Source organism: Paraburkholderia sp. LEh10 (assembly GCF_017814945.1).
Taxonomy (GTDB): domain Bacteria; phylum Pseudomonadota; class Gammaproteobacteria; order Burkholderiales; family Burkholderiaceae; genus Paraburkholderia.
Map to the genome: position 1 here is coordinate 56,898 of NZ_JAGIPX010000005.1, position 109,108 is coordinate 166,005.

Here is a 109,108-nt window from a genome sequence, read left to right on the forward strand (position 1 = left end):
ATCGCCGCGCGCATTGCGCCCATCGCGTCGTATATCGTGGCGACAGAGCCGCTCGGCAAGGAACGCGCCGATGCGCTCATCAAGGACCGCGCCGCCATCTGCGACAACAACTTCTTTCTCGAGTACTTTCGCGTATCGGCCGATCATCGTGTGCTGTTCGGCGGCCGCGCCAGCTCGACGGGTGCGTCGCCCGCACAGCTCGCCGACGACATCCACGCGCATGGTCGCCGTTTTTCCGCAGATCGCGGACGCGAAGATCGAGTATGCATGGGGCGGCTTCGTTGACATCACGCGCAAGCGCGCGCCCGATTTCGGCTACATCGATCCGAACTATTTCTACGTGCAGGGTTTTTCGGGTCATGGCGTCGCGCTGACAGTCATCGCGGGGCGCATCGTCGCGAAGGCCATCGCAGGCGATACGGCGGCGCTCGATCTGTTCGCGCGGCTCAGGCACGCGCGCTTTCCGGGCGGCCCGGCGCTGCGCGGGCCCGCTCTCGAACTGGGCATGCTCTATCACCGCATTCGCGAGCTGTTCTAAGCCGCGCTGCAACACGCATCGCACATGACAGAACAGGTTGGACAAGGGCAGAATGTGCTCCTCGCCTTTGACGCGCCAGGACGGCAGCATTGAAGGCTTACCGTAACCTCCATGTCTACGACGAGGCGTCGATGACTGCCGTGCTCACTTCTGAAATCGCATCGAAATTCGCTGACCTCGCGCTCGCTCACCTGACGCGCGAGTATCCGAACAAGCTCACTCATTCGCTCGCCGGCCCCGAAGACGTGCAGGGGCCACGTGCGCTGCATCCCGTCTTCTATGGCAGCTACGACTGGCACTCGTGCGTGCACGGCTACTGGTTGATCTTGCATCTGATCGAACGCTTCCCCGAGTTGCCGCAAGCGCAACGCATCGTCGCCGTGGTCGACGAGCACTTCACGCAAGACAAGGTCGCGGGCGAGCGCGCGTATCTCGATCTGCCGCACAACCGCGGCTTCGAGCGTCCCTATGGATGGGCGTGGCTGCTCGCGCTGTCGGGCCAGGTCGCGTCGCTGAAGCTGCCGCAAGCCGAACGCTGGTCGAGCACGATCGCGCCGCTGACAGCCGCATTCGTCGAGCGCTTCGAAGAGTTCCTGCCGAAGGCGACGTATCCGCTGCGCGTCGGCACGCACTTCAATACGGCGTTCGCGTTGGCGCTCACGCTCGATTTCGCGCATCGCACGCAACGCGATTCGCTTGCAAAACTGATCGTCGATACGGCGAAGCGCTGGTATTTGAACGATGCCGGATGCCAGGCATGGGAACCGTCGGGCGACGAGTTCCTGTCGCCTTCGCTGATGGAAGCGGAGTTGATGCGCCGCGTCCTGCCGCCCGCCGAGTTTGCCGGCTGGTTCACGCGTTTTCTGCCCGATCTCGCGCAGCATCGGCCCGCGACGCTGTTCGTGCCCGCTACCGTCACCGACCGCAGCGACGGCAAGATCGCCCATCTGGACGGGCTGAACCTGAGCCGCGCATGGTGCCAGCGCTCGCTTGCGCGCGCGCTGCCGAACGACGATCCGCGCCGCGCCGTGCTCTTCGAAGCAGCCGACGTCCATCTGGAAAGTGCATTGGCGCATGTCGCGGGCGACTATATGGGTGAGCATTGGCTCGCCACTTTCGCGACGCTCGCGCTGGAAGCGTAGCGCTCGCCTGACAAGCGTCACCGCAATAAAAATGGCCCGTGTCCATCAGGACACAGGCCATTCCGTTGAGCCAACGATGATCGCGTCGATCAGCGTGAAATCTCGTCGAGTGCGACGCCTCGCGTGCGCGGCCCCATCAATCCGATCACCAGCATCACGATCAGCATCGCGCCCACGATAAACACGAACACGCCCGCCGATCCGAAGTACTTGAGCATCTGTGGGCCACTGGTCTTGTCGCGCACTGCACGAACTCTCTGAGCGCTCGACAGATGGACAGAATGGAAAAATGGCAGACTCGCGTCGGCGCGCGAGCGCGATCGGCTCATGCGTGCGGCTCTCGCGCAGCGGACGCGATCATGAAGGGAAGGCGGTTTGCCCGCGGTGACGCGGCCTGGGCGGAACCTATGTACGCAAGCCGCGCACGCGCACGTGCAGGCGTGCTCAACGGTGCTCGAAATCCTCAGCCGTAATCAGCACGTGCGTGGCGCCCTTTGCAAGCGCCTTGCGTTCGGCGACAGCGGCAATGCGGCGCTGGCCGTTGCCGAATGCCTTCGTGAGGTGCGATTCGTCCGCGCCGCGCTCCAGCCAGAAATGCTGTTCCAGCGCATCGCGCGTAATCGCACACCCTATCGCACGCTTTTGCACGACGATATCGAAAGTCACGGACTGGCCGTTGGTCGAAAGTGCGAAGTTGCGTAAGGACTGTTCCATTTTCAGCCTCTCGTGAGCTGCGATGTACCTTTGTTTCGTGTTGCTTTCATGAAACATGCGCCGATATTCGCGCACTCGAACTATCTCATTCCGCTCGGCACCAATCAGTTCGGGCGAACCCTCGAACCTGGCGAAGCAAACGTTTGGTTAGCCGGTGCGTGCCTGTTGTCCGTGCAAACGGCTGGCGAACATCGATAAAAACGTGCGGCAAGCTGGCATTTTGAAGGGCCGCGCGAGCAGCCCTCATTGCCATCAGACAGACGATTTTATCGGCAGTTGCACCTCGCGTAAGGCAGCGAATTGCACGCGAACCACACGCAAGTTGCCGGCGAATCGCACGCTTTCCGTCTGACGAAAACCGAGCTTGATCAACGCCGCGCATGCTCTCGTATTCAAGCATACAACGCAATCGTTTGCGGCATATGTCAGGTTGCACGCGGGTCGTTTCGTCGTATAAGCCCGTATGATCGGGGCTCTTAAAAGAACGCATACGAAACACCGATGAAGCATGCACGCTGGGCAGGACTCTTCTATCTGCTCGTCACGGCGACAGGATGGGCGCTCAACTGGCCGGCGATGAAAGTACTGTTGCGCGAGTGGCCGCCGCTTTTCTCACGCGGCGTCGCGGGCGTGACGGCGGCGCTTTTGCTCGGCGTCGTTGCCGTCAGCATCGGAGAACAGCTACGCGTGCCGCGCGAGTTCATCCCGCGCCTGATTCTCGCGGCAGGCACGAATGTCTTTGCATGGATGGGCTTCTCTACGCTATCGATGAAATGGCTCAGCGTGAGCGAAGGCGCGCTGCTCGTCTACACGATGCCGATCTGGGCGATGCTGCTCGCGTGGCCCATGCTCGCGCGCAGGCCGTCCGCGATGGAATTTCTCGCGCTGTTGCTCGGCCTCGCCGGAGTGGTCGTGCTGCTCGGCGGGCGCGGCGTTGCATTCGACGCCGGCAAGATCGCCGGTATCGCGTTCGCGCTGCTCGCCGCTGTTCTATTCGCGCTCGGCACCGTGATCGCCCGTACGCCGATTCCCGTTGCGCCGATCAGTCTGGTTGCGTGGCAGGTCGGACTCGGCTGCGCACCAATGATCGCCGCGGGGCTGTTGATCGAGCGTCCCGTTTATGCGTCGCTGCATGCGGACGGCTGGGCCGTGCTGATCTATATGACGCTCGTGCCGATGGGCGTGTGCTATCTCGCGTGGTTCGCGACGTTGCGCCGGCTGCCGCCGCAGATTGCGTCGATCGGCATGCTGCTCGTGCCCATCATGGGAATCGTCGCCGCGGCGCTCGCGCTCGGCGAGCCGCTGGGCTGGAAAGAAGCGCTCGCGATGGCGCTGACGCTAAGCGGCGTCGCGCTGGCGTTGCGGCGCAAAGCGCCGCAGACAGAAGCGGAGTGAAACGCAGCCGCGCGCATGTGTTCGCGACGGCGGTGGACGTGGTTCGCTTCGTCCGTCGCGGCATGCGCTCGCGGCAAACATCGCGAACCACGCGTCAGCACGTTACTTCGCGACAGGCATCGTGAACTCCGCGCCCTTCGCGATGCTGTCGGGCCAGCGCTGCATGATGCTCTTGTAGCGCGTATAGAAGCGTACGCCCTCTTCGCCGTATGCATGGTGATCGCCGAACAGCGAGCGCTTCCAGCCGCCGAACGAGTGCCACGCCATCGGCACGGGAATCGGCACGTTGATGCCGACCATGCCGACCTGGATCTGCCGGCCGAACGCTCGCGCCACGCCGCCGTCCGACGTGAACAGCGACACGCCGTTGCCGAACTCGTGGGCGTTGATCAGTTGAACGGCGCTGGCGAAATCGGGCACGCGCACCACGCACAGCACCGGCCCAAAGATCTCTTCCTTATAGATCTTCATCTGCGTGCCGACCTGGTCGAACAGCGTGCCGCCAATAAAGAAGCCCGCTTCATTCGCGACGGGAAGCGCGCGGCCGTCGACGATCAGCTTCGCCCCTTGCGCTTCGCCCGACGCGATATAGTCCGTCACTTTCGCCCTGTGCTCAGCCGTGACGAGCGGGCCCATTTCCGCGTCGGCATTTTCACCGTTTTTGATCACGAGCGACTTCACGCGCGGCACGAGCTTGTCGATCAGCGCGTCGCCGATATCGCCCACGGCCACCGCCACCGAAATCGCCATGCAGCGCTCGCCAGCCGAACCGTAGGCCGCGCCTATCAATGCATCGACGGCCTGGTCGAGGTCCGCGTCCGGCATCACGACAAGGTGGTTCTTCGCACCGCCCAACGCCTGCACGCGCTTGCCGTGCTTCGTGGCTTCCGTGTAGATGTATTCGGCGATCGGCGTCGATCCGACGAACGACAGCGCGGCGACATCGGGATGTTCGATCAGCGCGTCGACGGCAACCTTGTCGCCCTGCACGACATTGAACACGCCATCGGGCAGCCCCGCTTCCTTCAGCAGCTTCGCGATGAACAGCGACACGGAAGGATCGCGCTCCGACGGCTTCAGCACGAAGGTGTTGCCGCACGCAATCGCGACGGGGAACATCCAGCACGGCACCATCATCGGGAAGTTGAACGGCGTGATGCCCGCGACCACGCCGAGCGGCTGGCGCAGGTTCCAGTTGTCGATGCCGCCGCCGATCTGATCGGTGAAGTCGGTCTTCAACAGATTCGGAATGCCGCACGCGAACTCGACGACTTCGATGCCGCGCACCACTTCGCCTTGCGCATCGGAGAACACCTTGCCGTGTTCACGCGTAATCATCAGCGCGAGTTCGTCGTGGTGCCGGTTCAGCAGCTCCTTGAACTTGAAGAGCACGCGTGCGCGCTTGATCGGGGCCGTCTCGCTCCATGCGGGAAACGCGGCCTGCGCCGCGGCGACGGCGCGCGCGACCTCGTCGGTGTCCGCGAGCGCGAGCGCGCCCGTCACGGCACCCGTCGCGGGATTGAAGACGTCCTTGAAGCGGCCGCTTTGCGGCTCGACTACGGCGCCACCGATAAAGTGGCTGATTTGTTGCACCGACAGCTCTGCGGTTTCGGTGACGGCGTTCATGTCTGGGCCCCTGGCTCGTTGAAGACCCGCCAACTGTATCGGCGCAAACGCCGCTATTCCCGATACAGCCGGATACGAATGCACCTCACTGTATTGCCGTTTGCCAGACGACCGTGCTGGATCGCGCCTGCTTCCGATGCTCGCTCGATGCACGTTTTCGCTTTCGCTACGGCGCTTCGAGCAGATCCTTGAGCCGCGCCACGGCTTCGTCGGACTCCGCCTGAATCTTCGCGCGCAGCCACGCCGCGTTCAGCAACGCGAACCAGAGCGTCGGCGAGCGGTAGATGAAGGTGCGCTCGAACTGCGTGCCGTCCGCGGCGGGCCTCAGCGCATAGCTGACGGTGCCGGCGGGCCGCCCTTCGATCATGCCGTCGATCGTCCACTTGTCCGGACGCTTGCGCTCGACGACCGTCCATACGACCTGTCCGCGCCGCCCCGCAACGCGAAACTCTTCCGTCACCTGCTCGCCGATGTCGAGCGAATGATCCGTCGCGCCCGTCACCGACAGCGACGACGGGTGCCACGCCGGCCAGTGAAGAGGCGTGGTCACGAAGTCGAAGACAACGGTGCTCGGCCGCGCGATCGGCATCAGCGAGACGATGCGCGTCGACAGATCGAGCGCGCGCGGCAACGGGATGAACAGGATCCCGAGCGCAGCCGCCATGCACGCCAACGTGACGATCGTTCGCAGTAGCGTTTTCATCGTTGTTCGCGCCGGGTCGGCGCGCGCCAGAATGCACGAGGGAAAATGCCGGCGCTTGATGGGATAAAGGGGGAAGGTGGGCAGCCGGCCTCGCAATCTTACTGCCGCTGTCTCGCAGCGGTAGCAGCGAATGCGGTCCCCGGCACAATATGCACAAATACGCGCGCACGCGCGCAGACGCGGACGAACGCCGCAGCGCACATTCACGTCATGCCGTCACGCCCAGGCGATTGTCACTGATGCAAGCTCTCCCGTTACGTCTGCACCCCGGCCAGGACCTGCGCGACGCTATCGAAGACGCCACGCGCCAGCTTGGCGCTTGCGCCGCGTTCGTCGTCCAGGGCATCGGCAGCCTCAGCGCCGCGCAACTGCGCTTTGCCGGCGTGGACCAGCCAGCCGCACTGCGCGAAGACCTCGAAATCCTGACGCTCGCTGGATCGGTAGCACGGGAAGGCGCGCACCTGCACATGTCGGTCGCCGACGCGCAGGGGCGCGTCTATGGCGGACATGTCGCGCGCGGCTGCGTCGTGCGAACGACGGTTGAAGTTCTGCTCGCGCTGCTGCCGGATCACACGTTCTCGCGGGAGCCGGATCCGCAAACGGGGTTCATGGAACTGTTCATACGCAACCGGCCACATGGCATCGAAGGGAAATAGCCGCCCGGGAAATGGAAGCAGCGGGACGCAGCGGGACGCAATGTCACGCGCGCGATGCCGCACGGTTGCGCATCTGGCGGCCTGGAACGTTCTTCGCTTGTCTGTTCGATCGACCACAGTCCGCGCGATATAGGAGCGCGCGCGGCAATGCCTTACACTTGTCGGGTCGGAAACGCAGGGTCATTAATCCGTTTGTTCCAGGAGGAAACGTCCGTGGCAAATGATCAAATGTTGGCGCAGATTTCTGATAAGGCGGGCTTCATCGCCGCGCTCGACCAGAGCGGCGGCTCCACGCCGGGCGCATTGCGGCAGTATGGTATTTCGGACGACGCGTATAACGGCGACGCCGAAATGTTCAAGCTGATTCACGAAATGCGCGTTCGCATCATCACGGCCCCTGCATTCACGGGCGAAAAAGTCATTGCGGCGATTCTGTTCGAAGCCACAATGGACGGCCAGGCGCAAGGCAAGCCCGTCCCGTCGTTCCTGTGGGAAGACCGAGGCGTCGTGCCGTTCCTCAAGGTCGACAAGGGGCTCGAAGCGGAAAGCGACGGCGTGCGCCTGATGAAGCCGATTCCCGGACTCGACGCGCTGCTCGATCGCGCACGTGAACTCGGCATTTTCGGCACCAAAATGCGCTCGGTGATCGAGCAGAATTCGCCGTCGGGCATCGCCGCCGTGGTCAAGCAGCAATTCGAATACGGCGCGCAGATCGACGCGCGCGGGCTCATGCCGATCCTCGAGCCCGAAGTGTCCATCAAGACGCCGGACAAGGCCGGCGCGGAAAAGACGCTGCGCGACGAAATCATCAAGGGTCTCGACGCGTTGCCCGCCGACAAGCAGGTGATGCTCAAGCTGACCATTCCCGATGTGGCGGACTTCTACAAGCCGTTGATCGATCATCCGCGCGTCGCGCGAGTCGTCGCGCTTTCAGGTGGCTATACGCGCGCCGAAGCATGCGAGCGGCTCGCGAAAAACCACGGAATGATCGCGAGCTTTTCGCGAGCGCTGATCAACGATCTGAAGAAGCAGATGAGCGACAGCGAATTCAACGCGAAACTCGCAGAAGCGATCGACGAGATTTACGAGGCCTCGTCCGTCAAGGCCTGACACGCTGGCCGGGAGGCCGCGCTTGCGGACCGCGAAATCCAAGGGCCGCGGCTGCAGTGCCGCCGGACGGCACTGCAGCGCAACCGTGCGCGGTTCTATCTGCGCGGCCGGACACGAACAGCGTGTGTCACATCAATGCGCGGTCGGCGGGACGTCAGGATCGACATAGTCGCTGCGCGAGCGCCAGTACGGATCGCGGTTGTAGTACGTGTGCAGCGACTCGCCCCACTGCGCCTCGGCCATCGAGGGCCAATGATCCTTGTCGAAGCCCGGTTCGTCCTTCAGGCGCTGCGCGCTGATATCGACGTGGAAGCACTTCTGGTCCGTATCGAGCGTCAGCGCGCTCCACGGAATCGCGTGCAGCTTGGCGCCCATGCCGAGAAAGCCGCCCTCCGACAGCACGGCGTAAGCGATTCTTCCACTGCGTACGTCGAGCATGATGTCGGAGATCTTGCCGACGTGCTCCCCGTCTGACGAATACACCTTGGTCCCGTCGAGCGTCGACGCGGCCATCACCTCCGGCCCCGGCCCCTCGCCGACGCCGCCACCCACGATATCTGCACCGCCTGTTCTGCGCGTTTGCGGATTGATCGAACCCATGGTTCACCTCCTTCGAAAGTGAGTGGGTAAATCGCGCGCAAGGCGTGTACCCGGGGTACGCGTGCTCTCCGACCGCCTGCAAACTTTACACATCGCGCAACCGCACGGGTCGTTTTTCCCGTGCATCGACGCCGCCTGGCAGTGAACAGCGCCGGCGCGACACGCCGCCGCACGGCTGCTGCGCCTGAAACGACGGCAACTGCTTCTTACGTCAACAACCTCGCGCGCCTACGATAAACCCATGAAAGCGCGCGATCGACGCGTGCTGCAGGAGAACCAAAATGGCTTTGCTGAACATGATGCGCATGGTGTTGTGGAGTTTCTTCGGCGTGCGGCGCGGCGCCGCGCACGAGGCCGATCTCGCCACCGTCAACTTGCCGCTGCTTCCCGTGATGGCCGTTGTGCTCGCGATGTCGTTCGGCGCGCTGCTGTTTGCATTTGCGAAGATCGCCGTGACGATCGCGCATTGATTACGAAGCGTCAGCGCGCCCGCCGGCTGCCGCCTTCGCGATCAGTTCGCCGAGTATGCGAATCGCGCGATCGATGTCCGCGCTCCATGGATGTCCGAAGTTCAGCCGCACGCAATGCCTGAAACCGCGCGATGCCGAGAAGATCGGTCCCGGCGCGAGACTGACGCCCTGTTCGATTGCCTGTCTGTGCAGCATCAACGCGTCGATTTGCTCGGGCAATTCCAGCCACACGAAATAACCGCCCGACGGACACGTCCATTTCACGCCCTTCGGCATTGCGCGCCTTAGCGCCAGATTCACCGCATCGAGTTGCGCACGCAGCGCGGCGCGCAATTTGCGCAGATGCCGGTCGTAGCCGCCATGCTGCAGATAGTCGGCGATGCCAGCCTGTACGGGAATGCTCGCGGAGAGCGTCGTCATCAGCTTTGCGCGCTGCACTTTCTCCGCGAATCTGCCTGCGGCGGCCCAGCCGATCCGATACCCCGGCGCGAGTGTCTTTGAGAAAGAACTGCAATGCATGACGAGCCCTTTGCGGTCGAATGCGATTGCGGGCAAAGGGTAATCCGCCTGGAAATGCAGTTCGCCATATACGTCGTCTTCGATCAACGGCACCTCATGCCGCGCGAGCAGTTCGACGAGTGCCTTTTTCCTTTCCAGCGGCATCGTCGCACCCGTCGGGTTCTGGTAGTTGGTCATGAACCAGCACGCGCGAATCGGATGCTTGTCGAGCGCTTGAGCGAGCGCATCGAGATCGAGTCCGCTTTGCGGATCGACAGGAATTTCGACCACGCGCAAATCGAGTCTTTCGATCGCCTGTAGCGCGGCATAAAAGCCGGGCGACTCGACGGCCACTACATCGCCTGGACGCGTCACTGCCATCAGGCAAAGATTCAGCGCTTCAAGCGCGCCATTGGTGACGACGATTTCATCCAGTGGTTGCGACAGACCCATGCCCAGATAACGCAACGCAATCTGCTGGCGCAACGCTTCATTGCCGGGCGGCAAATCGACCACCGTGCTCCACGGATTCATCGACCGTGAGGTTTGCGCAAGCGACTTGGCAAGGCGCGGCAATGGAAACAACACAGGCGAAGGAAACGCGGACCCGAGCGGCACCACGTTCGTGTGCTTTGCCGCTTCGAGCACGCTAAACACGAGCTCGCTGATATCGACCTTCGCGGACTCGGCAAGCGCGCGCCTTGCAACGGCCTCCTGCTTGCCGCGAACGGCCGCGCCGGGCGCGACGTAATAGCCAGAGCGCTCCTGTGCGCGAATGAGCCCCCACTCTTCAAGCAGATAGTAAGCGCGAAACGCAGTCGACTGACTCACGCCATGCTGAGCGATGACCTGACGCAACGACGGCATGCGCGCGCCTACGGCGAGGCTGCCCGAGCGTATTTCGGCCGCCATCGTATTGGCGAGTGCTTCATATCGAGTCATCGAACCTTGCGCGCTGCGGGCGCTCCTTTTTAACTGAAGCTTTTTATACTAATCGGTCAAGGCCCGAGCGATCAACGTCTGCTGATTCTTCCCTCCTGCTCTCACCTCCTGCCTTTCATCGACAGATATACGACAGCTGCGCATACGGCCGCCACCATCGCGGCAGCGGCAAAGGCTCGCGAGAAGCCCGTGCCGTAACTGGAGCGCGCAATGCCGACCAGTGCATCCGTCAATGCCGGCGGATATAGCGTGAAGGCTCGCGTGAAATCTCCCGCCATCACGCGCTCGGCGAAACCCGGCACGAACGGCAGATGCATGCGCGACATCTGTTCGGCCAACGCGCCTCGCACCCCCTCGGCCAGCACCGCGCCGAGACCGGAAAACCCAAGCAAAATGCCCGTGAAGCGCGATGTCGTGCTGATGCCGGAAGCCATGCCCGCGCGCTCGCGCGGCACCGTGCCCATGATCGCCTTTTGCGTCTCGCCGTTCAGCAGACCGCCGCCACTGCCGAGCAGCGCCATTGCAACGATCAGCCACGCGGAATTCGCACTGCGAGCCGCCACCATCATCGCCAGGTTGCCGGATGCGACCACTGACAACCCGAGCGCCAGGATGCGCCGCGAGTCCAGATAAGCGCCGAGCCTGCGGCCGACCTGCGGCAGGATCAGCATCGCGAGCGCAAAGGGCAGCATCCCCGCCCCCGCGCCGAGCGCGCTTTCGCCACGCGCGTTTTGCAAGAAAAGCGGCAACAGGGAAGCCATCACCTGCGCCGACGATGCATAGGCGAACATCGCAACGATCGCCCCGACAAACGGCAGCGAACGGAACAGCGCGAGATCGAGCATCGGATGCGCGCGCCGCTTTTCGACCGTCGCAAATACGGCGAACAGAACGACCGCGCCACCCGCGCGCGACACAACGGCTGTGCTCAACCAGCCGTTGTCAGGGCCGAGAATCAGCGCCCACGTCAACGAGAACATCGCGGCCGCGAACAGCGCGATGCCGGGAAGGTCGAGCGCGCGCGGCGTCGGATCGCGCGATTCCTCGACGATCCTGATCACGCCCGTGGCCAGCATCGCGCAGATCGGCACATTGATCGCGAATGCCCATCGCCAGCCCAGCCACGCGTTGATCAGTCCGCCGATCAGCGGCGAGAGGACCATCGTCAGGCCCATGATGCCGCCCCACACCGCCCAGGCCCGCGCGCGTTGGCGCTCGTCATGGAATGCGTGTCCGATGATCGCGAGCGCGGGCGCAAGCAGGAAGGCCGCACCGACGCCCTGCACGGCACGCGCGATATACAGCAGCGCCGCGTTCGGCGCGACGCCGCATGCTAACGATGCGATCGAAAATAGCGCTATGCCTAGCAGAAACACGCGCTTGCGCCCGAAGCGGTCGGCCAGCGATCCCGCAGGCAGCAATAGCGCGGCGAAACACAGCACGTAAGCGCTGATCACCCATTCGATATCGGCAAACGAAGCGTTCAGATCGCGCGCGATGGTCGGCAGAACGATGCCGACCACGTTGGTGTCGAGCACCGTCATTGCGCAACCCATCGACGCGATCAGCAAGAGCGGCGTACCGCGAGAGGCAGAACGCGTGGTCGTGATCGAGCTCATCGGAATGGCTTCGTGTAAACGGATGGAAGTGCGTATTCCACCAGCTTTTTCTATTCCGTTCATTGCCCTTCGTGCTGAATATAATTAGGCAACACCTAATACGGAAAGTACGGCTCATGGAACTCCGGCATCTGCGTTATTTCATCGCCGTTGCGCAACGGCTGCATTTTGCGCAGGCTGCGGAGGCGCTCGGCATTGCGCCGCCCACGCTGACCGTGCAAATCCAGGAAATGGAGCGCGTGTTGCAGGTGCAACTCTTTCGCCGCACCAAACGCTCGGTCGCGCTCACGGCTGCGGGTGAAGCGTTTCTCGTCGAAGCACGCGAAACCATCGCACAGTTCGAACGCGCGCTGCATATCGGCCAGCGGGCCGGGCGCGGGGAACTGGGGCGCATCCATATCGGCTATGTCGGCTCGGCGGCTTTTTCGGGCATCCTGCAAAAGCAGATTCGCGCGTTCCGCAAAGCGCGGCCAAACGTGCTCGTGCAGGCAACGGAGCATGCGATGGGCGAGCTTCCCGCGCTGCTGGAGCAAGGCCGCGTCGATGTCGCGTTTGTGCGCTTGCCCGTCGAGCTGCCGCCGTCGCTGCGCGCGCATGTGCTGGCGCGCGATGCGTTCTGCGCAGCGGTTCCCGCCGAACATACGCTGGCGTCCGCGACGGGCCCGATCAAGGCGCGCTCGCTCGCGGGCGAAACGTTCGTCGTGCCGGAGCAGGATCTCGGCACGCGGGAAATCGCGCGTCGCGGGCGGTTCAGTCCGCATATCGTCAGCGCGCCGGGCACGCTGCTCGCCGTGCTGACGCAGGTTTCCGTGGGCGCGGGCATCGCCATCGTGCCGAATGTGCTGACGCGGGCCGTCAACCTGCCGAACGTCGTCTTCAAGACGCTGGCGGGCGAGCCGATCGTGTCGGAGGTCGCCGCCGTATTCCGGAAACACGAGCACTCGCCCGCGACGAAGCGGCTGATCGGACAGATGACAGGCACAGCCGACTAGCGAATGAGTACTTTCCCGGGCTTTTACGCCGCCCGCGTCCTATCATTGGAGAACGATGCTGCCGCCCGACGCCATGCCGTCACCATCGGAATCGCGCGAAGCGGACTGGATCGATCCTTGCTGCACAGCACCGAAGCGAATGCCCCAGACCGGTCTGCCGGGCCCAGGACCGCGCAAAACGCGCCCGACAGGCGGCACGAGGGTGCGTTCGTGAATCTCACTGGCACTCACGGAGAAATCAAATGACCATCGAATTCACCAGCCGCCGGCATGTCGTTGCCGCATCGCGAGTCGCATTCGAAGCGACCGTCGAAGGAAAAGAGGTATGGTGCAGCGTATCAATCGACGCCCTGAACGACCACTTCGGCAATACGGGTACGTCGTCTCACGATCTGATCGCAGCGTTCGAAGGTAACCGGAAGGCAATTGAAGCGGCAGCGCGCCGCGTGCTACAGCGAAATGGGGGACAGTCGGTCGAACTGGAGACCCGTGACTTTCACTAGCTAAAGACAAGTGCGGCATCCGCGCGCCGGAAAGCAAGGCCGGCGCGCGATGCCGCCGGGTACAGGCGAACGCCGAAACCTCGGCTAGTGCCGAAGAGGCAATTTCTCCTCTCATTCGCTTGAAACACCGCGCACAAGGGCGTTAAAGACCGCCTCTACGGTACTCGAACCGAGTCGTCGCTCTAATCGGGATCGACGTAAAAAGAAGAGCGGCAGTCCGCTCGCCTCCCGTTCCATTGGCGCACATCTGAAACGAGTCGTTTTCATCGCAGACATTGACTTGTCTTCGCGTCGAAACTTATCCACTGAACCCAAAGCAGGCAACCTGACAAAGTGTTGCCAACTTGCCAATCGCTTTCAAGGAAACTTGCCCCTTGGCAATAACGGATTTTCCTTGGTCGTCGCAAGCCACCCGGTCAGACGGAAAAGATACGGCTCACGGCGACGCTCAGCACGTCGCCCTTGTGCGCTGCGGAGAAAAGAGAAGCGTTGACGCGCGCCCAATCCGCAAATGAATCAGGCACAAAGAAGCGGACGAGACCAAAGCCTCGCCCGCTTCTATCTTTTATGCGCGGGACTTTCTTGCGGCTTTCGTGGCAGCCGTTCTTTTTCTGGCAACGCCGTTCGCGCCGGCGGCCTTTGCACCTCCGACCAGAAACTTGCTGCGGTCCTTTTCGGCCGCCAGCCACGCCGGAGCGGGACCACGGCCGCTCCAGGTCGCCCCTGTTTCAGGGTGACGATACTTGGCAGGCTGCGGTCCCTTCGGCTGACCATTGCCCGCTGCGCCCTTCACGGCTACGCGCTTGACCGCCTGGGCCGACGCGCCGCCAACGAGGTACTTGTTGCGGTCTTTCGCCGCCGCGATCCAGGCAGGTGCCCGGCCATGTCCCGTCCAGGTCGCGCCCGTTTCAGGGTTCATGTATTTGGCGACACCTTTTGTCTGCACACCTGCCGACTTCAGCGAAGGACGACCACGTTTCTTATGGCCGAGATGCGCAGCGATGTCCGCCGTGGTCAAATTGTGCTTTGCCATCAATGCCCGAATGTTTTCCAGCGCGACCGTCGACTTTTGCGAGGCGATCGCCTCCGCCTGGGCCTGAAGCTTTTTTATCTTTGCTTGAAGTGCTTCGAGTGTAGCCATCTTGATACTCCTGATTGAAGATACCGGCACTATGCCATGGACAAGTCATATATGGCTAGAGTTCATCCATTACATGAAAACACAAACGCCTTTCGTTCTGCCACCTGAGTTCTGGTGGAAAGGTTAAAACGGCAACCGGAAGAGCGTGCCGCGAATGTCAAAAAGCTTGCATCGGAGTTGATTGTCCACAAAGTCAAACTGCCCAATTATCCACTCAATCCATAAGAGCCATCGTTATACGAAAGCGCTGACTCGGCAATTGAGAAAGTTCCTGGCCCATCTTTTGAGCCGTCGATTTCCAAACGACCAGGGCCAAGCATTAAAATTCAGAGCTGATGCCTGTTTTTATTAAAGATCAATCTTGAACCGTGCGTATGCGTTGATTTGCCATCACGTTGGCATCCCGATAACCCATATTGCATGACATAGCCGGCTTCCTGCGACTGAGTTTGCACTGTACGCAAAATGAATGGAACGGCAGCGCCCGGAACAATGCAAAAGGCCGGGCCTGCACTTTACAGGACCCGGCCTTACGTCTTGCGCCGAATAGCGAATGGGCTCTTGCGTTTATCCAGCGGACTCGATATGTGCCGCCAGTTCCCTTCAGCCAGCCAGTTTGCGGAACGTTTCGAGCACTGCATCGCCCTTGAACGGCTTGACGATCCAGCCCTTCACGCCCGCCGCCTTGCCGCGCTCCTTCATCGCGGGACTGCTTTCCGTCGTCAGCATGATGATGTTGACGCTCGTATTGGCCAATTCACTGCGGATCTTTTCGGCCATTGTCAGGCCATCCATATTCGGCATATTGACATCGCTGACGATGAGACGAATGCCCGGCGACGCTTTCAGTTTCGCGAGCCCATCTTTGCCGTCCACTGCCGTATCGACGTCGAGGCCGTTTTTCCGCAGAAAGCCCGCCACTTCATCGCGAACCGCGCTCGAATCGTCCACTACCAGAACCTTTGCCATTGCTCACCCCGTCACGCCTTTCAAGCGGCGCATTGATTGAAAATATGATCTTTGCCGGTTTCAGAAGAGTTCCAGTTCGCCGGCGCTTTCCTCGACCTGAGCCGCCTGCGCGGCAAAATCGACGGGCGCGCTCGCGCATACACACAGCGTCGCGCCCAGTTGTACGTTTGCGCCGACGGTCACGCGAAAAGCAGCGAGGTAATCCGGCTTCAACTCCGTCAAATGGGAAACGCAGGCGCCGCTCAGCTGATATGGCGTCGACATTCCGAGATCCGGAAAGTACTCGACCAGTCGCTGATTGATCGCGCCACAACACAGATTGCCGACTTCCATCAGCGCTTCTGGCAACGCACGATCTTCGGCGTCGCGCAAATAATAGTCGCGCGTTGTCTGATCGTCGTCGAAATGCAGTACGAGCAGAAAGCGAAATGCAATCGATGAAATGGTCAAAACAACGATATGGCTCGCGAGCGCGGTATTGGCCTGATGCGCGTCGAGTGCCGTGATTTCGCACGCGTCGCCGGCATTGACGGGCAAACGCGTGCGTGCGGACTGGAAAAAGATCCGTTCGAGACTGTCTTTCGCTTGCTGACTGATCACGTCGTCGCCTGTTCTATCCGGGATTGAATCTGGCCGGCGAGCGACTCGACGCTTGCCAGCGAAGCAGTGATCATCTTGCCGCCCGCCTGAATGTCCTGAAACGTGGCCGTCGTGATGAGGTCGTTGCGGTTCAGGCTGTCGTGATAGCTCTTCGACAGTTCCTGCGAGCGCGCCGCCAGCGCGCGCACTTCACTCGCGACGATCGAGAACCCGCGTCCCGCCGCCCCCGCGCGGGCCGCTTCGATCGACGCATTCAGCGACACGATCAGCACGTGACGCACGATCGACGACAATTCATTGTTCTTCGTGTGCATGTCGTGGTTCTGCGCCATCAGCGAAATCATCTGCTCATGCCAGCGCTCGAACGTCGCCGACAGATTCCGCAGGCGTGCCGCCTCGGCGCAAAGGCGCGTCGCCTGATGCAGCCATTCGTCTTTTTGCTGCAGCAACGCGTTCAAGGCGGCGCGCGCCTGTTCCGCCTGCGCCGACTGCTGCACGAGATCGCCACGCAACGTGTCGACGAGCGCGTGCAACTCGCGCGCCCGCTGCTCGTGCTGCCGCACTTCGGCTGCATGATGCTCTTCGGCCTGCGCAACGCGCTTGCCCTGCGACGCCACCGCCATGCACTGCTGCGCAATGACGTTTCTCCTGTACCACCACCGATGCGCGAAAAGCGCCGCGAGCGCGCTCAACGCGCCGCCCGCCACTGCCGCAATCACATACTGTTCAACCACGACATATCCCCGTCATGCTATTCGGAAAGCGCGTTGGCCTGAATCGCCGTCACGGTTCGGGCCGCATCGTCCATCGATGTGCCGACGCTATCGACGGCGGCATTCTCCGGCAGATAGACGATCGTCTGGAACTGGCGGAAGTCCGCGCCTGCATGATCGTCGGTAAAGCGCAAATCGATGCGCCCGCCTTCGCGCTTGATGAAATCGCGCACCGCATCCATGCCGACGCCGCGACCTGAGACTTCCGTCACATTTTGAGCCGTCGAAAAACCCGGACGGAAAATAAACTCGGCCACTGCTTCGTCGCTCAGTTGCGAATCCGGCTGGAGCCAGCCGCGCTCGGCCGCGATGCCGCGAATGCGCGACAGCGCGAGGCCGCGGCCGTCATCGCTCAACGTGATCTGCAATGCCCCTTCCGCGACGCCCACTTCGATATCGATCACACCCGCTTCGGGCTTGCCGAGCGCCAGGCGTTGTTCGGCCGTCTCGATGCCGTGATCGACGCAATTGCGCAACAGATGCATGAAGACATTCTTCAGTGCCGTGCCCGCTTGCGACCGAACGCGATAGCCGTTGTCGTCGATGCGCACGGCGGGGGCCGCCTTGCCGAGCTCGGCGGCAAGCGAAGGCAGCGATTCGAGCACGCCCGCCAGCGCGTCTTCGATCATTTCCGTGCCGAGCAGACGCAAGGTTCGGCGCACCGAATCGCGCGCCGACAGCAGATCGCGCATGTCGGCCGGGTTCGCCGCGTCGAGCAGGCGCAGGCTTTCCTGAATGTGCTCACGGTCGACCATCAGATAGCGTTCGACGCTGCCGCCACGGCCCGCCTTGCGGCCAAGACTGACTTCGTTGATCGTCGCGTAGTGCTGAAGCGCTTCCTTGACGCGCGCGAGTTCGGCGATCAGTTGCTCCTGATCCCATTCGTGCGCCGAATCGGGACGGCGCAATGCGTCATACCGCTGCTCGGTTTCATGCACGATGCTCGTCAGATGCTGAAGGCTATAGGTGCGTGCATTGCCTTTGATCGTATGCATGTTGCGAAATAGCTCTGCAACAGCCGAACCGTCCGCCTGCGTATGCTGGCGAATGATGCGCTCATTCTCGTTGATGAAGCCCGTCGCGCTCTCGACGAAATGATGGAACTTCTCCTCGCTCACTGCGAGAATCTCGCCGATCATTTCCAGGCGGCGCTTTTGTTCTCCCGCTTCTGCCGCGAGCTGGCGCAGTTCTGTCACGTCGCGCACGCACAGCATCAGACGCATGACGATGTCGTTTTCGTCGGTGATCGCGGACCAGCTCATATCCAGCGTTTTCATCCCGCCATTGGGCATCTCGCGCATCAGTTCGTTGACGAGCAGATGCTGGTTGAATTCGAAGTTGATGCTGTCTTCACCAATGCACGCCGCTACGGCCGCTTCGACTTGCGAAACCGTGTCGGCGCCGAGATTGCTGTCGCCGAATACGAGATCCATCAGTGGACGGCCGGCAATGTCCTTCGTTTCGAAGATCTCTTCCAGATATGCCGAGTACTCGGAGTGAATCACGGCACCGTCGACGACCGTCAAAATGCCTTGCTGCATGTTCTGCAGCATCGCCTGAATGTCGGCCGTCTTTTGTTTCAGTTGCGCGCAGCTTTGCTGAATCTTCTCGATCATGCCATTGAACGCGACGATCGAATGACCGATTTCATCCATGCGCCCGACAGGCACACGGCGCGTGAAATCCTGGCTCGACGCGATCTCGCTCATCATCGACTGCATGCGCGACAGCGGCCGTGTGATCTGGCGATACAGCAGCAGGCCGATCGCGATCAGCACGAGAATCGCCGCGCCCGATGCGCTTGCAATTGCCGTCGTGGTCGTTGCGAGGCCTTCGTTGAGCCCTTCGATTGCATCGTCTTTCTGGCGGTTCTTCTCGATGCGCAGCGTTTCGACGATGCCTTCCAGTTCGTCGCGGTACTGTGCGACATTGGCGAACAAATAAGCCTGCGCCATGTCATTCTTGCCTTCGGCCTTCATTTTCGCGGTATCGTTGATCGCCGCGAAGTAGTTCGCGAGGCTGTCGCGCGCCTGCGTGACGAGCCCTTTTTGCGCGTGACTCGCGGCCGCTTTCGCCTGCACGTCGAGGGCGTCGCGCAACGACTTCTGTTTCGTCGCGAGTTCCTTTTGCGCCTGCTCGACCATATTCGCATCGGGTGCATAGACGAGCGTCATCGTTGCAAGCTGGACGTCCTTGACCTGCGATACGAGATCGGCCGAAGCGAGCGCGCTCGGCACGACGCCCTGCGTCACTTGCCGAACGTCTGCGGCGCTGCCGCGTGTCTGATAGACGGCGTATCCGCCGATTGCCGATAAGGCAACCAGCATCAACACCACGAGTAAAGTGATGCGGTGACGGATGCTCATGTGATATTCCCCGTGGTCTGTCACTGCTATGCCGCAGTGCTACCCGTCTTGAATAGTCGATTTAACGGGCGACGGGATTATCATCGGCGGGTCATGACGAAGCTGTGAACAACGCGCATTCTTCTGCCAATTGAGAAGCGCAATAGTACTTGTACGCAAATGGGCCTAAAGTTTTCGGATTACCCGCCGTTAACCGCAGGCTTCGTTTTCCGGGTGCGGCTCGACCGCATGCTCCATTTCAGCCTCAGTTCGTGACAAACGGCTGTGCGGCCGGCCCTTTCGGACTCACATTGAGACGCTCGTATTCGGCAATCAGCTGCGCGCCGAACAACATTAGCGTCGCGAGCGCTTCGAGACTGAATAGCACGATGATCGCCGTCGTCAGCGAACCATAAACGACGCTCACCTGCGATAACGTCGCAAAGTACCAAACGAGCACGCGCCGCGTGATTTCCCACAGCACCGCGGCCGCCACTGCGCCGACGAACGCGTGCCGCGGTGTCGTGCGCCCCGCAGGTATCACCAGATAGATCGCCGTCAGTACGAAGATTTCGCCCGCCAGTCCGAACAGATAGAGCATGACGCGCATCGGGCCCGTCAATGAGACTTCGTGGTCGAACAATACGATGCTGTCGCTTGCGACAGACTGAAGACTGCTCGTGACGATAGTCACGAGCAGCACGCCAATGCCAAGCGAAAGGCTGAACAGGTAAGGCATGATTGCCGACAGCAAAAAGTGCCTGCGCCGAATGGCGACGCGATGCACGAAGATGATCGACAGCGCATTTTCCAGCACCGTGAACGCGAGCGAACTGAAGAAGATCATCGTGACCACGAGGAACCAGCCGATCACCGCGCGATGCGCGAGAAAGTTGGCAAGCTCCCGGACAATCGCTTTCGATTGTCCCGGCACCAGCCATTCGAGCAGACGCGCAAGTGTATCGAGCAGCAGCTGCTCGCCGACGAAATGACTGAACGCGATCGCGACGAGTATCAGCAGCGGCACGATGGACAGCAGCGCGTAATAGGCAATGGCGCCTGCCAGCAGCAACCCCTGGTTCTTGCGGAAAGCCTTGAATACCTGCAATGTGAATTGCGCGGGATGCGTCGCGACGAAATGCAGCGCGCGGTTGTGCATCGTCCTCACGTCGACCTCCGCTCGCGTCGTTTGCCGGCGGGCGAGACGCGCGTCGCGCGTTGCGGCGCCGGCTTCGAAAGCGTAGCAAGCGGCGGTCCTGCGCTTCTTCGAATGGTCTTGCGCTTTGTCCCGAATATCGAATTGCCTTATTCGGGCTTCGTGTTTCCTCTAAAAAAAAACCGCCAGCGAGCAGAGGCTGGCGGGCGAACGTCGGCAGGGACAGGACCTGACGGCGTCTCTCGGAAAAGAGACTGATACTGACTTTATATCCACTCGCTTCGTGATTCTGCGTACATGTTCTGTAAAGAGCGGATGTCCCAGGTGGGGAGAGCGCGTTCCGCTGTTTGAATATGCAGATGACGCGCCACTCTCCCCGGTCCAGACTTAGTGAACGACTTGCAGGCCACCGAAGTTCAGGATCGTCGGGATGTCGACCTTCGTCTCGGTTTGTGTGACGGGTGCCACGACAATCGCCGGGCTGGCGAAGCCGCCGCCGAACGCCGCGTTCGTGTTGAACGCGTTGACGTTGGCGCCACCGCGTACCGTCGAGAGTGCTTCGGCCGAAAGTTCTTCGCTGTGGGAAATGTCTTTGATGGTGAGCGTTGCCATGGTGAATCTCCTGATAGGTGTGGTTCAGTTGAACTGGAAAGTGATTGCTTTGCGCGGCTTAGAGCAGCACGCCTTGCAGGCCGCCGAAGTTCGCGATCGTCGGGATCGAAACCTTCGTGTCGGTCTGCGTGACGGGTGCTACCACCGCGGCCGGGCTGGCGAAGTCGCCGCCGAATGCCGCGTTGATGTTACCGACGTTGTAGTTGCTGCCGCCACGTACCGTCGAGAGCGCTGCGACGGAGAGTTCGGCGTTGTGCGAGAGGTCTTTGATGGTCAGCGTTGCCATGATGAAGCTCCTGATAGGTGTGGTTCGGTTCAACTAGAAGAGTGATTGCTTTGTGTGGCTTAGAGGGCGACGCCTTGCAGGCCGCCGAAGTTCGCGATCGTCGGGATCGAAACCTTCGTGTCGGTCTGCGTGACGGGTGCCACCACCGCGGCCGGGCTGGCGAAGCCGCCGCCGAATGCCGCGTTGATGTTGCCGACGTTGTAGTTGCTGCCGCCACGTACCGTCGAGAGCGCTGCGACGGAGAGTTCGGCGTTGTGCGAAAGGTCTTTGATGGTCAGCGTTGCCATGATGAAGCTCCTGATAGGTGTGGTTAAGTTGAACTGGAAAGTGATTGCTTTTTAGGGCTTAGAGCGCGACGCCTTGCAGGCCGCCGAAGTTCGCGATCGTCGGGATCGACACCTTCGTGTCCGTCTGCGTGACGGGTGCGACGACAATCGCCGGGCTGGCGAAGCCGCCGCCGAACGCCGCGTTCGTGTTGAACGCGTTGACATTCGCGCCACCGCGCACTGTCGAGAGTGCTTCGGCCGAAAGTTCTTCGCTGCGGGAAATGTCTTTGATGGTGAGCGTTGCCATGATGAATCTCCTGATAGGTGTGGTTCGGTTCAACTAGAAAAGTGATTGCTTCGTATGGCTTAGAGCAGCACGCCTTGCAGGCCGCCGAAGTTCGCGATCGTCGGGATCGAGACCTTCGTGTCCGTCTGCGTGACGGGTGCCACCACCGCGGCCGGGCTGGCGAAGCCGCCGCCGAATGCCGCGTTGATGTTGCCGACGTTGTAGTTGCTGCCGCCGCGCACTGCGGAGAGCGCCAGGACGGAAAGTTCTTCGTTATGCGAAAGATCTTTAATGGACAGCGATGCCATGATGAATCTCCTGATAGGCTTTTGTTTCGGTTGGAAGAGCACTATTCGTTGCGCTCGCCCCTACATATGCATGGGCTGTGCCAATCTTGCTCCGCGCGCTTCGCTTTTTGTCAAACGCTTGAGAACAAAGGGTTTTGGCCGCATCACCAGGTTTCCACACCGAAATTCAGGCATTTCATGAGCCGCCGACAGGCTGTCATTGACCAACAGATAATCGCGGAGCTGTCTGTTTTGATCGAACAACGGTCCGAGTGACGCCGCGATGAACCGATAAAGCACAGCCGCGCTCGACCCGGAGCACCGCGCTCGCGTTTCCGATCGCAGCGCACGAAAAAAAGCCCGCCAGCGGAAGAACCGCGTGGCGGGCGGGAGCCGGCAGGGACAAGACCTGACAGCGGCTCGGAAGAACGACTACTACTGGTTTAGGTCCCCTTCAACTGCTTTCCCCGTCTCGTAGTTTTTGTTGCGATCGAATTCAAGCGACGCTTTGCGGCTGCTATGGATTTACAGGCCCTTCAGCCATTGCAGACCACCGAAGTTCAAAAGCGTCGGAATATCGATCTTCGTATCCGTCTGGATGACGGGCGCTACCACGATCGCCGGACTTGCAAACCCGCCGCCGAAGGCAGCGTTCATATTGCCGAAGTTGAAGTTGCTGCCGCCGCGCACCGCGCTCGATGCCGCAGTGGACAGCGTTTCGTTGCGCGAGAGATCGGTGACTGTCAGCGAGGCCATGGTAGTGCTCCTGGTATAGCGTGTCGTGGTTGGGAGAGCGCGATCCGGATGCATTTGAGCGTGCAGAAGAAGCGCCGCTCTCCCTGGCCTGGACTTAGTGGTGGACGTATTGCAGGCCACCGAAGTTCAGGATCGTCGGAATGTCGACCTTCGTCTCGGTTTGTGTGACGGGGGCGACCACGATCGACGGGCTGGCGAAGCCGCCGCCGAACGCCGCGTTCGTGTTGAACGCGTTGACGTTGGCGCCGCCGCGTACCGCTGAGAGTGCTTCGACGGAAAGTTCTTCGTTATGCGAAATATCTTTGATGGTCAGCGTGCTCATGATGAATCTCCTGGATTGGAATGGCTTACGGTTTAACTATGGACGTTGGGCTTGCCGCTTACAGTACGGCTTGTTCGCCGCCGAAGTTCAGGATCGTCGGGATCGAGACCTTCGTGTCGGTCTGGTTGACGGGTGCGACCACGACGCCTGGGCTGGCAAAGCCGCCGCCGAATGCCGCGTTGATGTTGCCGACGTTGTAGTTGCTGCCGCCGCGCACTGCGCAGAGCGCTTCGCCGGAGAGTTCTGCTTTGTGCGAGAGATCTTTGATGGTCAGCGTTGCCATGATGAAGCTCCTGATAGGTCGGTTTCGGTTGGAAGAGCACGATTCTTTTGCGCTCGCTGCCATATATGCACAGGATGTGCCAATCGCTGCCCGACGTTTGCGTCCTGTCCGTAACCCGTTGAAAAGTAAAGAAATTATCCGCCCACGACCGGCTCATCCATCGCGCTCGCTACGACCCGGCGGCGAAAGCGCGCCCCCAGGCGACCAACAGATCAGTTGAAACCTGTCTGTGTCGACCGAACAGCGCCTTGCCACTTTCGATCGAATTCAACGCTCGAATTTGCTTGGCGATCAATTTTTCGATCTTTTGCTCTTTAACAGAGCATTTGATCTACAAAACGACGAAAGAAGGTAGGAATTACCCCTACGACAACGACCGCATGTTGCGTTGCAAACCTAGGTATTTCGCGGTGCGGACGTCATCCATCTCCTAACGACGAATAAATCTGCTGCGACGCACAATTCATGATTCACCTTGACACTCAGCCGAGCCGAATCTTAAATAAAGCCAATTGATTTAGTTATTCGCCGCGTCGTCACGTGCGACCCAGAAGGGGCGATCAGCGCCCCAAACGTCAAACCGATTTGCTGTACATAACGTCGTTGTCAATCATCCGGAGGAGCGTCCCATGAACCCCAATTCCCGCAGGCAACTGCGCCGCGCGTCCCGTGTGCAACCCATCGCTAAGGGCGTCGCGGCCGCGTGCTTCGCCGCATCGGCGCTTTGGTGCGCCGGCGCAAGTCTCGCGGCCGATCAGCCCATCGTCGGCCTGATCACGAAGACCGACACCAATCCTTTCTTCGTCAAGATGAAGCAAGGCGCGGAATCCGCCTCGCAAAAGGACGGCGCAAAGCTGTTGACGGCCGCCGGCAAGTTCGACGGCGACAACGCGGCGCAAGTCACGGCGATCGAAAATATGATCACCGCGGGCGCTAAGGCGATCCTCATCACGCCGAGCGACACGAAGGCGATCGTGCCGAGCATCAAGAAGGCGCGCGCGGCAGGCGCGCTCGTGATCGCGCTCGATACGCCCACCGACCCGCAGGACGCCACCGACGCCCTCTTCGCCACCGACAACTTCAAGGCCGGCGTGCTGATCGGCGAGTATGCGAAGGCCGCGATGGGCGGCAAGCCCGCGAAGATCGCGACCCTCGATCTCGCGCCGGGCGTCTCAGTCGGCGTGCTGCGTCACAACGGCTTCCTGCAAGGCTTCGGCGTGAAGGAAGGCGATCCGTCGATCGTTTGCAGCCAGGACACGCGCGGCGATCAGGCGAAGGGTCAAACGGCGATGGAAAACTGCCTGCAAAAGGCGCCCGACATCAACGTCGTCTACACGATCAACGAGCCCGCCGCAGCCGGCGCCTATCGCGCGCTGAAAAACGCGGGCAAGGAAAAGAGCGTGATGATCGTCTCCATCGACGGCGGCTGCGAAGGCGTGCGCAACGTGAAGGCCGGCGCGATCGCCGCGACGTCGCAGCAATACCCGCTGAAGATGGCCGAGCTCGGCGTGCAGGCGGGCGTGGATTACGCGAAGTCGGGCAAGAAGGTCTCGGGCTATCACGATACGGGTGTCACGCTGATCTCCGACAAGCCGCAAAACGGCGTGAGCAGCAAGGACACGAAGTTCGGCCTCGACAACTGTTGGGGCAACAAGTAGGCGCGCAGGCCAGCAGCAAAGACGCAGTGACCAGGCAGTAGCGGAGGTGCGCGCGACGCGCATCTCCATGAGTTCTCCAGCGTGAGCACGGCGGGTCCCCACGCCCGTCTTGCACCAGACACGCATTGCATCGAGGAAACACACCATGTCGACTCCCACCGCTCCCATTCCCAACCATCGCCGGCTCACCGATCATCTGCCGACACTTGCCGAAGCCGGTCCATTGATCGCACTCGTGCTCGCGTGCGCGTTTTTCATCTCGCAGAGCAGCCGCTTTCTGTCGTTCCAGAACCTGTCGCTGATCCTGCAACAGACGATGGTCGTGGCCGTCATCGCAATCGGTCAGACGCTGATCGTGCTGACGGGCGGCATCGATCTGTCATGCGGGATGGTGATGGCGTTCGGCTCCATCGTGATGACGAAGTTCGCCGTCGTGATGGGCGTGCCGCCCGTCGTCGCGATCCTGTGCGGCGTCGGAGCGAGCACGTTGTTCGGCTTGCTCAACGGCGTGCTGATCACGCGCATCAAGCTGCCCGCGTTCATCGTCACGCTCGGCACGCTGAACATCGCGTTCGCGCTCACGCAGATCTATTCGAGGGCGGAGAGCGTATCGAACCTGCCCGACGCGATCATGTTCTTCGGCAACACGTTCAGCGTCGGCCCCGCGACGGTCACGTACGGCACCGTGCTCACGCTGCTGATGTATCTCGGCACCTGGTTCGTGCTGCGCGACACCGTGCCGGGCCGCCATCTGTACGCGCTCGGCAACAATCCGGAAGCCGCGCGTTTGATGGGCCTTTCCGCACAGCGCATCCTGATCACGGTCTACACGCTGTCGGGCGCGATCTACGGCATCGCCGCACTGCTCTCGGTCGCACGTACGGGCGTCGGCGATCCGCAAGCAGGACAAACGGAGAACCTCGACAGCATCACGGCAGTCGTGCTCGGCGGCACGAGCCTCTTCGGCGGACGCGGCTCGATTGCGGGCACGCTGCTGGGCGCGCTGATCGTCGGCGTGTTCCGCAATGGCCTCACGCTGATGGGTGTGTCGTCGGTGTACCAGGTGCTGATCACCGGCATTCTCGTGATTCTCGCAGTCGCCGCCGACAAGCTGTCGCGCCGTGGCGCACGTTGATCGTTATCTGAAGGAGCCCGTCATGTCGACAACCCCCTCTTCCGCCAACGGCAAAACACCCGTTCTGCAAGCGCGCGGTCTCATCAAGCGCTACGGCCACGTCACCGCGCTCGACGGCTGTGACTTCGAAGTGATGCCCGGCGAAATCATGGCCGTGATCGGCGACAACGGCGCAGGCAAGTCGTCGTTGATCAAGGCGCTGTCCGGCGCAGTCGTTCCCGACGAAGGCGATCTGCTGCTCGACGGCAAGCCCGTCAAGTTCCGCAGCCCGATCGACGCACGCCAGCAAGGCATCGAAACCGTCTATCAGGATCTCGCCGTCGCGCCCGCGATGAGCATCGCGGAGAACCTGTTCCTCGCACGCGAGCTGGTGAAGCCGGGCTGGCGCGGCAAGATCTTCAAGATGATCGACAAGCGGCGCATGCTCGACGAAGCGACCAACGCGATGAAGGACCTGCAGATCGGCATCCGCTCGATGCGCCAGGCCGTCGAAACGCTCTCGGGCGGCCAGCGCCAGGGCGTCGCGGTGGCGCGCAGCGCGGCGTTTGCGCGCCATGTCGTGATTCTCGACGAACCGACGGCGGCGCTCGGCGTCAAGGAAGGCAACATGGTGCTCGAACTGATCCGGCGCGTGCGCGACCGCGGCCTGCCCGTCATCCTGATCAGCCACAACATGCCGCACGTGTTCGAGATCGCGGACCGCATCCACATCCAGCGGCTCGGCCGGCGCGCGGCGCTCGTGAACAAGAGCGACATCCATATGTCGGACGCCGTCGCGATCATGACGGGCGCAAAGCAGGCCGACGTCCGCGCGATCGCATGACGCACGGGCCGAATGAGCACGACTAACCAGGTAGCGTCGATGGATACGGGCACCCGTTCACCGCTGAAGCGCACGGTCGGATCGAACCAGGTCGGCATGCGGCAGTTCAACGAACGCATCGTGCTGCAGGCGATCCGTTTGCATGGCCCCCTGCCGAAGGCCGACGTGGGCCGGCTCACGCGACTGTCGATTCAGACCGTGTCGATGATCGTCGAGCGGCTCATCGACGACGGGCTGCTCGAAAAGCAGGCGCGCGTGCGCGGACGCATCGGGCAGCCTTCCGTGCCCATCGCGTTGCGCGCGGAAGGCGCCTATACGATCGGCGTGAAGGTCGGGCGGCGCAGCCTCGACGTGCTCGCGATGGATTTTCTCGGCCGTGTTTGCTGCCGCGAAGTGCAGGAATATGCGTACCCTGATCCGCGCACGCTCTTTCCCGCGCTCGACACCAAGCTCGCGCGCGTGAACGATGCGCTCGGCGCCCGGCGCGAGAAAGTGGTCGGCGTGGGCGTCGCGGCGCCGCTGTGGCTCGGCGGCTGGCGCGACTTTCTCGGCGCGCCGCATGAGGCGCTCGACGCATGGAACGACATCGACATCCGCGCGCGCATCGCGTCGATGACGGGCCTGCCCGTCGAGTTTGCGAAGGACACGACGGCCGCCTGCGCCGCCGAGCTCGTGATGGGCCAGGGGCGCGGCATTCACAACTTTCTATATCTGTTCGTCGGCACCTTCATCGGCGGCGGGCTCGTGATCGATGGTCGCCTGCATGGCGGCCCGCACGACAACGCGGGCGCCGTCGGCTCGATACCGATCATGGGCGGCGGCGCGCGTCAGCCTGCGCGCCAGTTGCTGCACGCGGCGTCGGGTTTCGTGCTCGAAAAGATGTTCGCCGATGCGGGCGCGCCCGTTACCGCCGCACACGATCATCGCGCGCTGTCTGCCGACCTGTGGCGGCTCACGGAACAATGGCTCGACAGCGCGTGCCCCGCGATCGCGGGCGCGCTGACGAATGCGGCCGCGCTGCTCGATCTCGAAGCCGTCGTGATCGACGGCGAAGTGGACCGGCAACTGGTGCGCGAAATCATCCGGCGCACGCAGCGCGTGCTCGACAGGTTCGAATGGGAAGGCATCGTGCGGCCGCAGTTGCTCGAAGGCACGATCGGCTCCGATGCGCGCGCGATGGGCGGCGCGATCCTGCCGCTCTACGCGCACTTCGCGCCCATGCACGAGCTCTTTCTGAAGCCCGCCACCGAAGTCGGTTACTGAACGGGCGGCGCGGTGTCCTTGCCGGGCGCCGCGCTGTCCGCGACTTTCGGCGCGTTCTTCGCGGCGGGCTCGTCGAGCAGCGGTTGCAGCGCGGGCGCCATCGACTTCAGCAGTTGCACGGCAAGCGCGCTCGTGAAGTCGTAGCGCTTCGCATACGGCTCGTGCACGACGGCCGTCAGCGTGCCGAAGAAACGGTCGCCTATCACGAACACGAACGTCGCCGTGCGATTGACCTTGCGCGACTCGATCAGCCTGCGGCCCTTCGCGTAGATGTTCAGGCGCTGATCGCCCGTGCCCGTCTTGCCGTAGACCTCCATCGTCTTGCCGTTCGGAAACGTCATGCCGCCCGCGAGACGCTTCGCGGTGCCGCCCGCGACGACATCGCGCAGCAACCCCTGCACGACGCGCGCGATGTCCGTCGACACGGCTTCGTTCGGCTGCGGGGTCGCGCGTACGAAGCGCGTTTCATACGGCGTGCCCTTGGCGAATTCGAGTTCGGCAATGCTTTGCGTCGGCGCCATCTCGCCCTTGTTCGCGATCACGCCGATCAGCTGCGCGAGCGCCGCCGGACGGTCGCCCGATGCGCCGATGGCGGCCGCATACGACGGCGTCAGATGCGCGAACGGATAGCCGAGCGCCTGCCACGACCGGCCGATCGCGTCGTACGCATGCTGCTCGACCATGCGGCGGATGCGGCGGTTCTGGGTCGCGTGATAGCGCGTCTTGAAGAGCCACTTGTACGCATCGGCGCGCACGTCGCGGCTCGCCTGCATCACTTCGTTCGCGCTTGCATCGGGATGCTCGTGCAGATAGTTGACGAGCCACAGTTCCAGCGGATGCACACTCGAAATATAGGCGCGGTCGTTCAGGTTGAACTTGTCGATGCCGTACTTTGTATAGAGCTGCGCGAGCGCGTCGTCGGGCGGATTCGCTTTTGGCGTGTTCTTCAACGCGGCGCGCATCTGGTCGTTGAACCAGGCCTGCGATGCGTCGGGCCGCACGCTGCGCAATACGGTCGCCACCTTGGGCGGCGACTTGCGCACGCCGCGCAGCAGGATCGCGAGCATCTCGTCCTGTGGCTTGCCGTGGTACCTCGTGTAGAAGCGGTTCATGTACACGATGCTTTCCTGGTCGGCGAAGCGCGTCAGGTACATCTTGCGCGTGTCGGGATCGTCGAGCCATTGCGACGACGGGCCGGACGTCCTGATCGTTTCGTAATGGACGATGTCGCGCATGATCCGCACGAACACGAGGTTCACCGAATGCTGGAAAGCCTGATGCACGGTGAGAATGCGCGAGTTTTCGTCGGCTTCGAAGTTCGTGAAGGTTTGCGCGCCGCCGCCCGTGAAAAACGTCTCGCCCGCGTTCGCCGAATACTTGCGCTCGACCGACGCATCGAGCAGCGCGGGAAGCGAGCGGTCCTTCGTATGCATGAAGTAATCGACGGCCCAGCGCGTGAGCGCGTCTTCGCGCTCGGGCTTCACGGCGCGCAGCTCGTCGACGCTCATCTGCCCATAGCGCGTATGCAGCTCCGTCATGATCTGCAGATACGTGATCAGCGTGCGCAGCTTCGCCGTCGAACCCAGATTCAGGCGCGCACCGGAGTTGATGTCGAACGGGCGGTTGACGCTGTCCGTCTGCACGCGCAGCAGGTTCGAGCCGTCACGCTTTTCGAACAGCGTGAAGCTGAACGCGATCTTCGACGGGTCGTCTTTCGGCTGGAGCATGTTGAAGCCGTAAAGGCCCGCGGCCTGCGCGCCGTCTTTCGTCGCCGCGTCGGCGAGCCGGTCGCTGATGTCCTGCTGGACCTTGTTGTTCATGGTCGACGTGGCGCGCAGATCGAGCCGGTCGAGATCGTACAGATTGGACACGCCGAGCGACGACAGCAGATGCGTGCGCAGCGACGTCACCGCCTTGCGTTCGACGAACGAGCCTTCGGGCGGCACGAGCTTCGCGCGCATCAGCACGAGCTGCTGCGACAGCGCGGCGTCGCGCAGTTGCGTCGTGATCACGCCGTTCGTCGCGAGCAGGCGCAGGTAGCTTTCCGTCAACGCATTGAGATCGCCGTTGTTGCGCAGCAGGAAGTGCGACGGACCGCGCTGCGCGATCATCAGCGACAGCACCTGACGGAACGCGAGCCCCTGTTCGTCGAGATTGTCGGAGGTCGGGGTCGCCTTGAGCACGCGGTTCACCTCGTCGAAGTCGCGGCCGTACCATGAAGCGAGCCCGTCGCCGATGCCGTTGATTTCGCCGAACCCCGGCTGCGCGGCGAGCGGCACCGAATTCAGATAGCGCACCACGATCTGCTCGCGCGCGGGCATCGTGCGCGGACCATCGAGATACGCGCGCACGGATGCCGACGCGATCTGCCGGAGCTTTTCCTTCGGCGTGGCCGTGCGGCCGCCCGGCGAATGGCGGAACTTTTCGATCTGCGTGGCGAGCGTGCTGCCGCCGGGCTGCGCCTGATGGCTGTTGAACATGCGCGCGCCCTGATCCATCATCGCCCGGCTCAAGCGCCCCCAGTCGATCGCGGGATTGCGGTTCGGCTGATCGGCATCGAGCAGATGCCGGTCTTCGATGAACAGCAGCGCCGCCACCACGAGCGGCGGCACCGACTCGAAATCGTCATACACGCGCGCCGGATATTGCGAACCGAACAGGCGTGTGCCCGTCGAGTCATACAGCATCAGGCCCGCCTGATCCTTTTCTTCGTAGGGAATGAAGAGGCCGTCGTCGGCGAGCGCCGCCATGCGCTCTGAATCGCGGGCCTGCGATGCGACGGCATAACCGCGCTCTCTCAGGCGGCGTTCGAACGACGGCAGCAGCGCGTAGCCAAGACGGATATCGTACGGGCCGTCGGTGGGAAAGCGGATGTTGTCGCTCGGGCCTTCGGAAACGGTAAAGCCGACGTCGCGCGTGAGTTCGGACAGGTAGCGCGCCTGTAATCTTGACGTGTCCATTTCGATCTGGACAAAGCGCACGCCGATTGCAATCGCCACGAGAAACGCGACGAAAAAGAGCCACTTGAACCACTTCCAGGCGAACGTGGTGCCGATTGCGCGTAGCGGAAACCGTAGTGGCCGGTTCATGGCGGCGTCTCCTTGCAGATGCCTAACCACATCAAACTCGACTAGTCTCAGTCTAACGCGTAAAGCGGCCTTGCGATGGTCAGAAGCGGCCCGTTTTAGCGCGATGAGTACGCCACGCAACACAGCCGTCATGAAGCGCGGCGAAGCGGCGCCGCGCGTCGCCGGGCGCCCGCCGTGCACCGTCGTGAGGCCCCGCAAAAAGGCAGCCGATACTTCGATGTCCATGCAACCTCCAGCGCCGCGCATCGGCCGCGAGCCCGCCGCCCAATGACTGCAAGCTGCCTGAAATACCGAATATGACATCGGCGCGAATTTGAGTAACATAGCCGCGCACCGATAGCCCCACGCTCATGACCGCGAATCTCCGTGACCCGACGCAGGACATGCTCGCCACGCTGCTCGAACGCGTTGCCCGCGAAGACGGCGGCGCGCTGCGCGAGCTCTACGACGCCGTGGCGTCGAAACTGTTCGGGCTTGCGCTTCGTATATTGAACAAGCCCGAGTGGGCGGAAGAGGTGCTGCAGGACAGCTTCATCAACATCTGGCGGCATGCGCGCGACTACCGGCGCGATCTGTCGGCGCCGATGACGTGGATGTCAACGATCGTGCGCAATCGCGCGCTCGACCATCTGCGGCGGATCGACGTCGAGGAAACGGAATGGAGCGATGCATTGGACGAGCTCGTCGCCAGCGACGCCCCGAACCCCGAAGCGCTGACGCAAGTGAGCGACGCCGCGCGCCTGCTCGCCGGCTGCCTGCAGCAGCTGGAGCCGGCGCAGCGGCAGGCCGTCGCGCTCGCGTATCTGCGCGACCAGAGCCATAGCGAGATCGCCGCGATGCTCACCGTGCCGCTTGGCACGGTCAAGTCATGGATCCGGCGCGGCCTCGCCAGACTGAAAAGCTGTCTGGGAGGCGCATGATGAACCTGCATCGCTATCCCGACCTCATCGAGCGGCTCGCGGCCGAACACGCGCTCGGTCTCGTGCGCGGTGGCGCGCGGCGGCGTCTCGAACACTATGCGCAACGCGATGCCGAACTGCGCCGCGCGCTCGACGACTGGCAGCGCCGCATCGAACCGCTCGCTGAACTGTCGCCCGCACGCGTGCCGCCTGCGTCCGCGTGGCAGGGGATCGAGCGGCGGCTGGGTCTCGGCGGCGCGCCTTCGAGTTCGGCTTCGACTTCGGGTTCGAGTTCGGCTTCGCCCTCGCCTGTCCGTGAAGCCGCAGCGCAACCAACCCCGTCGCAACCGCGCCGCGCCGCCGATGCCGCCACCGCTGCCGTCCAACCTGCCCGCTGGTTCGAGCGCCTGTCGTTCTGGCGCGGCTGGGCCATCGGCGCGACCGCGCTGGCGGCGCTGGCCGCCGTCGTCGCGATGCGTGCGCTTTTGCCTGCCGGACCCGCGACATCGGGCGCGCCGACGCTAGCCGGGCAGCACGCGCCAGGCCCGACGCGTGTCGCGGTGCTCAACGATCAGGACGCGCATGCCGTGATGTTCGTCGCGTGGGATGCGCAGCACGGCTCGATCACGATCCAGCGTCTCGCCAACGCCGCGCCGCCCGAAGGCCGCGCGCTGCAATTGTGGGGGGTGCCGCCGGCCGGCCATCCCGTCTCGCTCGGCGTGCTGCCCGCGAGCGGCGAGATCAGGCTGCCCGTTGGCGAACAGCGCCCGGAAGGCTATGCCGCGCTCGCGGTTTCGATCGAACCGGCGGGCGGCTCCCCGAATCCCGACGGGCCGTCCGGTCCTGTCGTCTATGTGGGCAAATTGCAGCCCGTCTCCTGAACCTTATGCATAGCTACTACGAAGCGACCGTCGAGCGGCCCGCGCGCCCCGCATTGACCGAGAACCTCAGCGCGAATGTGTGCATCGTCGGCGGCGGGTTGGCGGGGTTGTCGACTGCGCTCGGACTCGCCGAGCGCGGCGTGCGCGACGTCGTCGTGGTCGAGGCGAACCAGGTCGGCTTCGGCGCGTCGGGCCGCAACGGCGGCTTCGTGTTCGGCGGCTACAGCCTGGATTGCGCGGATCTGCTGAAGATTCTCGGACCGTCGCGGGCGCGCGAACTGTACGCGCTGACCATCGATGCCGTCGATCTGATGCGCGCGCGCATCCGGCGCTACGCAATCGACTGCGACATGACGGACGCGGGCGTGATACTCGCGAACTGGTTCGACGATCCTTCGAGGCTCGACAGCCAGCGGCGTCTGATGAAGGAATCGTTCGGCGTCGAGTGGGAAACGCTGAGCGCGGCGCAACTTGCCGAGCGTCTGAAAACGACGCGCTATTTCGGCGGCCTTTTCGAGCGCAACGCATTTCACTTTCATCCGTTGAAGTATGTGCTCGGTGTCGCGCGCGCGGCTGAAGCGGCCGGCGTGCGCATCGTCGAGCAGTCGCCCGTGACGTCGCTGCGCAGACAAGGCGCGGGGTTCGCCGTCAGGACCGCACAGGGTTCTGTCGATGCACGCCATGTCGTGATGGCGGGCGGCGGCTACGCACGCAATGTGTACCGCCGCGTGGAGCGCGCGGTGCTGCCGATCGCGACCTACGTGATGGCGACGGAGCCGCTCGGCGCGCGCCTTGCCGAAGCGGTCGATTGCCGCTGCGCCGTCTACGACACGCGCTTCGCGTTCGACTACTATCGGCCGCTGCCCGACACGCGCATCCTGTGGGGCGGACGCATTTCGATCCTCGAACGCGAGCCCGAGACCATCGCGCGGCTTTTGCGCCGCGATCTGCTGAAGGTGTATCCGCAATTGCGCGACGTGCGCATCGATCATGCATGGGGCGGCCTGATGAGCTACGCGCGGCACAAGATGCCGCAGATCGGCCAGAGCGCGGACGGCGTCTGGTACGCGGTCGGCTTCGGCGGACATGGGATGGCGCCGACCAGCGTCAGCGGCGAACTGCTCGCGGCCGCCATCGCGGGCGAGCGCGCCGTGCCCGAAGCATTCGCGAGCTTCGGCCTCACGCACACGTTCGGCGCATTGGGCCTCGCGGCTGCGCAACTCACGTACACGGCGATGCAGACACGCGACGCGCTCGCGGACCGTCCGCGGCGCTCGACGTGAGCCCCGCATCCGTCCTCACGCCGGCCCGCACGAGCCTGCCGCGGCGCTCGTGCGCAAGCCGCCAGGCCGCGCGGGCTGGCGGTTTCGACATGCTAGAATGAATCGTCATCGCCGCCGGAACACACAATGAAAAAGGGAAGCCGAGCTACCACGCCCGAGCCTGTCGACAATCCCACCCACTCCGGCGAACCGCGGCGCAAATACGATCCCGAAGAAACCAGGCGCAACATCCTCGAGGTGGCCACGCAGGAGTTTTCGTCGATGGGGCTCGCGGGAGCGCGCGTCGATGCAATCGCCGAGCGCACCAACACCACGAAGCGCATGCTCTACTACTACTTCGGCAGCAAGGAAGGGTTGTACGAGGCCGTGCTCGAAAAGGTGTATGGCGACATCCGTTCGCTCGAACAGGACCTGCAGATCACCAACATGGACCCTGTCGAGGGCTTGCGCAGTCTCGTCGAGTTTACGTTCGACTATCACGACAAGCATCGCGACTTCGTGCGTCTCGTGACCATCGAGAACATTCACGGCGCGAAGTACATCGAGCAGGTGAAGACCTTCAAGAGCCGCAACTCAAGCGTGATTCACACGATCGAAGATCTGCTCGCGCGCGGCATCGCGTCGGGCGATTTCCGCGAGGACATCGACGCGATCGATCTGCATCTGCTGATCAGCTCGCTGTGCTTTCACCGGATCGCGAACCGGCATACGTTCGGCACGGCATTCGGACGCGATCCGTCGCATGCGAGGCTGCGCACGCGCCATCGCGCGATGATCGTCGACGCGACGTTGAGATTTGTGAGGCGGCAGGCCTAGCGATTCGGCTTCCGCTAGTTTGTACGATCCAGTTAGCTCTCCTTCTTCCACGCCGAGGCGCTGTTTCGTGCCTTGTTTCCGGCGCCAGGTCATGCGAAGCAGTAACCAGATGGTGCGGAATCAGCTGGGCCGAACGCGCCGCCAACGCGCGCGCCGCGGCCGAAAATCCGGGCACATGCGTTGCGCCGATATAATTTCCAGCATGTTTTCGCGGCATTCCGCACGCGGGCGGCCATGCCGCCACGCCGCAGCCGCCCACACAAAGGAGACTTATGAAGAAGCTGACCGTCACCCTGTCGATTCCGCTGTTTCTCGCCGCCTGCGCGCAATATCAGGCGTCGCACAATCCGGACGCCGGCGATCCGATGAAGGACAACATGACGAATCGCCCCGTCAACGACGTCGTCCAGTGCATGACGCAGGCAGCGGCGAAGCACGAGAACGCCGTCAAGGCCACGCCGATTCCCCAAGGCCAAATGCTCGATTTCGGCGACTCCAATATCGTGAAGGTCCGCGCCGACAACGGCGGCACGACGTTCCGCTACTACGCGGGCAAGCGCACTACGTCGAACCTGTGGATCGAAGTCGCGAGCAAGGAATGCGCGCCCTGACGCAGCGACGGGCGGCGCTGGCGGTGTAACTGCTTGAAATAACTCTTTCACCATGCGGAAAGACCAGCGGTCCGACTTAAGAGTCATTTAAGTCTTGGCCGCGATGATTCGTCTTCGACACTGACCCGCGTTCCGCCCAAGGTGCCCTGGATGGATTACTACAACGACCGCAACGACCTGACCAAGCGCATCGCTGCCGAAAGTCCGGCCGCACCTGCGCAGGCTGCCGCCAATCCGGCAGCGCCGCCGAAAAGAACGACCATTCTGCGCCGGCTCCTGAGCCCGCATGAACTCGCCACGCTGCTGCTGCTGTTGCACGCGCCCATTACCGCGTTTGCCAAGCCCGAAATTCCGATGTTGCAGGAAGCCGGCCTCGTGGAAGCCATCGCTTCGGATGCGGGCGAATCGCACATTCGTCTAACGCCCGAAGGCAACGCGGTTTTACGCGGATTGGGCATCAAGTAAGCGTCAGCCGCCCAGCGCGCCGCGGCTCATGCCTGCCATACGGCATAGCCGGCTTCACGCAAGCCGATCGCCAGTTCGACTTCCATGTCGCGCGCGCCTTCATACGGCATCGGGTTGAACACTTCGTACAGTTCCGGCATCAGCCGCAAGCCGTAGTCGCGCACATAGCGGTTCGACTGGATGCCTGCCTTGTGACGGTCGAAGCGCAGATCCGGGTCCAGTCCCGTCATCCCCACATACACGCACGAACGTTCGAAGCGATAGTCAGGATTCGCGCGTCTGAAGCGCGCCTCGTTCCAGACGGTATCGTCGAGCGCGACCACATACACGTAATAGCGAAATTTTTCGCGGCGAGCGGACATCTTTTTCCGGTCTTTTCCGGCTCTGATCGGTGATTCCAGTCATCGCCCGGCTGCATGCCGCGTTGGCCATGCGGCGCGGGCGCAGCGCGGGACTGACAGTTAGTTGCGCGATGTTCCGTGCAACAGCATCCGGTATTCGGTCGGCGTCACACCGACGGTCGCCTTGAACTGCCGCGTGAACGCGCTGTGATCCGTATAGCCGCACAGCGCGGCGACATCCGTGACCTTGTCGTGCGACACGAGCAGCGCTGTCGCCGCGTCGAGGCGTGTCTTCAGCAGCACCTGGCGTGGCGTCAGGTGAAACACCTTATGGAAGTACCTTTCGAGCTGCGCCACCGACATATCCGCCATCGCGGCAAGCTGTTTGAGATTCAGCGGCTGCACGTAGTTCTCTTGCAGATACTGGACGACCGTCGCGAGCCGGCTATACGCGGGATGGCTGCTCTCGTCGGCGCGCAGATCCCGCGAGATGCCGGCAAGACCGACCACGCGCCCCGTCGCATCGCGCAGCGGCTGCTTGCAGGTGAGGCACCAGCCCGGCTGTCTTCCGGGATACAGATGCAGTTCGAGCTGATCGACCATCTGGTTGCCGACATGAATCACGGCCTTGTCCTGCGCCGTATAGATACGGCCGAAACGGCTCGGAAAAACCTCTTCGGCCGTCTTGCCGAGCAGCTTTTCTTTGTCCTTGAATCCGCAGCGCGACACGAGCGTGCGATTGACGAGCGCATAGCGCGCCTGCGCGTCCTTCACGAAGAACACGATGTCGGGCATCGCGTCGAAGACGGGTTCGAGCAGCGCGAAATGCGAGAGCATTCCGGCAAGCGACGTCTCGCCCGGATCGAGCGCGTCGAGCGTATGTGCGAACGTGTTCATCGTGCGGGTTCCGTGCATGAGCGGCGACGCAGGTGAAGGTTGCCCGGCGAGCGCTCGCGGGGCTGAACGATTATAGGGGCGGCACGATCCGCGCGAATAAAACGCGTGGCGCCGCGCGGCGTGGGAACAGACGACCCGATGACCGTCGATGCGTGCATCCGGCGCGGGCACTTTCCGTGCGGCGCGGCGCGTCAGCCGGCGTCCGTCGCTGTATCGTCAGCGAGCATCAGCGTGCCGATCTGCGCGGGACTGATGGGCGGGCGGCCTTGCGCAATGTCCCAGCCGAACAGGGCCTGCACCGCGCCGCCGCAGATACGCCCCTGACATGCGCCCATGCCGCAACGCGTGTGCAGCTTCGCATCGCGCCAGCAAGCATGCGCGCGAACCTCGCCGACGGACACGTCTTCGCAGCGGCACAGCAGCGTATCGTCCGCGGGCAACCGGCGCGCAAGGCCGCGCAACGCGAAGGCCGTTTCGACGCGCGTTGCGAAACGCCGCCAGTGCTCGCGCTCGCTGACCAGCGCATCGATGCGAGCGTCGCGCTCGATCCCCAGCGCGCGAAGTCCCGCAATGCGACCTTCCACCTGCGCGAGCTCCATCCCGCCGACGCCTGTGCATTCGCCCGCAGCAAACACGTCATCGACGGTCGTGCGTTGCGCGTCGTCGACGACGATTGCGCCGTCGTCACGCGTCGCGCAACCCAGCGTGTGGGCAAGCGTCGCGTTCGGCACGAGCCCATAGCCGCAAGCGATGCGTTCGCAATCTATCGACTCGATACGTCCGTCCGCACGTTCGATGACAGCGCGCTCGACGCGTCCATTGCCCTGTGCCGCGCGCACGACGCTCGACGTCAGCCAGGCAAGCCCGGCGAAGCCACGCGTCAACTGCGCGGCCTGCACGAGCTTCGCGGGCGTGGCGGCGAGCGACAGGCCAAAGCGCAGCACGGCCATCCAAGCCGCCTGCTCCACCACGGCGACAACTTGCGCGCCCGCCGCGCGCGCCGTCGCGAGCGACGCGAGCAACAGCGGACCGCTGCCCGCTATCACGACGCGCTCGCCGCGCACGGGCACGCCGCCTTTGATCAACGCCTGCAAGCCGCCTGCGCCCGTCACGCCGGGCAGCGTCCAGCCTTCGAACGGCAGCAGCAGTTCGCGCGCGCCCGTCGCGAGAATCAGCCGGCGGTAGCCGATGCGCGCGCCGCCGCGTTGCGCCGATTCGATCAGCAGACGGCGTTCGTCGAGCGACGCGACGATGCGGGTCGATAGCGCGAGCGTGACGTTGCCGCGCGCGCCGATTGCCTGTAACTGCGCGGCGAGCGCGGCAGCGGGTGGATGCACCGGTCCGTTGCGCCATATCTGGCCGCCCGCGCGCGGATTGTCGTCGAGCACGGCGACGCGCGCGCCCTCCTGCGCGGCCACGCAGGCAGCCGCGAGGCCCGCCGGTCCCGCGCCCGCGACGACGATGTCAAACCATTCGCCGTTCATCGCGGCCTCGTCGTGCGGATGTTCTGGCCGTCGCTGCATAGCGTCTGACAGGCGAGCACATGCGCGCGCCCATCGACCGTCACGCGGCATTCGTGGCACACGCCCATCCCGCAGAACGCGGCGCGCGGCTCGTTGCTGACGGATGCACGCGTGCCGCGTGCGCTCGCGCCGCAGATCGCGAGCGCGGCGGCGATCGTCGCGCCTTGTTCGATATCGACGGGCTCGCCGTCGATCACCACGCGAACCCGCGAACGAAGCGCGTCAGACATGGCACGCTCCCAGTTCGAAGCGCGCGGGCAGGAATGGATCGATGGCGATGGCAGCCTCCGTCTGCGTGATCTGCGCGGCGAGCAGTTGCGCGGTGCCGAGCGACGTCGTCACGCCCAACCCTTCGTGGCCGACGGCGAGCCATACGCGCGGCGATGCACCGCTCGCGGGACCGATCAGCGGCAAGCCGTCAGCCGATGCGGCGCGAAAACCCGTCCATGCACGGATGCCGTTGAGCGTCGGCAGTGCGGGCAGATAGCGTGCCGCACGCTGCAGCATTCGCGCGAGCACGGGCATTTCGACGGCGGCATCGATGGTGTCGAACTGACGCGACGAGCCGATCAGCAGTTGTCCCGTCGGGCGCGGCTGCGCGTTGAAAGCGACCGACGTGCCCGTCGCGTGATGCGCGCTCCTGATGTAGCCAAGCTCGAGCAGTTGATGACGAATGAAGCTGGGATAGCGGTCCGTGATCAGCAGATGACCTTTCTTCGGCTGCAAAGGCAAGCTTGGCACGAGCGCCGCTGCCTGCAATCCGTTCGCGACGACGACATGCGCGCCGCCGATGCACTCGCCGTCCGCCAGCGTGACGCGAGCCGCGTCGACGGCGATGGCTTGCGCGCGCAACCGCACGTCGATCCGCGCGGCGCCCGGCGATTGCGTCAGCAGCCATTGCGCGACGGCGGGCGCGTACACGATGCTGTCGTGCTCGACGAGCAAGCCGCCCGCCATGCCCGGCGCGAGCGACGGCTCGCAATCGTACAGAGCGCGCGCATCGAGCAGTGCCGCACTGACGCCCTGCGCCGCGAACGCCGCGTGCATCGCGCGCGCGGCGTCGAGTTCTTCGGTGTCGGCCGCGACCCAAAGCGTGCCGCAGCGCGCGAACGCATCGCGCGTGCGCAGCTGCGGCGCAAGCTCGATCCACAGCTCGCGCGAATAACGGCTCAGCGCAAATTCCGCCGGCGAATCGTTCATCACGACGATGTGCCCCATGCCCGCCGCCGTCGCGCCGCCGCCGATGCCGTGCGCGTCGAGCACCGTCACGCGCAGGCCGCGCGCCGCGAGCTCCGCCGCGCACGCCGCGCCGACGATACCCGCGCCGACGATCACGACATCCGCCGTCATACCGTGCGGATGCCCCACGCGAACGGATCGCGGCCGTCGAAGCACAGACGGCTTTCGGCCATGATGTGCGCGTGTCCCGTGATGGTCGGGATAACGGTCCGAACGCCGTCCTGCTCGCCGCCTTCGGCGTAGCTCGCGTCGAACACGCTGCCGATGATGCTCTCCTGCCGCCAGAGCTCGCCCGCCGCGAGCTTGCCGTCGGCGGCCAGGCACGCGACCTTCGCGCTCGTTCCCGTGCCGCACGGCGAGCGGTCGTATGCGTTGCCCGGACAAAGCACGAAGCTGCGGCTGTCGATGCCTTCGCGCGAACCGGGACCGAACAGCTCGATGTGATCGATCAACGCGCCGTTCGCGCCTGTCACGCCCGACGCGATCAGCGCATCGCGGATCGCCGAGCTGAAGGCCGTGAGTTCGGCAATGTTCGATGCGTCCAGCGTGCGGCCATGATCCGCGACGAGGAAGAACCAGTTGCCGCCCCACGCGATATCGCCCGTCAACGGGCCTGCGCCGGGCACGTCGACGGTTACGTCCTTGCGATGGCGGTAGGCGGGCACGTTGCGCACGGACACGCTTAGGTCGTCGTTGAGCGTCGCCTCGACGATGCCGACGGGCGTGTCGATCGCGTGCCGGCCTGGTCCGATGCGTCCCATATGCGCGAGCGAAACGACAAGACCGATCGTGCCGTGCCCGCACATGCCCAGATAGCCGACGTTGTTGAAGAAAATCACGCCCGCCGCGCACCCTTTATGATCGGGCTCGCACAACAGGGCACCGACCACGACATCGGAGCCGCGCGGCTCGGTGACGATGCCCGCGCGCCAGTCGTCGAAGCGCGCGCGAAACACGCCGAGCCGTTGCGCGAGGGTGCCGCCGCCCAGATCGGGGCCGCCGGACACGACGAGACGGGTTGGCTCACCGCCCGTGTGCGAATCGATCACGTTCAAGGTTTTCATGTCGCTCATGGTAGAAACGCGGGGCGGCGCAGTCTTGAAGCGGCTGCGCGTGGATTGTGACGATTTCGGCATAACCCGGAGAACGCGGATCGCGCGTGCATACATCTGGTTTCATACCGTCGGCGAACTGGACGTGCATTGGACCAATAGCATGCCTGGCGCACCGGCGAGCAGACAGCGCCGAAGCCTGGATGAGCATCCCGCGCCGGGCGACATGCGTGCAATCCATTGAAAGCATCGTAAAACATGACTCACTTTCGCACAGCGACTGTGCCGAAATCGTCACGCACGACGCGCGATTCGCGCAAGACACCCGAATATTCCCTGCTTACACTGCACTCGACTCATAACTTTCAGGAGAGCAGTCGTGGCGCATATCTGGGAAGGCGTATGGCCAGCAGTCACCACCAAGTTCAACGCGGATTTCAGCATAGACCGCGCGGCGACCAACAAGCACGTCGAGGCGCAGATCGACGCGGGCGTCGACGGCATCATCGTTTGCGGCTCGCTCGGCGAAGCGTCCACCCTTTCACTCGATGAAAAGCTGCAGGTGCTCGACGTGGCCGTCGAGGCATCGCGCGGACGTGTGCCCGTGCTGCTGACGATCGCCGAGAACAGCACGCTAGACGGCTGCCGCCAGGCCGAAGCGGGCGCGAAGCGCGGCGCAGCGGGCTATATGGTGCTGCCGGGCCTGCGTTATCTGTCGGACGAGCGCGAAACGCTGAATCACTTCCGCATGGTCGCCGACGCGAGCCCGCTGCCGCTGATGATTTACAACAATCCGCTCGCGTATGGCGTCGACATGACGCCGGCGATGTTCGCCGAGATCGCCGATGAGAAAAAGATCGTCGCGATCAAGGAGTCGTGCGGCGACGTGCGCCGGGTGACGGATCTGATCAATGCAGTCGGCGACCGCTATGCGATTCTGTGCGGCGTCGACAACCTCGCGATGGAAGCCGTGCTGATGGGCGCGCACGGCTGGGTGGCGGGTCTCGTGTGCGCGTTCCCGCACGAGACAGTCGCGATCTACAGGTTGCTAAAGGCGGGTCGGCTGGAAGAAGCGCGTGCGATCTATCGCTGGTTCGCGCCGTTGCTGGCGCTCGATGTTTCGCCGAAACTCGTGCAGAACATCAAGCTCGCGGAGGCGATTGTCGGTTTGGGCACGGAGCCGGTGCGCCCGCCGCGCCTGCCGCTTGCCGGCAATGAACGCAAGGCTGTCGAAACGCTGATCCGTCACGCGCTCGAAACGCGTCCGGCACTGCCCGCGCTGTAAGCGCAGGCGAAGATTCGAAAAGCACAAAAAAGAACCCGCCGTCTTCACACGAAGCCAGGCGGGCCGTCAACACGCACCCGAAGCGGGGGATGTCTCAACCTCGGGAGCCAAGATGCTACCGAAGACCTTGCGCGACATGCAATAAACCGTTACAAAAATGCCACAGTTCTCAATTTTGCCGGCGTGCGGTAACCAACACCCCGCGCAGGCAAAAGATCCGGCGGAGAAAAAACGGAGCACAAAAAGCAAGCGGCGACAGAAGTCGCCGCTTGAAACACTCACAATGCCCGAGCGCGATCACGCTGCCTGCGCATGCGTCACAACGGTTTCCTCACTGCGCAAATGCAACAGCCGATACCCGCTCTTGTACACAGGCTGCAGACGGAAATCGTTGTGCGGCTCGATCTGCAGTAAAAGGCGCAGACGCGACACATGGCTGTCGATCGTGCGCGTCACTTCGCGAAATTCGCGGCCCCAGACCATCGCGAAGATGTGATCGCGCGACAGCACGCGGCCAATGTTCGAAAAGAACAGCGACGCCAGCCGATACTGCGTGCCCGACAGCTGCACCGGCGTGCCGCGCAGCGTGACAAGCTGGCGGCGCGTATCGAAGTGTTAGAGCCTCAAGAACGGCAAAAAACAGCAAATAATCAATTCCTTACGTGTTGTTCCTGCGTTGAATTTCAGGTGCGAAAACCTCCTATCACGCCCTAGTGAAATCAAGAACTTACGTAGGGTTTTGAACACAGGTCGCACGCCTATTCTTCATAGAGCCAAGTCGCCAATCGGGCGACGCAGATGTCGTATATGCCACGCACGATGGGAGATCGGTAATCTAACTGCCATCCGTGATCGAACAGGAGTGCGAGATCGTCAGCGCCCCGCAGTGGCTCGACTGCCCATATTGAAGCTGCAAGGTCGACAGACACACGCCGCAAACGCGCGCCTTCGATCCAGTCCATTGACGCGCCGTTCCCGGCGAGCCAAATCCGCTGCGACTCGACAAAGTGATCGGTCCGTAACCATTGGCCCGTCTTGGCGCATGCGATTAGCTGTGACACGACCATGTGACACAGCAATTGTGCGCGGCTCTGGCCGTTGAGTTTCCGTTTCATAGGCGTGTTCTGAGATCGATGGCGATATTTAACCTGATTCAGAGCGACTCTGCGGGACCAGCATCCCTGCACCCCATGCGGGGCTTCACTCGCCCGCGAGACGCTTAACTGTTAGCGATACAGATAGTCTGTCTAATGCCCGCTTAAAAATCGCGCAGCCAAAACCCGCTTACAGCGGACTTCCCTGTCTAGGTATTAGACGGAAATTTCCGGATCGGTGTAGCATCGATACTGTATGGATATACAGGTGCCAAAATGGGGCTCAGCGACGCGTACGGGACGAAACATCCATGCCGCGAATGCGAGCATTGGGGCGGAGACATGGCAGGAACGACGCACTCGGTTTGCTTGCGTAACGATCAGGTTCAAGTGCAAGCTGATGGCGAGTACGGCTGCGTATTCTGGGTCCGAGCGATCGGTTCAGATGATGAATCGGGTCCGAGTAATGCTCGCTACAGGCCACCGCGGAGGTGACTATGAGCTTTGGAGATCCCGACGAGATTTTGGCCGGCATACTGAGTCGCCCGCTCAAGCCGAACGAACTCGGACACACAGCGCTCGAAGACTTCGAGCATTTTTGCGCGTACACAGGCTGCTCGCTGGAGCGGATCGGACCGGAAGCGTTTGCCTGGGCAAAACTGGCTTTTCTCAGCGCCCGTGATTGATGCCTCGGATTTCATGCACGCAACGCTGCGATCGCACCTGTTTTCTTCGCAAGGAACGGCGGAAGTACGATAGTTTCCGGTGCATCCCGCGAAAGCCGAGCGATCGCGTAGAGCTGATCAGTCGAACCGGAAGTAAAAAAGCCGGGGCTTTTGGCCCCGGCCTTCGCCAGCTAGAGAAATACTAGACTAGCCGCTGTTTTACGCTTGGAAGTGGATGTGGCTCAGGTCAACCGTACCGGTCAACTTGACAACAGTGTCCGTCCCCGAGAAGCCAGTGTCACCGGCGGCAGCGTGAACGACATACGTGTTGCCCTGGTACTGGAACGATGCGACTTCGCTCGCAGCAGCATCCGCCGTGGCGGCAGCACCTGCCTTGGCAGCAGCGGCGTTGAGGAAGTCCGTGAACGCAGCGGTCGATGCAAGAGCAACAGTACCAGCGTTGGCAAGCGCTGCAGGAGCGACGGCAGTACCAAACTGGATCGTATCGCCTGCATGTGCGCCATTGAACGTGGTGTAGATGTTGCCGTTCGTGTTCGCACTGCTGATGATAAGAGTGTCGTTGCCGGTACCGCCGTTCACCACGTTGAGGCCCGAGCCAACAGTGATGGTATCGCCGCCGTTGCCGACCGTGATGGTGTTGTTGCCGTTGCCAACCGTCACGACATCAGCTGCGCCATTGCCCACGACGATCGTGTTGTTGCCATTGCCAGCCGTCACAACATCACCTGCGCCATTGCCCAGCGTCACGCTGTTGTTGAGATTCGAAGCCGACAGATTGACGCTATCAGCCGCGCCGTTTCCAGCGGTCACCACCGTCGTACCGGCGCTGCCCGTGATGGACAGCACGCCGTCGCTAGCGGTGATCGAGTCGGTGTGCGTTGCATCCGCGTTGCCCGAGAAGGTGAAGTCAGCCGCCCCGACGTTGACCGATGCGCCGCTTGCGGACGTAGCACCAGCGCCAATCTTGACCAGCTCGCCCGAAGCGACACCAGTGGAATCAATAGAGGTCAGCGAACCCAGCGTGCTACCGACCGACAGATCCAGACCTGCCGCACCGCTAACGACGAGCTTCGTCGCGCCGGTGTCATGCAGTGCCAGCTTGTCGGTGAATGCACCACCCGTGGTATCACCCAGTGTCGCCACGTTGACCGTTTCGAAGCCATCAGCCGTCGTCAGCTTGCCGCTAGCATCCAGCAGAGCAGTCGACTTTGCAGTGCCCAAGGTCAGGTTCAGAACGTCAGCCGAGCCCGCGGCCTTCAGATTGACGGTGACGTTTTCGGTCAAGTCCGAACCATAGGTGAGCGACGTCGTAGCCGCAGCCTTGTTCAACGTCAGATTGTTAGCGCTCGTCGCGTCGATAACAATGCTCGAATTGAAGCTCGACGGCAGTGCCGACAGGTCCAGCGTGCCGTTCGTTGCGCCCACGGCGCCAGTCAGTTCCAGCACTTGGAAGTTCGTTGCATGCGCCAAAGCCGTGGCCGTCAGGGTCGACAGGTCAGCGATGCTGTCCAGTGCCAGCGTGTTCACGCCTGCGCCGCCGTCGATAGCAACGGTCGGGATTGCGCTCAACGTGACAACGTCTGCCCCAGAACCACCCTCATACGTCGCAGCGACGCTTCCCAGGTTGACCGTGTTGTTACCGGACGTAGCCGACGCGTTGACATCGGCCAGGTTCGTATCACCCGACAGGTTGGCCGACAGGCCAGCCGAACCCGAAACGGTCACGTTCTTCAGCGAGTTAACCGTAGCGTCGAACGTCAGCACGTTCGTGCCGCTCACCGCCAGAGTCTTCAGGCCGGAATCAGTGACAGCGAGTTCGGAATCCTTACCCGTCGTCGTGACGTTCAGCGTGGTGATTTCGTCGTTCGTATCGACCAGTGACGCGCCAGTTGCCAAGTTGTTGACCGTCAGGTTCAGCGTCGTTGCAGTCGGCTTGGCCAGGTTGTCCGTCACCGTCACGTCCACTGCGGAGTTCGCCAGCGTCAGGTTCGTCAGTGCATTACTGAGGATCTTCGAGCCTGCGCCATAACCATCCAGGGACACCGTCGAAATGGTGTCAGCCTTCGTGGTGTTCGCGGCACCGGATTCGTTCGCGTCAGTGACCACCACCTTTCCAGCCGTTGCAGCTGCGCCGAGCGTTTGCGCAACCGAAACCGACGTCGTACCTGCAACACCGTTGACCGAAACTTGACCGGCGGCAGCAGCTGCAGCGACCGTGTCGTGAATCGTGACCGTCGAGCCACCGTTCACAACGACAGTATTGCCCGCGCCAACGCTATCGTTCACCGTTACCGCCGTCGTCGCTGCAGCCGTGACAACGTCGGAACCCTTTGACGTTGCAATGTTCAGGGCGGTCAGGCCAGTCCAGCCGCTAGCATCGATCGTTTCGCCGATGGTGGATTGAACATTAACCGTCTGAACACCGCTCACCGTAATCACGGGAAGTGCGCCTACGCCTTGATCAACAATATTCAGCGTGTTGTTCGCACCTTGCGCCTTGATGCTGTCAAAAGCGTTGAGCGTGCTGTCGTTGGTTGCGAGCAATGCGTTGATGACCGCATTGCCGCCGGTCACATTGACGCCGTCTACACCGGTCGTGAGCGTGACCGTCTGACCAACCGTACCATTTCCGATGTTACCGACGGTCGCCGGCAGCTTTGCCGAGGCAGTGGCTTCCGAGGCCGTGTCAACCACTTCCGCCAGTGCTGCACGTGCGTTGTTCGATGCGGCATCGCCCGAGTACGCAACTTGAGCAGCCGTCGATTGGCCGATTGCAGCCGTGAACGCATCAGCGTACGACAGCTTTGCTGAGAGTTCCGTTGCGTCGTTGCCCGTCGCGCCGTTGTAAATGTTCAGGGCAACCGAAGCCAGCGAGAACGTGCCGTTGTTGATGCCTTGAACGTAGAAGCTCAGACCTGCCGAGTCCGCATCACGGCCGAACAGCGTTTGATAGATCGCGTTGACTTGAGCGGCCGTGTTCGAACCACCATAGAGGTGCGTCGATTCAGCCGAATTGCCGAACGCGTTGATGATGACGTTCAGGTTGCCACCTGCCTTGTCCAGTTGCGTCGCCCAGTAGTCCTGGCCTGCCGGATCAGCCGGACGGCCATAGTAGGCGATGTATGCCTTCTGAATCTGTTCGTAATATTGTGCTGCGGCCATTTATAAGCTCCAAAATTATTTATACACGTGTTTGCGCCATCAACTGTTGGGGCCCCTGCGCTTTAGTACGCCCCTCAACATCAAACGCGAACGCATTTTCGGATGACTTTCAGCGACGTATTGTGATGGTGCTCACAAAGCTTCAAATAGTGACGTCGAAATGTTGGCTATAGAACTGCGCGATTGAAAAGGATCGTGAACACGCAAAGCGCGTAGCCGGCGCGAGTTGCCAGCGAGGGTGTGAATGGGGCGCGAGAAGGGAGGATTAGCTAGTCCTGTAGCGGGCTGGAGGCCGCCAGTTCCGGAGGGAGGGAGCTGGCGGTGTACATCTGCTACTCTATGGCCGCTCACAATATGGAGCGCCACGATCTTAGTGTAGTGCCCGAATCATTTGTGTGACGGGCGTCACAATGAAATCGCAAAAGAATCTGTAACTTTCGCCTCGTCCGCTCAGAATCCTTGCACAGATGCAGATTGACTTTCCGCCTACCACCAAGACGCTTCTCGGAAAGCGCACCCTCAGAGATGTTATCAATCGCTATACCGATGAGTTCATGCCAGAAAAGAGGGGGGCGGCATCCATTGCGAAGAGCCTTCACGACATCGGTTTGAGCTGCCCGTTTTTGGGCGACCCGCTCGAACGCTTAACAGTGGAGATCATTTCAGAGTGGCTTGCGCAGCGCCTATCCGGAATAGCGGCGTCGCACGCCACGTATGAACTGAATTTGGTAACTGCCTTGCTGGAGGTCGCCCGAGCCGAATTGGGCTGGATTAAGAATAACCCGGCACTATCGATCGCGCGCCCACCCATCCCCGCTAACGATCGAAGTGCACCGGTCCCGCGCCGAGTGTCAGACGTGGAGATCCAGACCATGTGTGAAGCGATGGGATACGAAGACGGATCGATGGCAGCGAGCGGGTCTCAATATACGGCAGTCGCGTTCATTCTTTCGGTTGAGACAGGAATGAGGAAGAATGAGGCTCTCGCCCTCCGATGGTCTGATGTATTTCTAGATGAGGGTTATATCAGCATCATGGGAAGCGAAATCGAGGAAATCAGAAAAATCCCGCTCTCAAAAAAGGCCACCGCGTTGTTTTCTCAGCTTTTCAGGTTCGAAGACGACGAGCGGTGCATACCCGTGGCGCATCACTTCGCCAGTAAGACCTGGACTATGGCCAAAAAGAGGGCGATGCAGAGACTTCCTTCGCTTGAGGATTTGAAATTTACTGATTCTCGATATGAGGCAACGGCTCGAATGGCGAAAAACTTCAGCCTCCTCTCGCTATCGAAAATTCTAGACCATGCAAACCTGCCAACCCTTGTGCCCTACTACCTCGAGCCGGAAGTCTAATTTGGTGGACCAGTGAGCGCCGCTGGCGAGGAGGTAGATTTGAGCGCACGGTAAGCGAGCGGCGCAAAAAGACGTCGGGCGCGAAGCCCGACGCAAGAATTCCCGCGACAAATCCGAGGGCCAAGTCGCGGGCCGAGAGGCGAAATTATCGAGGGTGTTAGCCGCGCATGTTGTGACCAAAGTCACAGCCATATGCACTTTCGAGCCATTACCTTGCACTGTCTCCCTCAATGAATCCCTGCACCTGCATCGCGCGCACGTAATCCTGCAACGCCTTCAGCTTGTCGATCTCGCGCTGGTCATCGCCCGCTACTGCTGCAACGACGGCTTAGCCCCGGTTGTCGGTCGCGACCGCCGGGTTCGCCTGCATCTTCCCCCGGAAGTAGCTGGCGATGCCGAGCACTGGCGCCATCGTGCCCATCACCGCCGCTTCGGATCCGAGCATGCTGGGGATATAGCCGAGGACGGCCGGGTCGACGCGCGCGAACATCACGCCGATGTATGCCCCCGCGACCGTTAAGCCCGCGAGCACCGCAAGCAATCCGAAGCAGAAACCGACGAACGGACGCCAGCTGTAAGTGGGCCAGTGATCGGCCCTCGCCTCGGTCTGCATCGTCTGGTTGACGGCCTGCGTGTTAGCGGTGTCGGCGGCCAGCTCGGCCTTCTCGATGTCGGCAGCAATCTGCGCGAGCTGCGCCTGCTGGTCGAGCACCGCCTTCTGGAACTGCATCGATAGGTTCGGATCTGCCTGAATCGCGGCGAGCGCCGCAGCGGGCGCGGACTGGCCGGTAACGGTCTGGGCGATGCCGACAACGTGCTTCGCGACGTCTTCGGCCTTCGAGCCGCCAAGCCACCCGGCGATCATCGGCGCAAACTGTGCGAGCGCCATTGCGATAGGGATAAGCGGCATCATGCGGCTCCTTTCGTGAGATTGTTGGCGATGCGATTGGCCCACCCCTTACCGAAGGTCGACCAAGTCTGCAGTGAAGTGAAATAGCGCAGGCGCAGCGCGTTCCAGCGAAGCATGAAGCGCAGTGGATCCGTAGCCTGTACGGCAGCGATGGTTGCAGGCCCGATCAGCCCGTCGACCTTCGCGCCGGCGGCGCCCTGCATCCAGATCACCGCATGGCCGCCGTTGTAGTTCGCGTCGAAGATCTGGAACGCCACGCGCGCATCGAGCTCGTCGAGCCGCAGCGGATCCCAGTACAGCCTTTTTGCGATCGCCTTGGCGGTGTCGCGCGGCAAGTCCTTCATTGGGCCGGCATAACCGGCCGCACGTGCGACGCGCGCCGTGACGCCCCACATCGTTTCGCCGCCCGGATCGGCAGAGTTATTCGAATAGCCTCCCTCGTTCCCGATCAGCGCGTCGAAAGCATCATCAAAGCTGGGCATGGTGTTACTCCAGTTCGTGCAGCCGCGCGTCGGATTCGCGCTGCTCACGTTGATCCTTGCGCCACATGAAAAAAGCGTTCAGCGCGAAAGTCAGAATCGCGGTCGCGATACCGACGATCACCCCGATGTCGGTCAGCGTCAGAGATGACCCGAGCGCCACACCGCTGCCGGCATAGCTCGCTGCTTCGGTTGGACTGATTCGCATGCATCTCCCGGAAACGAAAAAGCCGCCCGAAGGCGGCAGATTGCAGAGGTGAGGCTTTACAGGATTCAGTGCGGCAGCGTGGCGTTCGCCAGGCAATGGCCCTTCTGCATCATCAGGAAGTCGATGCACGGCGCCGCGATCTTCGCCCAGCGCTTGCCCTGAATCAGCGCATTCCCGGTGCGCGTCGAGATCGTTTCGCCGCGCGTACCACCGAACAGCGCATTGCCGCATTCGTCCTGAGCGACCGCCATCGACAGCGCGCGGTCGGTCGAGCCGAACGCAGCCTGGCACAGCATGGCGATGGACAAGATCGGCGAGGCCAGCGTGCACAGCGCCCACACCATCAGCAGTTTCAGTCGACTCATGGGTTGCTCCATTGGATCGCCTGCACGGCTTCAATCGTCGTTGCGGCGTCGATCTGGTCCGCGAGCTGCTGGTTCTTTGTCAGGCACGCGAGGATGGTTGCCTTGCCGTCCCGACCCGCCTGCTGGATCTGCGCAGCCGTGTGCGGCAGATATGCCCATGTGCCGTCGGCATCCGCGCACCAGAACGGCGTGGTCCAGTCGGCCGGGAGTCCCGGCAGCAGCGATGCGACGACCGACGCATTGAGGTTCTGCTGGTCGGTGAACTTCGCCGGGTAGCTGTGCGGTGCGCCGAGCGCCGACGACGTGAAGCCTGCGAAGATCGCGTCTTGGCAGGCTTGCGAGACGACGGCCTTCTGCGTGGTCTTCGCGGCGTCGAGGTCCTGCGTGGGCTTTGAGAATGCCGAGTCATTCCACAGATCGCCGATCGCCGCATCAGCGGCGTCGATCCACCCTTGCGACTGCGCGAAGTCCGCGTCGGCCTCGACGATGTTGGCGACCGTGCCGCCCTCAATGATTGCAAAGCGAGCCATCAGATCACCCCCCAGATACGCAGTTCACCGCGGGCGCCGTCGCCGCCTTTTGCACCATTCGATGACCCGCCACCGCCGCCTGCGGGCGCTGCGCCATTTGTGCCGGATGTGCTATTGCTGCCGCCCCAGTTGCCACCATTGCCACCGAATACCGACTTGCCGCCATTTGCGCCTCCGGCGCCGCCACCGCCTCCATAAACCGAATTGCCACCATTGGCGTAGCCTCCACCTGCACCACCATACGCAGAATTGCCACCCGTGACGGCACCGCCGCCACCGCCAAACCCATGATTGTCGATGAGATTCGTCCCGCCTGTATTGCCGGGCTGTCCGCCCCCCGCCTGACTGCTTCCGTTGGGGCCGGGCGACCCTGCAGACAAGGCGCCCCCACCACCGCCGCCATAATAATTGGCGCTTGTTGTCCCCGACCCGCCACCGCCACCGTAAGCCGTGACCAGCGTGCCAAGCGAGCTTGAACCGCCGGTGCCGCCCGCTGCGTTTGCCGCCGATGACCCGGTGCCCCCCGATCCGACCGTGACGGCCTGCGACGCGCCGAGCGATGCAACCGGAAACTGGAACGGAACACACGCCCCACCCCCGCCACCGCCGGCAGCAAAGGACGTCGTTCCAGCCTTTCCGCCTCCCCCGCCCCCGGCCCATAGGAGTCCGCCGACCTGGTCATAGCCGGGCGGAGTCGTGAACGTGTCGCTCACCGTGAACACACGGAAAAACGGATTGACGACCTGCGAATAGAACGCCGCGCCGTCGCACAGCACCAGCCGGCACTCGCCCGGATACATGACGTAGCTGGTCAGCCCGTCGATCAACTCCGAAGCATTCGGGTCGAGCGTAATGTCACCGCTGCCGCTGTTTCGCAGCCAGCACATCCACCCGTTGCCGAGCGTCGCGGCGGCGGCGAACGTCTGGGTAAAGGTGCCACTCGTGATGTCGATCAGTTTCCCGGCATCAGCGACACCCAGCACCGTGTTAGCGGTACGCGCGGAGCGCGTGCTCACGGCGGCTGGGCCGGCTGGACCGACAGGCCCTGAGATCGCCACGGTCCAGGCCGCAAACGTGCCGGCGCCTGCGACCGAACCCACATTCACTGTCATCGCGCCCGTGCCGCTGTTGTAGGCGGTCACGATTCCCGCCATCACGTTGGACGGCGATGCCGTGCTGGCGATCGACACCATCATGCCGACGACAAACAGCTTGCCGGCCTGCACGGTCAGCGCCTGGTTGCCCGTGCCGATCGTCAGCGATGTCGTCGACGCCGCGCTGGTGCCGGGTGCATTCGCGGCGGTCGCGGCGCTCGTTGCCGCGTTCGCCGCGCTCTGTGACGCCGCCGTCACCTGCCCCGTCACCCAGCTGGCGATGTTGATGATCTGCGTGAACATCGGCAGCAGGCGCGCGCGGAAGCCGCCATTCGCGAGGCCGGTCGTCGGATTGCTGTCGTCAGTGACGGTCGAGCCGTCGCCGCCGACGTTTGCCGGAAAGGTAACTTGATTCGTCATCAGGATGTTTCCTCAATTTCAAAGGCGTTGCTGTTGAAGCCCTGAATCACGGTCGTGATTGGATTGAGTGCACGCATGCGCCCAAGGAACGACTGTCGAATCAGGTTGAGCGAGTCGGCCGGATTCCAGGCGACGAGTAGCTCGCCATCAACGCCGAGTTTTCGCTGCATTTCGAAGACTTGCGCCTTCGCCTCCGCGTCGTTCAAAAGTTCCAGCGTGAACTTGTCGACGCGCCGCGGGGCCTTGCGATCAAAGTACGGCGTGCCGCCGAGCGAGCGCGCAACCCTTGTGTCCGCCTCCCACCCCATTGAGGCACCGTATGACATGTTGTGGGCCGGTTGCCAGCCAGGCGACATGAACAGGCGGCCGAATTGCAGATAGCCAGCCGGGTTCAATGTGTCGCTGAACTGCACCTGCACGTAGCGCGCAAGCGCGATCGCCGGCAGGAGGTTAAGCAGGATGCCCGGGTAGCCTGCGCGATCATCCTGCGATACCGTTCCATCCCACCAGTTATCGTCTTCCCATTCGAGCGTGCCAAACGGATAGACAACGGACCATGCAGGCATCCATCCAGAGTCGTACTTCGTCGTCGCGAACGTCGGATCGTCGCCCATCAGCACGCGCCACTGCCCCTGCGTGCTCATGTTATGGCTGACGAGCGAGACGACCTGCAGCTTGCGGTCCTTGCCGAAATCGACCGTGAACTGCGTATTACCTGCAGCGCAATCGGTCGTGCGAGCAACGCGCGCGAGGCGCCGGTCCTGCAGGTTAGTGAGCGGTGCCTGCCAGCCGCCACCCGACAGCGTAGAACTGTCTGTCAGATTCGGAAATGCCAGTAAGACGTTTGCCACGTCACCCCCATAGCGTGAGTGTTGCGAGGTGTGTGTCGGCGCCCGCATCCACGCCGACGACCGTCATCAGTTTTGATGGCAAGCCATAGCGCGGATATGTGAAACCGACCACGCTGCCGAGGTCGAGCGTGCCGAGTTGCGACAGATCGATGTCGACGGTCATCAGCATGCGGCGACTGAATAGCGCGAGCCGTCGGTTGGCCTCCGCAGTCGCGTCCGCTGCGTTGATCAGCGCCGTGTCGAAGGTCTGGTCGGTCGCTGACGGCCAGGTCGTCTGCACGGTCGCACTCTTCGCCACCTGACTGCGCGACGCCTGTGACAGCCACGTGCGCCGGTCGACGCTCACGCTGCCGGCGGGCTGGCTCTGTACGGTGTAGTTCTTCGCGTAGTTGACCGTGACCTGATAAACCGGGATGCCCGCCTCGCGGATATTCACTGCCTCGAGCACCACGTCATCGAGCGTCACCGCCGGCGACCCACTCGGCGCGCTCACGCGCCCCATGCGCAGTACGCCGAGCCGGTCGAACGAGTAGAACGCACCAATGCTGAGCGCGATCGTATCCATCAGCGACAGGCTCGTCACCTGCCCATCAGCCCACACGCCGCACGGTGCCGAGGTCAGCGCATTAAGCGCCGCCACGTCTGCCGCGCTGATGTCGCCCGCCGTGAATCCCGCGTCGAGCGCGATCTGCTGCATGAGACTCGCCGCGCTCGTGACGCCGCTCGTCGCATCGCACGTCACCTGCGATGCGGGACTTGATCCAAGTCTGAAACGGCCTTGGAACGCACGCGCATGGCCTGCAGACGGCGCGGTCGATTTCAGCGTGGCGAGGTCGGGATACGGCGCGTCGAGCGTGAGCGCGACGCCGTTGTCATAGACGGCCGTGATCGTGCAGTTCGACTGGTCCGACGCCTGATAGATCAGCAGCGACGTATTCGCGCACTTCGGCGCGACGTTCATCACCTGACCGTACACGCGCGGCACGTATTGCCCCATCAGGTCGTTTGGCGTGCCGTCGATACCGTTCGGCAACACGTTCGTGCCGCCATATGTCGGACGCTGCTGCGTGAGCGCGAGCATCTTCTGCCGGTCATTGACGACCAGCGAAAGCGTCGTCGTGTTGCTGACCTTGACGTCGCTCAGCGTGCCGGATGCCGTGACCGTCCATTGCGCGAACGGCGTGCCGAGCGTCCCGACTCGCATCGTGAACGGTCGCCCGTCAAACGCGTAGTCGGTCAGCAGGTAGTCGATGCCTCCGTCGCTGTTCTCCAGCACGATTTCACCGGGCGTCGATTGCGACGCACCGAATGAAGCCTGTGCTGTGTTGAAAAGGGACCGCGCAAAGTGAGGAGGGGCACTCAGGCGCGGCTCGTAATAGACATTCGCCGGCGTGTCGGAGGGCAGCGTCATAAACCCGTCGTCGGAAAAACGAAGGGTCTGGACGCTGCTATCCGACAGCCGGAAGCCGGTCACTTCGATAGCGATCGTCATCGTTGGTTTGCAATCTTCCCGGTGTTGTCGGCTGTGTTTTGCAGGTGACGGGTCTGCTTGCTCATGTCCACGCGGTTCTCGGCTTGATGCTGGTCGGCCTGCTGCATCTGCGCGACGCCGACCGTTGCAACAGTGCCCTTCAGGCTCGACACTTCCGCCCGCAGCGCCTTGATCTCGTTGAGCAGCGCCGTGTTATCGCCGCTGCCAAAGCGCGACCAGTCTATATTGAGCATCTGCGACAACTTCTGGTTATTCGCAGACGTCACCACCGCCTCGCCCTTGTGAAGCTCGGCGCGGTAGCCATCGAACGGCACGCTATCGAGACCGCCAGCATGCGAGCCATGAAGGGCCTTGAGTTCAGCAATCCACGGGTTTGCAGCAAGGAATGCGGCGGTCGGGCCGGCTGCATTCGCCGCATCCCATTCGGCGCCAGTGATGCCACCCATCGGGCCGTACGGATTTGCGTCGCTGTACGGGATCAACCCTGTGATCGGGTCTGCCGTCGCCAACACTTGCGCCCGGTTCATCCCTGCGCCGGCCGCACCGCCACTGCCAGCGCTACTAGTGCCGCCTGCCGCAAAGTACGCCTTCACCGCATCCTCGAGCGACTGCGCCGTCTGGTTCAGGTCGAGAATGCCCTGCACCATCTGGTTGTCCGCCGCGAGTTGCTGCTGCGCCGTGCTCAGCTGCGCCTGCGCCGTCGCGATGTTGCTGTCGAGCGCCGACTGCACCGCATTGAAGTCATCCACATACGCCTGACTGCTGGCGTTGTACGCCTTCGACGCATTCAGGAAGTCCTGCGCCACCTGCGGCAACTGGCCCTGCGCCGTCTTGTCGCCCGCGGCGGCCGCCGCCGACGTCTTCCCGAACTGTTGCTTCTCGGCGAGGTACTTGTCCTGCGGCGAGAGCGTCGACAGATCGCCCAGCGTCAGCGACTGCTTCAGGCCCTTGAGCGAATCAATGAACTGGTTGGTCGCGTCGATATTCGACTGGAGTGCCTGCACCTGATTGTTGTACGCCGTCTGCACATTGCCGAGCGCCGTCTGCACGGCCTGCTGGGCGGCCTGCTGCGCCGCCTGTGCGGCCTGATCCGCCGCCGACATCACCTGCCCGAACGCGGGCGCCAGCGCGAGCAGCGAGTTCTGCAGCGCCTTGACCTTAGGGTCCGACGTGTCCATGTTTTCGACCAGCGCCTGGAACGCGGCGTTGGTTTTCGGCATCGACACGCCGAGCGCGTTGAACCGGTCCTGCAGCTGCTTCGTGCTCATCGCGAGCTGCTGGCCCGACGTATAAACCGCGCCGAAGTAGTTGTCCCACAGCGACTGCTGCGCGTCGGCCGCCTGCTGCGCGGCCTGCGTCATCTGGTCGAACGCGGGCGCGAGCGCCAGCATCTGCACATACAGCTTCTGCCCGGCATCCGTGGTCAGGTCGATGCCCTCGACGGCCGCGCGGAACTGCTCGTTGGTCCTGATGCCCGACATGCCGAGCTTCGCCAGCTGGTCCGTGACGGACTTCGCCTGGTTCGCCACCTGCTCGGTCGCCGGCACAAAATGCTGCTCGAAATAGCCCGCGTTGCTGGCGAACTTGTCGACGCCGCCCGACAGGTTGATGACGGCCAGCTGCGCCGACGTGCTCGCGTTCTTCAGGTTGTCGAAGTCCGCGCCCATCGTCTGGATCGAGTCGAACAGCGCATGCAGGCTGTTCAGCGTCTGCTCGATCTGCGTCACCTGGTCAGCCGTCAGCGTCGACGCGTTGAACTGGCCCAGATAATCGGCATACGGCTTGTCGAGATTCGCCTTCTGCAGGCTGGCAATAACGGACTGCTGCAACTTCAGGCTGAAGTCGTTCAGCACCGTCGTCGGGTCCTTCACGCCCGACAGGTCGGTCCGGTCCGGATACGCGTCGCCGCCCGTCGTGAAGCCGGCCGACACGAACGAGTTACCCTTCTTCGGGCTGACCTCATACGACGCCTTGAACTGGCCCAATCCCGAGAGGTCGCCGCCGAGCTCGCCCGCCATCTGCTGGATGGTGTCAAACGTGCCCGTGATCTGCTGCATCGTTTGCGATGCGGCCGGGTCGCCGCCTGACGGTCCCGCGAACTTCGTGAGGTTGCCCGACGCGTCCGACACATACGACGCACCGGAGCGCGTTTCGCCGCCACCGAACAGCGAGCCGACCAGGCCGCCAAGAGCGGCACCGACCAGCGTGCCAATACCCGGCAGCACCAGAGAACCGGCGAGCGCGCCCACCGTGCCGCCCACCTTGGCGCCCGTGCCACCGTAGAGACTGCCGATCGCGAAACCCGTGCCCGCCGAACCGACGACGGCCCCGAAGTCGCCCATCCCGCCGTTGGTGCCCGCACGCGGCAGCGACGACGAAGCCTCGCCGGCCGACGATCCCACGTTCCCCGAGAGATGCAGATAGTTGCCGAGCACATCGCCGCCTTCGGCATTCGCAAGCGACGCTGCCGAGCCCGAGGACAGGCCGCCGAACAGGCGCGACACATGGGCGAGGCCGTCGTTCACGCCCGAGAAGGTGCCGTTGCCGAACGCCTTGGACAGCATGCCGAAACCACTGGTCCCATCGCTGACGCCACCCACCCCGGACGCGGCATTCGCGCCGTTTGCGCCGAGCAGGTCATTGCGGATCGTATCGCCGCCCACCATCCCGGCGACGTTCGCCACGACGTTGATCACGAACTTCTGCGCGAACGCCTTGTACAGCGCGTCGACGACCGTCACCTCGAACGTGTTCTTCAGCGACTGCGTGAAGCTCTTCCAGCCCTTCTCGCCGTTGCTCAGCATCTGCAGGAAGCCGTCATGGAAGTCGCGGTCGATCTGGCTGACCGTGTTCTTCCACTGGTCGAGGACCGGCTTGTTCGACTGGTCCGCGTACCACTGGTTGTACTGCTCGATCAGCTTCTTCTGCGCTTCGGTGCCGTCGCCCGCATTCGCGATCAGGTCCTGCCACTTCTTTGCGTCGATGTCCCGGATCGCGGCCGCGCGCTGCTTTTCATCGAGGATGCTGTTCGCCGCAAACTTCTCATTCTCCTGTTGCAGCTGCTTCGCGCCGGCGAGCGCATCGCGTTGCGCCTCGATGCCGCCGACCACCTTCGCGCGCGCATCGGCTTCGGCGAGCAGGTCCTTTTGCTGCTGCTCCGACAGCGGATGGCCTTCGCGTTGCGCCTTCGTGATCGTCTCGCGCGCCTGTGCTTCATACTGAAGCTGCACGGTCATCAGCTTGCGCGCCTCGCCCTCGGTGCCGTAGAGGGCGACGTCCTGTGCGAGCGCATCCTTCGCGGTCTGTTCGGACTGGGCCCACTTCGTGACCTGATCGTTGTAGTCCTGCTGCGCCTGCTTCGCGCGCGTCACTGCATCGATCTGCTTGTCGAGGGCTGCCAGCTGCTGGGCGTAGCCGAGCTGCTCCTTCAGCTGCGCATCCGTGACCTTGCCGATGCGATCTTTCTGTGCGAGACCGAGCTGCTGCTCGATCTGCAGCACCTTCTTGTCGCCCTCGCTGACCTTGTCCTGCTTCAGACCGTACTGGTCGATCAGAGCCAGCTGCTGCTGACGCGCCTGAATTTCGGCCTTCAGCGCCGCGACATCGCGGTTGCTGGTCGAGTCCGCCGTCGACTTCGGCGACTTCGGGTCCTTGTACTTGTCCGCGATGTCCTTCTGCATGCGGGCATAGTCGGAGTCGGAGAGCGTACCGCCGTCCGCAAGGATGGCCGCGCGATCTTTTGCCAGCTGCTTGAGCTCCTTGGTGCGCTTTTCCTCATTGCTCATGATCGCGTCGCTCATCTTTTCGATGCGCTGCGCGGCCTCTACGCCGGCCTGACGCCGTTGCGTGTTTGCTGCCTGAAGGGCGGCATTGTCCGCCTGCGCCCGTTGTAGGCGCTTGAGCGCTGCGATCCGGTTATCGATTTCCGCAATGCGCCCTGCGGAAAACATGTTGCCTTGGATGTCCTGCCGCTCGCCGAGCAGCGTATCGATCTGGTCCTGCATCGATGGGCCGGTGCTCACGCCTTGCTTGATTTTCTTCCAGAAGGTCTCGATTTCAATCGACAGGTCGTGCCAGGCCTGCGCGGCCTTCGTCAGATGCTGTGCGCTTGAATACTCAACCTGCTTCGCCGACGCCTCGATCACCTTCTGGACGGCGTCGGACTTGTCGCCGACATCCTGCATCGACTTGATTAGCTGGTACGTCGCCGTGTCCATGAAGTGCATGGACTCGGTATGCGCCGTGGCCCATTTCACCGGGTCGTCAGCCAGCCCCTCGTACATCTTCGAGACTTCGTCAAGCGACTTTCCCGAGATTTCAGACGTTCGCGCAATGACGGTGGCGAGGCTTTCCATCTGCGCGGCCGTGTACTTGCCACTTTCCGCGAGCCCCAACAACACATCGCTGGCCCTGCTGAATCCTGAATTGGTCGCCTGTGCGACACGCTGCGCCATTTCCTGCATGGACGTTGCGGTCAGGCCGGCGTAGTTGTTCGTCAGCGCAAGAGCGGCATTAAATGCCTTGGCGTCCTGCGCGGCTTCATAGTAGGCATACGCGAGGCCGGCCGCAGCTGCCGCGCCAAGCGTCATCGGCGTCACGAGCGACGCAATGTACGTGGCCAGGCCGCGCGCGGCGGCCCCGATGCCGCCGAACATATCCTTCAGCTGACCGCCCTGCTGCATGAGCACTGCCATCGGCCTCTGGCCATCCACAAGGCCAGTGACGATGTCGGTGAACTGCGCCGGCACTTCCCGCATTGCCGCAGCCAACGCCCGCGCGGACATGCCCGTCCTCTCCATCGAGGCCGAGCCACTCGACATCGCGGCCGAAGCTTGCTCCTGCCTGGTCCGCACCGCCTCGAGCTGCTCGAGATATGGCCGAAGCGCATCGACGCTCACGCCGCGCTGGTTCGCGAGCACCTCATAGTATTGCGCGCTCGATCTGCTTCCAGCCTCCATCGCCGCCGTCGTGCGCTGGATGGACTGGATCATGCTGCGCGTCGCGCTTTCGACCTTCTGCGACGATGCGCCACTACCGTTGCCGATCGAATCGATCGCCTTGCCTGCGGACGCGCTTTCGGTGACGACCGTGCGCGCCATGTCGCGTGCGCTGTCCTTCACATCGCTGAAGCCCTGGCGAGCCTCAGTGGCGTCCACGCTCACACCAAGCTGGACTTTCCGTTCATCAGTCGCCATTGCTCACCACAAAGGAAAAGGACCCGCCTGCGGCGAGCCCGTAAAGAAGGAGCCCGCCACAGCGGGCGCACTGCAGGTATTACTTCGCACTTTCGCGGAGCACCTCGAGCGCTGCCGTTTCGAGGTGCCGCACATCCTCGAACATGTCGTCGGCGGCTTCTGCCGAAAGCCCGAGCCGGTCGATCAGCGCGAGCACGGCGCAATAGTCCAGCCCGGTCGGTCCCGCCATGCCGGTGCGCCATTGCGTGCCGAGACGGCAGAACAGCAGCACCGCGTCGAAGTTCTCCGGCCAGATCTCGACCTCGTCCTTGCGGAACAACTGGCCGAGATCGAACGCGTTGGACGGACCGGCATTGGGCGGCCGATACAGTGCGTCGGCCGCCTGCTTCAGTTTCCCAGGCGCCCCTGCGTGATGGCGTTGCGGTAGGCGTCCATGATCGCCGTGATCGCCGCCGGCAGCTCGTCGGCCAGCTGCTGGACGTTCTCACGCGTGAATGCCTCGTCAAGATTCCAGCCCTCGACCGCCTGCATCACATAGTCCGCGTTGGCGCTGCCCGTCTTCTCCATCAGCGCGGCCCACGAAAACCCGTCGTCTGCCGGGCGCTCTTCCTTCGACGATGCGAACACCTCGTCAATGAACGCGCCGAACTCCTTGCGGGTGCGGTACTTGTAAGTAATCTCGATTGCTGCTTCGCCGCCATCCAGCATCGGGAACTTGACGACGTGCTTGAAGCTGGTCGGGCGCTTGCCGAGAGCGATCTTTGCCATGATGGTTTTCCTTGATGTGTTGTATGAGAAAAAACCCCGCCGGGAGAACCCGGCGAGGAAAGGACCGTCATCGGCCCCAAGGAGACACTTACGATGCGTAGCTGATCGAACGGCCGAGCAGCGACAGCGACGCCGTCACCTGGTTGGCCTGGTTGACGTTCAGCGACGGCATTTCCGACACGCTCATGTAGCCGTAGCCGTAGGACGAGACGCCACCCGACAGGACCATCTTGAACGCGACCTTGCGCAGCGAGCGGCTGATGTCCAGCATCTCCTGATAGTTCGTGTTCGATGCGTCATGGCCGAGCGTCAGCGTGATCGACGTCGGGTTGAAGCCCGTCGGCACGTTGATCGCGTTGCGGCGAGCGAGCGGGCTGATCGTGGTGAATTTCGGATCACCGCCCTGCGTCGCGATCGTCAGCACCTGCGGGATCTCGATCCAGTTGCTCACGAGCTGGACCGTGCCGGTGCCGCCGCCCGGGTTGTACCAGTTGGTGTCGTTCGTGTTCAGGCCGAGCAGGCTGAACGTGTCGACCGACAGCTGGTCGATCTTGAAGACGCTGTCACTGGCGTCTTCCCAGCCCGATTCGAACAGGAGTTCGGCGCCGTCGGCGAAGCCGTGCGCGACCGATGTCGCGACGGCCGGATTTGCGTTGCTCACAGCGGTGACGTTCTTCGCCGCGGCGAACGTTTCGGAAAAGAAGAACTTGCTGCCTTCGGGGAATGCGTAGGCCACGTTAGGGCTCCTTCAAAAGAAAAAACCCGCTCGAGGCGGGTGTAGGTCATGCCCCGAAGGGCGGAAAAATACCCACGCGCGGGCGGGTCGTTTTGCTTTGGTCCTATCGATCGGACCAGATAGAAAAGTCTTGCTGCTTGCCGTACCTGCTCAGGTCAGCGTCATTGGTCGAGACGGGCCCGGCCATCGGCTTCGCGTCGAACGCCGTTGCCGTAATAAACGCGGCCTCGATCTGCAGCGCGAGCGCGTCAGCTGCGCTGCGCCGATCGGACCACACGGCAACCTGGAAAAAGCCGTTCTGCTTGTTCGGCACTTCCTTGGCGAGCGGCCTGATCACAAGGCCACCGATCTGCTGATACGTCGCGTACGGCCGTGGCGTGTCGAACGGCGCAACATCGGGAAAAACGCGACCGCCAACGAGCGGCGACAGCAGCGCGAAGATGCTTGCTTCAACCGTCATTAAGAGCCTCCACCGATGCGCTTGAGCAGCTCGGCGACGGCGGCATCCATTGCCGCCGGGAACTGCGCCTGCGCCGGTCGCACGAAAGGACGCGCGCCGACATGCCGCGGTGATGGCAGTGGCGCCTTCTTGTCGGTGTACCACTTGCCATCGCGGCCGAGATAGACCTTGTACTTCTGCAGGTGCCCATTCTCGACAAGCCAGCCGTGCGGTGCCTTCTTGTGGTTCCAGCTCACGTGATAGGTCGCCTTGCCCGGTTCCGATTCGTCGCGGCTGAACACCTGATAGATCGCGCTGTCCAGGTTGCCCGTTACGCGGCCGATGCTCGCGACGTTGCGCTTGACCGCGTCATACAGCACCTGCGCTGCGGCTTGCGCCGCCGGCCGCGCAGCTTCCTCCGCGCTGTCGGCGAGCTCGTCAAGAAGGCTCTCAATGCCAGCGAGATTCGCATTGATCGTCAGACTCACTGGGCCACCTCACAAACGAGATCGACATAGCGCCGCCCCGCGAAATCGGGCAGCACGGCCTTGATACTGAAGATCATGCCGACGTAGACGACGCGCATGCCCGCCGTGATGTCGGTGCGCCAGCGAATGCGGATGCTCGCCTGAATGCGGCTGACATCCGCGCCGGCGGCGATCTGCGCGCGACCCGAATTCACGAGCACATTGCACGGCAGACTGGTCGCCAGATCGACCCACTGTGTGGACGGCTGCCCCACTTCGTCGACGCCGGCCTGCTGCATCTGCACCGTGGCGCGCCTGTTGAAGTCTCCGATACGCATCAGGCATACCCCATGATTCGGTACGGATCGAGCAGCGTGTCGACGTAGGGCAGCGCCTGCACCGTCACGCGATACGCGACCAGCATCTCTTCACGGTTCTCGAAGAGCGCGCCGACGCGCAGCAGAATCCATGTCTTGATGCCATCGGGAACAGCGGCAGCGTCGCCATAGCCGGCCGTAAAGCTGATCTTGACGGCGTTCGTCTGGTTCAGCGTGTCGGGCCAGTACGTGTTCACCTTCGGCGTCAGCACGCCCGGCTCGCTGATGTTGTCCACCACGTAGAGCGACGGGTCGAGCGTCTGCGTGTTGCCGCTCTCGTCGATGTACGTCACCGCGTCGACGGATTGCAGCCGCGGGAACGGGATGTCGATCTTGCTACCCCGGAACCGCACCGAGTAGTTACGCATCGTCATCCACGCAGCCGGCAACTGATCGACGGGCACGTAACCCGGAATGACGCCGTAATACGTGTAGAACGGGAACGCATCGAGATACAGGTCGTATTTCTGCGTCACGAACACGCGGCGGCACACGTTTTCGGCATGCACGCGCGCGGCGGTGATGAGGCTCTGGATCTTCAGATCCCACGTAGTGTCGGCGAGATCGAGATTCAGGTGCAGCTTCGCCTCCGCGAGCGACACTGGTTCCTCGACCGGCCCCTGCGTCAATCGGAGGCCCATGCGTTACTCCGCAGCGGGTTCGGTCGCCGTCACCGCAGCGGCCAGCTCTGCCGCAGCCTCCGGATCGACGAGCGCGACGACTTCAGCGCCCTGCTCGGCTGCGTACGCGACAGCGTCCGGATGATCGTCGACAGCACCAGCGGCAGCCAGCGCCTTGATGGTTTTCTCCGGACCTTCGACGAGCTGGCCGCACTTGAGCGCGAGTCCGTGATTGTCCGTGAGCACGCGCGCCTTCGCGGTTTGAGTCTTTGCCATGTTCGGCTCCTATGGGAAACATGAACGGCGGGCCGAAGCCCGCCGCGCGGTGTGTGTAGAGCCGCTTACGTGGCCGAGTTGGCGTAGTACTTGACGGCGCCGCCGGCGTCGATCAGGTTGCCGCCCGTACGCAGGAAGCCGACGAAGCCGACCTGGCCGTTCAGCGTGAACGCCGAATCGGTCATACGGAACAGCGTCAGGTCCATCACGTCGCGGATGGTGTACTTCGAGAGCTGGCCGAACAGGATCGACTTTGCGTTCGCCGCCATCACCGGCATGTGCTGGTTGATGGTGATCGGACGACCCATCAGGCGATCCGGCGCACCGCCGTTGATCATCGCGTCGGCCTCGTAACCCGGCACGAAGATTGGGCGGCCCTGGCTGTCCTTGATCTTGCGGATCACCTTCAGCGATGAGTCATGCATCATGTAGCCGACGCCCGGCTGGCTGCGGTAGGCCGGATCGACCGAGTGCTCGAGATCGACCAGGTCGTCATAGATCACGGTCAGCGTCTGCCCCGTCGTGCCGACCTTGCCCGAGCCGGCCGCCGTGACGATGCCGTTCGGCTGCGTCGTGCCGTCGCCGATCGTGAAGTGCTTGTTCTGGACGCGAGCGAGGCGCATTGCCAGAAGCGACTGGATGTATGCCTCGATGTCGATGAACGAGTCTTGCACCAGCTCGAACGGCAACGCGATCTTCTTCGACGAGTACTTGAACACGTTTATCGCAAGGTTGCTGAACGACGTGTCCTGGCCGGTTACGGGCGCATTCTGGCCGACGATTTCGCCTTCTTCAGCGGTCGGATCGGTCGCCGGGAGGTTCATCGCTGCGCCGGTGCCCGTGCGGATCGCATGGGCGACCTGACGCATACCGCCGAACGCCTTCATTGCGATTTCCAGCGAGCGCTGATATTCGGTGGCCACCGTGAAACCGCCTTCCGTGGTCGTCGTCGTCGACATCGCGTTGCGGATGTCCGGCGTCTGACGCGCGAGCATGCGCGCGCGGTCTTCATCACCCATGTTCGAGATGCCGCCAGCCATGAACGCACGCAGCGCGCGCGATTCGTCGCCATGCGCGCCCGGCGTGCGCGTCGCAGCATTGAGCGCTGCGGCGTGCTGCGCGGTCGTATCGTCTGCGGCGAGCTGCGCACGGCGATTCTCGCGCGCGATGTCGCCGTCGATAGCTTCGATCTCGGCGAGGATCGCGTCCATGCGATCGGCCTCCGCCGACGGCATGCGCTGGTCCGCCGGATACTTGTTGTTGATGTCGTTGGCTTCCTTCGCCTTCGAGTTACGCAGTTCACGCAGTTGAGCGAGTTTGCTCATATGCACTCTCCAGATGGATTTGACCGCTCGCGCAGGTCGTAGGGACGAAAAAAAACCGCCATCAGGCGGCTGTTCTCAGTTGCGCGAGGCGCGTCACTGATGACTGATGCGGTTCAGCAAGCGCATGCGCTGTTGCTGACGCTCGCGGTGTTCGTTGGTGATGGCGTCGATCGGCTCGGGTGCGGGCTCGACCGGGGCCTTCGGCTTCGGCGCGTTGGCGTAGGCGCTCAGATCCCACGACGCCTGCGCCTTCGGTGCGTTCTCCGTGATGCGATCGGCGAGGCCCACATCGACGGCTTCCTGCGCCGTGAACCACGTCTCGGCGCTCATGTATGCCTTCATTTCGTCGGCGCTCTTGCCGCTGCGCTTCGCATACTGGCCGGCGATCACGCCGTCCGTCTTGTCAAGCAGTGCGGCCGTCGCGGTCAGGTCTTCGGAGTTGCCGATTGCCACGGTCCACGCGCAGTGGATCATGTACATGGCTCCATCGGACATGACGACCTCGTCGGCCGCCGACGCGATCACGGTGGCAGCGCTGGCAGCAACGCCGTCGATGTACGCCACGACCTTCGCGCCCGTGTCGCGGATCGCCGCGACGATCGCCTGCGCCGCGAACACATCACCGCCAGGCGAATTGATGCGCAGATTGACGGTGCCGCCCTTGATGCCGCGGATCTGCGGCACGAGCGATTGCGCCGAGACGCCACCCCACCAGTCCGCCGTGTCGTCATCCGCCACGATCGCGTCATAGAGGTAGATCGTGGTCTCTTCGCCGCTGGTTTCGAGCGCGCGCGGTCGCGTCGGCTTGCGATTGCTCGCCAGCAGCTTGATCAGTTTGCTCATGATGCTCCTTCGTCTGGTTGCCCTGCCGGCTTCGGTGCCGTGTCACCGCTCTGCGTCGCGCCTGCGGTGCCCGCTGCTTGCGCGACACCGTTATAAAGAACGTCACCACCTTCGACAGGGGGCAGAAGTTTGACGTGCCGAATCTCGTTCGCCGTCATCCAGCCCGGAATGCCAGATCCGCCCTGTGCAATGCGGAACGCCTCGTTTTCGCTCTTAAGGTCGCCGCGCTCCATACCCGAGACGTCGAACTCGACGAACAGCCGTTGGCGTACCGGCCAGAGCTTGCGATTGAACTCCTGATTGAACTTGACCAGGTCGCGCAGCAGCGTGAACTTCACAAAGCCGCGGCTCATGTTCTCGACGCCGCTGCCCCACGACGTGGTTTTTTCGGTCGAGCCGACCATGAACGGCGGCACGCCCAGAATCCGGCAGATTTCCTCAAGGTCCCATTTGGCCGTTTCGAGAATCTGCGCATCGACGGGCGACAGGGTCAGCTCCTTGATCTGCAGGCCGCCCGTCAGCACGGCCGGCAGATGCGAGTTGGAGACGCCGCCGTGCCGTTCGCCCCACGTGGCGCGCAGCAGCCGCGCCTGCTCTTCCGACATGTTGCCGGGCGTCGTCAGTGCGAAGTCGGGCCGTGCGCCATTCGAGAAGAACCGCGCACTGTACTCTGCCGCCGCGATCGACGTGCCGACGGCCTGCCGCGCTGCGTAGGTGATAGGGCTCGGGCTGCGGATGCCGTCATAGCCGAGGCTCGGGACATGGATGATGTCAGCCGGGTGCAGCACGTACTCGGCACCGACCAGCGGCTGCACGCGATACCAGAGACTGCCTTCGCTGTCGCGGAAAGGCTGCACACGCAACGGATGGTGCGCCTTGATCGACGACACCGAGCTGCTGCGGAACGATGGCCGCACGATCTCGGCGAAACAGTCGCCATAGAAAAGCCGCGAGGCAACCATGTACTCCCAGAACACGGCCGCCGATACGTCCGGCTCGGGCTGCTCGTTCAGCAGCCACCAGTACGGGTGCTCGATGCGCGAGCGGCCGGTCGGCGTGCGCTCGTAGACGGGCATCGGCAGCGTCGAGATCGCGCCTGCGATCAGTGCAACGCACGCGTATACCGCGGAGACCTTCATCGCGGTCGTCTCATTGACGACAGGCCCGGCGTTGCTCACTGCGCCGCCGCCGATGATGTTCGCCAGTTCCTGAACCGTGAGGCTTTGCCGCGTCTCGTTCAGGTTGTTGATGCGCCCCGTCGTTTCCGGCCCATGCTGTGCACGCCAGGCATTCAGCACGACAGATCCCGGCACGCGGGCCAGCGCCTGTGCGTTCTTGAATGCTTGTTCGCTCATAAGATAACGATCCCGGGTGTTGGTGCTGCCTGCGGGTTAAGACTCATCAGGTTGACGGCGTTGAATGTCGCCATCAGCGGGTCGATCTTTGCCGTCCCGCTTGCCTGCTTCGTGATCAGGATGGCGTTGCCGCGCGGCTCGACCTTCGCGTTGCCAACGCACCACGCCATCATTGGCTGGCCGCCGTGGGTCAGCGCGCCCTCCGCGAGCTTGCGCTCGGTCGTCTTTATGGCGCCGCCCAGCTTCCAGCCCTGCGAGATGCCGAGAATCTTTTCCTCGGGCACTTCCATCTCGACGAGCGCGTCGAGCACGCCACCGATTCCGCCCGGGTCGATGCCGACCTTGTCCAGCATGCCCGAGGCCTCGACCTCCGCGACGTAGCCGGCCAGCTCGTGCACGTCGTCGCCGATGTTCTCGACGAGCGTCAGGTGTCCGTCTTTCGCGAAGTCGTTGAAGCGCGCGGCCTCGGCCTTGCGGCGCTCGAGCACGGAGGGATGCGCCCATGCGTGCGTCCACAACAGCCACTTGCCGGTCACCTTCTCGCGACCCAGCACGGCAAGCCCGAGCAGGTCGTCCAGACCGCCGCCGTCGATGCCGACGTCGATGATCTCCGAGCGCTCAATCAGCTCGGTGAGCGACAGCGCGGTGCCTGCCTGCTGCTCCCAGAAGTCCGCACCAGCCCACCGGTCAGAGCGCAGCGCGAGGCCGATCTCCACATTTGCGTGCTTGGCGAGGAAGCCGCGAAACGACTCTTCGCCCTCGGTCTGCGCCTTCTTGAACTCCCGCTCGAGGAACTCCTGATCGACCGAGAAGCCGAGATTCGGGTTGACCATTCCGAGGTTTTCGACGAGCAGGTGCTGCTTGCTGGCCACCATCTCCGGCGGGTGCTCGAAGATCACGGGAACAAATCGCTTGTCTTCGATTTTCCCGTCGCGCACGGCACGCGCGTATTGAAGCTTCTGCCGGAATACGCCCGCCGGCGGATCGTCGGACTGCGTCGTCAGATAGATGACGAAGCCTTCGGGGCGCGACGCCAAGCCGCCGATCGCCTCGCGCAGCATGTTCTCGGCGTTCGGCTGTTTACCGAAGAGCCAAAGCTCGTCTACGAGGGTGCCGACGCTCTTCTTACCGCCGACCGTGTTTGAGTCTGCCGCGACGACCTTCAGCGTCGCGCTGGTGCCGCGATGCGTGATCGTCTTGATGTGGGTCTGGACCTGCAGCAGGTCGTCCAGATCCTCATCGTGCTTCACCATGTCCCGACTGGGGCTGAAGCTGTTCTGCGCCACTTCAATTGTCGGCGCCAGAATGGCGAACTCTGCCGACTGGCGCCAGTTCATGATGACCGCAGTCATCATGATCCCCGCTGCAATTGTCGATTTCGAGTTCTTCTTCGGCAGGCAGATAAACCACTCGGTGATCAGCCTCCGACCCGATTCCGCGTCATATGCGCCAAAAATCGAGGCGACCAGGTCGAACACCCATTCCGCGCACGACTCACCGAAGGTCGGGCTGCCCGGTGCGTCGACGATCTTGAGCTGCTTGAAGACGGCGAGCGCCTGCTCGGCCATCTCGGGAAAGATCGGCGGCGGAATGATGGACTCGCCGCGCTTGAGCCGTTCGGCCCAGTCGACGCAGCTCGTCTTCCATTCCATGCGATCACTTCCTGTTGTTGACCACCAGCTTCGGCGGTGCGGTCACCGCGAATTTGTTCGCAGCCTTCTTCGCCGCGTCTGCTTGCGCGTCCTTCTTCCCGCCTTCGCCGAGCTTCTGGTGGACGAAAGGCATAAGCGTCTTCGCCGCGTCGATCCGCAGCTTCGGCTCGGTCATCGGATCGTTCATCGCGGCCAGAAGGAAGGCCTTCGGGTCGTCAAACGACAGAATCGCGTTGAGATCAAATCCGGCCGAGACGGCCGCCTTCGTCACCGCGTCTTTTCCGGGCATCTCCGGCTTCGCCGCCGCGCGCGATTTCTTCGCGGGCGGCTTCTTGCGGCACCGCGCGAGGTAGGCGACGACGTCCTTGTCTTTAACAAGCCGCGAGCCTGCCGCCGACGCTGTCGCCGCGCTGTATCCCGCCTCGATTGCCGCGTCCTTATTGGACTTCCCGGCGATAACAGCGTCAGCGAACCGCTGCTTCTTCACTGTTAAAGCCATTAACACGATCTCCCATGGGGAAATAATCTGTGCGTGGGATACCGATCGGTTTCGGCCGCCTCGGCCGCCCAGACTTTCGACCCGCCCCTGGGGTGGGTCGCCTCGACATCTGCTTTTGGAGCCGTCAGGCGCTCTCACGACGGGCCGCTTCACCGCCCGGCACGTGCGCCGGCCTCTGCCGCTGTCTTCGCCTTGTGGCACGCGTCGCACAGCGGTTGCAGGTTCGCGTCATCATTGCTGCCGCCCCGCTCGAGCGGTATGACGTGGTCGATCTGGTCGCGGCTCGCCATCCAGAGCCGACCGCAGCCAGCGCACCGATGACCATGAGCCAGCGCGACACGCTGGCGCGTCTTCATCCACGTGCTGCCACGGACGCGCTCGGTCGTACCGGCCTTCACCTCGAGCGTCTTCACGCGGCTCGCGGTGAGCGTCTGCAGTCTCGGCTTCAGCGTCGTGAGCCTGCTCATCGTGTATTCCACGCTCTGCCAGCGGCACGGCGCGTTTCCGAGAAGCAATCCATAATGCGAGTCCGCAACGATGGGGGATGCACGATGGCAGTAAAGGAACGCGTGCTCGCTGAGTGCGCCATATGCGGCAATAGGTTCATGCGTCCGCTGACCTTCGCCAACAGGCGAGAATTCGGTACTAGATCGACGAAGGCACAGTGCCCGAAATGCGGAAGCGTTCTCACCTACCATAAGACCAAGCCGGCCGATGGAAGAGCCCGATAGTCCGCAGAAGCCACAACGTCACTTCTACAGCGGATAGCAAAAAGCCCGCTCGGCTTTCGCTTAGCGGGCTTCGGGCGCACAACCGTCTCAAGCAGGAACTATCGCGACTCGCGTGTTTGTCAATCAGGCCGCAATCCGGCGGCAATCCTTTGTAGCCTCGCGACATCGCGAATGCGTAAGCGCCGCCCCATCCGAATGATGATCGCATCGGTTTCGAGTGCCTTGAGCACCCGTGATACGGTCTCGCGGCTCACTTGAGCCAATGCTGCCATCGTCGCCTGATCCGGAATCTCAACTGCTGGCCATTCGCCTGCCACCTGTTCGCTCAGTCTGGAAGCGATAACTGCGGCGACGCGAGCGTTGGCGCGTGGTGCACTTGATTTCTCTACACGCTGTGCCAATGCCATATATTCAGCCGCGAGCTGTTCGCTAACAGAATGCATGAACGATGGAGATCGTAGGAGAAGGCGGACATGTGTGCGACTCAAACTCGCGACCGTGCTCGGTGCTGTCGCAGTAACACTAAATGGCAGCGGAGCCTGCTGGATGATTGGCGCCATACCGATGGCTTGTCCACGGCCAAGTGTGCAAATTGGAGTTTCGCGGCCGTCGACTGACGCGATGAAAGCACGTAGTTCTCCCTCGAGCAACATGTGCAACGCGGAGTTTTCATCGCTGGCAAACGCGACCTGCGCGCCTACCTTTATGCGAACTACGCGCACCCATTCGAGGATGCACTTCCATTCTCCATCGGTACTGGCCGCAAGCAGTTTTTGTTCTTTCAGTAACCTATTAAGCGCTTCTTCTTTCATTTTTCCTTCTCGTGCGTCAAGCATTTGACACGATTAGAAGCGCTTTGCTACGGAGGTCGTTTCGACACCATGTGTCGAAAAATAGATCAAGGCCGATTCCATAAAGCCCGGATCTATAAGCCATGCATGCCCGAAGCGACGTTGTGCGCATTATTCTCGCGTGGCCATGCTTCGTACAGCAGCAGTTGGCTCAGAATTCAGCGCAGCAGATGCGAAGCATGACGCGATGCATGACGTCCACGCGCTAGATCAGCAAGCGGTCGTCGTCCGACGGCTTGCGCTCGGCAATCGTCACGATCAACCCGGTCTCGAAAATTATCGAGATTTATATTTGCATTGAAAATTCGGGTCAACTCTCTCGTTACTGCATAACAGAGGCGGGCCAAGGTGGCGCCTGAAATGCAAAAAGCCCGCCTAGCTTTCGCTTAGCGGGCTTTGTGCGCACGATCGGTACGGTATCTGAAAACGGATGATATGGCGGTGTTTTCCGCCAGTCAAGCATTTCGTGAGACGAGCATGCCGATGTTGTCGAGTCGTTCGGCAAATGCAGTCAGTCCGTCTTTCTCAAGATCCTTGATGAAATCACGGATCAACTTGACATAGCGCTCAGCAGTTCGCTTGCTGCCGATGCCCTCATCCTTCGCGATGTCGATCGGGCTTTCGATGTCCTTTTCGCCGAAGTACTTCTTAATGACGGCCACTCGGAACGCCCTCACAGGCAGCACGACAGGATGTACGCGCGCAATGTGATCAGCTAGTTGGCTCACCGCCTCTTCGAACACCGGATTCGCTCGCCAGCCACGGCAGCACGAGCGACGGCAGTCGCACCGTTCGCGCCGCGATAGACGGCCGGTCACGAGCACGGCGATCTGCCAGTAATCGATGCGTTGCAGCTCTGCGAACACCATGCCCGCCTGCCCGGCGCCGTCCAGCCCGACCAGGCCGCGACCGCTGCCCTGCGCACCACGCTGCAGGATCTTCCCCATCGCCGACATTGCGTACTGCTGGCTCGAGTAGTTGCACGCGAAGACGATCGCTTCCTGCGCGCTCTTGAAGATGCCTTCGTGCTTGATTTCCATATTTGCCTTTTTGTTATCCGTTCGGCCGATCAGTCCGCCATGACATAGAAGTTGATGCCCCAATGGAGTAACCATTCGACGAGCGAATTGCGCAGCTCGGGCACGCGTGGAAATGGATACTCAATTTGCCGCTGCTTGCCTACCTCGCACTGACCGACCAGCGGGCAGCCATCGAAATAGATCAACGTGATGCTGGCGTTATCGTCGAGGCGCTGGACCGATGTCTCGCGTAGCTGGAGCGGCACGTCTTCGACGTTGACGTATGCGAATGCGCTCATGGCCTATCCCTCACGTCCCATTCAAGATCGCCGCTCGCGAGGAACGGCTGCAATGACTTCCAGTTGTGCGCCACGACAACCTCAACCGTGTACGTGCCGTCCGGGTTGAAGCGCGTCGCAGTCGCGTCGACGCTGTACTTCTCTGGCAGATACACATCGGCGTGAATCCACGCGCCTGAAGCCTTGCCGCCGTGCATCGTGTGCTGCGGGCCACGCACGCGCACGACCAGACACTCGAAGGTGTGATAGTTCTCGATCCATCGCCGCCCCTTCTTGACGGTCGGCAGCGGCATTCTCACTACGAGCCTCAAGCGGCCTCCTTCATTTGAATCGCCATTTTTTCGGCGCGAATCGGCTCCCACCATTCGAAAGCTAGATCCCACGCGTCGAATTTTTCCGCACGCGACGCTGCCCCCTGATCTATCCACGCATGGCATCGCGCGCAACCCGGCACAGTGAAACGATGCTCGGCTTTCTTGCCCATTCCCTTTCCGTGCTTCGCCTGATTCGAATGGCACGGAACTACGGTCGCATCGACAGCCCATAGCCTGCACACACCAACGATGCGCAAATAGCACGGCTCGCCCCGGCATGCCGCGAGATACTTCGAGCCTTCCTCGACTGTCGGCTTCTTGATGCGCCGCTTCATCGACGTCTGCCATTCGCGCTTCTTGCGATCGGCCAGCGCGAACGGCTTCGGCTCTTTGCGCTTGAACGGCGAGCGGGCGAGCGACGTGCGGCGCTGGAGAGGTGCCGAACGCTTCAAGCGGCCTCCGCTTCCGCGGGCACGAGCACATCGGTATTGAGCACCGGCATGTCACCGACGAGTCCGACGATGTTGCTCGCGGTGTACACGCGCAAACCGAGCCCTCGCGCGAGGTATTGCTCGATGGATGCGCCCCGCGATTTCGCCCAGCCATCGAGCAGCGCCACGCCATCGCAGTCGACGAGCTGCTTGATGTCAGCACGCATGCATTCGAGCCAGCCCGCACTCGGGTTAGCATTGATCTCAGCCGGGTTCACGATCTGAAAGCCAAGGGCGCGCAGGCGCGCGGCCTCGGCGTGGAATGCCGGAAAGTTCAGGTCGGCATAGCCCGTCATTGGGCCTGCGATATAGAGCTTCAAGCGGTCACCTGGAGAATTGCGGTTTTGAACGGGCTATTGCGCAGTCGAGCGCGATCACGTCGACGCCGGCAATTTTCTGCGTTGCTCTTGGCTACAGGCTTCGGGGCGTCCTGCTCTTTGCCGACAAGCCATTTCGCGGCGAACGTATGGCCGCAGTGCTCCCAGCCAGCGATAAAGAAGCCCTTTCCATGTACGCGCCCCAGCATGTGAACGACACCGGCTTTGGACGCGCCGATCAGCATCGCGATTTCGCGCGCCGTCAGCGGCAGGCTGTCGTCGAGCACGTTGCGCGCGGCCTGCTCGATCCATGAATACGTCGATCCCGTCGTACCCTTGAATTTGCCGTTCAGCCCCATACGGAGTGCGCGGCCGTGAATAGCACGCTGAGAGCGCCCGGGCAGTTTTGCGAGAATCTCCTTGATCGGCGTTCCCTTTCGGTACGCGCGCCGGATGATCCTGTCTTCAACTTCCGTGAACGTCGATGGCGCCGGCAGACTTACGCCGATGCGGATGGCGCGCTGGATGCATGCGCGGTGAGTGCGCCCTGGCAGCAAATGCAGTTGACGCGACACGTTTCCACGCTTGTACATTTCAGCAAGGATCGCGTCCTGCTCGGGAGTCCATTTGTTCCCCATCAGATTTCCTTGATCGTGATGTCGTGCTTGTCGAGCATTTGCTTACGCTTTTGGATGTACGTCCGGTTCTTGCGGGTGGCTTCGGACTTCACATCCTCGACAACTCGCTTGCCCGTTGCGGTGTCGATGTAGACGAAATCGGCGACATACTTCGACGCGCGCTCCCATTTGCCGTCGTCGCGTTTCTTCCGCTCGGTCAGGATGAACGGCACCTGCAGTTCGAGATCGCTGATCTGCCCGGCCGCCTGCAACTGGATTAGGTGAAACCAGCGCGAGCGCTCTTTCTCGCTATCGAACTTGATGCCGTTGTGCTCGCACTTCGTGTTGCGGTACTTCGGCGGCTTCTTCGCCTTTGCCATGCACAGCGACGGCGCTTGCGCGGCGAACGGATCGTCGGCGTAAAAATCGTCGAGCGCACTGGATTGCGGCGGCACGCCCGTCTTCTCGTAGATGCGGCGCTGGGCGGTCGTCATCGTCGGGCGGCTGTCGTCGCGCACGCGCGCCGTACCCACCGTCGTCGTCCCGGCCGGAACCACCATCGGCCATGCCGCGCGCTTCGTCATGCGGCCTCCCCGAGATCACGGCGGCATAGATAAACGCCGCGACACGCAAGACGACGAAGCGCCTCGACGCAGTCATCGCCGAAGGCGAACATCACAGAGCCGGCTCCCGCGCGCGCCTTCTTATGGCGGTTTTCATTTCCGGGAATGAAGCCGATGCGGCCAGCCAGAAACAGCGTGGCATCGGCGGTCGACAAAGCCTCCTGGCACCACAGCGCATCGGTTCGCGAGAAGACGAGCGCGATCCCGTTTGCGTGGCCAATGAAGCGGCGCATCCACGCCGGCGTATCCGGGCCATATGGCGGATTCAGCCATACGCGGCCACTCCACGGCTGCATCAGGCCGTTTTCGAACACGGTGAACTTTGTATTGGCGGGAACGGATGTTTCGAAGTCGTGCGGGCTCGCAGGGTCCATGTCAAATCGGATGCCGAGCTCATCGAAGATCCATTCCGGCGTATACCACTCGACGCTCTTGTGCGCCGGAGCAATGCGGTGCTCCCCGAACATTCCGCTCATGCCGCCTCCGTGTTGCCGCTCTTGTCGCGCGGGATGTCGTTGAAGTACGCGTACAGGGCCTCGTAGCGCTCTTCGCTCTCGCGGCTCACCGTGCGCAGAAGCTCTTCCATCCATTCGCCCGGGCCGGCCAGCTTGCAGACCTTCGCCTTGTACTGCTCGAAATACTGGAACTTCGAGCGATCGACGCCGAGCTGCGCGCCGCGCGCCAGATAGCCGCTCTCCGATTTCCACCAGTCCGCAGCGATCGCCGTGCCGTTTGCCGCCTGAACCGTTTCAGCCTTCACCGGGAACAGTCCCGTCCAGCCGCGCAGCACCGCCTCTTCGACGCACGCCTGCGGGCTCTGGCCTGCAGCAGCCAGCATCTCCAGCTTCTTGATCGACACGCGGGCAGCCGGGCGCGTCCACGGCGCGTCCTTTGTCTTCGCTTCGCGGTGTTCACACCACATGTCCCATACGGCGAACGGGATGGTGTCGGGCAGTTCGATGTTCAGAAGTTCGGCATGCAACGCAACTCGCGGCGCACGCCGCGCGGGTTGGTGGTTCTCTGATGGTTCTGAAGGTTCTTGGTGATTCGGGTGCAACCCATTGCACCCTTTCACGCTGTCCATTGCACCCTTTACGTCGCCCGTTGCACCCTTTTTGTTGCCCGTTGCACCCTTTTTATTGGGTGCATTCTTTGCACCCTTTGGGCCAGCGGAAATGGGTGCAATCTCTGCACCGTTTATCCAGTCCGGATTGATTCGGTATTCGCACGCGCGGCCACGCCCACCACTAGCGTTCGCGACCAACAGCAGCCAGCCACGCTTCACCATGCTCTGGATCTGGTATTGAACGGCGCGCGGCGACCGGCGTGTCTTCTCCGCCATCGTGTCGATGCTCGGGAAAATGTGTTCGCCGTTGTCATCGCAGAAGTCGGCAAGCTTTAGCGCCAGGAGCAGCTCGTGGTCTTCCCCGGGGTAGCGGTCCCAAACCATCGTTTGGATCTTGATGCTCACGCAGCCACCTCGGCAGGCAGGCCCAGCGTTTCGTTGTGAACGCCCGTCGCAGCGCATTTCTGCGTGCCGCGTACCTTCAGCGCCTCGCCGTCGATGAGCTCGCGCACGCGGCCGCAGACGCTCGACAAGCGAAGATTCGTGCGGTCGGCGATCTCCTGGCGCGTGAGCGTCATGTGCGGGCTGTAGAACAGGTTCAGAATCATTTGCTTCTGTGTGCAGCGCTTCGCGCCCGTCATCGAGTCGTAGCCTGCCAGCTGGGTACGCGTAGCTCGCATATGGATCACTCCGCCATGCCGCGCAGACGCGCGGAAATGTTGAACAGCACCTGCGCGTGCTTGAAGATGCGCTGCTCGACCTGATCGACCTCGCGCAGCTCGACACGGCCGTCATCGAGCGTCTTGCAGATCTCCTGGCCGACCTCGCCATGTGTCGCCCAAGCCTCGCCCATCAGCTCGACGATCGCGGCGTCGTTGCAGTTGCCGACATCGGGCACCTTGACCAGCGCATAACCGCGTGCGCGCGCCCACGCTTCAAGGATCCGGTCGTCATCGGCCATCTCCGTCAGGTCGACCGCGTTCTTTAGCGTCAGATGGTGCGTATCGGTGTTCGGGTTGGCCTTGTTGCGAAGGACTTGCGCCGACATGCCGATCCGCGGGGCGAGCGATTCGCATCCGCCGGGATAGCTATGCACGACTGCGTGCGCCGTATCGAGAATGTTCACTGTTTCTCCAATCAAACGTGTTTTCCCGCACTGAGGACTACTAAAGTCCAGGCAATAATCAAGAAAACGAGAGGATTCAATGGGTAAGAAGCTGACCGCTAGATCGCTCGCGCGTCCCGAGCTGGGTGCACCGATTGCGTCTTTGCTGCTGCTGGCTGCCCTGCAGCCTCTTTTAGCGCCTCAAACTGCTTCGTCAGGTTCTGACGCACAGTTTCAAGCTCTTCCGGATAGCGGGCACCACGCACGGCAATCGCACACAGCGCCTCCCGGATCTGCTTCTGCTCGGATGCACTGAGCGCCATGTCAGGCCGCCGCTTTGACGGGGTCGTAGAAGCGGATGGTGCCCTTGGCCGGTTCATTGCGCATCGGCTGGTGGAAGAACACGCGGGACGACAGCGTTTCGTTGTCGCCTTCTTCGACGTGAAGCGCCGAGGGGTTCTCCTTGCGGATCAGCTCAGTCACAGCGTCGACGCCGCCGTACTTGGCTGCATTGCGGAGCATTTCTTGATGGTGCGGAAGGTGCATGTACGTTCCTTAAATCAGAAAAGGGCCGGGTCTCCAGTCCGTGGCAGAATCGGGCTCCCACACCGCGAATCACCCATAGAACAGAGACCCCATGAAGCTTGCAGAAAAACTCAAATACCTGATTTGGGAGGACCGAATCGTCACGATCAGCGATTGTGGCGATTGGTATCTCCAGAGGTCACTTCTCGGATGGCTGCGGCACAGGTGCAAGAACATCTGGAACTCGAACCACTGGTTCGTCACAGGGACGTTCTCCGCATGCTGCGCCGTTGGAGCGACGCTCGTCACCAACCAGATCACTGCCAAGAACAACGACGCGGCCGAGGGCAGCAAGGAGAACAACCTTCACGCCAGGGTGGTTCTTCTCGAATGCAGCCCGCAAGCTGGCGATCTGCTCCTTTGCAAGAAACCCGTCAACGCAGACAAGAACAGTATCGCCGGCGCGAATCAGGACACCGTCGGCAACCGTGATGCGCACCAGCAACTTGCGTCGAAACCATGAAATGAGGTGCCTCATATCAAGCAGCCTCCCTGGTGAATGTATTGCGCAGATACGCCCAGTTGACGTCCGGTCGAAGATCCTCGCAGCGAACGGCACCGTTGCTCTCGCAATCGATGTTTATGCACAGCGATTCACCGAGTTGCTGAGCTGCACTGATGGCTTTCCGCAGATAACCGATCGTCGTGCCACACCGACGCGCAAACTCCTCCTGCTGGTCGGGAGTCATCGAGTTAAGGAAGGTGCGTAGCTTGTCCATAACCATAATATTACCGGACGGTAATTGCAAGTCAATACCTTTTGGTGATTTACCTTTTGGTAATTGACATGGAAAATTGCTGCATGACGGAAACAGACGAACTGCGCAAGCAAGCTGCAGCGCGCCGCGCTGCGCGCTTGGGCGAACTCATCCGTACGCGGTTCGAGCGACAAGCCGATTTCATCGCCCTCATCGATGGCAACCAAGGCGAGGTTTCCGCCCTGTCAAGTATTCCGCCGAAGAAGTCGTTCGGCGCGATCAAAGCCCGCAAAATCGAACAACAAGCGGGATTGCTCCCGAATTCACTAGATGCGGATGTGGGTAGCCCGTTCTATGCGCACGAGATCGATCCGCCGAAAAACGATCCAAATCAGCCTGTCATCGAGCCTTCGCCTGCTGACAAATCAGGTACGATAGATGCGTCTTCATTGACGCCGAACCAGCGACTTAAGGCTGCGCTCGTCCCCTTGGGCGTGTCCGCAGAAGCCTTGGCTGGCGTGGCAAAGGTAGGAGTCGACGTCGCATCGCTTTGGCTGTCCGGCGAAGGGTCGGACGTAGAGATGCTCCATGCTGTCGCGATTCAAAACACCTACGGCGTCAATTCGGTGTGGCTTCTCAAAGGTAAAGGCGACCCCGGCGTCGCGGTCCGCTACAACGATGAATTCCGACCCAGAGACGTCGTCGGCAATAAGCTAATCCCGGTGGTAGGCATGGCTCAGCTCGGTGATGACGGGCACTGGTCGGATTTGGAATACCCCGTTGGACACGGTAACGGCTACGTCGATTTCCCGTCGCGCGACCGTAACGCATACGCCCTGAAGTGCGAGGGTGACTCAATGAGTCCGCGCATTGAGGCTGGCGAGTATGTGATCGTGGAGCCCAACACCCCGGTGAAGCCCGGGAAAAATGTGATGCTCCGGTCGAAAGACGGCCGAGTGATGGTCAAGAAGTTCTTGTATAAGGCCGCCGGCCGCACCTATCTGATCTCGATAAATAAGGCGCACCCGCCGATCTCCTTCACTGACGACGAGATCGAGAAAATGCATTTCATTCGCGCGATCGTCGACGGCGACTCTTGGACGCCCGACGTTCCATACCTGCCCAACTAGCGGTATCCAACCAAACCAGCAGAACCCGCTTCGGCGGGTTTTTTTGCGTCCCGAGAGACAGAGAAAACCCTTACTCGAAATTTAATTACCAAACGGTATTGACACAGCGTATTACCGTCCGGTAATCTTCGCTCCATGCACTCGCAAACAGCTTTGAGTGGGAGCGTCTCAAGACGGCGCGGCGTCTCTAAATAGCCCGTACAGGTCTCCGAATGTGGGCATACCGAGACGCTCCCGCTGAAAGCTGTTGCTCATACCTACTACGGAGCAAGGACCACATGAACCGTGTTGCTTTCGATAACGATCTGCTCGCCGCGTGCGAACGTACGCACGGCGTTACTGCGCTGCTCGCGATCCTGCTGTTCATCGCGATCGGCTGCGGCTGGTTTCTCTGCGTCGCGGTCCCGGCGGGTGCAGTGTGGAAATGATCAAGATCTGGGCCGGCGCTGCGGCGGTCGTCGCTATCTATCTGCTCATGTGTTCCGTCTCGGACCATCGCGCCGCAGAAATTGAACGCTGCAGCGTAGTCCGCTGTTCCTGATCGCGCAAAGACCCATCAATGGATGCAAAGCTGATTTTGTGTTTAGTAGTCCTAGCCGCTTTGCTGGTAGGTGTTGCACTTGGCTTCATGTTTGCCGGCATGGACCGCGCGCCGAAGAACAGGCAGGACGCCGACGAGCACGAATGCAACGCGCCCTACCGGCGCTTCGATGAATAGCTCACTCCGTTACGGCGGCTCACCCGGGCCGGCGCTTTGTGGGTGCAGTCCCGGCCCACTCTTTTTTGGACACTGACATGCCGTACGTAAATGTTTGGGTCGATGACACGGACGTGCTCGAAGACGCGTCTGACGAAGACCTGATGAAGGAACTGCGCAAGCGCAATCTACCGGCTCTCGCAGACACGGAAGAAGCGCAGATCGATCTGGAAAAGGTCTTCTACGCCTTCTATTTCGGAAAGGAACACGAAGCCATCGCGCTGATGCGCAAGTACGTTCAGGACGTCACTGGGAGGACGTTGCCATGAAAGAACGTCCGATCCTCTTCAGCGGCCCGATGGTGCAAGCGCCACAGACGCGCCTCAGCTCATCTAAATCTGGCCCGCTCATCGCGAAGAAGCGCGCTAGCCTCGCGAATGTCGTTCCAGATCGGCCTGTACGGCTGACCGTACTGTTCGGAACAACTTATATGGTCGTGGGGTGCATTTGCCGCGGGATCGCGGGATGCAAGCTGGATCGCCTTGTTCAATTGGTCGCGAACCCTAATCAGAAGGCGGGCGGATTCAACCGTCGCCAACTGAGAGATCGGAATCCCGTTCAAGGTTTCGAGAATTTGCATGAGCCTGAGCCTGTAGCGCGCGCGGTCCTCTCCCGTCTCAGTCTTCAGCGGATCGCTTTTGGCTGCTTCCATCTCGCCTACCGACAGGTATGCGTCTCGCGCAAAAGACGCAGCCATACCAATCAACCGAGCGGACTCCGCGTTCTCGCGCTTCTGCTGACGGCGCCGTTCAAGGTGATGTTGGAGAAACACAACTCCAAATGCGCCACCGATAGCAATGATCGATGCGGCGGTCTGCGCAACGGACAACCAATCTGCTCGATGGAAAGCCACCATGCGTGAACTCCCGATATTGTTTTCTGGCGCGATGGTACGTGCGCTGCTCGACGGCCGCAAGACGCAGACGCGCCGCGTCGTGAATCCCGAGCCGAGCGCCGGCGTGCGCGTATCCCCGTTCTGCGCATCTGGCCTCGAAGATGGTCACGGTCGCGAGCTGCGTTCGCCCTACGGCAAGCCTGGCGACCGTCTGTGGGTGCGCGAGACCTGGGCGCAACCGACGACGCTCGACCCGGGACCGACCGTCTATCGCGCCGACTACCCGGCCTGCGTGCCGGCCGGATTCGAGAACGTGCCGGCGGCCGAAGCCATCACGTGGAAGCCATCGATACACATGCCGCGCGCGCTGGCCCGCCTCACGCTCGAAGTGACCGGCGTGCGTGTCGAGCGCCTGCAGGACATCAGCGCCGACGATGCGCGGGCCGAGGGACTCGAATACCGCGAGGATTACATCGCCGGGCGCGCGTGCCGCCGCTGGCGTTCCTATGGCTCCGCCGACGGTTGGTTTCCGGAAGGCCGCGACATTGCGCCGATTCACTCGTTCCAGACGCTGTGGGACGGCCTCAATGCCGAGCGCGGTTTCCGTTGGACCGTCAATCCGTGGGTCTGGGTCGTCGAATTCAAAAGGATCGAAGCATGAGCAAGATCGTCATGACCTTCGCCGACAAGGGCGACTTCGCGGCGCTTCACGCTGCCGAGCAGTGGTGCGCCGATAACGGCTACTCGGTCGGTTCTGGTTGCGCCGGCATGCCGCGTGGCCTCCTGCGCGGCGAGTGGGTGATCGCCAAGTGGCGCAACCTCACCGGCCAGGAAATCGCCGCGCTCGACGGCCGGATGACCGGCGATATGCGCAACGGTCCCGTCACCGTCTCGGTGAAAGAGTGACGACCATGCCAATGAGAGCGCACGCCATATGAAGCGGGATTGCTCTGACTGCATACACAGCACGCGCGGCGAATATCCGCTGTGTCGGCACCTAAGGATCTGCGTGCCGACCTGTTTGATGAATACCCAGTGTTCCGACTGGCTGAATCGCACAGAGCATTCGGCGGCGAAGACGAAAAACGAATGCCATCGATCTGCGGGAAATCTGGCCGCTGGTTCGATAACGGCGAAACCTGATCTGATCTACCGCAAGGACAACGACAACCATGCGAATCAACGTTTATAGCCAAGAACTGACCGACGAGGTCAAGCTGATCGAGAAGCCCAGCAACACGGGCGTCACGTATAGCGCGGTGCAACTGATCCTTCATAGCAGCGACAAGCTCCACCATCCGCCCGAAGACGACGACCGCAGCGCCGTGACGTTCTGGCTGCCGAAGTCGAAACATCGCCGCGAAGCGCTCGCGCTCGCTTTCGAAAACATGGCGCGCATGGTACGTAACGCGCCCGACGAAACCGGACTGGACTGAGACATCATGACCGACTATCCAACGATAGATGACAAGCTGGCCACGCTCCGCAACGCCATCGAAGGCGGCGTAAAGGCCGACAGCGCGCAGGCAATGCACCTAATGGAACTCGTCGACGCAATCGGCGAGCAGTTCAAACGCGAATTGGCAGACGCCGCCCCTGTCGCTGACAGCGCGATGGCGAAGGATGCGGAGCGGTATCACCACCTTCGAGAGTGCAACAGCGGTTCGCTCGTAATCGTCCAGATCATGGGAACGGGCGACGACGATCAGGTTGTGCTGACGGAAAGTGACGCCGACGCCGCCATCGACGCTGCTATCGCGGCATCCGAAGAGCAGGAGTCGTCTCATGAATATTGAAAGCGGCAACCAAAGCCCCCGCACTGAAGAATGCAAGGCTGACAATCACACACGCCAATCCCAGTTTCAGAGTGGGCATATGCGATTCCGGATCCTTGAAGCCCAGCAACTCATTGAAAAGGACGATCTGAGTGAGATACGAGCTGAGGAACGCTCCGCCGATGCTAACCAAGCCGAGAACGAACATACAAATCGAGAGCTTGAGAGATCCGGGATCGACTGCTGCACTGACTTTGTCGTACGCGGCAATGATCCCTGCGGCGGCCCCACCGTTCAAGAGCGCCATCAGCTTAAAGGCTTCGACGGAAATCGTGATCATCGATTTGTAGGTTTCCAAAGCGTGATCGTCTTTGAAGCTTGCACCCATAACACCCCCGTTTTTTGAGGCATCGTAGCATGAGCGAGAACAGCAAAATCGAGTGGACCGACCACACGTTCAACCCGTGGGAAGGTTGCCAGAAAGTCGGGCCGGGCTGCGATCACTGCTATGCCGAGACGCGTAATGCCCGGTTCGCAGGCGGCACCGCGATCAACTGGGGGCCGGGCGCGCTGCGGCGTCGCACATCGCCCGCGAATTGGCGTAGGCCGCTGCAATGGAACAAGGCGCATGCCGAATTCTTCGCGCAGCATGGCCGCCGCCAGCGCGTGTTCTGCGCCTCGCTCGCCGACGTATTCGATAACGCCGTCGATCCGGCGTGGCGCCGCGATCTGTTCGACCTGATCGAACTGACGCCAAATCTGATTTGGTTGCTTCTCACAAAGCGGATCGGCAACGTGTTTGAGATGGTCGCTCGCGCGCGATCGCACGACTGGCTCGCAGGTCGCGACAACGTCTGGCTCGGAGCGACGATCGTCAGCCAGGCCGAAGCTGATCGCGACATCCCGAAGCTACTCAAGGTGCCCGCGCGAGTGCGCTTTCTGTCAATGGAGCCGCTTCTCGGGCCGGTTCAGCTGGACCAGTTCCATCCGACGCGAGAGCCAGTATTGCCGCCCCTGATCGAGGGAGTCGATTGGGTGATCGTGGGCGGAGAAAGCGGCCACGGCGCGCGCCCGATCAATCCCGCATGGGCGCGCTCGCTACGCGATCAATGCGCAGCTGCAGGCGTGCGGTTCCTCTTCAAGCAATGGGGCGAATGGATGCCAGCAGACGCGGACGATTGCGATCCGGGCATCGGGAATCGACGCCTGATGTGGAGCGACGGTGTCGCTTATTCGGAGCAGGACGGCCAGCGCGCTGCAGCCCTCATGGCGCACGTGGGTAAGAAAGCCGCCGGCCGCCTGCTCGACGGCCGCACCCATGATCAATTCCCTAGAGGTGGTGTATGACGTTCACCCCGCCATCAACCGGGAGCCATCACGTCGGCACTGTTCACGACGATCTCTTGACCCGCTGGCGTCGAGACCGACTTGCGCGAGACGGCAAGCGCGATCAAGTTCCAACGCTCATTGAAGACGTCTTCTAAGCTTCCTTTGATGTTGCCGCGAAGAATGCCAAGCGCTGTGCCCGAAATGAAGCACGGGAGATCGACATGGTTATGACTCGCAGTGAACTCCAGGCCATCGCGTGTGCCGACATGTGGATTGAATACACGAAATCCTTGAACTTCATTAACCATTGTCGCCTCCGTCTTCAGGCCGAAATCTAGCATGACACAAGCAGCACAACGAGTAATCGAAACAACGAGAAAACACTGGGGTATCTAATGAAGATCCGACTTGATGAATGGCTGAAGCGCGAATTCGATCCGGCGCCCGCTATCCGCACGGCTCGGCTTTGGGTCAACGCCGGCAAGATCTATCCGGCACCCGTCAAGGTCGGCCGCTCATACTACGTCGAAGAAGGCGCCGTTTTCCGCGACGGCGTTCAAAAGCCGCGACTCGTTCATCGGGCATTCGGCCATGGCAGCTAGACCGCGCATCCGGCGTCGTGCGAACTGGCCGGAAAACCTGCACGAGCCCCGGCCCGGCTACTACGTCTGGCGGAACCCGGTCACGAAGAAGACTCTGTCGCTCGGCTATGTGCCGATTGAGCAGGCGATCTTCGAGGTGCTCGAGGCCAACGCAAAGGCGAAGGAGATTGTCCCGACGAAGCGGCTGGTCGAGCGCATGGAGGCAGGCGAGGAAACCATCGCCGATCTGCTGCTCAAGATGCCCAACACGGACGTGAAGCCGGCGACGATAGCCGCGCGCCGGCATCAGGACAAGGTGATCCGCGAGAACCTCGGCCATATCAAGTGCTCGGCGCTGACGACGAAGCACGTTGCAGACATGCTCGAAGCGATCGAAGCGCGCGGGAAGATGCAATGGTCGGTCAACGTGCGAAGCCGGATGCGGGCCGTCTGCCGACGCGGCATGGCGCTCGGCTGGATGGAAAAGAATCCCGCCGAGGCGACTGACAAGGCGAAGGTGAAGGTGAAACGCAAGCGGATGACGATGGAAGTCTTCAAGGCGACGCTCGCGAAGGCTCCGGAGGTCGCTCCGTGGCTGGAGAACGCGATGCTGCTCGCGCTGGTGTCCGGACAGGCATTGTCGACCATCGGCCGCTGGGAGCGATCGTCCGTCAAGGGCAGTGAAGCCGTTGTCACGCGCGCGAAAACTGAAGTGAGCATCGCCATTCCGCTCGCGCTCCGGATGAACGCGATCGGCTATTCGCTCGAGGAAGTGATAGCACGTTGCAAGTCGACCGGCGTTGTCAGCAAATACCTGATCCATCACATCCGCGGCAATGTGAAAGCGCCGCGCGGGTCGAAGATCAAGCTGAAAACGATTTCAGAGAAATTTCTGGAGGCGAGGCGGCTCGCTGGCTACACGGCCGAGGATGAACCGACTTTTCACGAGATTCGCAGCCTGTCGAAACGGACTTACTTGGAACAGGGCGGCGTAGACACGAAAGCGTTGCTCGGCCACCTGACCGATGCGATGGCGGATCTGTACGCCAATTCACGGGGCCTGGAACCTCTGAGAGTCAAAATTGCAGGGACGTAATCGCGGTTTCAACTGGCACGATCCAGCACTGACGAGAAAGTGGCCAAGGCAGCCGCGAGATCGCATTTAAAAATCTCGCGGCACTCAACAAAGTTCCCGGATGTTTTTTCATAGACCACAGGCGCACGATACGACTCAAGCAGTTCGTGAACGGCAAACTCGTGTCGCCCCGCGTTTCGTTCAAGTCGGACGATCTTTTTTATGTCCCAGTCTTTGATGTTTCCGTATGCCTCGTTACGCAAAGTCAACGAGCGGTCCTGTGGGTGCTCCTTGCTAAAACCGACCTTAACGTAACCCGTCGTCTTCGAATGGGCGAGATAGACGTATCCCGGGTCCGAGCTACGCAACTGATACGCAATCTTCGACGTATCGCACTGGATACAGTGGCCCGCCTTTGTTCGAAGGGTATGGCCTGCCTTTTGGCACGCGGCTCCTCCGTAATAGAACTTCTTGTCCATTTGACGCATCACCGCTTCCCGTTGCGATTGAGATAGCCCAGTTGCATCGAACAGCAACGACAGTGAAATTTTCTGGGATTTCAGAAACGCCAATTGTTCGCTTGTCAGTTGCGCCATTTCTCGCCCCCGCTAGTTTGAGTTTTTATGCGCCCGCCCTCGGACGCGCCGCCAATTGTACGCAAGCGCCGATGAGCTTTGGTATACCGCTCGGGTGTCTAGTTTTGAACAAATTTTAAACAAGCATTGAACAGGCTAGGCGGGACAAGGGTTTCCCACCGATGCCCCCTATCGAAGTGATACGGACCGACGTCGAAGCTGTCCCTGCCGTAGCGCTCCGGATACGCGCGGCGCAGCAGCGCGGAGATCCGCTCGCGAAACTCGGCATGCCGCACGGGCAGCGTGACATAGTCGTCGACGCCCAGCACGAACGCGCGCACCACACTCTCTTCCGAACCGTCCGCCGAAGCGAAGAGCACGGGCATGCGTTCGCCGCCGACGGAGCGCACCGCCTTGAGCACGTCCGTGCCCGACAGGCGCAGCGCGTGCCAGTCGAGCACGAGCAGATCGACTGTGGCTCGCGCGAGCACCTTGGAAAGCGCCAGGCCGTCCTCGTAGAGAACGCAACTGTGGCCGGCCTGCACGATGATTTTTTCCAGCAACTTGCCCTGCACGGAATCACGCTGAAGTATGGCGATACGCATGGAGTGTTCCCCGTCGATTGGTCCAGGATCGCGATTTTCTTCAGGCACAGGGGTTAAGCCCATCAGACTTGTCCGAATTTGCAAAGATTCTGCGACAAATTACATCCTGTAAAATCGCGGGCTGGCCAAAATCGTCATCACGCCGCCTTATCCGGGCCGGCGTGCCGTGTCCCGTGCCCTACCCCCGCACTGTCGCACTCCCCGCCTGACGACCGCCGTGCTCCGCGCGCAATGCGCGGCTTTTCTATTCACTACAACGACAGGCAATGCAAGCAACAGAACTGGGTAGACCACACGCCGGGGACATCGCGCACGCGCGCCCTTTGACCCGCAACGACTACAAGACCCTCAGCCTCGCCGCGCTCGGCGGCGCGCTCGAGTTCTACGACTTCATCATCTTCGTGTTCTTCGCGCCCGCGATCGGACAACTGTTCTTCCCGCAATCGATTCCCGACTGGCTGCGGCAGCTACAGACCTTCGGCATCTTCGCCGCCGGTTATCTCGCGCGGCCGCTGGGCGGTATCGTCATGGCGCACTTCGGCGACCTGCTTGGCCGCAAGCGCATGTTCACGCTGAGCGTGCTGCTGATGTCTCTCCCCACTTTGCTGATGGGCGTGCTGCCCACCTACGCGAGCATCGGCATCATGGCGCCCGTGCTGTTGCTCGTGTTTCGCGTGATGCAGGGCGCGGCCGTCGGCGGCGAGGTGCCAGGCGCGTGGGTGTTCGTGTCCGAGCATGTGCCGCAGCGCCATGTCGGCTATGCGTGCGGCACGCTGACGGCGGGCCTCACGGCAGGCATTCTGCTGGGCTCGCTGGTCGCCTCGGCTGTGAATCGACATTTCGCGCCCGCCGAAATAGCCGACTACGGATGGCGCATTCCGTTCCTGCTCGGCGGCGTGTTCGGCCTGTTCTCGGTCTACCTGCGCCGCTGGCTGCACGAGACACCCGTGTTCGCCGAGATGAAGCAGCGCAAGTCGCTCGCCGCCGAAATCCCGCTGAAGGCCGTGCTGCGCGATCATGGCGGCGCCGTCATCGTATCGATGCTGCTGACGTGGATGCTGTCGGCCGCCATCGTGGTCGTGATTCTGATGACGCCGACGCTGCTGCAAAAGCAGTTTCACATTGCGCCCGCCACGGCCCTGTTCGCCAACAGTGTCGCGACGCTGTGCCTGACCATCGGCTGCGTGCTGGCGGGCTCACTCGCCGGACGCTTCGGCGCGGGCCGCACGATCGCCGTCGGCTGCGTTGCGCTCGGCGTGTCGTACTATGCGCTGTTCGAGCAGCTCGCCATCGATAGCGCGATGCTCGTGCCGCTTTACGCGGTCGCGGGGCTGTTCGTCGGCGTGATCGGCGCGGTGCCGTTCGTGATGGTCAACGCGTTCCCGCCCGTTGTGCGCTTTTCGGGCATCTCGTTCTCGTACAACGTCGCGTATGCCGTGTTCGGCGGCCTGACGCCGATCGTCGTTTCGCTGATGATGAAGTCGAATCCGCTCGCGCCCGCGCTCTATGTCGGCGCGCTGTGCGTGATCGGCGCACTGACGGCGTGCTGCGTGAAGAAGGACGCAGCAGCGCAGTAGCAGCAAAAAAATGCGAAGACGCGAGCGGCGTGTCACGGGCACGCCGCTTGCGGCCACTCGCGGACTGGACGTCGCCGCATCGACTGTTCAAACCGGTCCGAAACGTCGGATGGCAGGGCCGCCCTATCATCGACGCATGAACCCTTTCCCTGCACCTGCTCCTCATTTCACACCGGCGCTCGCGCGCAGCGTCGCGACGGTGAGCGTCGGGTTCGTCGTCACGCAGCTCGATGTGACGATCGTCAATATCGCGCTCGCGAAGATCGGCGCGGACCTGCACGCGAATGTCACGGGCCTGCAATGGATCGTGGATGCGTACACGCTCGCGTTCGCGGTGCTGATGCTGTCGGCGGGCGTGCTCGGTGACCGCTTCGGCGCGCGCCGCATGTTCGCGTGTGGGATCGGGCTGTTCGCGGCGGGGTCGCTCGCCTGCGGGCTCGCGTTCGATGCGTCGACGCTCGTCGCCGCGCGCGCCGTGCAAGGCGTGGGCGCGGCCGCGATGCTGCCGAACTCGCTGGCGTTGCTCAACCAGGCATGTGGTCACGACCCGAAGCTGCGCGCCCGTGCCGTTGGCTTGTGGACGGCGGCGGGCGCGATTGCTATTGCGGCGGGCCCCGTGATCGGCGGGCTGCTGATCGCCGGGTTCGGCTGGCGGGCGATCTTTCTTGTGAATCTGCCGATCTGCGCGCTGGGGCTTTTCGCCACTTTCGCTTGGTTGCCGGCTTCGCTGAGCGGTACGCCAACCAGCTCTCCAACCCGTCCGCCGACCGCGTCTTCGGCCCCGCCGTCATCGCGCGATGCGGGCGGAACGGCCGGCGGCATCGATTCCCCCGGCCAACTGCTTGCGATTGTCGCGCTGACGGCGTTCACGGGCGCCGTGATCGAATGGCGGCCGCTCGGTTTCCTGCATCCGCTCGTCGGCGGCGGCTTCGTGATCGCGTTCCTTGCGACGGCCGCATTCATCTTCACCGAGCGGCGCGTCCAGACGCCGATGCTGCCGCTTGCGTTCTTCAGCAACCGCACGTTCAGTTCGGCCGTGCTGTTCGGCATCTGCGTGAATCTGACGTACTACGGCGTCGTGTTCGTGTTGAGTCTCTATTTGCAGCATGCGCGGGGAGAAACGGCGCTGCAGGCCGGTCTCGCGTTCCTGCCGCTGACGGGCGGATTCCTGATTTCGAACGTCGCCAGCGGCTGGGTGGTTGGCCGCTTCGGCGCGCGGGTGCCGATGGTCGCAGGCGCGGTCACGGCAGCCCTCGGCTACGGCTTGCTGCATTTCGTCGAAGCCGCCTCGCCGTTGTGGACGCTGCTCGTGCCGTTTCTGCTGATCCCGTCGGGAATGGGCCTCGCGGTCCCGGCGATGACGACGGCCGTGCTCGCATCCGTCGACGCGCAGCGGGCGGCCACGGCATCGGCCGTTCTGAACACGGCGCGGCAGGCGGGCGGCGCAGTCGGCGTCGCGGCGTTCGGTGCGCTCGCGAGCGCGGCGGGGGCGACAGGCGCATCGGGCGCAGCGCATATCGTCGCGGGGCTGAAGGCATCGACGCTGATCTCGTCGTGTCTGCTGCTGATCGCGCTCGCGCTCGCGTGCCTCGTGCATCCCGAGCCGCACGCGCACCGCCGCACGCGAGAGGGCCGCGCGTGCAACCGGCCGTCAAGCGCCAGCAAGTGACGGCATCGCGTGCCGCCGACGCTCGCCGCAAAAAGCACAACACCCACGGAACGCGACGCGTCGTGGGTGTTGCCGTCTTCAATGAACAGGAAAAGTGCGGATTGAGTGCGGATTGAAGTGGCGACTGAAGGCCGGACTAAAGCGTAGTTTCCTGAATTGCGCCCGTGTCGAGCGCCTTCTCGATGAGCCCTTCGCTCTGCACCTTGCGGATCGCATCGGCGACGAGCTTCTCGGGCTCTTCGATTTCCACCTTGATCGAGCCGATCAATCCGGCTGCGTCGAGGATCACCAGCGTCTCCGCCGTGTCGGCGCGGCTGATGATCACGCGATGCGGCGTCGGACCTTCGCCGAGGCTCGCGCAAAACTGCATGACCGTGCCGCCGATCTTATGGTCGAAAGCTTGAATCATCGCGTGCTCCTTTTAGTCGAACTGGCTTGCCGTGGTGTTGCATCCGATGCGCCGCACGAATGGTGCCCGCACGCGCCACGTGTCGCGAATGGGCACTCCGGCCGGCCGATGCGGCTGCGCGTGCAACCATCACAAGCTGCTGCTCAGCCCTCCCCTGGGCGCGCGCGCGCCGTCGACGCTGATCCGTCCCGCGCCCGTCACGAACAGCAGCAGGAAGCCGCCTGCAATGCCGATGTTCTTCCAGAAATGGATGACCGTGTCGCGCTGCATGGCGGCGTCGGTGATGTTCCAGAAGTCGTGTCCGAGAATTGCGGTCGCCACCGTGTAGGCGGCCATGAAAAGACCGAGCGCGCGGATTCTGAAGCCGATCACGAGAAACACCCCGCCTACCACCTCGACGGCCGTCGCAATCGGCGCTGCGACCTGCACGAACGGCACTCCCTTCGATTGCAGATAGCCGACAAAGCCTGCGTAACCGATCAGCTTCATGATGCCGCCCCACAGGAAAAGCACAGCAAGCGCAAGGCGGGCAAGAAGAATTACGCCGGAATCGACGGGACGCGTCATAGGTGTGGCTCCTGATTTGAATTAAGCAGAAGACCGGGCGGCACGTCTTCAGTTCCCGGGCGTTGCAGTCAGAATAAGTGCAACGCACGGCTTTTCCAAGGCGATCTGAATAGGCTGACTCTCGTTCGCAATGAGTCGGCGCGGAGTCGGCGCGCGCAAGCGACATAGAAATTCGCCGGCCAGCCGTTGCACAGGTTTGTTATAATCCTCTCAGGAAATCGAACAAAATCTAACGCGCCCTTCGCTATCCAGCATCGCGTTGAAGAGACCTGTGCCATGTTGAAAACTGAACGTCTGCGCATGCTCGCCGATGCTCTGGCGAAACAGAACGTGATGCGCCTGCGCGACGCGGCGACGCTGCTAGGCGTGTCGGAAATGACGGTGCGGCGGGACATCGCGGCGAGCCCGGACCATTTCACGTATTTGGGCGGCTACATTGTGAGTGCGACGGATGTGCCGAACACGGCCGGGTATTCACTGGAGCAGGAAAAGGACCATTTCGCGCAGGCCAAGGCGGAAGCGTCGGCGATTGCGGCGAAGCTGATCGGCAACAACGAGACGTTGTTTATCGACTGCGGCACGACGCTGACCACGCTTGCGCGCCTGATTCCCAACGAGATGCATGTGACGGTTATCTGCTATTCGCTGAACGTCGCGGAGATTTTGCGGCGCAAGCCGAACGTGCGGATGATCTTGCTGGGCGGCATGTATGTGCCGTCGTCGGATTCGTTTTCCGGCGAGGAAAGCATCGAGATGTTGCGGCGCATGGGTATCAACAAGGCGTTTATTTCGGCGGGCGGCGTAGATGACGTGCGCGGCGTGACGTGCTGGAATTTTCATGAGGTCGCCTTGAAGCAGGCAGCGATGGCTAGCGCGGTAGAGAGCCATCTTGTCGTCGACAGCAGCAAGCTCGGTGTGGTGAAGGCCGTCCGTTTTTCGAAGGTCGAGGACTTTGCTTCGATCATTACGGAGAAGGGGCAGCAGAAGAGGACATGAGCGTTTTTGTCTGTGATGGTTTGGTTTGTGATGAGGCTTGGTTTGTGATGAGGTTTGGTTTGTGATGGTTTTGTCTGCGACGCCCGGCGGCTTTGCGGGGCGCCTCTCCTGGCGCAGGCATCCTAGATGCCGTTTGGTTTGCCGCTTTCGGTGGCAGGTTTATTTTGCCGTTTTGCTGTTTTGCTGTTTTGCTGTTTTGCTGTTTTGCTGTTTTGCTGTTTTGCTGTTTTGCTGTTTTGCCGCTATCACTGGCATCCGCGATAGCGCCTCGCGGCGCGGGCGTTGCCCCTGTGCGGGGCGGCACCTCCTTTCTTTGCCGCGGCAAAGAAAGGAGGCAAAGAAAGCCGCTCACACGGCCAATGCTTGACCGTTACCCACGGGCCCTCAACATCCCCATGTTTATCGCGGCAGCTTGCTCCCCCACGTCCGTTGCCTGCGCACTGAGCGGCGTCTCACCCGCTTCATGCATCCGCCTTGCAGACCGCGCCCTCGATTATCCCGTGCCCCCATGCGGCAAACCTATGTAGGCCGTCGCGCCATCAGAACACCTTCGCTGCGTGACGTCTCTGCACAGTGCGAGCGCTGCCCCGCGAGGCGCGACAACCGACATACGTTTGCCGCATAGGGCACTGAAATACCGGGAACGGTAGGCCCTGTACGAGCGCGTGAAGCGGGTGAGGCATTCAATCAGCGCGTGGGCAACGGGCAAGTTCAGCACGCTGCCATGCGAAGTGCGGGGGCGTTGGGAGCCCGTGGATAACGGTCAAGCATTGGCGGGGTGAGCGGCTTTCTTTGCTTCCTTTCTTTGCCGCGGCAAAGAAAGGAAGTGCCGCCCCGCACAGGGGCAACGCCCGCGCCGCGAGGCGCTATCGCGGATGCCAGCGATAGCGGCAAAAACAAACGGCAATCGCGGATGCCAGCGATAGCGGCAAAAACAAACGGCAATCGCGGGTGCCAGCGATAGCGGCAAAGCAAACCGCATTCGCGGATGCCCGCACAAGGGCAAAAAAACCACCGCATCGCAGACAGAAAACCTAACTCTTCCTCTGCAAAGCAAACAACGTCCCAGCGATCAGAATGAACGCGCCAATAATCACCTTCTGCCACGTGCTAGGCACACCAACCAGAATCAGGACGCTATTGATCAGCGTCACCAGCACCACGCCCAGCAGCGTGCCCGCCACTGTCCCTGTTCCACCCGTAATGCGGGCGCCGCCCAAAATCACCGCCGCGATCACGTCGAGTTCCGTCCCGACGAGATCGAACGGATTGGCAAGCCGGTTGTTCGACACATGCAAAATGCCCGCGATACCCGCCAGCATCCCCGTATAACCGAACACGAACAAATGGATCGCGCGAAGGTTATAACCAAGCCGCTCCGCAATCGCAAGACTGCCGCCCATTGCATAGACACCGCGCCCCATCATCGTGCGGTTCAGCAACCACCACGTCACACCCGCCGCAATCACAAGCGCGAGCACCGACGCCGGCAACACCGCGCGCAACCCATCCGCCGTGTGATAGAAGAACAGCGGAATGCGCCCGAAATGATCCATGCTATGCGGGATGTTCATGAAGAACGTCGTGCCGATGAACGTCAACAGAATCCCGCGATACAGATACTGCGTGCCGATCGTCACGATCAGCGATGGCGCCTTCAGCCGGTGCACGAGCACGCCGTTGATCACGCCAAGCACAATGCCACCCAGCGCGCCGACAATCAGAATCAGCGCGAACGGCGCATCGGGCCACCACGCGAACACGGCCTTCGTGATCGCATACATCGTCAGCGCGCCAATCGCCGTGAACGACACGTCGATGCCGCCCGACGCGAGCACCACGAGCGTGCCAAGCGCGAACAACGACATCGTCGTCGCCGAATGCAACAGATCGAACAGCGTCGCGAGCTGGAAGAAGCGCGGATTGATCGCGCCGACAATCAAGCACATCGCGGCGATCAGCCCCACGGTAAACCACTCCGGGTTACGCGAGAGCTTCGCGCGCCATGTGGGCGGCTTGACCTCGGGCGCGATTTCGACGACGTTGGAGGTAGTCACGGTCCGGTTCATGATAGACGACATCTCATGCAGCCTCTGACAGCAGCGCGTGATACAGCTGCGCTTCGTTCAACTGGTCCGCGCGATACTGGCTCGCCACGCGGCCCTTCTTCATCATCAGAATGCGATCGCAGTTCTGCAGCAACTCGGGCAAGTCATCGCTGATCAATATGATGCCGATTCCGCGTTGCGACAGCTTCTGCATGATCTTGTAGATGATGTCCTTCGAGCCGACATCGACGCCGACAGTCGGCCCATGCAGAATCAGCACGCGCGGATCGATCGCGAGCCAGCGGCCGATCAGCACGCGCTGCTGGTTGCCGCCCGATAACGACTGCACCGGCTTGTCGACGCCGGGCGTGGCGATCTGCAAATCCTTCACGGTCTGCTCGGCGAGTTGCTGCGCGCGCGTGCGGTCGATCTGGCCGAAGCGGTCGCGCAGGCTCGAGATCATCGCGGTGATCACGTTGTCGCGGATAGGCTTGTCGAGAAAAAGCCCTTCGTTCAGGCGGTCTTCGGGCACATAGCCGATCCGATGGTTCTTCGCATCCGATGGCGTTCGCAACGCGACAGGCCGGCCTTCGAGCGTGACCTTGCCGGCGTCGGCGGGCGCGACACCCGCCAGCGCGCGCGCCAGTTCGTTGCGGCCCGAATCGAGCAGGCCCGTCACGCCGAGTATCTCGCCGCGATGCAGCGCGAACGACACATCGCGGAACTGCGCGCCGCGCGTGAAGCCCTGCACGTCGAGCACGACTTCCTTGCCGACTTCGCCGTCGCGATACCGTTCGCTCGACAGATGACGTCCCGTCATCAGTTCGCTGATCTGCGTTTTCGTGTAATCGGCGATCGGGCCTTGCGCCATCTTCTGGCCGTCGCGCAGCACGATCACTTCGCCGCCGATCGCATAGCACTCGTCGAGCTTGTGGCTCACGAACAGCACGGTCACGCCTTGCGCGCGCAGATTGCCGAGCACGGCGATCAGGTTGTCCACTTCCTTTTGCGTGAGCGACGTGGTGGGCTCGTCCATGATGACGAACTTCGCCTCGCTCGCGATCGCGCGCGCAATCGCCACGAGTTGCCGCGTGGCGAGCGGCAGTTGCTCGATCAGCGTCGACTGGAATCCGGCGTCGCCGGGCAGGCCCACGGCTTCGAGCGCTTTCGACGCCGTGCGGGCGAGCGCCTTGCGGTCGAACGTGCGCGTGAGCCGCCCGTTGTGCCCGGCGAGCTCCGACGTCAACGCGACGTTTTCCGCGACGCTCATGTTCGGCAGCAGCGACAGGTCCTGATAGACCGTCTCGATGCCCGCCGCGAGCGATTCGAGCGCGGAAAGCCGCGCGTGGCTCACGCCTTCGACGATCAGCTCGCCTTCATCGGGCGGCTGCGCACCGGAGATGATCTTGATCAGCGTGCTCTTGCCGCAGCCGTTTTCGCCGAGCAGGTGATAGATCTGCCCGCGCTCGAACGACAGGCTCACGCCGCGCAACGCATGCACGCCCGTGAAACGCTTGTGGACGCCGACCACCTGCAGAAACGGCGTAGAGGAAACGTGTTGATTCATGCTGAGAAGCCGTGCTCCAGATGAATGTCGAAGCGTGCGGGCGCTCGCTGATGGAAGCCCGCACGCCGTCATGCCGCGATCAGAAGTTGTACTGCTTGTAGTTCGACTTGTCGACGTTCACCCAGCCCTGGCCGCGCACGATGATGCCCTTGCCCGGCCCCTTCACGACCGACACCTTCGTATAACCCGGAATGCCGAGATCCGCGCCGTTCTCCACGGTCTTGCCGTCAACCAGCATCTGCGCGACCTTGTTCATCGCGATACCGGCGAGCTTCGGGTCCCAGAATGCGATGCCGTTCACTGCGCCGCTTTCGAGGAACTTGCCCGCTTCCGTCGGCAGGCCCGTGCCGTACACGCAGATCTTGCCCTGCATGCCGGCCTCTTCGACGGCGCGGCCGATGCCGATCACATCCAGCGACGACGAACCCTGGAAGCCCTTCAGGTCCGGATGCTTGCGCAGCACTTCCTTCGCGACTTCATACGCTTTCTCGCCGTCGTTGTTCGTTTCGAGCTTCGGCTCGACGAGATTCATCTTCGGATATCGTGCCTTCGCGTTGTTGATGCCGCCGTCGGCCCACTGCACCTGCGAGCGGCTGCCGAGCGAGCCGACCAGCACCGCCCACTTGCCGTCCTGATGCATGCACGACGCGAGGCGCTCGTTCAGGCCCGCACCGTATGCGCTGTTGTCGAACGCCTCGATGTCGACCATCGTGTTCTTCGCGTTGTCCGCCTCATGCGTGACGACCTTGATGCCGCGATCCATCGCTTTCTTCAGCGCGGGTTCGAGCGTCGGCGGATCGTACGGCACGACGGCGATCGCCGTCACCTTCTTCGCGATCAGGTCTTCGATGATCTTCAACTGCTGCGCGGCGTCCGCGCGGCCCGGTCCCGTCTGATACGCCTGCACGCCGGGATTGTCCTTTGCGAACTCCTTGACGCCCTCGTCCATCCGGTTGAACCAGTTGATGCCCGTCACCTTGACGACGGTGACGATCGTTTCGTTGGTCGCGGCCTGCGCGGCGGCGATCACGCCCACGGCAAGCGCGCCCGCTGCAAGCGCGGCGCTCAGTCGGGTCAGTTTCATGCGTTTGTCTCCTTTGCCTTTAGTCGTTCGGTTCAAGTCGCCCCTTCATGTGCACATCTGCGGAAATCCAGGGCACCGATGTCCGCTGAAACCGTTGATGCCGCGCTATCGCCGCTGGTTCGGCTGCGCGAAGCCGAAGATCGCGCGCACGCGCTCGCCGCCCGCGAACGCGAGCGACAACAGCAGCAGGAAGCCCCACGCGCAATCGCCGAAGAACTGCGAAACGCCGAGCAGATTGAAAAGGCTCGACAGGAACTGCAACACCGTCGCCGCGAAAAACACGCAGACGATGCGGCCATGACCGCCTGCGGGATTCACGCCGCCCATCACTGCGATGAGGATCGCGATCAGCAGATACGAATTGCCGTAGTCCCACTTCGCGCTCGACGTATGCGTGACGCTGATCAGCCCTGCCAGCGACGCGAGCAGCCCGCAGATCGTGTACGTGACGATCAGCATCCGCGCGCGCGGAATGCCCGTATAGAACGCGGCCTTCGGGTTCGTGCCCATCAGATAGAGGCGCAATCCGAATGGACTGCGCCTGAGCAGCCAGCCCAGCACGATCACGGCGGCGATGAAGATCACGAACGATACGGGCACCTGGAGCCACGTGCCGTTGCCGATGTCCGACAGCGGCTCGACATAATCGACGTGCACCGACGCGCCGTTGCTCAGCACCACCGCGCAGCCCGTGAACAGCAGTTGCGTGCCGAGCGTGCAGAGAATCGGCGTGAGGCGCAGACGCGCGATCACGACGCCGTTGATAAAGCCGCCGATCAGGCCCATGCAGACCACGATCGCGCAAAACGCGCCCGTATAGAGCATCGGCGCATCGTCGCCGCTGATGAACTTCGGCACGATCAGCGCGGCAACCATGCCCGACAGGTTCGCCAGCCCGACGCCCGACAGATCGATCCCGCCGTTGCCCGACACCATCGACAGCATGATGCCGAGCGCAAGCAAGCCGAGTTCGGGCAACTGGCCGCCCATCGACTGCAGGTTGTCGAGCGAGACGAACTGGCCATGCGAGACCCACGTTGCGACCAGCACGACGAGCACATTGACGGCCAGCAGAAAATTCAGTTGCCGGTCGTGAAAGAGGCCAGTGGAAAGCGAGGACTTCATGTCGAAACGAACTCCTTCACGGCGCGCCGCACAGCGGCGCGCGCTCAATACGTTGAAAGCGGATGGCCCGAGCGTGCCAGCACTTCGTTGACTTCGGCGAGCATCGGCATCGAAGGCGCCGTGCCCGGCCGCGTCACCGAAATGCCCGCCAGCGCGCAGCCGAAACGCGTCGCTTCGACGGCATCCGCGCCGCGCGCGAGCGCCGCCGCAAAGCCGCCCGTGAAGCCGTCGCCCGCGCCCGCCGTTTCGACGACCCGCCCGCATTGGAACGCGGGCACGAACACGGACTGTTCGGCCGAGTGCAACAGCGCGCCCGCTTCGCCGAGCGTCACGATCACGTTGCGCACGCCCTTTTTCAGCAGCATGTCGGCGGCGCGGCGCGCATCGTCGACGTTGTTCACTTCGATGCCCGTCAACGCGGCCGTCTCCGTTTCGTTCGGCGTGATGTAGTCGCACAGCGGGAAGATGCTGTCGTCGAGCGGCAGCGCGGGCGCGGGATTGAACACGGTCGTCACGCCATGCTTGCGCGCGACTTCGAGTCCGCGCTTCGCGGCGCAGACGGGCTGCTCCAGTTGCGTGACGAACACGCGCGCCGATGCGATATCGCTTTCGATCGCATCGACGTCGCCCGCGTTCATCGTTCCCGCCGCACCGGACGCCACGATGATCGCGTTCTTGCCGGTGATGTCGTCGACGAAGATGTGCGCCGCGCCCGTCGATGCGCCGTCGATCACGCAAGCACGCGCCGTGATGCCTTCCGCGTCCCATGTCGAGCGCGCGATCGCGCCGAACGCATCGTTGCCGATGCGCGTGCAGAACACCACATCGGCGCCCGCGCGCGCGGCCGCGACGGCCTGGTTCGAGCCCTTGCCGCCGGGGCCCATCTTGAACGCATTGCCCGCCACCGTTTCGCCCATCAGCGGCATGCGGTCCGCACGAAACGTGAGATCCGTCACGTAGATGCCGAGAATCACGACGCGGCCTTCTTTCTGTTGCATGGCCATCGTGTTCAGTCCTTCGCAGCGGGGGCATCCGGCGCGAGCAGCACGCCCTTCTTGAACACGAAGCAGCCATAGCCGCGCGCTTCGCCCGTGGCGATCACGCAGTACGCCTTCTTCGCGCGCGCATAGAACGCAAAGCGCTCGATGCCGACGAACAGCACCTCGCGCCCTTCGGCCTTGTTCACTTCGGCCTGCGCTTCGCGCTGCACAGCGGGAATCGTGTTGGGTTCGCCGACCACTTCCATGCGCAACGCAGGATCGTCGACGAAGGTATCGAGCGGCAGCACCGACAGCACCGCGCGGATCGCGCGCGCCGCATCGACGCCGTCGAGCCGCAGCAGCTTGCCCGTCACGGTTTCCCGCGCGACCGAGTCGCCCGGAAAGTTCGCGTCGCAGATCACGACTTCGTCGCCGTGGCCCATCGCGCGCAGCGCGTGGAGCACATCGGCATTCAACAGCGGGTCCAGATTCTTCAGCACGTTGTCTCCTCCGTTATTCGGTTGGCGCGCTATTGTCCTTCGAGGCCCCGTCAGGCGATCTGAAAGCGATCAGTCGCCATACGGTATCCAGATGTTCTTGACTTGTGTTGCATGGCGCAGGAACGCCGGGCCGACGCTTGCCGCGTCGAACCAGTCGAACGCGCGGCCATGATCGACGAACGTGCGCTTCAGGTTGCCCACCGACTCGCGTTCGGCCAGCGCCGAATCTTGCGCGGAACCGAAGCACCACAGCGCATCGACGTCGTCGTGTTTCGCGAGGGCCGGAAGCAGCGCGGCGCGTTCGCCTGTCACGATGTTGAGCACGCCCGCGGGCACATCCGAGGTCTCGACCACCTGATAGAAGTCGGTCACTGTAAGCGGACTCGACGAACTCGGCAAGACCACGACGCGGTTGCCCATCGCGAGCGCGGGCGCGACCAGCGAAATGAAAGACAGCAGCGGCGCTTCGTCCGGGCACGCAATGCCGATCACGCCGAGCGGCTCGTTCATTGCGAGCGCGACGCCGCGCAGCGGCGGCGCATGCACCGCGCCGTCGAACTTGTCGGCCCACGCAGCATAGGTGAAGAGCCGCGTCACCGATGCGTCCACTTCGCGGCGCGCTTCGTCGTCGCTCGCGCCCGTGCGCATCACCAGTTGATGCGCGAACTCGTGCGCGCGAACCGCGAGATTTTCGGCGAGGTAGTAGATCACCTGCGCACGGTTGTGCGCGCTCGCCTGCGACCACTTCTGCGCACCGCGCGCCGCCGCGACGGCATTGCGGATGTCCTTGCGATTGCCCTCGCCCACCTCCCCGACGATCGCGCCATCGGGACCATGGACGGACAGCGAATAGCCGCTGTCGGGCCGCGCCTGCTTGCCGCCGATGAAGAGCTTGGCCGTGCGGTCGATCGCGAACCCATCGGCGGCGCGCGGCACTTCGTGTGCTTCGTGCGCCTGCCGCGAAACATCCGTCACGCGATGCACCGGGCGGCGTTCTTCGAGCGCGAGCCACGCCTTCGGCTTCACGTATTCGTAGATGCCTTCGCGGCCGCCTTCGCGTCCGTAGCCCGACTCGCGATAGCCGCCGAAGCCGACGGCCGCATCGAACAGATTCGTCGCGTTGACCCACACGACGCCGCATGCAAGGCGCGGCGCGATATCGAGCGCGCGGCCGATGGTCTCGCTCCAGATGCTCGCGGCGAGCCCGTAGCGCGTGTTGTTTGCGAGCGCGACGGCTTCGTCGGGCGTGCGGAATGTCAGCGTCACGAGCACGGGGCCGAAGATTTCCTCCTGCGCGAGCGTCGAGGCGGGCGCGACGCCCGTGACGAGCGTCGGCGGATAGAAGCAGCCGTCGGCGGGCACGGCGGCTTCCGGCGCCTGATAGATCTCGCAACCTTCGCGACGCCCCGCTTCCACCAGCGACGCGATGCGCTCCAGCTGCACCTTGTCGACAATCGCGCCGAGATCGATGCTTTTGTCGAGCGACGGCCCGACGCGCAGTGTCGCCATGCGGCGCTTGAGCTTGTCGATGAAGCGCGCCGCGACGCCTTCCTGCACGAGCAGCCGCGAGCCCGCGCAGCACACTTGCCCCTGGTTGAACCAGATCGCGTCGACGACGCCTTCCACCGCGCCGTCGAGGTCCGCGTCGTCGAACACGATGAACGGCGACTTGCCGCCCAGCTCCAGCGTCAGCGACTTGCCCGTGCCCGCCGTCGCCGCGCGGATCAGGCGGCCCACTTCCGTCGAGCCCGTGAACGCGATCTTGTCGACGCGCGGATGCTCGACGAGCGCCGCACCCGTGCGTCCGTCGCCCGTCACCACGTTCAGCACGCCCTTCGGGAGCCCCGCGCGCTGCGCAAGCTCGGCGAACAGCATCGCGGTGAGCGGCGTGTATTCGGCGGGCTTCAGCACGACGCAGTTGCCCGTCGCGATGGCGGGCGCGATCTTCCACGCAAGCATCAGCAGCGGGAAATTCCACGGCACGATCTGGCCGATCACGCCAAGCGGCGCGAAGTCTTTGAACTCGCTGTCCTGAAGCTGCGCCCAGCCCGCATGATGCAGGAAGTGCCGCGCGACCAGCGGAATGTCGATGTCGCGCGTCTCGCGGATCGGCTTGCCGTTGTCGAGCGCTTCGAGCACCGCAAAAAGGCGGCTGTGACGCTGCACCATCCGCGCGAGCGCATACAGATGCCGCGCGCGGCCCGCGCCGCCGAGCGCGAACCAGCCTGGCTGCGCGGCGCGCGCGGCAGCGACTGCGGCGTCGATGTCCGCGGCGTCGCCCTGCGCGACATGCGCGAGCAGCTCGCCCGTCGCGGGCTCGTGCGATGCGAAGCGCTCGCCTGCAATGGGCGCGCGCCATCCGCCGTCGATGAAATGACCGAACGTCGCGTCATGCTGCGCGAGCCATGCGCGCGCGGGCTGATCGTCCTCAGGTGCGGGACCGTACTCCATCGATGAAAAATACTCGGCTACGCTCATGGGATCGATCTGCTCAGGCTACGGGGTGACGGTTGAAGGCGGAATAACGGCCAGTCGCGTAATGCTCGAGCTGGCGTTCGATATCGGCGAGAAGACTGGACGCGCCGAAGCGGAACAGTTCGGGTTCGAGCCACGCGCGCCCCAGTTCTTCTTTCATCAGGATCTGATACGACAGCGCCGTCTTCGCATCCGACACACCGCCCGCCGGCTTGAAGCCGATCAGGATGCCCGTGCGCGCGTGATATTCGCGGATCATGCGCGCCATCACGAGCGACACTTCGAGCGTCGCGTTGACGCCCTCCTTGCCCGTCGACGTCTTGATGAAATCGGCGCCCGCCATCATGCAGACCATCGATGCACGCGCGATGTTCGACAGCGTCTGGATATCGCCCGTCGCGAGAATCGCTTTGAGATGCGCTTCGCCGCATGCGTCGCGGAACTCGCGCACCTCGTCGTAGAGCGCCTGCCAGTTGCCCGTCAGCACGTGCTCGCGGGTGACGACGATATCGATTTCCTGCGCGCCGTCGGCCACCGATGCCTCGATCTCCTTCAACTTCAGCGGATGCGGAATCAGACCGGCGGGAAAGCCCGTCGACACGGCCGCGACGGGAATGCCCGTGCCGCGCAATGCATCGACGGCGGCCGCGACGTAGCGGTGATAGACGCACACGGCGCCCGTCGTGATGCTGTGCGACGGCACGCCGAGCGCCGCGAGAATGTCGGCGCGCACGGGCTGCCTCGCCTTCGCGCACAGACGGCGCACGCGGCCTTCCGTGTCGTCGCCGTTGAGCGTCGTGAGATCGATGCAGGTCACGGCCTTCAGCAGCCAGCCGGCCTGCGCGTCTTTCTTGACGGTGCGGCGCGTGCCGAGCGTGGCCGTGCGGCGCTCGACAGCCGACTGGTTCACGCGCAGCCCATCGAGCCAGGCGAGATCGAACGGCACGCCAGGATTGCGCGCGGGATGAACAGGGGTTGGGCGCCGCAACGCGACTACCGACGAAGACAGGATTGGGGCTTCAGGCATGAGAATGAAACGTCCACAGGTTTGTGCATTGCACAGCAACAGCTGATGGTTTATTCGCAGGCATCGTACATCGGTTGATATGATTCTAACAAGCGTCGTTACGATCGTTTCCAGCCCTCGTAATCGGCCATCGAGCGCCGCGCGCCGGTGAAAGCGCCGCCTGGCGGCGCTTTCACCGGCACCGGACGGGGAGATTGGTGTTTTCACCAGGGCGCGCCCGGTGCGACGGGTCGCGCGCGATGACAGACAGATCACAAGGGGAGAAGGCGGCCGTCACATACCTGGCGCGGCGGACGCGGCGCGCTCGAAGGCGGGATCGGCTGCGACGCCGGCACGCAGACGACGTCGGATTGAACGGTTCGTCCAAGCGGGGTAGCCGACCCGCCGCAAGAAGCTGCCGATGACGGGCAGCGGCAGCCGGAAACGCGTCAGATAAGGTCGCCAGTCACCCTTTTCAAGCCCGCTTTTTTTTGCGGAAACCGCACTTGAAAAGTTGCAGAGGTTTCCTATCTATCGAGTCACAAGGCAGGCGCTGCGTCGACGGCGACGCGCACTGCACGTATCCACTTTCGTCGCGGCATGACAGGCGAACCGGCACACCCAGGCCGGCGAGCGTTGCCGCTCAGAGGAGAGAGAGACCATGAGTGACTTGTACTTCGGAACCGATCTGTTCGCCGAACTCGACCGCTTGCAGCGGCAGATGTCCGGCGCGTTCGGCAGCTTCCCTTCCAGCATCCGTTCGAACCGTTTCGGCGCGTTTCCGGCCTTGAACGTCGGCATCACGGACGACGCCATTCAGATCGTCGCGTTCGCGCCGGGCATCGATCCGTCGAAGCTCGAACTGTCGATCGACAAGGGCCTGTTGACCATCGCGGGCGAACGCGAAGCGGCGCGCCCCGCGTCGGAAGAAGGCACCCGCGCGTATGCGCAGGAGCGCTTCGCCGGCAAGTTCCGCCGCGTCGTCGAACTGCCGCAGCAGGCAGACCCCGACAACGTGCAGGCACGCTACGTCGACGGCACGCTGCTGATCACGGTCGGCAAGCGCGAATCGTCGAAGCCGCGTGCGATTACGGTTCAATAATGCGAGGTGAAATCATGAGCGACAACACTCAACAACTGACCCAGCGCGAAGAAGGCGCCGTGGCGCGCAACGGCCAACGCGAGCAGGAGCGCCGCGTGACGCTCACGCCGCCCGTCGATATCGTCGAAGACAGCAAGGCCGTGACGTTGTGGGCGGATTTGCCCGGCGTCTCGAAAGACAGGCTCGAGATCCGCGTACACGATGGCAGCCTGACGATCGAAGGCGAATCGGCCGTGCCTTCGCCCGCGAACGTACGGCTCTCGCATGCGGAAGTGCGCGCGCCCTTCTTTGCGCGGCGCTTCACGATCAGCGACGACTTCGATACATCGAAGATCGAAGCGAATCTGAAGGATGGCGTGCTCAAGCTCGTCATTCCGCGCCGCGAACAGGCGCAGCCGCGACGCATTGAAGTGAACATCGGCTAAGCGTTTCGCCGCAATGAAAACGGAGCACGCGCGCAAGCGCCGTGCTCCGTTGCTTTATCCGCGCGGCAATGGTTGCTATGCGCGCTTCGCGAGCGCGGTCTGCAACTCGCGCACGGCATCGCTCCAGTCGTTGCGCTTCGTTTGACGGAACAGGCGCATCTGCGGATACCACGGGCTGTCGTCGCGGCCAAGCTGCCAGCGCCAGTCAGGCGTGAACGGCAACGCGAGCCACACCGGCTTGCCCAGCGCGCCCGCAAGATGCGCGACGGCCGTATCGACGCAGATCACCACGTCGAGCTGCGTGATGAGCGCGGCAGTCTCCGCAAAAGACGCGAGCCGGCCCGACACGTCGCGCAACGCGCCGCGCTGCGAAAGCTCATCAAGCAGCGCGCGGTCGTCTTCGCGCACGTCCTTCACGAGCGAAACGAACTGCGCATTCACATCGAACAACGGCATTAGTTGCGCAAGCGGAATCGAACGATTGCGGTCGTTCAGATGCGTGCGGCTGCCCGACCAGACGATGCCGACGCGCAGCCTCTCGTCGCCTTGCGCGAACAGGTCGTCCCATTGGTCGATCAACGGTTGATCCGCATGAACGTACGGGCTATCGGCGACGAAGCCGGGTTCGCGGATCTTCAGCGCGAACGCGAGGCTGAGCATCGGAATGTGATAGTCGAACGCAGGCAGCGGCGCCGTTTCGCCGATCACCTGCTCTGCGCCGGGATAGCCGTGCAACAGCGGCAGCAACGCCTCCTGAACCCGCACGACGACCCGCGCGCCCATGACGCTCAGGCGGTCCACGAAGCGGATGAACTGCAGCGTATCGCCGAAGCCCTGCTCGCAATGCACGAGCACAGTCTTGTGCGCGAGCGACTGATTGCCCGTCCAGAGCTTCGCATCGGGCAGGCCGTGGCTCATGGTGCCGTCGAGCCAGCGCCATTCGTACTCGCGCCAGCCATGCTCGAATTCGCCCAGCAGCAGATTGGTCTGCGCACGGTTGGTGCGCGCGCCCGCGTCGTTCGCATCGATCGACAGCGCTTTCTTGAACTGCTGCAATGCTTCGTCGAAACGGTGCAGATCGCGCAGCGCGACGCCCAGGTTCACATAAGCGCGCACGAAATTCGGCTTGAGCGCGATTGCCTGGCGATACGCGGCGAGCTCTTCGTCGTAGCGCTCCATCTGACCGAGCAGGTTGCCCCGGTTGTAGTGCGCTTCGGCCGATTGCGGATAGCGTTGCGTGAGCCGCGCGAGATGCCGCAGCGCGCGCTCGTGCTCGCCCGTTTGCACGAGCGACATGGCGGCGCCGTGCAACGACTCGGCATGGTCTGGATAGACGGTGAGAACGCGCTCGAACAGCGCGACGGCGTCGGCATGACGCGCCGCAAGCTGGCAGATATGCGCGGCAAAGTGCAATTGCTGCGGGTTGGTCGCGGCAGGCTGCGCGGCGCGTAGCGCGTAGTCCGCCGCGCGCGCGTAGTCGCCCTGCTTCGCCGCGACGTAGCCGAGTGCTTCGAGCGCTTCGTTGTGGTCCGGGTCGATCGACAGAATGCCGTGCAGCAGCGTTGCCGCATCGTCATATTGACCGGCGGTGAACTTCTGCTGCGCGTCTGCGAGACGTTGTGCGATATCGTGATTCATGATGCAGCGCTTCGGCGCAACGCCTTGTCGCACCAGAGGACGGAGGGGTCGATTGTACGCGACGCCTCCGCGCGGCTGCCGTTAGACCTGATTCCGTCCGTCCCTCGCGTCCTGCTGCGCTGTCATCAAACCGACACGCGGATCTTGCGGTCCTTCTGCATTTCCTCAAGCTGCTTTTGCGCTTCCATTTCCTGCTTCAGCATCTCGCGGACTTTCTGCATGATCTTTTCGCGGTCTTCGGGCGACATCTTCTTCAGGTCTTCTTCCGTCACGCCGAGCTTCGCGAGAATCATCTTCTGCAGACGTTCGCCTGTTGTGCCCTTGGTGTAATCGATGAGCTGATCGAGCAGGTCCTTGAAGGTCGCCTTGTTGCCCTTGTGCGATCCGGATGCGCGGGGCGCTTCGTTCGTGCTGCCCGTTCCGATCGGCCCAACGTCGTTCGATGTTTGCATGGTCTTGCGATCCCCGAGGTCTTGTTGAAGTTCGAATTGACAGACGCATACCGCTTCGCGCAGCACTTTAGTCAGACGTAAGCTGCGCGTCAACAATCCACGCGATGACACATTGCGGCGCCAACACCATCTGGCCCAGCCTATCGCCGCAAGCAGCACGAGCCCCGCGCCGCCGAGCACGGGCTCACGCCACGCGACGAGCGCGATGAACGTGAACGCGCGGGCGCCGGCGAGCAGCGCGAATCCGGCGACAGCGCCCGATGCCGCGTCGATCGCACGCTGCATGCGTTCGCACGCGGCGACGTTCAGGGTGACGACGTTCAGGGTAACGGCGCGCTCATGCATGGTCGTTCTCCTCTATTTGGGACGACAGCGATGCATCAGCGGGCGGCGGGCGCTTCGTCGATAAAGCCGGTGACGGCTTGCAGCCGTCCGAGCGCATCGACGACACCGAAATCCGAACCCTTCACGATCGACGCGCCCGACGGCGTCAGCAGTTCCCACGAGAAGCGCAGCCGGTTTGCGAAGCCGTCGACTTCCGACGTGCGGCGAAACGTGTGGTGCGCAAAGCGCTCATGAACGGCGCGAATCATCGCGTCGATGCCGTCGTGTCCATCGCCGGACAGGAGGGGATCGGCATACGCTGCGTCGTTCGCAAAGGTCGCCGCGATCAGTTCGCGGCGGCGGCCGGCGTCGGTTTCGTTCCAGGCGTCGAAGTAACGGTCGATCAATGCGGTGTGCGCGTTCATCAGAGACTCCTTCAGTCGGTGAATGATCGAGACGTCCGCCGTGAGCATCGCAATGGCGGCGGCCTCGGACTGAAGATTCGTCGATGAACGTGTGTGTGGCGATTACGCGGGAGGTAAAGATGCGGATGCACCAGCAACTTCAATGAGCGCTGGTGCCGGGGAAAAGAACGAGCGCAATGGAATCGAAGCGAAACTGAAAGCGGGATTCGAAGCGCGCGCTATGCCTTCGCGACACCGACTTCGTCGGCAAGCCGTCTGCCTTCGTCATAGCCCGCCTCGCGGGCCTCTTCTTCGCTGGGGAAGGTCGCGACGAGCTCCTGAAAACGGCGGCTCTGTCCAGCGAGATGCGCATCGGCGCCATGCCGGCACACATAGCCGATGTAGTGCCACAAGGCTTCCTGCACATGCGGCCCATAAGCCGTGATGGGAAGAACCCAGACCTCCTGGCCGTTGTGCTCGATCTTGTCCCACATGTTCGCCTCCGGAACGGTACCAAGGCTCTCCAGTATGAGCGCGTTTGACGGCGGCGGCGATTGGGGGCGTTCCCGTGTGGCGTTCCCCGTGGCGGTCCAGCCTGCTCTGCTTTCCGCCTTTACCTCGCAGGTAATGGAATCACGCCGAGGTTTGGCTATCATCGATGGCATGAACACGCTCACCGCCACCCATCACGCGCCCGCGGGCGTCCCATCGATGAGCCGCACGGTCGGCGACATGCTGCGCGAATGGCGTCAGCGGCGCCGGATGAGCCAGTTGCTGCTCGCGTCCGAAGCGGAGATCTCGACGCGCCATCTGAGCTTCGTCGAGTCGGGCCGCGCGCTGCCCAGCCGCGAGATGGTCATGCATCTGGCGGAGCGGCTCGAAGTGCCGCTGCGCGCGCGCAATGCGCTGCTCGTCGCGGCCGGCTACGCGCCGCTCTATCGCGAGCGTCAACTGTCCGATCCGCAACTGGGCGCCGCGCGCGAAGCGATCGATCTCGTGCTGAAGGGTCACGATCCCTATCCCGCCGTGGCCATCGACCGGCACTGGACCATCGTCGCCGCGAACAACGCGCTCGCGCCGCTGTTGACGGGCGCGAAGCCCGCGCTGCTCGAAGCGCCCGTCAATGCGCTGCGCCTGTCGATGCATCCGGACGGCATCGCGTCGCAGATCGCCAACTGGCACGCATGGCGCGCGCATCTGCTGTCGCGCTTGCAGCGGCAGATCGACGTGAGCGCGGACCCGACGCTCGCCGCGCTCCACGACGAGCTGGCCGCCTACCCGACGCCGCCCGGCGCCGAGCCCGCCGACGACAGCCACGCGTCCCTGCTGGAACAGAT

General features: G+C 62.6%; 123 protein-coding genes and 4 pseudogenes (2 of these 127 only partly in view). 41 read left to right on the plus strand and 86 right to left on the minus strand.

The window, feature by feature from the left end; all coding sequences use genetic code 11:
* Both J8I87_RS46240 and J8I87_RS05705 read left to right on the plus strand, forming a co-directional pair.
* Positions 1-538: pseudogene (locus J8I87_RS46240) on the plus strand (NAD(P)/FAD-dependent oxidoreductase); it begins 258 nt to the left of the window's first position.
* Positions 539-669: 131 nt separating this feature from the next.
* Positions 670-1,680 (plus strand): DUF2891 domain-containing protein, encoded by a 1,011-nt coding sequence (locus tag J8I87_RS05705; protein ID WP_209930642.1) that lies wholly within the window; start codon positions 670-672, stop codon positions 1,678-1,680.
* A gap of 89 nt (positions 1,681-1,769) precedes the next feature.
* Here J8I87_RS05705 and J8I87_RS05710 read toward each other — a convergent pair whose 3' ends face one another.
* Together J8I87_RS05710 and J8I87_RS05715 are read right to left on the minus strand one after the other, a co-directional pair.
* A complete protein-coding gene (locus J8I87_RS05710) occupies positions 1,770-1,925 on the minus strand; it encodes a hypothetical protein (RefSeq protein WP_209930656.1) in 156 nt (51 codons plus the stop codon).
* A gap of 199 nt (positions 1,926-2,124) precedes the next feature.
* The gene (locus J8I87_RS05715; RefSeq protein ID WP_209930471.1) at positions 2,125-2,394 is read right to left on the minus strand and encodes a DUF1488 family protein; all 270 of its coding nucleotides are present in this window, start codon (positions 2,392-2,394) and stop codon (positions 2,125-2,127) included.
* Between the two features lie 501 nt (positions 2,395-2,895).
* On the opposite strand from J8I87_RS05715, the gene J8I87_RS05720 reads away from it, so the two are divergent.
* Positions 2,896-3,789, plus strand: coding sequence for a DMT family transporter (locus tag J8I87_RS05720; protein WP_209930472.1), 894 nt, complete (start codon positions 2,896-2,898; stop codon positions 3,787-3,789).
* Between the two features lie 102 nt (positions 3,790-3,891).
* Here the strand turns inward: J8I87_RS05720 and J8I87_RS05725 are convergent, their stop codons facing one another.
* Positions 3,892-5,415, minus strand: coding sequence for a CoA-acylating methylmalonate-semialdehyde dehydrogenase (locus J8I87_RS05725; RefSeq protein WP_209930473.1), 1,524 nt, complete (start codon positions 5,413-5,415; stop codon positions 3,892-3,894).
* A gap of 166 nt (positions 5,416-5,581) precedes the next feature.
* Positions 5,582-6,118 carry an SRPBCC family protein gene (locus J8I87_RS05730; protein WP_209930474.1) on the minus strand — a complete coding sequence of 179 codons (537 nt, stop codon included), beginning with the start codon at positions 6,116-6,118 and terminating at the stop codon, positions 5,582-5,584.
* 239 nt (positions 6,119-6,357) lie between these two features.
* On the opposite strand from J8I87_RS05730, the gene J8I87_RS05735 reads away from it, so the two are divergent.
* Positions 6,358-6,774, plus strand: coding sequence for a PPC domain-containing DNA-binding protein (locus J8I87_RS05735; protein ID WP_209930475.1), 417 nt, complete (start codon positions 6,358-6,360; stop codon positions 6,772-6,774).
* 213 nt (positions 6,775-6,987) lie between these two features.
* Entirely contained in the window at positions 6,988-7,884 is an 897-nt protein-coding gene (locus tag J8I87_RS05740) for a fructose bisphosphate aldolase (RefSeq protein ID WP_209930476.1), read from the plus strand.
* Positions 7,885-8,016: 132 nt separating this feature from the next.
* Here J8I87_RS05740 and J8I87_RS05745 read toward each other — a convergent pair whose 3' ends face one another.
* Positions 8,017-8,484, minus strand: a complete 468-nt coding sequence (locus tag J8I87_RS05745; RefSeq protein WP_209930477.1) for a PRC-barrel domain-containing protein — start codon at positions 8,482-8,484, stop codon at positions 8,017-8,019.
* 281 nt (positions 8,485-8,765) lie between these two features.
* Here J8I87_RS05745 and J8I87_RS05750 point away from each other — a divergent pair, with 281 nt between their 5' ends.
* The gene (locus J8I87_RS05750) at positions 8,766-8,954 is read left to right on the plus strand and encodes a DUF2970 domain-containing protein (protein ID WP_209930478.1); all 189 of its coding nucleotides are present in this window, start codon (positions 8,766-8,768) and stop codon (positions 8,952-8,954) included.
* Here J8I87_RS05750 and J8I87_RS05755 read toward each other — a convergent pair whose 3' ends face one another.
* On the minus strand, positions 8,955-10,394 hold the full coding sequence (locus J8I87_RS05755) for a PLP-dependent aminotransferase family protein (RefSeq protein ID WP_209930479.1): 1,440 nt from the start codon (positions 10,392-10,394) through the stop codon (positions 8,955-8,957).
* A gap of 101 nt (positions 10,395-10,495) precedes the next feature.
* Positions 10,496-12,013, minus strand: coding sequence for an MFS transporter (locus J8I87_RS05760; protein ID WP_245253720.1), 1,518 nt, complete (start codon positions 12,011-12,013; stop codon positions 10,496-10,498).
* A gap of 116 nt (positions 12,014-12,129) precedes the next feature.
* Here J8I87_RS05760 and J8I87_RS05765 point away from each other — a divergent pair, with 116 nt between their 5' ends.
* Together J8I87_RS05765 and J8I87_RS05770 are read left to right on the plus strand one after the other, a co-directional pair.
* Positions 12,130-13,005 carry a LysR substrate-binding domain-containing protein gene (locus tag J8I87_RS05765; RefSeq protein ID WP_209930481.1) on the plus strand — a complete coding sequence of 292 codons (876 nt, stop codon included), beginning with the start codon at positions 12,130-12,132 and terminating at the stop codon, positions 13,003-13,005.
* Between the two features lie 242 nt (positions 13,006-13,247).
* A complete protein-coding gene (locus J8I87_RS05770; protein WP_209930482.1) occupies positions 13,248-13,508 on the plus strand; it encodes a DUF1488 domain-containing protein in 261 nt (86 codons plus the stop codon).
* 565 nt (positions 13,509-14,073) lie between these two features.
* Here J8I87_RS05770 and J8I87_RS05775 read toward each other — a convergent pair.
* The 14 genes from J8I87_RS05775 to J8I87_RS05840 all read right to left on the minus strand — a co-directional run bounded on the left by J8I87_RS05775 (position 14,074) and on the right by J8I87_RS05840 (position 23,590).
* Positions 14,074-14,649: an H-NS family nucleoid-associated regulatory protein gene (locus J8I87_RS05775; RefSeq protein WP_209930483.1), complete on the minus strand. Its 576-nt coding sequence runs from the start codon at positions 14,647-14,649 to the stop codon at positions 14,074-14,076.
* 603 nt (positions 14,650-15,252) lie between these two features.
* On the minus strand, positions 15,253-15,618 hold the full coding sequence (locus tag J8I87_RS05780) for a response regulator (protein ID WP_209930484.1): 366 nt from the start codon (positions 15,616-15,618) through the stop codon (positions 15,253-15,255).
* A 60-nt stretch (positions 15,619-15,678) separates the two neighbouring features.
* Positions 15,679-16,218 carry a hypothetical protein gene (locus J8I87_RS05785; RefSeq protein ID WP_209930485.1) on the minus strand — a complete coding sequence of 180 codons (540 nt, stop codon included), beginning with the start codon at positions 16,216-16,218 and terminating at the stop codon, positions 15,679-15,681.
* Positions 16,215-16,952: a methyl-accepting chemotaxis protein gene (locus J8I87_RS05790; RefSeq protein WP_209930486.1), complete on the minus strand. Its 738-nt coding sequence runs from the start codon at positions 16,950-16,952 to the stop codon at positions 16,215-16,217. Before J8I87_RS05790 ends, J8I87_RS05785 begins: the two co-directional genes overlap by 4 nt.
* 17 nt (positions 16,953-16,969) lie before the next feature.
* Positions 16,970-19,357: an MCP four helix bundle domain-containing protein gene (locus tag J8I87_RS05795; protein WP_209930487.1), complete on the minus strand. Its 2,388-nt coding sequence runs from the start codon at positions 19,355-19,357 to the stop codon at positions 16,970-16,972.
* A 244-nt stretch (positions 19,358-19,601) separates the two neighbouring features.
* Positions 19,602-20,495, minus strand: a complete 894-nt coding sequence (locus J8I87_RS05800) for a YihY/virulence factor BrkB family protein (RefSeq protein WP_209930643.1) — start codon at positions 20,493-20,495, stop codon at positions 19,602-19,604.
* Positions 20,496-20,879: 384 nt separating this feature from the next.
* Positions 20,880-21,104, minus strand: coding sequence for a hypothetical protein (locus tag J8I87_RS05805; protein ID WP_209930488.1), 225 nt, complete (start codon positions 21,102-21,104; stop codon positions 20,880-20,882).
* Positions 21,105-21,162: 58 nt separating this feature from the next.
* Positions 21,163-21,390, minus strand: coding sequence for a hypothetical protein (locus J8I87_RS05810; RefSeq protein ID WP_209930489.1), 228 nt, complete (start codon positions 21,388-21,390; stop codon positions 21,163-21,165).
* Between the two features lie 59 nt (positions 21,391-21,449).
* Positions 21,450-21,677: a hypothetical protein gene (locus J8I87_RS05815; protein ID WP_209930490.1), complete on the minus strand. Its 228-nt coding sequence runs from the start codon at positions 21,675-21,677 to the stop codon at positions 21,450-21,452.
* A gap of 58 nt (positions 21,678-21,735) precedes the next feature.
* Positions 21,736-21,963, minus strand: a complete 228-nt coding sequence (locus J8I87_RS05820) for a hypothetical protein (protein ID WP_209930491.1) — start codon at positions 21,961-21,963, stop codon at positions 21,736-21,738.
* Between the two features lie 59 nt (positions 21,964-22,022).
* A complete protein-coding gene (locus J8I87_RS05825) occupies positions 22,023-22,250 on the minus strand; it encodes a hypothetical protein (protein ID WP_209930492.1) in 228 nt (75 codons plus the stop codon).
* A gap of 504 nt (positions 22,251-22,754) precedes the next feature.
* Positions 22,755-22,985 (minus strand): hypothetical protein, encoded by a 231-nt coding sequence (locus tag J8I87_RS05830; protein ID WP_209930493.1) that lies wholly within the window; start codon positions 22,983-22,985, stop codon positions 22,755-22,757.
* A gap of 94 nt (positions 22,986-23,079) precedes the next feature.
* Positions 23,080-23,307, minus strand: coding sequence for a hypothetical protein (locus J8I87_RS05835; RefSeq protein WP_209930494.1), 228 nt, complete (start codon positions 23,305-23,307; stop codon positions 23,080-23,082).
* Between the two features lie 58 nt (positions 23,308-23,365).
* Entirely contained in the window at positions 23,366-23,590 is a 225-nt protein-coding gene (locus J8I87_RS05840) for a hypothetical protein (RefSeq protein WP_209930495.1), read from the minus strand.
* A 629-nt stretch (positions 23,591-24,219) separates the two neighbouring features.
* On the opposite strand from J8I87_RS05840, the gene J8I87_RS05845 reads away from it, so the two are divergent.
* The 4 genes from J8I87_RS05845 to J8I87_RS05860 all read left to right on the plus strand — a co-directional run bounded on the left by J8I87_RS05845 (position 24,220) and on the right by J8I87_RS05860 (position 28,469).
* Complete coding sequence (locus tag J8I87_RS05845) at positions 24,220-25,248, plus strand: sugar ABC transporter substrate-binding protein (protein WP_209930496.1); 1,029 nt, start codon at positions 24,220-24,222, stop codon at positions 25,246-25,248.
* Positions 25,249-25,393: 145 nt separating this feature from the next.
* Positions 25,394-26,383 carry an ABC transporter permease gene (locus J8I87_RS05850; RefSeq protein WP_209930497.1) on the plus strand — a complete coding sequence of 330 codons (990 nt, stop codon included), beginning with the start codon at positions 25,394-25,396 and terminating at the stop codon, positions 26,381-26,383.
* A gap of 22 nt (positions 26,384-26,405) precedes the next feature.
* Positions 26,406-27,206 carry an ATP-binding cassette domain-containing protein gene (locus J8I87_RS05855; protein ID WP_209930498.1) on the plus strand — a complete coding sequence of 267 codons (801 nt, stop codon included), beginning with the start codon at positions 26,406-26,408 and terminating at the stop codon, positions 27,204-27,206.
* A gap of 39 nt (positions 27,207-27,245) precedes the next feature.
* Positions 27,246-28,469 carry an ROK family transcriptional regulator gene (locus tag J8I87_RS05860; RefSeq protein ID WP_209930644.1) on the plus strand — a complete coding sequence of 408 codons (1,224 nt, stop codon included), beginning with the start codon at positions 27,246-27,248 and terminating at the stop codon, positions 28,467-28,469.
* Here J8I87_RS05860 and J8I87_RS05865 read toward each other — a convergent pair.
* Positions 28,463-31,558: a transglycosylase domain-containing protein gene (locus J8I87_RS05865; RefSeq protein WP_209930499.1), complete on the minus strand. Its 3,096-nt coding sequence runs from the start codon at positions 31,556-31,558 to the stop codon at positions 28,463-28,465. The two genes, J8I87_RS05860 and J8I87_RS05865, sit on opposite strands and share 7 nt — an antisense overlap.
* A gap of 350 nt (positions 31,559-31,908) precedes the next feature.
* On the opposite strand from J8I87_RS05865, the gene J8I87_RS05870 reads away from it, so the two are divergent.
* The 6 genes from J8I87_RS05870 to J8I87_RS05895 all read left to right on the plus strand — a co-directional run bounded on the left by J8I87_RS05870 (position 31,909) and on the right by J8I87_RS05895 (position 36,513).
* Positions 31,909-32,478, plus strand: a complete 570-nt coding sequence (locus tag J8I87_RS05870; protein WP_209930500.1) for an RNA polymerase sigma factor — start codon at positions 31,909-31,911, stop codon at positions 32,476-32,478.
* Positions 32,475-33,338: an anti-sigma factor domain-containing protein gene (locus tag J8I87_RS05875; protein WP_245253721.1), complete on the plus strand. Its 864-nt coding sequence runs from the start codon at positions 32,475-32,477 to the stop codon at positions 33,336-33,338. The genes J8I87_RS05870 and J8I87_RS05875 overlap by 4 nt, the downstream gene beginning before the upstream one ends.
* A 5-nt stretch (positions 33,339-33,343) precedes the next feature.
* Entirely contained in the window at positions 33,344-34,621 is a 1,278-nt protein-coding gene (locus J8I87_RS05880; RefSeq protein WP_209930501.1) for an NAD(P)/FAD-dependent oxidoreductase, read from the plus strand.
* Positions 34,622-34,747: 126 nt separating this feature from the next.
* A complete protein-coding gene (locus tag J8I87_RS05885) occupies positions 34,748-35,437 on the plus strand; it encodes a TetR family transcriptional regulator (protein WP_209930502.1) in 690 nt (229 codons plus the stop codon).
* Positions 35,438-35,709: 272 nt separating this feature from the next.
* On the plus strand, positions 35,710-36,048 hold the full coding sequence (locus tag J8I87_RS05890) for a hypothetical protein (protein ID WP_209930503.1): 339 nt from the start codon (positions 35,710-35,712) through the stop codon (positions 36,046-36,048).
* A 150-nt stretch (positions 36,049-36,198) separates the two neighbouring features.
* Positions 36,199-36,513, plus strand: a complete 315-nt coding sequence (locus J8I87_RS05895; protein ID WP_245253722.1) for a hypothetical protein — start codon at positions 36,199-36,201, stop codon at positions 36,511-36,513.
* A 26-nt stretch (positions 36,514-36,539) separates the two neighbouring features.
* On the opposite strand, the gene J8I87_RS05900 is transcribed toward J8I87_RS05895, so the two are convergent.
* From J8I87_RS05900 to J8I87_RS05925, 6 genes are all read right to left on the minus strand, one after another.
* The gene (locus tag J8I87_RS05900) at positions 36,540-36,875 is read right to left on the minus strand and encodes a hypothetical protein (RefSeq protein ID WP_209930504.1); all 336 of its coding nucleotides are present in this window, start codon (positions 36,873-36,875) and stop codon (positions 36,540-36,542) included.
* Positions 36,876-36,974: 99 nt separating this feature from the next.
* Complete coding sequence (locus J8I87_RS05905) at positions 36,975-37,751, minus strand: AraC family transcriptional regulator (protein WP_209930505.1); 777 nt, start codon at positions 37,749-37,751, stop codon at positions 36,975-36,977.
* Positions 37,752-37,942: 191 nt separating this feature from the next.
* Complete coding sequence (locus J8I87_RS05910) at positions 37,943-39,235, minus strand: FAD-dependent oxidoreductase (protein WP_209930506.1); 1,293 nt, start codon at positions 39,233-39,235, stop codon at positions 37,943-37,945.
* On the minus strand, positions 39,232-39,504 hold the full coding sequence (locus J8I87_RS05915) for a (2Fe-2S)-binding protein (RefSeq protein ID WP_209930507.1): 273 nt from the start codon (positions 39,502-39,504) through the stop codon (positions 39,232-39,234). Before J8I87_RS05915 ends, J8I87_RS05910 begins: the two co-directional genes overlap by 4 nt.
* Complete coding sequence (locus J8I87_RS05920) at positions 39,497-40,624, minus strand: NAD(P)/FAD-dependent oxidoreductase (protein WP_209930508.1); 1,128 nt, start codon at positions 40,622-40,624, stop codon at positions 39,497-39,499. The genes J8I87_RS05915 and J8I87_RS05920 overlap by 8 nt, the downstream gene beginning before the upstream one ends.
* On the minus strand, positions 40,621-41,586 hold the full coding sequence (locus J8I87_RS05925; protein ID WP_209930509.1) for a 4-hydroxyproline epimerase: 966 nt from the start codon (positions 41,584-41,586) through the stop codon (positions 40,621-40,623). Before J8I87_RS05925 ends, J8I87_RS05920 begins: the two co-directional genes overlap by 4 nt.
* Before the next feature lie 358 nt (positions 41,587-41,944).
* Here J8I87_RS05925 and J8I87_RS05930 point away from each other — a divergent pair, with 358 nt between their 5' ends.
* The gene (locus J8I87_RS05930; RefSeq protein ID WP_209930510.1) at positions 41,945-42,850 is read left to right on the plus strand and encodes a dihydrodipicolinate synthase family protein; all 906 of its coding nucleotides are present in this window, start codon (positions 41,945-41,947) and stop codon (positions 42,848-42,850) included.
* 297 nt (positions 42,851-43,147) lie between these two features.
* On the opposite strand, the pseudogene J8I87_RS05935 reads toward J8I87_RS05930, so the two are convergent.
* Positions 43,148-43,462, minus strand: a pseudogene (locus tag J8I87_RS05935) (helix-turn-helix domain-containing protein); the annotation flags it as partial.
* Positions 43,463-44,441: 979 nt separating this feature from the next.
* Here J8I87_RS05935 and J8I87_RS05940 point away from each other — a divergent pair.
* Complete coding sequence (locus J8I87_RS05940; protein ID WP_209930511.1) at positions 44,442-44,630, plus strand: hypothetical protein; 189 nt, start codon at positions 44,442-44,444, stop codon at positions 44,628-44,630.
* Positions 44,631-44,828: 198 nt separating this feature from the next.
* On the opposite strand, the gene J8I87_RS05945 is transcribed toward J8I87_RS05940, so the two are convergent.
* Positions 44,829-47,792, minus strand: a complete 2,964-nt coding sequence (locus J8I87_RS05945; RefSeq protein WP_209930512.1) for a beta strand repeat-containing protein — start codon at positions 47,790-47,792, stop codon at positions 44,829-44,831.
* 467 nt (positions 47,793-48,259) lie between these two features.
* Between J8I87_RS05945 and J8I87_RS05950 the strand changes: the two genes are divergently transcribed.
* Entirely contained in the window at positions 48,260-49,144 is an 885-nt protein-coding gene (locus tag J8I87_RS05950) for a tyrosine-type recombinase/integrase (protein ID WP_209930513.1), read from the plus strand.
* Positions 49,145-49,472: 328 nt separating this feature from the next.
* Here the strand turns inward: J8I87_RS05950 and J8I87_RS05955 are convergent, their stop codons facing one another.
* The 37 genes from J8I87_RS05955 to J8I87_RS06140 form a co-directional block, all read right to left on the minus strand.
* Positions 49,473-50,057 carry a 3TM-type holin gene (locus J8I87_RS05955; RefSeq protein ID WP_209930514.1) on the minus strand — a complete coding sequence of 195 codons (585 nt, stop codon included), beginning with the start codon at positions 50,055-50,057 and terminating at the stop codon, positions 49,473-49,475.
* The gene (locus J8I87_RS05960) at positions 50,054-50,536 is read right to left on the minus strand and encodes a glycoside hydrolase family 108 protein (protein ID WP_209930515.1); all 483 of its coding nucleotides are present in this window, start codon (positions 50,534-50,536) and stop codon (positions 50,054-50,056) included. Before J8I87_RS05960 ends, J8I87_RS05955 begins: the two co-directional genes overlap by 4 nt.
* A gap of 4 nt (positions 50,537-50,540) precedes the next feature.
* Complete coding sequence (locus J8I87_RS05965; RefSeq protein WP_209930647.1) at positions 50,541-50,741, minus strand: HP1 family phage holin; 201 nt, start codon at positions 50,739-50,741, stop codon at positions 50,541-50,543.
* A 65-nt stretch (positions 50,742-50,806) separates the two neighbouring features.
* Complete coding sequence (locus J8I87_RS05970) at positions 50,807-51,106, minus strand: hypothetical protein (RefSeq protein ID WP_209930516.1); 300 nt, start codon at positions 51,104-51,106, stop codon at positions 50,807-50,809.
* Positions 51,103-51,636, minus strand: coding sequence for a hypothetical protein (locus tag J8I87_RS05975; RefSeq protein WP_209930517.1), 534 nt, complete (start codon positions 51,634-51,636; stop codon positions 51,103-51,105). Before J8I87_RS05975 ends, J8I87_RS05970 begins: the two co-directional genes overlap by 4 nt.
* Entirely contained in the window at positions 51,636-53,150 is a 1,515-nt protein-coding gene (locus tag J8I87_RS45630; RefSeq protein WP_280923053.1) for a glycine-rich domain-containing protein, read from the minus strand. The genes J8I87_RS05975 and J8I87_RS45630 overlap by 1 nt, the downstream gene beginning before the upstream one ends.
* Positions 53,150-54,001 carry a hypothetical protein gene (locus tag J8I87_RS05990; protein WP_209930520.1) on the minus strand — a complete coding sequence of 284 codons (852 nt, stop codon included), beginning with the start codon at positions 53,999-54,001 and terminating at the stop codon, positions 53,150-53,152. The genes J8I87_RS45630 and J8I87_RS05990 overlap by 1 nt, the downstream gene beginning before the upstream one ends.
* 1 nt (position 54,002) lies before the next feature.
* Complete coding sequence (locus J8I87_RS05995; RefSeq protein ID WP_209930521.1) at positions 54,003-55,493, minus strand: hypothetical protein; 1,491 nt, start codon at positions 55,491-55,493, stop codon at positions 54,003-54,005.
* On the minus strand, positions 55,490-60,649 hold the full coding sequence (locus tag J8I87_RS06000) for a phage tail length tape measure family protein (RefSeq protein ID WP_209930522.1): 5,160 nt from the start codon (positions 60,647-60,649) through the stop codon (positions 55,490-55,492). Before J8I87_RS06000 ends, J8I87_RS05995 begins: the two co-directional genes overlap by 4 nt.
* Positions 60,650-60,767: 118 nt before the next feature.
* Entirely contained in the window at positions 60,768-61,007 is a 240-nt protein-coding gene (locus tag J8I87_RS06005) for a DUF1799 domain-containing protein (protein ID WP_209930523.1), read from the minus strand.
* A 68-nt stretch (positions 61,008-61,075) separates the two neighbouring features.
* Positions 61,076-61,456: a phage tail assembly chaperone gene (locus tag J8I87_RS06010; RefSeq protein WP_209930524.1), complete on the minus strand. Its 381-nt coding sequence runs from the start codon at positions 61,454-61,456 to the stop codon at positions 61,076-61,078.
* Positions 61,457-61,544: 88 nt separating this feature from the next.
* Positions 61,545-62,192 carry a phage tail tube protein gene (locus tag J8I87_RS06015; RefSeq protein ID WP_209930525.1) on the minus strand — a complete coding sequence of 216 codons (648 nt, stop codon included), beginning with the start codon at positions 62,190-62,192 and terminating at the stop codon, positions 61,545-61,547.
* A gap of 103 nt (positions 62,193-62,295) precedes the next feature.
* Positions 62,296-62,652: a DUF3168 domain-containing protein gene (locus tag J8I87_RS06020; RefSeq protein ID WP_209930526.1), complete on the minus strand. Its 357-nt coding sequence runs from the start codon at positions 62,650-62,652 to the stop codon at positions 62,296-62,298.
* Positions 62,652-63,119 (minus strand): HK97 gp10 family phage protein, encoded by a 468-nt coding sequence (locus J8I87_RS06025; protein WP_209930527.1) that lies wholly within the window; start codon positions 63,117-63,119, stop codon positions 62,652-62,654. The genes J8I87_RS06020 and J8I87_RS06025 overlap by 1 nt, the downstream gene beginning before the upstream one ends.
* Positions 63,116-63,436: a phage head closure protein gene (locus J8I87_RS06030; protein ID WP_209930528.1), complete on the minus strand. Its 321-nt coding sequence runs from the start codon at positions 63,434-63,436 to the stop codon at positions 63,116-63,118. The genes J8I87_RS06025 and J8I87_RS06030 overlap by 4 nt, the downstream gene beginning before the upstream one ends.
* Complete coding sequence (locus J8I87_RS06035) at positions 63,436-64,116, minus strand: hypothetical protein (protein WP_209930529.1); 681 nt, start codon at positions 64,114-64,116, stop codon at positions 63,436-63,438. The genes J8I87_RS06030 and J8I87_RS06035 overlap by 1 nt, the downstream gene beginning before the upstream one ends.
* A gap of 3 nt (positions 64,117-64,119) precedes the next feature.
* Entirely contained in the window at positions 64,120-64,371 is a 252-nt protein-coding gene (locus tag J8I87_RS06040; RefSeq protein WP_209930530.1) for a hypothetical protein, read from the minus strand.
* A 65-nt stretch (positions 64,372-64,436) separates the two neighbouring features.
* The gene (locus tag J8I87_RS06045) at positions 64,437-65,696 is read right to left on the minus strand and encodes a phage major capsid protein (protein WP_209930531.1); all 1,260 of its coding nucleotides are present in this window, start codon (positions 65,694-65,696) and stop codon (positions 64,437-64,439) included.
* A 93-nt stretch (positions 65,697-65,789) separates the two neighbouring features.
* Positions 65,790-66,539 carry a head maturation protease, ClpP-related gene (locus J8I87_RS06050; RefSeq protein WP_209930532.1) on the minus strand — a complete coding sequence of 250 codons (750 nt, stop codon included), beginning with the start codon at positions 66,537-66,539 and terminating at the stop codon, positions 65,790-65,792.
* Positions 66,536-67,894, minus strand: coding sequence for a phage portal protein (locus J8I87_RS06055; RefSeq protein WP_209930533.1), 1,359 nt, complete (start codon positions 67,892-67,894; stop codon positions 66,536-66,538). The genes J8I87_RS06050 and J8I87_RS06055 overlap by 4 nt, the downstream gene beginning before the upstream one ends.
* The gene (locus J8I87_RS06060) at positions 67,891-69,546 is read right to left on the minus strand and encodes a terminase large subunit (RefSeq protein WP_209930534.1); all 1,656 of its coding nucleotides are present in this window, start codon (positions 69,544-69,546) and stop codon (positions 67,891-67,893) included. Before J8I87_RS06060 ends, J8I87_RS06055 begins: the two co-directional genes overlap by 4 nt.
* 4 nt (positions 69,547-69,550) lie before the next feature.
* The gene (locus tag J8I87_RS06065) at positions 69,551-70,045 is read right to left on the minus strand and encodes a terminase small subunit (RefSeq protein ID WP_209930648.1); all 495 of its coding nucleotides are present in this window, start codon (positions 70,043-70,045) and stop codon (positions 69,551-69,553) included.
* A 149-nt stretch (positions 70,046-70,194) separates the two neighbouring features.
* Positions 70,195-70,512, minus strand: a complete 318-nt coding sequence (locus J8I87_RS06070; RefSeq protein WP_245253724.1) for an HNH endonuclease — start codon at positions 70,510-70,512, stop codon at positions 70,195-70,197.
* Positions 70,513-70,895: 383 nt separating this feature from the next.
* On the minus strand, positions 70,896-71,588 hold the full coding sequence (locus J8I87_RS06075; protein WP_209930535.1) for a Crp/Fnr family transcriptional regulator: 693 nt from the start codon (positions 71,586-71,588) through the stop codon (positions 70,896-70,898).
* Between the two features lie 494 nt (positions 71,589-72,082).
* Positions 72,083-72,583 (minus strand): hypothetical protein, encoded by a 501-nt coding sequence (locus J8I87_RS06080; protein ID WP_209930536.1) that lies wholly within the window; start codon positions 72,581-72,583, stop codon positions 72,083-72,085.
* Positions 72,584-72,696: 113 nt separating this feature from the next.
* The gene (locus tag J8I87_RS06085; RefSeq protein ID WP_209930657.1) at positions 72,697-72,945 is read right to left on the minus strand and encodes a phage portal protein; all 249 of its coding nucleotides are present in this window, start codon (positions 72,943-72,945) and stop codon (positions 72,697-72,699) included.
* A complete protein-coding gene (locus J8I87_RS06090) occupies positions 72,942-73,256 on the minus strand; it encodes a hypothetical protein (protein WP_209930537.1) in 315 nt (104 codons plus the stop codon). The genes J8I87_RS06085 and J8I87_RS06090 overlap by 4 nt, the downstream gene beginning before the upstream one ends.
* Positions 73,253-73,711 (minus strand): hypothetical protein, encoded by a 459-nt coding sequence (locus J8I87_RS06095; protein WP_409518725.1) that lies wholly within the window; start codon positions 73,709-73,711, stop codon positions 73,253-73,255. Before J8I87_RS06095 ends, J8I87_RS06090 begins: the two co-directional genes overlap by 4 nt.
* On the minus strand, positions 73,708-74,070 hold the full coding sequence (locus J8I87_RS06100; RefSeq protein WP_209930538.1) for a DUF4406 domain-containing protein: 363 nt from the start codon (positions 74,068-74,070) through the stop codon (positions 73,708-73,710). Before J8I87_RS06100 ends, J8I87_RS06095 begins: the two co-directional genes overlap by 4 nt.
* A complete protein-coding gene (locus J8I87_RS06105; protein ID WP_209930539.1) occupies positions 74,067-74,705 on the minus strand; it encodes a hypothetical protein in 639 nt (212 codons plus the stop codon). Before J8I87_RS06105 ends, J8I87_RS06100 begins: the two co-directional genes overlap by 4 nt.
* Positions 74,705-75,268 carry a DUF1064 domain-containing protein gene (locus tag J8I87_RS06110; RefSeq protein WP_209930540.1) on the minus strand — a complete coding sequence of 188 codons (564 nt, stop codon included), beginning with the start codon at positions 75,266-75,268 and terminating at the stop codon, positions 74,705-74,707. Before J8I87_RS06110 ends, J8I87_RS06105 begins: the two co-directional genes overlap by 1 nt.
* On the minus strand, positions 75,265-75,783 hold the full coding sequence (locus J8I87_RS06115; RefSeq protein WP_209930541.1) for a DNA N-6-adenine-methyltransferase: 519 nt from the start codon (positions 75,781-75,783) through the stop codon (positions 75,265-75,267). The genes J8I87_RS06110 and J8I87_RS06115 overlap by 4 nt, the downstream gene beginning before the upstream one ends.
* Positions 75,780-76,778: a helix-turn-helix domain-containing protein gene (locus J8I87_RS06120; RefSeq protein ID WP_209930542.1), complete on the minus strand. Its 999-nt coding sequence runs from the start codon at positions 76,776-76,778 to the stop codon at positions 75,780-75,782. Before J8I87_RS06120 ends, J8I87_RS06115 begins: the two co-directional genes overlap by 4 nt.
* Positions 76,775-77,053 carry a hypothetical protein gene (locus tag J8I87_RS06125; protein ID WP_209930543.1) on the minus strand — a complete coding sequence of 93 codons (279 nt, stop codon included), beginning with the start codon at positions 77,051-77,053 and terminating at the stop codon, positions 76,775-76,777. Before J8I87_RS06125 ends, J8I87_RS06120 begins: the two co-directional genes overlap by 4 nt.
* Positions 77,054-77,058: 5 nt before the next feature.
* On the minus strand, positions 77,059-77,499 hold the full coding sequence (locus tag J8I87_RS06130) for a phage regulatory CII family protein (RefSeq protein WP_209930544.1): 441 nt from the start codon (positions 77,497-77,499) through the stop codon (positions 77,059-77,061).
* A 98-nt stretch (positions 77,500-77,597) separates the two neighbouring features.
* The gene (locus tag J8I87_RS06135; RefSeq protein ID WP_209930545.1) at positions 77,598-77,801 is read right to left on the minus strand and encodes a hypothetical protein; all 204 of its coding nucleotides are present in this window, start codon (positions 77,799-77,801) and stop codon (positions 77,598-77,600) included.
* Between the two features lies 1 nt (position 77,802).
* Entirely contained in the window at positions 77,803-78,024 is a 222-nt protein-coding gene (locus tag J8I87_RS06140) for a hypothetical protein (protein ID WP_209930546.1), read from the minus strand.
* A gap of 91 nt (positions 78,025-78,115) precedes the next feature.
* Here J8I87_RS06140 and J8I87_RS06145 point away from each other — a divergent pair, with 91 nt between their 5' ends.
* Entirely contained in the window at positions 78,116-78,526 is a 411-nt protein-coding gene (locus J8I87_RS06145) for a hypothetical protein (RefSeq protein ID WP_209930547.1), read from the plus strand.
* A gap of 16 nt (positions 78,527-78,542) precedes the next feature.
* On the opposite strand, the gene J8I87_RS06150 is transcribed toward J8I87_RS06145, so the two are convergent.
* Positions 78,543-78,812: a transcriptional regulator gene (locus tag J8I87_RS06150; RefSeq protein ID WP_245253726.1), complete on the minus strand. Its 270-nt coding sequence runs from the start codon at positions 78,810-78,812 to the stop codon at positions 78,543-78,545.
* Positions 78,813-78,865: 53 nt separating this feature from the next.
* Between J8I87_RS06150 and J8I87_RS06155 the strand changes: the two genes are divergently transcribed.
* From J8I87_RS06155 to J8I87_RS06205, 11 genes are all read left to right on the plus strand, one after another.
* Positions 78,866-79,891, plus strand: a complete 1,026-nt coding sequence (locus J8I87_RS06155; protein WP_209930548.1) for a S24 family peptidase — start codon at positions 78,866-78,868, stop codon at positions 79,889-79,891.
* 278 nt (positions 79,892-80,169) lie between these two features.
* Complete coding sequence (locus tag J8I87_RS06160) at positions 80,170-80,319, plus strand: hypothetical protein (protein WP_209930549.1); 150 nt, start codon at positions 80,170-80,172, stop codon at positions 80,317-80,319.
* Positions 80,320-80,450: 131 nt separating this feature from the next.
* A complete protein-coding gene (locus J8I87_RS06165; RefSeq protein WP_209930550.1) occupies positions 80,451-80,609 on the plus strand; it encodes a hypothetical protein in 159 nt (52 codons plus the stop codon).
* A 77-nt stretch (positions 80,610-80,686) separates the two neighbouring features.
* On the plus strand, positions 80,687-80,917 hold the full coding sequence (locus tag J8I87_RS06170) for a hypothetical protein (RefSeq protein WP_209930551.1): 231 nt from the start codon (positions 80,687-80,689) through the stop codon (positions 80,915-80,917).
* Positions 80,914-81,510, plus strand: coding sequence for a hypothetical protein (locus J8I87_RS06175; protein ID WP_209930552.1), 597 nt, complete (start codon positions 80,914-80,916; stop codon positions 81,508-81,510). The genes J8I87_RS06170 and J8I87_RS06175 overlap by 4 nt, the downstream gene beginning before the upstream one ends.
* Positions 81,503-82,144 carry a hypothetical protein gene (locus J8I87_RS06180; RefSeq protein ID WP_209930652.1) on the plus strand — a complete coding sequence of 214 codons (642 nt, stop codon included), beginning with the start codon at positions 81,503-81,505 and terminating at the stop codon, positions 82,142-82,144. Before J8I87_RS06175 ends, J8I87_RS06180 begins: the two co-directional genes overlap by 8 nt.
* Positions 82,141-82,389 carry a hypothetical protein gene (locus tag J8I87_RS06185; protein ID WP_209930553.1) on the plus strand — a complete coding sequence of 83 codons (249 nt, stop codon included), beginning with the start codon at positions 82,141-82,143 and terminating at the stop codon, positions 82,387-82,389. Before J8I87_RS06180 ends, J8I87_RS06185 begins: the two co-directional genes overlap by 4 nt.
* A gap of 266 nt (positions 82,390-82,655) precedes the next feature.
* On the plus strand, positions 82,656-82,919 hold the full coding sequence (locus tag J8I87_RS06190) for a hypothetical protein (protein ID WP_209930554.1): 264 nt from the start codon (positions 82,656-82,658) through the stop codon (positions 82,917-82,919).
* Between the two features lie 6 nt (positions 82,920-82,925).
* Complete coding sequence (locus J8I87_RS06195) at positions 82,926-83,279, plus strand: hypothetical protein (RefSeq protein WP_209930555.1); 354 nt, start codon at positions 82,926-82,928, stop codon at positions 83,277-83,279.
* Positions 83,269-83,664, plus strand: a complete 396-nt coding sequence (locus J8I87_RS06200) for a hypothetical protein (RefSeq protein WP_209930556.1) — start codon at positions 83,269-83,271, stop codon at positions 83,662-83,664. The genes J8I87_RS06195 and J8I87_RS06200 overlap by 11 nt, the downstream gene beginning before the upstream one ends.
* Positions 83,665-83,675: 11 nt before the next feature.
* Entirely contained in the window at positions 83,676-84,605 is a 930-nt protein-coding gene (locus J8I87_RS06205) for a phage Gp37/Gp68 family protein (RefSeq protein ID WP_209930557.1), read from the plus strand.
* A 14-nt stretch (positions 84,606-84,619) separates the two neighbouring features.
* On the opposite strand, the gene J8I87_RS06210 is transcribed toward J8I87_RS06205, so the two are convergent.
* Positions 84,620-84,895 (minus strand): hypothetical protein, encoded by a 276-nt coding sequence (locus J8I87_RS06210; protein WP_209930558.1) that lies wholly within the window; start codon positions 84,893-84,895, stop codon positions 84,620-84,622.
* An 87-nt stretch (positions 84,896-84,982) separates the two neighbouring features.
* Between J8I87_RS06210 and J8I87_RS06215 the strand changes: the two genes are divergently transcribed.
* Positions 84,983-85,189, plus strand: coding sequence for an excisionase (locus J8I87_RS06215; RefSeq protein ID WP_209930559.1), 207 nt, complete (start codon positions 84,983-84,985; stop codon positions 85,187-85,189).
* Positions 85,179-86,264: a tyrosine-type recombinase/integrase gene (locus J8I87_RS06220; protein ID WP_209930560.1), complete on the plus strand. Its 1,086-nt coding sequence runs from the start codon at positions 85,179-85,181 to the stop codon at positions 86,262-86,264. The genes J8I87_RS06215 and J8I87_RS06220 overlap by 11 nt, the downstream gene beginning before the upstream one ends.
* 8 nt (positions 86,265-86,272) lie before the next feature.
* On the opposite strand, the gene J8I87_RS06225 is transcribed toward J8I87_RS06220, so the two are convergent.
* Together J8I87_RS06225 and J8I87_RS06230 are read right to left on the minus strand one after the other, a co-directional pair.
* The gene (locus J8I87_RS06225; protein WP_209930561.1) at positions 86,273-86,839 is read right to left on the minus strand and encodes a hypothetical protein; all 567 of its coding nucleotides are present in this window, start codon (positions 86,837-86,839) and stop codon (positions 86,273-86,275) included.
* 146 nt (positions 86,840-86,985) lie between these two features.
* Positions 86,986-87,423, minus strand: a pseudogene (locus tag J8I87_RS06230) (response regulator transcription factor); the annotation flags it as partial.
* A gap of 266 nt (positions 87,424-87,689) precedes the next feature.
* Here J8I87_RS06230 and J8I87_RS06235 point away from each other — a divergent pair.
* Both J8I87_RS06235 and J8I87_RS06240 read left to right on the plus strand, forming a co-directional pair.
* The gene (locus tag J8I87_RS06235) at positions 87,690-89,000 is read left to right on the plus strand and encodes an MFS transporter (RefSeq protein ID WP_209930562.1); all 1,311 of its coding nucleotides are present in this window, start codon (positions 87,690-87,692) and stop codon (positions 88,998-89,000) included.
* 109 nt (positions 89,001-89,109) lie between these two features.
* Positions 89,110-90,669: an MFS transporter gene (locus tag J8I87_RS06240; protein WP_209930563.1), complete on the plus strand. Its 1,560-nt coding sequence runs from the start codon at positions 89,110-89,112 to the stop codon at positions 90,667-90,669.
* Positions 90,670-90,805: 136 nt separating this feature from the next.
* Here the strand turns inward: J8I87_RS06240 and J8I87_RS06245 are convergent, their stop codons facing one another.
* Positions 90,806-91,078 (minus strand): hypothetical protein, encoded by a 273-nt coding sequence (locus J8I87_RS06245; protein WP_209930564.1) that lies wholly within the window; start codon positions 91,076-91,078, stop codon positions 90,806-90,808.
* 129 nt (positions 91,079-91,207) lie between these two features.
* Positions 91,208-91,645, minus strand: a complete 438-nt coding sequence (locus J8I87_RS06250) for a DoxX family protein (protein ID WP_209930565.1) — start codon at positions 91,643-91,645, stop codon at positions 91,208-91,210.
* 276 nt (positions 91,646-91,921) lie between these two features.
* Here J8I87_RS06250 and J8I87_RS06255 point away from each other — a divergent pair, with 276 nt between their 5' ends.
* Positions 91,922-92,641 (plus strand): DeoR/GlpR family DNA-binding transcription regulator, encoded by a 720-nt coding sequence (locus J8I87_RS06255; protein WP_209930566.1) that lies wholly within the window; start codon positions 91,922-91,924, stop codon positions 92,639-92,641.
* On the opposite strand, the gene J8I87_RS06260 is transcribed toward J8I87_RS06255, so the two are convergent.
* From J8I87_RS06260 to deoC, 9 genes are all read right to left on the minus strand, one after another.
* Positions 92,610-92,993: a hypothetical protein gene (locus J8I87_RS06260; RefSeq protein WP_209930567.1), complete on the minus strand. Its 384-nt coding sequence runs from the start codon at positions 92,991-92,993 to the stop codon at positions 92,610-92,612. The two genes, J8I87_RS06255 and J8I87_RS06260, sit on opposite strands and share 32 nt — an antisense overlap.
* Positions 92,994-93,675: 682 nt before the next feature.
* Positions 93,676-94,722 carry an ABC transporter permease gene (locus J8I87_RS06265; RefSeq protein ID WP_209930568.1) on the minus strand — a complete coding sequence of 349 codons (1,047 nt, stop codon included), beginning with the start codon at positions 94,720-94,722 and terminating at the stop codon, positions 93,676-93,678.
* A gap of 1 nt (position 94,723) precedes the next feature.
* On the minus strand, positions 94,724-96,256 hold the full coding sequence (locus J8I87_RS06270) for a sugar ABC transporter ATP-binding protein (protein WP_209930569.1): 1,533 nt from the start codon (positions 96,254-96,256) through the stop codon (positions 94,724-94,726).
* 79 nt (positions 96,257-96,335) lie between these two features.
* The gene (locus J8I87_RS06275) at positions 96,336-97,340 is read right to left on the minus strand and encodes an autoinducer 2 ABC transporter substrate-binding protein (RefSeq protein ID WP_209930570.1); all 1,005 of its coding nucleotides are present in this window, start codon (positions 97,338-97,340) and stop codon (positions 96,336-96,338) included.
* A gap of 105 nt (positions 97,341-97,445) precedes the next feature.
* Complete coding sequence (locus tag J8I87_RS06280; RefSeq protein WP_209930571.1) at positions 97,446-98,465, minus strand: ABC transporter permease; 1,020 nt, start codon at positions 98,463-98,465, stop codon at positions 97,446-97,448.
* 44 nt (positions 98,466-98,509) lie between these two features.
* Positions 98,510-99,469, minus strand: coding sequence for a ribokinase (rbsK, locus tag J8I87_RS06285; protein ID WP_209930572.1), 960 nt, complete (start codon positions 99,467-99,469; stop codon positions 98,510-98,512).
* 5 nt (positions 99,470-99,474) lie between these two features.
* Positions 99,475-99,945, minus strand: coding sequence for an RbsD/FucU family protein (locus tag J8I87_RS06290; protein WP_209930573.1), 471 nt, complete (start codon positions 99,943-99,945; stop codon positions 99,475-99,477).
* A 69-nt stretch (positions 99,946-100,014) separates the two neighbouring features.
* Positions 100,015-102,423: an aldehyde dehydrogenase family protein gene (locus tag J8I87_RS06295; protein ID WP_209930574.1), complete on the minus strand. Its 2,409-nt coding sequence runs from the start codon at positions 102,421-102,423 to the stop codon at positions 100,015-100,017.
* Between the two features lie 13 nt (positions 102,424-102,436).
* Positions 102,437-103,447 (minus strand): deoxyribose-phosphate aldolase, encoded by a 1,011-nt coding sequence (gene deoC, locus J8I87_RS06300; RefSeq protein WP_209930575.1) that lies wholly within the window; start codon positions 103,445-103,447, stop codon positions 102,437-102,439.
* A 640-nt stretch (positions 103,448-104,087) separates the two neighbouring features.
* Between deoC and J8I87_RS06305 the strand changes: the two genes are divergently transcribed.
* The gene (locus tag J8I87_RS06305; protein WP_209930576.1) at positions 104,088-104,528 is read left to right on the plus strand and encodes an Hsp20/alpha crystallin family protein; all 441 of its coding nucleotides are present in this window, start codon (positions 104,088-104,090) and stop codon (positions 104,526-104,528) included.
* A gap of 14 nt (positions 104,529-104,542) precedes the next feature.
* Positions 104,543-104,953 carry an Hsp20/alpha crystallin family protein gene (locus tag J8I87_RS06310; RefSeq protein WP_209930577.1) on the plus strand — a complete coding sequence of 137 codons (411 nt, stop codon included), beginning with the start codon at positions 104,543-104,545 and terminating at the stop codon, positions 104,951-104,953.
* A gap of 75 nt (positions 104,954-105,028) precedes the next feature.
* Here the strand turns inward: J8I87_RS06310 and J8I87_RS06315 are convergent, their stop codons facing one another.
* From J8I87_RS06315 to J8I87_RS06335, 4 genes and pseudogenes are all read right to left on the minus strand, one after another.
* Positions 105,029-106,591 carry a tetratricopeptide repeat protein gene (locus tag J8I87_RS06315; RefSeq protein WP_209930578.1) on the minus strand — a complete coding sequence of 521 codons (1,563 nt, stop codon included), beginning with the start codon at positions 106,589-106,591 and terminating at the stop codon, positions 105,029-105,031.
* Between the two features lie 578 nt (positions 106,592-107,169).
* Positions 107,170-107,388, minus strand: a pseudogene (locus J8I87_RS46245) (hypothetical protein); the annotation flags it as partial.
* A gap of 35 nt (positions 107,389-107,423) precedes the next feature.
* Positions 107,424-107,792 (minus strand): nuclear transport factor 2 family protein, encoded by a 369-nt coding sequence (locus J8I87_RS06330; protein WP_209930579.1) that lies wholly within the window; start codon positions 107,790-107,792, stop codon positions 107,424-107,426.
* A 218-nt stretch (positions 107,793-108,010) separates the two neighbouring features.
* Complete coding sequence (locus J8I87_RS06335; RefSeq protein ID WP_209930580.1) at positions 108,011-108,265, minus strand: hypothetical protein; 255 nt, start codon at positions 108,263-108,265, stop codon at positions 108,011-108,013.
* A gap of 133 nt (positions 108,266-108,398) precedes the next feature.
* Here J8I87_RS06335 and J8I87_RS06340 point away from each other — a divergent pair, with 133 nt between their 5' ends.
* On the plus strand, positions 108,399-109,108 hold the 5' portion of the coding sequence (locus J8I87_RS06340) for a helix-turn-helix transcriptional regulator (RefSeq protein ID WP_209930654.1). The gene runs 193 nt beyond the window's last position; 710 of the gene's 903 nt are visible here — the first part of the coding sequence; its start codon is at positions 108,399-108,401; the stop codon falls past the right edge of the window.

Bases quoted from the DNA above. Each gene is read 5' to 3' on its own strand.
- J8I87_RS05705 (WP_209930642.1), top strand. From the start codon at position 670: ATGACTGCCGTGCTCACTTCTGAAATCGCATCGAAATTCGCTGACCTC.
- J8I87_RS05715 (WP_209930471.1), bottom strand. From the start codon at position 2,394: ATGGAACAGTCCTTACGCAACTTCGCACTTTCGACCAACGGCCAGTCC.
- J8I87_RS05720 (WP_209930472.1), top strand. From the start codon at position 2,896: ATGAAGCATGCACGCTGGGCAGGACTCTTCTATCTGCTCGTCACGGCG.
- J8I87_RS05725 (WP_209930473.1), bottom strand. From the start codon at position 5,415: ATGAACGCCGTCACCGAAACCGCAGAGCTGTCGGTGCAACAAATCAGC.
- J8I87_RS05730 (WP_209930474.1), bottom strand. From the start codon at position 6,118: ATGAAAACGCTACTGCGAACGATCGTCACGTTGGCGTGCATGGCGGCT.
- J8I87_RS05735 (WP_209930475.1), top strand. From the start codon at position 6,358: ATGCAAGCTCTCCCGTTACGTCTGCACCCCGGCCAGGACCTGCGCGAC.
- J8I87_RS05745 (WP_209930477.1), bottom strand. From the start codon at position 8,484: ATGGGTTCGATCAATCCGCAAACGCGCAGAACAGGCGGTGCAGATATC.
- J8I87_RS05750 (WP_209930478.1), top strand. From the start codon at position 8,766: ATGGCTTTGCTGAACATGATGCGCATGGTGTTGTGGAGTTTCTTCGGC.
- J8I87_RS05755 (WP_209930479.1), bottom strand. From the start codon at position 10,394: ATGACTCGATATGAAGCACTCGCCAATACGATGGCGGCCGAAATACGC.
- J8I87_RS05760 (WP_245253720.1), bottom strand. From the start codon at position 12,013: ATGAGCTCGATCACGACCACGCGTTCTGCCTCTCGCGGTACGCCGCTC.
- J8I87_RS05765 (WP_209930481.1), top strand. From the start codon at position 12,130: ATGGAACTCCGGCATCTGCGTTATTTCATCGCCGTTGCGCAACGGCTG.
- J8I87_RS05770 (WP_209930482.1), top strand. From the start codon at position 13,248: ATGACCATCGAATTCACCAGCCGCCGGCATGTCGTTGCCGCATCGCGA.
- J8I87_RS05775 (WP_209930483.1), bottom strand. From the start codon at position 14,649: ATGGCTACACTCGAAGCACTTCAAGCAAAGATAAAAAAGCTTCAGGCC.
- J8I87_RS05780 (WP_209930484.1), bottom strand. From the start codon at position 15,618: ATGGCAAAGGTTCTGGTAGTGGACGATTCGAGCGCGGTTCGCGATGAA.
- J8I87_RS05795 (WP_209930487.1), bottom strand. From the start codon at position 19,357: ATGAGCATCCGTCACCGCATCACTTTACTCGTGGTGTTGATGCTGGTT.
- J8I87_RS05800 (WP_209930643.1), bottom strand. From the start codon at position 20,495: ATGCACAACCGCGCGCTGCATTTCGTCGCGACGCATCCCGCGCAATTC.
- J8I87_RS05805 (WP_209930488.1), bottom strand. From the start codon at position 21,104: ATGGCAACGCTCACCATCAAAGACATTTCCCACAGCGAAGAACTTTCG.
- J8I87_RS05810 (WP_209930489.1), bottom strand. From the start codon at position 21,390: ATGGCAACGCTGACCATCAAAGACCTCTCGCACAACGCCGAACTCTCC.
- J8I87_RS05815 (WP_209930490.1), bottom strand. From the start codon at position 21,677: ATGGCAACGCTGACCATCAAAGACCTTTCGCACAACGCCGAACTCTCC.
- J8I87_RS05820 (WP_209930491.1), bottom strand. From the start codon at position 21,963: ATGGCAACGCTCACCATCAAAGACATTTCCCGCAGCGAAGAACTTTCG.
- J8I87_RS05825 (WP_209930492.1), bottom strand. From the start codon at position 22,250: ATGGCATCGCTGTCCATTAAAGATCTTTCGCATAACGAAGAACTTTCC.
- J8I87_RS05830 (WP_209930493.1), bottom strand. From the start codon at position 22,985: ATGGCCTCGCTGACAGTCACCGATCTCTCGCGCAACGAAACGCTGTCC.
- J8I87_RS05835 (WP_209930494.1), bottom strand. From the start codon at position 23,307: ATGAGCACGCTGACCATCAAAGATATTTCGCATAACGAAGAACTTTCC.
- J8I87_RS05840 (WP_209930495.1), bottom strand. From the start codon at position 23,590: ATGGCAACGCTGACCATCAAAGATCTCTCGCACAAAGCAGAACTCTCC.
- J8I87_RS05845 (WP_209930496.1), top strand. From the start codon at position 24,220: ATGAACCCCAATTCCCGCAGGCAACTGCGCCGCGCGTCCCGTGTGCAA.
- J8I87_RS05850 (WP_209930497.1), top strand. From the start codon at position 25,394: ATGTCGACTCCCACCGCTCCCATTCCCAACCATCGCCGGCTCACCGAT.
- J8I87_RS05855 (WP_209930498.1), top strand. From the start codon at position 26,406: ATGTCGACAACCCCCTCTTCCGCCAACGGCAAAACACCCGTTCTGCAA.
- J8I87_RS05860 (WP_209930644.1), top strand. From the start codon at position 27,246: ATGGATACGGGCACCCGTTCACCGCTGAAGCGCACGGTCGGATCGAAC.
- J8I87_RS05865 (WP_209930499.1), bottom strand. From the start codon at position 31,558: ATGAACCGGCCACTACGGTTTCCGCTACGCGCAATCGGCACCACGTTC.
- J8I87_RS05870 (WP_209930500.1), top strand. From the start codon at position 31,909: ATGACCGCGAATCTCCGTGACCCGACGCAGGACATGCTCGCCACGCTG.
- J8I87_RS05875 (WP_245253721.1), top strand. From the start codon at position 32,475: ATGATGAACCTGCATCGCTATCCCGACCTCATCGAGCGGCTCGCGGCC.
- J8I87_RS05880 (WP_209930501.1), top strand. From the start codon at position 33,344: ATGCATAGCTACTACGAAGCGACCGTCGAGCGGCCCGCGCGCCCCGCA.
- J8I87_RS05885 (WP_209930502.1), top strand. From the start codon at position 34,748: ATGAAAAAGGGAAGCCGAGCTACCACGCCCGAGCCTGTCGACAATCCC.
- J8I87_RS05890 (WP_209930503.1), top strand. From the start codon at position 35,710: ATGAAGAAGCTGACCGTCACCCTGTCGATTCCGCTGTTTCTCGCCGCC.
- J8I87_RS05895 (WP_245253722.1), top strand. From the start codon at position 36,199: ATGGATTACTACAACGACCGCAACGACCTGACCAAGCGCATCGCTGCC.
- J8I87_RS05900 (WP_209930504.1), bottom strand. From the start codon at position 36,875: ATGTCCGCTCGCCGCGAAAAATTTCGCTATTACGTGTATGTGGTCGCG.
- J8I87_RS05905 (WP_209930505.1), bottom strand. From the start codon at position 37,751: ATGAACACGTTCGCACATACGCTCGACGCGCTCGATCCGGGCGAGACG.
- J8I87_RS05910 (WP_209930506.1), bottom strand. From the start codon at position 39,235: ATGAACGGCGAATGGTTTGACATCGTCGTCGCGGGCGCGGGACCGGCG.
- J8I87_RS05915 (WP_209930507.1), bottom strand. From the start codon at position 39,504: ATGTCTGACGCGCTTCGTTCGCGGGTTCGCGTGGTGATCGACGGCGAG.
- J8I87_RS05920 (WP_209930508.1), bottom strand. From the start codon at position 40,624: ATGACGGCGGATGTCGTGATCGTCGGCGCGGGTATCGTCGGCGCGGCG.
- J8I87_RS05925 (WP_209930509.1), bottom strand. From the start codon at position 41,586: ATGAGCGACATGAAAACCTTGAACGTGATCGATTCGCACACGGGCGGT.
- J8I87_RS05940 (WP_209930511.1), top strand. From the start codon at position 44,442: ATGAGCTTTGGAGATCCCGACGAGATTTTGGCCGGCATACTGAGTCGC.
- J8I87_RS05945 (WP_209930512.1), bottom strand. From the start codon at position 47,792: ATGGCCGCAGCACAATATTACGAACAGATTCAGAAGGCATACATCGCC.
- J8I87_RS05950 (WP_209930513.1), top strand. From the start codon at position 48,260: ATGCAGATTGACTTTCCGCCTACCACCAAGACGCTTCTCGGAAAGCGC.
- J8I87_RS05955 (WP_209930514.1), bottom strand. From the start codon at position 50,057: ATGATGCCGCTTATCCCTATCGCAATGGCGCTCGCACAGTTTGCGCCG.
- J8I87_RS05960 (WP_209930515.1), bottom strand. From the start codon at position 50,536: ATGCCCAGCTTTGATGATGCTTTCGACGCGCTGATCGGGAACGAGGGA.
- J8I87_RS05965 (WP_209930647.1), bottom strand. From the start codon at position 50,741: ATGCGAATCAGTCCAACCGAAGCAGCGAGCTATGCCGGCAGCGGTGTG.
- J8I87_RS05970 (WP_209930516.1), bottom strand. From the start codon at position 51,106: ATGAGTCGACTGAAACTGCTGATGGTGTGGGCGCTGTGCACGCTGGCC.
- J8I87_RS05975 (WP_209930517.1), bottom strand. From the start codon at position 51,636: ATGGCTCGCTTTGCAATCATTGAGGGCGGCACGGTCGCCAACATCGTC.
- J8I87_RS45630 (WP_280923053.1), bottom strand. From the start codon at position 53,150: ATGACGAATCAAGTTACCTTTCCGGCAAACGTCGGCGGCGACGGCTCG.
- J8I87_RS05995 (WP_209930521.1), bottom strand. From the start codon at position 55,493: ATGACGATCGCTATCGAAGTGACCGGCTTCCGGCTGTCGGATAGCAGC.
- J8I87_RS06010 (WP_209930524.1), bottom strand. From the start codon at position 61,456: ATGGCAAAGATCGCTCTCGGCAAGCGCCCGACCAGCTTCAAGCACGTC.
- J8I87_RS06020 (WP_209930526.1), bottom strand. From the start codon at position 62,652: ATGACGGTTGAAGCAAGCATCTTCGCGCTGCTGTCGCCGCTCGTTGGC.
- J8I87_RS06030 (WP_209930528.1), bottom strand. From the start codon at position 63,436: ATGCGTATCGGAGACTTCAACAGGCGCGCCACGGTGCAGATGCAGCAG.
- J8I87_RS06035 (WP_209930529.1), bottom strand. From the start codon at position 64,116: ATGGGCCTCCGATTGACGCAGGGGCCGGTCGAGGAACCAGTGTCGCTC.
- J8I87_RS06040 (WP_209930530.1), bottom strand. From the start codon at position 64,371: ATGGCAAAGACTCAAACCGCGAAGGCGCGCGTGCTCACGGACAATCAC.
- J8I87_RS06045 (WP_209930531.1), bottom strand. From the start codon at position 65,696: ATGAGCAAACTCGCTCAACTGCGTGAACTGCGTAACTCGAAGGCGAAG.
- J8I87_RS06050 (WP_209930532.1), bottom strand. From the start codon at position 66,539: ATGAGCAAACTGATCAAGCTGCTGGCGAGCAATCGCAAGCCGACGCGA.
- J8I87_RS06055 (WP_209930533.1), bottom strand. From the start codon at position 67,894: ATGAGCGAACAAGCATTCAAGAACGCACAGGCGCTGGCCCGCGTGCCG.
- J8I87_RS06060 (WP_209930534.1), bottom strand. From the start codon at position 69,546: ATGGAATGGAAGACGAGCTGCGTCGACTGGGCCGAACGGCTCAAGCGC.
- J8I87_RS06065 (WP_209930648.1), bottom strand. From the start codon at position 70,045: ATGGCTTTAACAGTGAAGAAGCAGCGGTTCGCTGACGCTGTTATCGCC.
- J8I87_RS06070 (WP_245253724.1), bottom strand. From the start codon at position 70,512: ATGAGCAGGCTCACGACGCTGAAGCCGAGACTGCAGACGCTCACCGCG.
- J8I87_RS06075 (WP_209930535.1), bottom strand. From the start codon at position 71,588: ATGAAAGAAGAAGCGCTTAATAGGTTACTGAAAGAACAAAAACTGCTT.
- J8I87_RS06080 (WP_209930536.1), bottom strand. From the start codon at position 72,583: ATGTCGGCGATGGGGAAGATCCTGCAGCGTGGTGCGCAGGGCAGCGGT.
- J8I87_RS06085 (WP_209930657.1), bottom strand. From the start codon at position 72,945: ATGAGCGCATTCGCATACGTCAACGTCGAAGACGTGCCGCTCCAGCTA.
- J8I87_RS06105 (WP_209930539.1), bottom strand. From the start codon at position 74,705: ATGGGGAACAAATGGACTCCCGAGCAGGACGCGATCCTTGCTGAAATG.
- J8I87_RS06110 (WP_209930540.1), bottom strand. From the start codon at position 75,268: ATGACGAAGCGCGCGGCATGGCCGATGGTGGTTCCGGCCGGGACGACG.
- J8I87_RS06115 (WP_209930541.1), bottom strand. From the start codon at position 75,783: ATGAGCGGAATGTTCGGGGAGCACCGCATTGCTCCGGCGCACAAGAGC.
- J8I87_RS06125 (WP_209930543.1), bottom strand. From the start codon at position 77,053: ATGCGAGCTACGCGTACCCAGCTGGCAGGCTACGACTCGATGACGGGC.
- J8I87_RS06135 (WP_209930545.1), bottom strand. From the start codon at position 77,801: ATGGCGCTCAGTGCATCCGAGCAGAAGCAGATCCGGGAGGCGCTGTGT.
- J8I87_RS06140 (WP_209930546.1), bottom strand. From the start codon at position 78,024: ATGCACCTTCCGCACCATCAAGAAATGCTCCGCAATGCAGCCAAGTAC.
- J8I87_RS06145 (WP_209930547.1), top strand. From the start codon at position 78,116: ATGAAGCTTGCAGAAAAACTCAAATACCTGATTTGGGAGGACCGAATC.
- J8I87_RS06155 (WP_209930548.1), top strand. From the start codon at position 78,866: ATGACGGAAACAGACGAACTGCGCAAGCAAGCTGCAGCGCGCCGCGCT.
- J8I87_RS06160 (WP_209930549.1), top strand. From the start codon at position 80,170: ATGAACCGTGTTGCTTTCGATAACGATCTGCTCGCCGCGTGCGAACGT.
- J8I87_RS06165 (WP_209930550.1), top strand. From the start codon at position 80,451: ATGGATGCAAAGCTGATTTTGTGTTTAGTAGTCCTAGCCGCTTTGCTG.
- J8I87_RS06170 (WP_209930551.1), top strand. From the start codon at position 80,687: ATGCCGTACGTAAATGTTTGGGTCGATGACACGGACGTGCTCGAAGAC.
- J8I87_RS06175 (WP_209930552.1), top strand. From the start codon at position 80,914: ATGAAAGAACGTCCGATCCTCTTCAGCGGCCCGATGGTGCAAGCGCCA.
- J8I87_RS06180 (WP_209930652.1), top strand. From the start codon at position 81,503: ATGCGTGAACTCCCGATATTGTTTTCTGGCGCGATGGTACGTGCGCTG.
- J8I87_RS06185 (WP_209930553.1), top strand. From the start codon at position 82,141: ATGAGCAAGATCGTCATGACCTTCGCCGACAAGGGCGACTTCGCGGCG.
- J8I87_RS06190 (WP_209930554.1), top strand. From the start codon at position 82,656: ATGCGAATCAACGTTTATAGCCAAGAACTGACCGACGAGGTCAAGCTG.
- J8I87_RS06195 (WP_209930555.1), top strand. From the start codon at position 82,926: ATGACCGACTATCCAACGATAGATGACAAGCTGGCCACGCTCCGCAAC.
- J8I87_RS06200 (WP_209930556.1), top strand. From the start codon at position 83,269: ATGAATATTGAAAGCGGCAACCAAAGCCCCCGCACTGAAGAATGCAAG.
- J8I87_RS06205 (WP_209930557.1), top strand. From the start codon at position 83,676: ATGAGCGAGAACAGCAAAATCGAGTGGACCGACCACACGTTCAACCCG.
- J8I87_RS06210 (WP_209930558.1), bottom strand. From the start codon at position 84,895: ATGGTTAATGAAGTTCAAGGATTTCGTGTATTCAATCCACATGTCGGC.
- J8I87_RS06215 (WP_209930559.1), top strand. From the start codon at position 84,983: ATGAAGATCCGACTTGATGAATGGCTGAAGCGCGAATTCGATCCGGCG.
- J8I87_RS06220 (WP_209930560.1), top strand. From the start codon at position 85,179: ATGGCAGCTAGACCGCGCATCCGGCGTCGTGCGAACTGGCCGGAAAAC.
- J8I87_RS06225 (WP_209930561.1), bottom strand. From the start codon at position 86,839: ATGGCGCAACTGACAAGCGAACAATTGGCGTTTCTGAAATCCCAGAAA.
- J8I87_RS06235 (WP_209930562.1), top strand. From the start codon at position 87,690: ATGCAAGCAACAGAACTGGGTAGACCACACGCCGGGGACATCGCGCAC.
- J8I87_RS06240 (WP_209930563.1), top strand. From the start codon at position 89,110: ATGGCAGGGCCGCCCTATCATCGACGCATGAACCCTTTCCCTGCACCT.
- J8I87_RS06245 (WP_209930564.1), bottom strand. From the start codon at position 91,078: ATGATTCAAGCTTTCGACCATAAGATCGGCGGCACGGTCATGCAGTTT.
- J8I87_RS06250 (WP_209930565.1), bottom strand. From the start codon at position 91,645: ATGACGCGTCCCGTCGATTCCGGCGTAATTCTTCTTGCCCGCCTTGCG.
- J8I87_RS06255 (WP_209930566.1), top strand. From the start codon at position 91,922: ATGTTGAAAACTGAACGTCTGCGCATGCTCGCCGATGCTCTGGCGAAA.
- J8I87_RS06265 (WP_209930568.1), bottom strand. From the start codon at position 94,722: ATGTCGTCTATCATGAACCGGACCGTGACTACCTCCAACGTCGTCGAA.
- J8I87_RS06270 (WP_209930569.1), bottom strand. From the start codon at position 96,256: ATGAATCAACACGTTTCCTCTACGCCGTTTCTGCAGGTGGTCGGCGTC.
- J8I87_RS06275 (WP_209930570.1), bottom strand. From the start codon at position 97,340: ATGAAACTGACCCGACTGAGCGCCGCGCTTGCAGCGGGCGCGCTTGCC.
- J8I87_RS06280 (WP_209930571.1), bottom strand. From the start codon at position 98,465: ATGAAGTCCTCGCTTTCCACTGGCCTCTTTCACGACCGGCAACTGAAT.
- rbsK (WP_209930572.1), bottom strand. From the start codon at position 99,469: ATGGCCATGCAACAGAAAGAAGGCCGCGTCGTGATTCTCGGCATCTAC.
- J8I87_RS06295 (WP_209930574.1), bottom strand. From the start codon at position 102,423: ATGAGCGTAGCCGAGTATTTTTCATCGATGGAGTACGGTCCCGCACCT.
- deoC (WP_209930575.1), bottom strand. From the start codon at position 103,447: ATGCCTGAAGCCCCAATCCTGTCTTCGTCGGTAGTCGCGTTGCGGCGC.
- J8I87_RS06305 (WP_209930576.1), top strand. From the start codon at position 104,088: ATGAGTGACTTGTACTTCGGAACCGATCTGTTCGCCGAACTCGACCGC.
- J8I87_RS06310 (WP_209930577.1), top strand. From the start codon at position 104,543: ATGAGCGACAACACTCAACAACTGACCCAGCGCGAAGAAGGCGCCGTG.
- J8I87_RS06315 (WP_209930578.1), bottom strand. From the start codon at position 106,591: ATGAATCACGATATCGCACAACGTCTCGCAGACGCGCAGCAGAAGTTC.
- J8I87_RS06330 (WP_209930579.1), bottom strand. From the start codon at position 107,792: ATGAACGCGCACACCGCATTGATCGACCGTTACTTCGACGCCTGGAAC.
- J8I87_RS06335 (WP_209930580.1), bottom strand. From the start codon at position 108,265: ATGTGGGACAAGATCGAGCACAACGGCCAGGAGGTCTGGGTTCTTCCC.